The sequence below is a fragment of the Flavobacterium cerinum genome, assembly GCF_004028155.1.
GTDB lineage: Bacteria > Bacteroidota > Bacteroidia > Flavobacteriales > Flavobacteriaceae > Flavobacterium > Flavobacterium cerinum.
In genome coordinates this window covers 1-115,343 of record NZ_SBII01000001.1, presented here as the reverse complement: position 1 = coordinate 115,343, position 115,343 = coordinate 1, and the positions used below count along the sequence as shown (strand labels likewise).

Annotated in this window: 102 protein-coding genes, 1 rRNA gene and 1 pseudogene (1 of these 104 running past the window's edge); 79 read left to right on the top strand and 25 right to left on the bottom strand. The window is 38.7% G+C overall.

Annotated elements, in window-relative coordinates:
- On the top strand, positions 1 to 350 hold the 3' end of the coding sequence (locus EPI11_RS00505; protein ID WP_128388001.1) for a PepSY-associated TM helix domain-containing protein. It extends 820 nt beyond the left edge of the window; 350 of the gene's 1,170 nt are visible here — the last part of the coding sequence; the start codon falls outside the window, past its left edge; the stop codon is at positions 348 to 350.
- Between the two features lie 55 nt (positions 351 to 405).
- On the opposite strand, the gene EPI11_RS00500 is transcribed toward EPI11_RS00505, so the two are convergent.
- The 3 genes from EPI11_RS00500 to EPI11_RS00490 all read right to left on the bottom strand — a co-directional run bounded on the left by EPI11_RS00500 (position 406) and on the right by EPI11_RS00490 (position 3,106).
- A complete protein-coding gene (locus EPI11_RS00500; protein ID WP_128388000.1) occupies positions 406 to 753 on the bottom strand; it encodes a toxin-antitoxin system YwqK family antitoxin in 348 nt (115 codons plus the stop codon).
- A 290-nt stretch (positions 754 to 1,043) separates the two neighbouring features.
- Entirely contained in the window at positions 1,044 to 1,988 is a 945-nt protein-coding gene (locus EPI11_RS00495; RefSeq protein ID WP_128387999.1) for a TlpA family protein disulfide reductase, read from the bottom strand.
- Positions 1,989 to 2,119: 131 nt separating this feature from the next.
- Positions 2,120 to 3,106 (bottom strand): TlpA family protein disulfide reductase, encoded by a 987-nt coding sequence (locus tag EPI11_RS00490; protein WP_128387998.1) that lies wholly within the window; start codon positions 3,104 to 3,106, stop codon positions 2,120 to 2,122.
- Positions 3,107 to 3,295: 189 nt separating this feature from the next.
- On the opposite strand from EPI11_RS00490, the gene EPI11_RS00485 reads away from it, so the two are divergent.
- Both EPI11_RS00485 and aspS read left to right on the top strand, forming a co-directional pair.
- Entirely contained in the window at positions 3,296 to 3,877 is a 582-nt protein-coding gene (locus EPI11_RS00485) for a hypothetical protein (protein ID WP_128387997.1), read from the top strand.
- Positions 3,878 to 3,941: 64 nt separating this feature from the next.
- The gene (gene aspS, locus EPI11_RS00480; protein ID WP_128387996.1) at positions 3,942 to 5,687 is read left to right on the top strand and encodes an aspartate--tRNA ligase; all 1,746 of its coding nucleotides are present in this window, start codon (positions 3,942 to 3,944) and stop codon (positions 5,685 to 5,687) included.
- A 52-nt stretch (positions 5,688 to 5,739) separates the two neighbouring features.
- Here aspS and EPI11_RS00475 read toward each other — a convergent pair whose 3' ends face one another.
- On the bottom strand, positions 5,740 to 6,288 hold the full coding sequence (locus tag EPI11_RS00475) for a hypothetical protein (RefSeq protein ID WP_128387995.1): 549 nt from the start codon (positions 6,286 to 6,288) through the stop codon (positions 5,740 to 5,742).
- Between the two features lie 82 nt (positions 6,289 to 6,370).
- Here EPI11_RS00475 and EPI11_RS00470 point away from each other — a divergent pair, with 82 nt between their 5' ends.
- From EPI11_RS00470 to EPI11_RS00395, 16 genes are all read left to right on the top strand, one after another.
- Positions 6,371 to 6,988, top strand: coding sequence for a porin family protein (locus EPI11_RS00470; RefSeq protein ID WP_128387994.1), 618 nt, complete (start codon positions 6,371 to 6,373; stop codon positions 6,986 to 6,988).
- Between the two features lie 226 nt (positions 6,989 to 7,214).
- Positions 7,215 to 7,415: a cold-shock protein gene (locus tag EPI11_RS00465; protein ID WP_128387993.1), complete on the top strand. Its 201-nt coding sequence runs from the start codon at positions 7,215 to 7,217 to the stop codon at positions 7,413 to 7,415.
- 287 nt (positions 7,416 to 7,702) lie between these two features.
- Complete coding sequence (locus EPI11_RS00460; RefSeq protein WP_128387992.1) at positions 7,703 to 8,068, top strand: NADH-quinone oxidoreductase subunit A; 366 nt, start codon at positions 7,703 to 7,705, stop codon at positions 8,066 to 8,068.
- A 60-nt stretch (positions 8,069 to 8,128) separates the two neighbouring features.
- Complete coding sequence (locus EPI11_RS00455) at positions 8,129 to 8,680, top strand: NADH-quinone oxidoreductase subunit B (protein WP_128387991.1); 552 nt, start codon at positions 8,129 to 8,131, stop codon at positions 8,678 to 8,680.
- Between the two features lie 7 nt (positions 8,681 to 8,687).
- A complete protein-coding gene (locus tag EPI11_RS00450) occupies positions 8,688 to 9,209 on the top strand; it encodes an NADH-quinone oxidoreductase subunit C (protein WP_128387990.1) in 522 nt (173 codons plus the stop codon).
- Positions 9,210 to 9,231: 22 nt separating this feature from the next.
- A complete protein-coding gene (locus tag EPI11_RS00445; protein WP_128387989.1) occupies positions 9,232 to 10,467 on the top strand; it encodes an NADH-quinone oxidoreductase subunit D in 1,236 nt (411 codons plus the stop codon).
- A 4-nt stretch (positions 10,468 to 10,471) separates the two neighbouring features.
- Complete coding sequence (locus EPI11_RS00440; RefSeq protein ID WP_128387988.1) at positions 10,472 to 10,996, top strand: complex I 24 kDa subunit family protein; 525 nt, start codon at positions 10,472 to 10,474, stop codon at positions 10,994 to 10,996.
- Positions 10,997 to 11,018: 22 nt separating this feature from the next.
- Positions 11,019 to 12,386, top strand: coding sequence for an NADH-quinone oxidoreductase subunit NuoF (gene nuoF, locus EPI11_RS00435; RefSeq protein ID WP_128387987.1), 1,368 nt, complete (start codon positions 11,019 to 11,021; stop codon positions 12,384 to 12,386).
- 68 nt (positions 12,387 to 12,454) lie between these two features.
- Positions 12,455 to 13,498, top strand: coding sequence for a 2Fe-2S iron-sulfur cluster-binding protein (locus tag EPI11_RS00430; RefSeq protein ID WP_128387986.1), 1,044 nt, complete (start codon positions 12,455 to 12,457; stop codon positions 13,496 to 13,498).
- Between the two features lie 3 nt (positions 13,499 to 13,501).
- Positions 13,502 to 14,542 carry an NADH-quinone oxidoreductase subunit NuoH gene (nuoH, locus tag EPI11_RS00425; RefSeq protein WP_128387985.1) on the top strand — a complete coding sequence of 347 codons (1,041 nt, stop codon included), beginning with the start codon at positions 13,502 to 13,504 and terminating at the stop codon, positions 14,540 to 14,542.
- Positions 14,543 to 14,581: 39 nt separating this feature from the next.
- Entirely contained in the window at positions 14,582 to 15,127 is a 546-nt protein-coding gene (nuoI, locus tag EPI11_RS00420; protein WP_128387984.1) for an NADH-quinone oxidoreductase subunit NuoI, read from the top strand.
- 1 nt (position 15,128) lies between these two features.
- Positions 15,129 to 15,635 (top strand): NADH-quinone oxidoreductase subunit J family protein, encoded by a 507-nt coding sequence (locus EPI11_RS00415; protein WP_128387983.1) that lies wholly within the window; start codon positions 15,129 to 15,131, stop codon positions 15,633 to 15,635.
- A gap of 1 nt (position 15,636) precedes the next feature.
- Positions 15,637 to 15,957, top strand: a complete 321-nt coding sequence (nuoK, locus tag EPI11_RS00410; RefSeq protein WP_128387982.1) for an NADH-quinone oxidoreductase subunit NuoK — start codon at positions 15,637 to 15,639, stop codon at positions 15,955 to 15,957.
- 6 nt (positions 15,958 to 15,963) lie between these two features.
- Positions 15,964 to 17,844, top strand: coding sequence for an NADH-quinone oxidoreductase subunit L (gene nuoL, locus EPI11_RS00405; RefSeq protein ID WP_128387981.1), 1,881 nt, complete (start codon positions 15,964 to 15,966; stop codon positions 17,842 to 17,844).
- 10 nt (positions 17,845 to 17,854) lie between these two features.
- Positions 17,855 to 19,297, top strand: a complete 1,443-nt coding sequence (locus EPI11_RS00400) for a complex I subunit 4 family protein (RefSeq protein ID WP_128387980.1) — start codon at positions 17,855 to 17,857, stop codon at positions 19,295 to 19,297.
- An 8-nt stretch (positions 19,298 to 19,305) separates the two neighbouring features.
- The gene (locus EPI11_RS00395; protein WP_128387979.1) at positions 19,306 to 20,682 is read left to right on the top strand and encodes an NADH-quinone oxidoreductase subunit N; all 1,377 of its coding nucleotides are present in this window, start codon (positions 19,306 to 19,308) and stop codon (positions 20,680 to 20,682) included.
- A gap of 72 nt (positions 20,683 to 20,754) precedes the next feature.
- On the opposite strand, the gene EPI11_RS00390 is transcribed toward EPI11_RS00395, so the two are convergent.
- Positions 20,755 to 21,507, bottom strand: a complete 753-nt coding sequence (locus EPI11_RS00390; RefSeq protein WP_128387978.1) for an SDR family NAD(P)-dependent oxidoreductase — start codon at positions 21,505 to 21,507, stop codon at positions 20,755 to 20,757.
- 133 nt (positions 21,508 to 21,640) lie between these two features.
- Between EPI11_RS00390 and EPI11_RS00385 the strand changes: the two genes are divergently transcribed.
- From EPI11_RS00385 to EPI11_RS00370, 4 genes are all read left to right on the top strand, one after another.
- Positions 21,641 to 22,912 (top strand): Y-family DNA polymerase, encoded by a 1,272-nt coding sequence (locus EPI11_RS00385; RefSeq protein ID WP_128387977.1) that lies wholly within the window; start codon positions 21,641 to 21,643, stop codon positions 22,910 to 22,912.
- A complete protein-coding gene (locus tag EPI11_RS00380; RefSeq protein ID WP_128387976.1) occupies positions 22,903 to 23,352 on the top strand; it encodes a LexA family protein in 450 nt (149 codons plus the stop codon). Before EPI11_RS00385 ends, EPI11_RS00380 begins: the two co-directional genes overlap by 10 nt.
- A 120-nt stretch (positions 23,353 to 23,472) precedes the next feature.
- Positions 23,473 to 24,774 (top strand): cytochrome ubiquinol oxidase subunit I, encoded by a 1,302-nt coding sequence (locus EPI11_RS00375; RefSeq protein WP_128387975.1) that lies wholly within the window; start codon positions 23,473 to 23,475, stop codon positions 24,772 to 24,774.
- Between the two features lie 4 nt (positions 24,775 to 24,778).
- Positions 24,779 to 25,807, top strand: coding sequence for a cytochrome d ubiquinol oxidase subunit II (locus EPI11_RS00370; RefSeq protein WP_128387974.1), 1,029 nt, complete (start codon positions 24,779 to 24,781; stop codon positions 25,805 to 25,807).
- Positions 25,808 to 26,161: 354 nt separating this feature from the next.
- Here EPI11_RS00370 and EPI11_RS00365 read toward each other — a convergent pair whose 3' ends face one another.
- From EPI11_RS00365 to EPI11_RS00350, 4 genes are all read right to left on the bottom strand, one after another.
- Positions 26,162 to 27,106, bottom strand: coding sequence for a PorP/SprF family type IX secretion system membrane protein (locus tag EPI11_RS00365; RefSeq protein WP_128387973.1), 945 nt, complete (start codon positions 27,104 to 27,106; stop codon positions 26,162 to 26,164).
- 85 nt (positions 27,107 to 27,191) lie between these two features.
- Complete coding sequence (locus tag EPI11_RS00360) at positions 27,192 to 43,775, bottom strand: T9SS type B sorting domain-containing protein (protein ID WP_128387972.1); 16,584 nt, start codon at positions 43,773 to 43,775, stop codon at positions 27,192 to 27,194.
- 45 nt (positions 43,776 to 43,820) lie between these two features.
- Complete coding sequence (locus tag EPI11_RS00355; protein WP_128387971.1) at positions 43,821 to 45,770, bottom strand: PorP/SprF family type IX secretion system membrane protein; 1,950 nt, start codon at positions 45,768 to 45,770, stop codon at positions 43,821 to 43,823.
- Positions 45,771 to 45,773: 3 nt separating this feature from the next.
- Positions 45,774 to 53,258, bottom strand: a complete 7,485-nt coding sequence (locus tag EPI11_RS00350; protein ID WP_128387970.1) for a T9SS type B sorting domain-containing protein — start codon at positions 53,256 to 53,258, stop codon at positions 45,774 to 45,776.
- A gap of 978 nt (positions 53,259 to 54,236) precedes the next feature.
- On the opposite strand from EPI11_RS00350, the gene EPI11_RS00345 reads away from it, so the two are divergent.
- The 8 genes from EPI11_RS00345 (at position 54,237) to argH (ending at position 62,419) form a co-directional block, all read left to right on the top strand.
- Complete coding sequence (locus EPI11_RS00345; protein WP_128387969.1) at positions 54,237 to 54,866, top strand: GNAT family N-acetyltransferase; 630 nt, start codon at positions 54,237 to 54,239, stop codon at positions 54,864 to 54,866.
- The gene (locus tag EPI11_RS00340; RefSeq protein WP_128387968.1) at positions 54,863 to 56,056 is read left to right on the top strand and encodes an argininosuccinate synthase; all 1,194 of its coding nucleotides are present in this window, start codon (positions 54,863 to 54,865) and stop codon (positions 56,054 to 56,056) included. Before EPI11_RS00345 ends, EPI11_RS00340 begins: the two co-directional genes overlap by 4 nt.
- A complete protein-coding gene (argC, locus tag EPI11_RS00335) occupies positions 56,049 to 57,026 on the top strand; it encodes an N-acetyl-gamma-glutamyl-phosphate reductase (protein WP_128387967.1) in 978 nt (325 codons plus the stop codon). Before EPI11_RS00340 ends, argC begins: the two co-directional genes overlap by 8 nt.
- A gap of 73 nt (positions 57,027 to 57,099) precedes the next feature.
- Positions 57,100 to 58,251, top strand: a complete 1,152-nt coding sequence (locus tag EPI11_RS00330; RefSeq protein WP_128387966.1) for an aspartate aminotransferase family protein — start codon at positions 57,100 to 57,102, stop codon at positions 58,249 to 58,251.
- A gap of 28 nt (positions 58,252 to 58,279) precedes the next feature.
- The gene (locus EPI11_RS00325) at positions 58,280 to 59,230 is read left to right on the top strand and encodes an N-acetylornithine carbamoyltransferase (protein ID WP_128387965.1); all 951 of its coding nucleotides are present in this window, start codon (positions 58,280 to 58,282) and stop codon (positions 59,228 to 59,230) included.
- Positions 59,220 to 60,005 carry an acetylglutamate kinase gene (gene argB / locus EPI11_RS00320; RefSeq protein WP_128387964.1) on the top strand — a complete coding sequence of 262 codons (786 nt, stop codon included), beginning with the start codon at positions 59,220 to 59,222 and terminating at the stop codon, positions 60,003 to 60,005. The genes EPI11_RS00325 and argB overlap by 11 nt, the downstream gene beginning before the upstream one ends.
- Positions 60,006 to 60,020: 15 nt before the next feature.
- Positions 60,021 to 61,142, top strand: coding sequence for a M20 family metallo-hydrolase (locus tag EPI11_RS00315; RefSeq protein WP_128387963.1), 1,122 nt, complete (start codon positions 60,021 to 60,023; stop codon positions 61,140 to 61,142).
- Positions 61,139 to 62,419, top strand: a complete 1,281-nt coding sequence (argH, locus tag EPI11_RS00310; RefSeq protein WP_128387962.1) for an argininosuccinate lyase — start codon at positions 61,139 to 61,141, stop codon at positions 62,417 to 62,419. The genes EPI11_RS00315 and argH overlap by 4 nt, the downstream gene beginning before the upstream one ends.
- 32 nt (positions 62,420 to 62,451) lie before the next feature.
- Here the strand turns inward: argH and EPI11_RS00305 are convergent, their stop codons facing one another.
- From EPI11_RS00305 to EPI11_RS00280, 6 genes are all read right to left on the bottom strand, one after another.
- A complete protein-coding gene (locus EPI11_RS00305; protein ID WP_164879089.1) occupies positions 62,452 to 63,780 on the bottom strand; it encodes a TolC family protein in 1,329 nt (442 codons plus the stop codon).
- A 79-nt stretch (positions 63,781 to 63,859) separates the two neighbouring features.
- Entirely contained in the window at positions 63,860 to 66,286 is a 2,427-nt protein-coding gene (locus EPI11_RS00300) for an ABC transporter permease (protein ID WP_128387960.1), read from the bottom strand.
- A gap of 56 nt (positions 66,287 to 66,342) precedes the next feature.
- Entirely contained in the window at positions 66,343 to 68,769 is a 2,427-nt protein-coding gene (locus tag EPI11_RS00295; RefSeq protein ID WP_128387959.1) for an ABC transporter permease, read from the bottom strand.
- Positions 68,770 to 68,824: 55 nt separating this feature from the next.
- Positions 68,825 to 71,248, bottom strand: coding sequence for an ABC transporter permease (locus EPI11_RS00290; protein WP_128387958.1), 2,424 nt, complete (start codon positions 71,246 to 71,248; stop codon positions 68,825 to 68,827).
- A gap of 36 nt (positions 71,249 to 71,284) precedes the next feature.
- The gene (locus EPI11_RS00285; RefSeq protein ID WP_128387957.1) at positions 71,285 to 71,989 is read right to left on the bottom strand and encodes an ABC transporter ATP-binding protein; all 705 of its coding nucleotides are present in this window, start codon (positions 71,987 to 71,989) and stop codon (positions 71,285 to 71,287) included.
- A gap of 209 nt (positions 71,990 to 72,198) precedes the next feature.
- On the bottom strand, positions 72,199 to 73,443 hold the full coding sequence (locus tag EPI11_RS00280) for an efflux RND transporter periplasmic adaptor subunit (RefSeq protein ID WP_128387956.1): 1,245 nt from the start codon (positions 73,441 to 73,443) through the stop codon (positions 72,199 to 72,201).
- A 142-nt stretch (positions 73,444 to 73,585) separates the two neighbouring features.
- Here EPI11_RS00280 and EPI11_RS00275 point away from each other — a divergent pair, with 142 nt between their 5' ends.
- A complete protein-coding gene (locus tag EPI11_RS00275) occupies positions 73,586 to 74,932 on the top strand; it encodes a sigma-54-dependent transcriptional regulator (protein ID WP_128387955.1) in 1,347 nt (448 codons plus the stop codon).
- A 175-nt stretch (positions 74,933 to 75,107) separates the two neighbouring features.
- Positions 75,108 to 76,076, top strand: a complete 969-nt coding sequence (locus EPI11_RS00270; protein ID WP_206619078.1) for a sensor histidine kinase — start codon at positions 75,108 to 75,110, stop codon at positions 76,074 to 76,076.
- A gap of 559 nt (positions 76,077 to 76,635) precedes the next feature.
- On the opposite strand, the gene EPI11_RS00265 is transcribed toward EPI11_RS00270, so the two are convergent.
- On the bottom strand, positions 76,636 to 77,421 hold the full coding sequence (locus EPI11_RS00265; protein ID WP_128387954.1) for an XRE family transcriptional regulator: 786 nt from the start codon (positions 77,419 to 77,421) through the stop codon (positions 76,636 to 76,638).
- A 314-nt stretch (positions 77,422 to 77,735) separates the two neighbouring features.
- On the opposite strand from EPI11_RS00265, the gene EPI11_RS00260 reads away from it, so the two are divergent.
- The 20 genes and pseudogenes from EPI11_RS00260 (at position 77,736) to EPI11_RS00180 (ending at position 88,841) form a co-directional block, all read left to right on the top strand.
- Positions 77,736 to 79,787 carry a hypothetical protein gene (locus EPI11_RS00260; protein WP_128387953.1) on the top strand — a complete coding sequence of 684 codons (2,052 nt, stop codon included), beginning with the start codon at positions 77,736 to 77,738 and terminating at the stop codon, positions 79,785 to 79,787.
- 3 nt (positions 79,788 to 79,790) lie between these two features.
- On the top strand, positions 79,791 to 80,675 hold the full coding sequence (locus EPI11_RS00255) for an ATP-binding protein (RefSeq protein ID WP_128387952.1): 885 nt from the start codon (positions 79,791 to 79,793) through the stop codon (positions 80,673 to 80,675).
- Positions 80,672 to 81,289 (top strand): P-loop NTPase family protein, encoded by a 618-nt coding sequence (locus EPI11_RS00250; protein WP_128387951.1) that lies wholly within the window; start codon positions 80,672 to 80,674, stop codon positions 81,287 to 81,289. Before EPI11_RS00255 ends, EPI11_RS00250 begins: the two co-directional genes overlap by 4 nt.
- A 4-nt stretch (positions 81,290 to 81,293) precedes the next feature.
- Complete coding sequence (locus tag EPI11_RS00245; protein ID WP_128387950.1) at positions 81,294 to 81,674, top strand: hypothetical protein; 381 nt, start codon at positions 81,294 to 81,296, stop codon at positions 81,672 to 81,674.
- Position 81,675: 1 nt separating this feature from the next.
- Complete coding sequence (locus tag EPI11_RS18900) at positions 81,676 to 81,834, top strand: hypothetical protein (protein WP_164879088.1); 159 nt, start codon at positions 81,676 to 81,678, stop codon at positions 81,832 to 81,834.
- Positions 81,809 to 82,078 carry a hypothetical protein gene (locus tag EPI11_RS00240; RefSeq protein ID WP_128387949.1) on the top strand — a complete coding sequence of 90 codons (270 nt, stop codon included), beginning with the start codon at positions 81,809 to 81,811 and terminating at the stop codon, positions 82,076 to 82,078. Before EPI11_RS18900 ends, EPI11_RS00240 begins: the two co-directional genes overlap by 26 nt.
- 61 nt (positions 82,079 to 82,139) lie before the next feature.
- A complete protein-coding gene (locus tag EPI11_RS00235; protein ID WP_128387948.1) occupies positions 82,140 to 82,361 on the top strand; it encodes a hypothetical protein in 222 nt (73 codons plus the stop codon).
- 4 nt (positions 82,362 to 82,365) lie between these two features.
- Positions 82,366 to 83,010, top strand: a complete 645-nt coding sequence (locus EPI11_RS00230) for a DUF3164 family protein (RefSeq protein ID WP_164879087.1) — start codon at positions 82,366 to 82,368, stop codon at positions 83,008 to 83,010.
- Positions 83,011 to 83,012: 2 nt separating this feature from the next.
- Positions 83,013 to 83,171, top strand: a complete 159-nt coding sequence (locus EPI11_RS18895) for a hypothetical protein (protein WP_164879086.1) — start codon at positions 83,013 to 83,015, stop codon at positions 83,169 to 83,171.
- Between the two features lie 16 nt (positions 83,172 to 83,187).
- A pseudogene (locus EPI11_RS18890) lies at positions 83,188 to 83,261 on the top strand.
- A 21-nt stretch (positions 83,262 to 83,282) separates the two neighbouring features.
- Positions 83,283 to 83,519: a hypothetical protein gene (locus tag EPI11_RS00225; RefSeq protein WP_128387946.1), complete on the top strand. Its 237-nt coding sequence runs from the start codon at positions 83,283 to 83,285 to the stop codon at positions 83,517 to 83,519.
- A 66-nt stretch (positions 83,520 to 83,585) separates the two neighbouring features.
- Positions 83,586 to 83,921: a hypothetical protein gene (locus EPI11_RS00220; protein WP_128387945.1), complete on the top strand. Its 336-nt coding sequence runs from the start codon at positions 83,586 to 83,588 to the stop codon at positions 83,919 to 83,921.
- A gap of 5 nt (positions 83,922 to 83,926) precedes the next feature.
- Positions 83,927 to 84,376 carry a hypothetical protein gene (locus EPI11_RS00215; RefSeq protein WP_128387944.1) on the top strand — a complete coding sequence of 150 codons (450 nt, stop codon included), beginning with the start codon at positions 83,927 to 83,929 and terminating at the stop codon, positions 84,374 to 84,376.
- Positions 84,377 to 84,775: 399 nt separating this feature from the next.
- On the top strand, positions 84,776 to 85,039 hold the full coding sequence (locus EPI11_RS00210) for a hypothetical protein (RefSeq protein WP_128387943.1): 264 nt from the start codon (positions 84,776 to 84,778) through the stop codon (positions 85,037 to 85,039).
- The gene (locus EPI11_RS00205) at positions 85,036 to 85,392 is read left to right on the top strand and encodes a hypothetical protein (RefSeq protein ID WP_128387942.1); all 357 of its coding nucleotides are present in this window, start codon (positions 85,036 to 85,038) and stop codon (positions 85,390 to 85,392) included. The genes EPI11_RS00210 and EPI11_RS00205 overlap by 4 nt, the downstream gene beginning before the upstream one ends.
- Positions 85,393 to 85,398: 6 nt before the next feature.
- Positions 85,399 to 85,914 (top strand): hypothetical protein, encoded by a 516-nt coding sequence (locus tag EPI11_RS00200; protein WP_128387941.1) that lies wholly within the window; start codon positions 85,399 to 85,401, stop codon positions 85,912 to 85,914.
- Positions 85,915 to 85,916: 2 nt separating this feature from the next.
- On the top strand, positions 85,917 to 87,422 hold the full coding sequence (locus EPI11_RS00195) for a DNA cytosine methyltransferase (RefSeq protein ID WP_128387940.1): 1,506 nt from the start codon (positions 85,917 to 85,919) through the stop codon (positions 87,420 to 87,422).
- Positions 87,423 to 87,533: 111 nt separating this feature from the next.
- On the top strand, positions 87,534 to 87,887 hold the full coding sequence (locus EPI11_RS00190) for a hypothetical protein (RefSeq protein WP_128387939.1): 354 nt from the start codon (positions 87,534 to 87,536) through the stop codon (positions 87,885 to 87,887).
- Position 87,888: 1 nt separating this feature from the next.
- Positions 87,889 to 88,359: a hypothetical protein gene (locus EPI11_RS00185; protein ID WP_128387938.1), complete on the top strand. Its 471-nt coding sequence runs from the start codon at positions 87,889 to 87,891 to the stop codon at positions 88,357 to 88,359.
- A 2-nt stretch (positions 88,360 to 88,361) separates the two neighbouring features.
- Positions 88,362 to 88,841, top strand: a complete 480-nt coding sequence (locus tag EPI11_RS00180) for a DUF1643 domain-containing protein (protein ID WP_128387937.1) — start codon at positions 88,362 to 88,364, stop codon at positions 88,839 to 88,841.
- 31 nt (positions 88,842 to 88,872) lie between these two features.
- On the opposite strand, the gene EPI11_RS00175 is transcribed toward EPI11_RS00180, so the two are convergent.
- Positions 88,873 to 89,190, bottom strand: a complete 318-nt coding sequence (locus EPI11_RS00175) for a hypothetical protein (protein WP_128387936.1) — start codon at positions 89,188 to 89,190, stop codon at positions 88,873 to 88,875.
- 58 nt (positions 89,191 to 89,248) lie between these two features.
- Here EPI11_RS00175 and EPI11_RS00170 point away from each other — a divergent pair, with 58 nt between their 5' ends.
- From EPI11_RS00170 to EPI11_RS00160, 3 genes are read left to right on the top strand one after another with little or no spacing between them, the layout of a single operon-like run.
- A complete protein-coding gene (locus EPI11_RS00170; protein WP_128387935.1) occupies positions 89,249 to 89,542 on the top strand; it encodes a hypothetical protein in 294 nt (97 codons plus the stop codon).
- 8 nt (positions 89,543 to 89,550) lie between these two features.
- Entirely contained in the window at positions 89,551 to 89,799 is a 249-nt protein-coding gene (locus EPI11_RS00165) for a hypothetical protein (RefSeq protein ID WP_128387934.1), read from the top strand.
- The gene (locus EPI11_RS00160; protein ID WP_128387933.1) at positions 89,796 to 90,314 is read left to right on the top strand and encodes a hypothetical protein; all 519 of its coding nucleotides are present in this window, start codon (positions 89,796 to 89,798) and stop codon (positions 90,312 to 90,314) included. Before EPI11_RS00165 ends, EPI11_RS00160 begins: the two co-directional genes overlap by 4 nt.
- 1 nt (position 90,315) lies before the next feature.
- Here the strand turns inward: EPI11_RS00160 and EPI11_RS00155 are convergent, their stop codons facing one another.
- The 7 genes from EPI11_RS00155 to EPI11_RS00125 form a co-directional block, all read right to left on the bottom strand.
- Positions 90,316 to 90,867: a hypothetical protein gene (locus EPI11_RS00155; protein ID WP_128387932.1), complete on the bottom strand. Its 552-nt coding sequence runs from the start codon at positions 90,865 to 90,867 to the stop codon at positions 90,316 to 90,318.
- Positions 90,864 to 91,376: a phage virion morphogenesis protein gene (locus tag EPI11_RS00150; protein WP_128387931.1), complete on the bottom strand. Its 513-nt coding sequence runs from the start codon at positions 91,374 to 91,376 to the stop codon at positions 90,864 to 90,866. The genes EPI11_RS00155 and EPI11_RS00150 overlap by 4 nt, the downstream gene beginning before the upstream one ends.
- Positions 91,369 to 93,126, bottom strand: a complete 1,758-nt coding sequence (locus EPI11_RS00145; RefSeq protein ID WP_128387930.1) for a tape measure protein — start codon at positions 93,124 to 93,126, stop codon at positions 91,369 to 91,371. The genes EPI11_RS00150 and EPI11_RS00145 overlap by 8 nt, the downstream gene beginning before the upstream one ends.
- 93 nt (positions 93,127 to 93,219) lie before the next feature.
- A complete protein-coding gene (locus EPI11_RS00140; protein WP_128387929.1) occupies positions 93,220 to 96,219 on the bottom strand; it encodes a phage portal protein family protein in 3,000 nt (999 codons plus the stop codon).
- Positions 96,220 to 96,241: 22 nt separating this feature from the next.
- Positions 96,242 to 96,670: a DUF1320 domain-containing protein gene (locus EPI11_RS00135; RefSeq protein WP_164879085.1), complete on the bottom strand. Its 429-nt coding sequence runs from the start codon at positions 96,668 to 96,670 to the stop codon at positions 96,242 to 96,244.
- A gap of 1 nt (position 96,671) precedes the next feature.
- On the bottom strand, positions 96,672 to 98,255 hold the full coding sequence (locus tag EPI11_RS00130) for a hypothetical protein (protein WP_128387927.1): 1,584 nt from the start codon (positions 98,253 to 98,255) through the stop codon (positions 96,672 to 96,674).
- Entirely contained in the window at positions 98,255 to 98,686 is a 432-nt protein-coding gene (locus EPI11_RS00125; RefSeq protein ID WP_128387926.1) for a hypothetical protein, read from the bottom strand. The genes EPI11_RS00130 and EPI11_RS00125 overlap by 1 nt, the downstream gene beginning before the upstream one ends.
- A 173-nt stretch (positions 98,687 to 98,859) precedes the next feature.
- Between EPI11_RS00125 and EPI11_RS00120 the strand changes: the two genes are divergently transcribed.
- The 23 genes from EPI11_RS00120 (at position 98,860) to EPI11_RS00010 (ending at position 114,985) form a co-directional block, all read left to right on the top strand.
- Positions 98,860 to 100,017, top strand: coding sequence for a head maturation protease, ClpP-related (locus tag EPI11_RS00120; RefSeq protein ID WP_164879084.1), 1,158 nt, complete (start codon positions 98,860 to 98,862; stop codon positions 100,015 to 100,017).
- Positions 100,017 to 100,931 carry a hypothetical protein gene (locus EPI11_RS00115; protein WP_128387924.1) on the top strand — a complete coding sequence of 305 codons (915 nt, stop codon included), beginning with the start codon at positions 100,017 to 100,019 and terminating at the stop codon, positions 100,929 to 100,931. The genes EPI11_RS00120 and EPI11_RS00115 overlap by 1 nt, the downstream gene beginning before the upstream one ends.
- A gap of 16 nt (positions 100,932 to 100,947) precedes the next feature.
- Positions 100,948 to 101,535: a hypothetical protein gene (locus EPI11_RS00110; RefSeq protein ID WP_128387923.1), complete on the top strand. Its 588-nt coding sequence runs from the start codon at positions 100,948 to 100,950 to the stop codon at positions 101,533 to 101,535.
- 25 nt (positions 101,536 to 101,560) lie between these two features.
- Positions 101,561 to 101,965 (top strand): DUF5675 family protein, encoded by a 405-nt coding sequence (locus EPI11_RS00105; protein WP_128387922.1) that lies wholly within the window; start codon positions 101,561 to 101,563, stop codon positions 101,963 to 101,965.
- Complete coding sequence (locus EPI11_RS00100; RefSeq protein ID WP_128387921.1) at positions 101,962 to 102,447, top strand: hypothetical protein; 486 nt, start codon at positions 101,962 to 101,964, stop codon at positions 102,445 to 102,447. Before EPI11_RS00105 ends, EPI11_RS00100 begins: the two co-directional genes overlap by 4 nt.
- A 3-nt stretch (positions 102,448 to 102,450) precedes the next feature.
- Entirely contained in the window at positions 102,451 to 103,689 is a 1,239-nt protein-coding gene (locus tag EPI11_RS00095) for a DUF2586 family protein (protein WP_128387920.1), read from the top strand.
- Positions 103,690 to 103,693: 4 nt separating this feature from the next.
- Entirely contained in the window at positions 103,694 to 104,131 is a 438-nt protein-coding gene (locus EPI11_RS00090; protein ID WP_128387919.1) for a hypothetical protein, read from the top strand.
- On the top strand, positions 104,131 to 104,589 hold the full coding sequence (locus EPI11_RS00085; protein WP_128387918.1) for a hypothetical protein: 459 nt from the start codon (positions 104,131 to 104,133) through the stop codon (positions 104,587 to 104,589). The genes EPI11_RS00090 and EPI11_RS00085 overlap by 1 nt, the downstream gene beginning before the upstream one ends.
- A 180-nt stretch (positions 104,590 to 104,769) precedes the next feature.
- Positions 104,770 to 105,384, top strand: a complete 615-nt coding sequence (locus tag EPI11_RS00080) for a DUF6046 domain-containing protein (protein WP_128387917.1) — start codon at positions 104,770 to 104,772, stop codon at positions 105,382 to 105,384.
- Complete coding sequence (locus tag EPI11_RS00075) at positions 105,368 to 106,339, top strand: hypothetical protein (protein WP_128387916.1); 972 nt, start codon at positions 105,368 to 105,370, stop codon at positions 106,337 to 106,339. The genes EPI11_RS00080 and EPI11_RS00075 overlap by 17 nt, the downstream gene beginning before the upstream one ends.
- Complete coding sequence (locus EPI11_RS00070) at positions 106,332 to 106,790, top strand: hypothetical protein (RefSeq protein ID WP_128387915.1); 459 nt, start codon at positions 106,332 to 106,334, stop codon at positions 106,788 to 106,790. The genes EPI11_RS00075 and EPI11_RS00070 overlap by 8 nt, the downstream gene beginning before the upstream one ends.
- Entirely contained in the window at positions 106,790 to 107,008 is a 219-nt protein-coding gene (locus EPI11_RS00065) for a hypothetical protein (protein ID WP_128387914.1), read from the top strand. Before EPI11_RS00070 ends, EPI11_RS00065 begins: the two co-directional genes overlap by 1 nt.
- Positions 107,005 to 107,295, top strand: coding sequence for a hypothetical protein (locus tag EPI11_RS00060; RefSeq protein ID WP_128387913.1), 291 nt, complete (start codon positions 107,005 to 107,007; stop codon positions 107,293 to 107,295). The genes EPI11_RS00065 and EPI11_RS00060 overlap by 4 nt, the downstream gene beginning before the upstream one ends.
- 2 nt (positions 107,296 to 107,297) lie before the next feature.
- Positions 107,298 to 107,645: a hypothetical protein gene (locus EPI11_RS00055; RefSeq protein ID WP_128387912.1), complete on the top strand. Its 348-nt coding sequence runs from the start codon at positions 107,298 to 107,300 to the stop codon at positions 107,643 to 107,645.
- Complete coding sequence (locus tag EPI11_RS00050; RefSeq protein WP_128387911.1) at positions 107,642 to 107,944, top strand: LysM peptidoglycan-binding domain-containing protein; 303 nt, start codon at positions 107,642 to 107,644, stop codon at positions 107,942 to 107,944. The genes EPI11_RS00055 and EPI11_RS00050 overlap by 4 nt, the downstream gene beginning before the upstream one ends.
- Positions 107,945 to 108,814 carry a nucleotidyltransferase gene (locus EPI11_RS00045; RefSeq protein WP_128387910.1) on the top strand — a complete coding sequence of 290 codons (870 nt, stop codon included), beginning with the start codon at positions 107,945 to 107,947 and terminating at the stop codon, positions 108,812 to 108,814.
- Positions 108,804 to 109,289, top strand: coding sequence for a hypothetical protein (locus tag EPI11_RS00040; RefSeq protein ID WP_128387909.1), 486 nt, complete (start codon positions 108,804 to 108,806; stop codon positions 109,287 to 109,289). Before EPI11_RS00045 ends, EPI11_RS00040 begins: the two co-directional genes overlap by 11 nt.
- A 4-nt stretch (positions 109,290 to 109,293) precedes the next feature.
- Positions 109,294 to 110,112, top strand: a complete 819-nt coding sequence (locus EPI11_RS00035; RefSeq protein ID WP_128387908.1) for a hypothetical protein — start codon at positions 109,294 to 109,296, stop codon at positions 110,110 to 110,112.
- Position 110,113: 1 nt separating this feature from the next.
- Positions 110,114 to 110,548 (top strand): hypothetical protein, encoded by a 435-nt coding sequence (locus EPI11_RS00030; RefSeq protein WP_128387907.1) that lies wholly within the window; start codon positions 110,114 to 110,116, stop codon positions 110,546 to 110,548.
- Entirely contained in the window at positions 110,545 to 112,737 is a 2,193-nt protein-coding gene (locus tag EPI11_RS00025; RefSeq protein ID WP_128387906.1) for a hypothetical protein, read from the top strand. Before EPI11_RS00030 ends, EPI11_RS00025 begins: the two co-directional genes overlap by 4 nt.
- 406 nt (positions 112,738 to 113,143) lie before the next feature.
- On the top strand, positions 113,144 to 114,223 hold the full coding sequence (locus EPI11_RS00020) for a DNA cytosine methyltransferase (protein WP_128387905.1): 1,080 nt from the start codon (positions 113,144 to 113,146) through the stop codon (positions 114,221 to 114,223).
- A gap of 148 nt (positions 114,224 to 114,371) precedes the next feature.
- Positions 114,372 to 114,713 carry a hypothetical protein gene (locus EPI11_RS00015; protein ID WP_128387904.1) on the top strand — a complete coding sequence of 114 codons (342 nt, stop codon included), beginning with the start codon at positions 114,372 to 114,374 and terminating at the stop codon, positions 114,711 to 114,713.
- A gap of 53 nt (positions 114,714 to 114,766) precedes the next feature.
- The gene (locus EPI11_RS00010; RefSeq protein ID WP_317125619.1) at positions 114,767 to 114,985 is read left to right on the top strand and encodes an ATP-binding protein; all 219 of its coding nucleotides are present in this window, start codon (positions 114,767 to 114,769) and stop codon (positions 114,983 to 114,985) included.
- A 270-nt stretch (positions 114,986 to 115,255) separates the two neighbouring features.
- Here EPI11_RS00010 and rrf read toward each other — a convergent pair.
- Positions 115,256 to 115,343 (bottom strand): 5S ribosomal RNA (gene rrf / locus EPI11_RS00005); the annotation flags it as partial.

The following is a 115,343-nucleotide window of genomic DNA, read 5'->3' as shown; positions in this document are numbered from 1 at the left end:
CCTCTGCCCTGTCTAAACATAAGGAAGCCGAAGGCTTTTCATTCTCACAGCCACAGGATAGTACCGGAGTGATCGATGTATATGTACAGCAGTATGAAGGTGTGTATTATGTTTCTCATAGTATGCAATTCGATCAGTACACAGGAAAGCTTTTAACGGAGCGTAACCAGGATGATAAGAATTTTGGGGAAAAGCTTATTAATGCAAACTACGATATACACGTAGGAGCCATATTAGGAATTCCGGGGAAAATATTGGCCTTTATTGCCAGTTTTATCTGCGGTATGCTACCCTTAACAGGATTTATTATATGGTGGGGACGCACCAATAAGAAAACCGCTAAAGCATAAAATAAAAAAGGCTGTAAGATTACTTACAGCCTTTTCCACTAAACAATACTAACTATTATTTAGTTACCGCCACAGCGTCTTTCGACCAGGTTTTAACTTCTGCGATCCTGCTGTTGGCATAATCCACTTCATTTAGAACTGTACCGGTCCAAAAAAACCACTTCCCGGTTTTAGTGCCGTTAACATATTCTCCCATGGATTGTTTTGTTCCATTTTCGTTGAAAGCAGTCCAACTGCCATGTAATTTACCTTCTTTGTAAAAGCCTTCCTGCTTAACGTTACCGTTATCGTAGTAGTATACTGCTTTTACTATATTGTTTTCTATTGTAAAATCGTGATCTTTATTTTGGGCTGATAACACACCTGCTGATAGCAGTAATCCGGCAAATAAAATCTTTTTCATATCAGTTCTTGTGTTTAAGGTTATATTTTCTATCAATCTCTATAACAAATTTAAAGAAATTAATTTACACAAATAACACATTCGCTTAACAATTTGATAACACAATGCAAAACTTAACATTGGGAAATTACAAAATCTTTGGAATCACCTTATTTCACTAATAGTTTAGCTTACACCCTATAATTAAGCATTTTACAAAAACAATAGATTTTATATACTTATACTACCTCGAGATGATAAAAAAAGCCTGATTATCATCATGATTCTTAACATTAAGATAACATTGTGAATTATTTTAATAACGTATCCAGTAGTTCTACAAGTTTAGGGTCTGATGGTCTTGGAGCATCTACATCAACAATTTTACCATCCGGATCTATTAGTATGAACCTTGGGATAGAATTTATACCATAAGCTGTTACAAATTCAGATTTCCATGCATTATCGGCAATTAATTGAATACCTCCCAAAGCTTCATCTTTAACCAGCTTCTTCCATTTTTCATAATCTTTCTTCTTATCTACAGAAATGCTCACAAAAGCAATCTTCTTATTCTTGTATTTTTCCTCTACTTTTTGAAGCGCCGGTATTTGCTGTCTACATGGTTCACACCATGTAGCCCATACATCGATATAAACATACTTGCCTTTAAACTTTTTAAGCTTGGTTGTCCCTCCCTTAAAATTCTCATAGTCAAAATCCGGAGACTGAGTACCGTTTAATTTTTTTAGTGCTTCTTTTTGCTCTTTCCTTTTTAATGCTTCCGCAGCATTCTCTTCAGATTCTTTTTTAAAAGCCAACTTCATGTCATTATCCAAAGACATATAAATGTATGCATCTTTTCTGGCTTTTTCCATATCAAAAGCAGCGTCTATATCTATTGTAGCCAAGCTTGCTAAATAATTATTCTCCCTTGACCCTTTTCCGGTAAAAGCAAGTGTCTTATCGAAATCTTTAGCATTTACAGTCATGTTCAGGTCATACCCTGCTTTTAAAAACAACTGGCCATATTCGGTTCCGTCGAAAAGTTCGTATAGACCTGTTGGGATAGCAAACGAATCCTTGAATTCGCCCTGGGCATTGGCTAGAATAACCTTTTTAAATCCTTTTGCCGATAGAAATAGCGAGTCACTGTTTCGGTTTTGTATCACTGCCGCAAAATTCATTTTATCTGTATCTGTCTGCGCATACAGGTTTACAAAAGCAAACAGGCATAATAAAAATAATTTCTTCATTTGTAGTTTTAGTTAGTGGTGTAAAAATAAGTTTTTTCACCCCAAAGACAAATACTTATTAAACCAGAAAAATCTATTCTATAAAAAAACCGGACATAACATCCGGTTCATATTTTACACTAAGATCTAAATTACTTAAGTAATTTGTCTAATTGCTCTACCAATGCAGGATCAGATGGTCGCGCAGCATCCGGGTCTATTACTTTTCCATCAGGGCCTATTAATAAGAATCGAGGAATAGAATTTATACCATAAGCCTGTACAAAAGCTGAGCTCCAGTCTTTATCTGCAAACAGTTGTACTCCGCCTAACGATTTGTCTGCAACCATTTTTTTCCATTTTTCATGGTCTTTCATCTGATCTACAGATATACTCACAAATTCGATCTTTTTGCCATGGTATTTCTCTTCTACTTTTTGAAGGAAAGGAATTTCCTGACGGCAAGGTCCGCACCATGTAGCCCAAACGTCTACATATACATATTTTCCTTTAAAGTCTTCCAGCTTGGTTGTTCCGCCTTTAAAATTCTCATAGGCAAATGATGGTGATGACTGTCCTTTCATCTTCTCATTTTTAGCCGACTGTGCTGCCATCTCTCCCATTTGCTGACGCTGCCCCTGGATTTGCTGACTCAGGATTGAACGGAAACTTTCATCCATCCCAGGATCTTTAATATCCGTTTCGATCTTAGTCAATAATCCTTCAATCAATTTTGTTTGTTCGGCAGGATCGCTAACCGTTTTAAGCTTTTCGCCTAAAGTTTCGTTCTGCATTCCCATTTTAGCAAGAAAGTTATTCTCTTTTTCGCCTTTACCTTTAAAAGATAAAGTTTCGTCAAACTGCTTTGCATTCATGGTCATATTCAGGTCGAAACCATTTTTAAGATATACAGATGCAACTTCAGTGCCATCAAAAAGTTGGTAAAATCCAGGTTCTACAGCAAAGGCGTCTTTAAAATTGCCTTTAGTATCAGATTTTATAACTTTTGTGAACTTTTGTGACCTGATAACCAATGAGTCGCTGTTCCTGTTTTCAATTTTTGCTGCAAATTTTACTTTGTCAGCCTGTGCATATACCCCCGCAAAAGCAAAAAGGAATACCCATACGATTTTTTTCATGTTTTAAGTTTTAGTCGGTATAAAAATAAGTTTCAATCCTGAAATAAACGAAATAGTACACTACTATTTTACTTTCGAACCATAAAAGTATAAAAAACTTCCTACTGTTCGTTCAATTATTCTTAAATTGCATAGTGGCTTTAGCTACATTTTAAAAGCAAAATATAATCAACCGTAAAACGGGAACTCATGACAACACATCCTTACTCTATTGGTATGAAAGCAAAAGCTATATACTTACTACTGATAGTGGGTTTGCTTTCATCCTGCAAAAAAGAAACACAGACTGTAGATATTGAAAAGCGATATACTATAGAAGTACCAGTTTCTTTAACCAAAACAAATAACCTTAATGAAGAGGCTTCGCTGCAATATCAGGATACTTTTAATGATTTCTTCCTTATAGTAATAGATGAACCAAAAGCAGCATTTATAAAAGCACTGGAGCAAAATTCATTAGGCTCAACTTACAAAAATAATTTGGAAGGCTATTCTAAATTCATTACAGATGGAATGGATCCATCCATATCCATAAAAAAGCTGCCGGATTTTGAAGAAACAACTATAAACGGACTTAAAGCCAGGTTACTTTCATTTGAAGGAATAGCAGCCGGAAACAAAGTATACTGGAAGCTTGCCTTTATAGAAGGGAGTACTACTTATTACCAGGTTATGGTATGGACACATGCAGATAACCGCAAAAAGTCTGAAAAGAAAATGGTGGCAATTATCGATTCCTTTAAAGAGACTGACAAGAGTAAAACAAGATAGTCTAAATGTTTTTATGCTTTGTAAACATTAGTTGCTAAATTTGCACTTCAAAATTTATCAAATAATGTATAGAAGCCATAATTGTGGAGAGCTCAACGCTTCACATATCAACCAGGAAGTAACATTAGCCGGATGGGTGCAAAAATCACGTAATAAAGGATTCCTTATATGGGTAGACCTTCGAGATCGTTATGGGATTACACAATTAATCTTTGACGAAGTGCGCACGCAAAAAGAGGTTATCGAAAAAGCGGCAACACTGGGCAGGGAGTTTGTTATTCAGGTTAAGGGCACCGTTATAGAACGTGAGTCTAAAAACCCGGGAATGGCTACCGGCGATATCGAGATCCTGGTGAATGAGCTTACCATACTTAATGCTGCACTTACCCCTCCATTCTCTATTGAAGACGAAACAGATGGTGGTGAAGACATCCGTATGAAATACCGTTACCTGGACATTAGACGTAATCCGGTAAAAAACAGTTTGCTTTTCCGTCACACTGTAGCTATGGAGGTAAGAAATTATCTTTCTGCTCAGGGCTTTATAGAAGTAGAAACTCCAGTGCTTATAAAATCGACACCTGAAGGTGCACGTGACTTTGTAGTTCCGTCAAGAATGAATGAAGGACAATTTTATGCATTGCCACAATCACCACAAACATTCAAGCAATTGCTTATGGTAGGCGGTATGGATAAATATTTCCAGATCGTAAAATGTTTCCGTGATGAAGACCTTCGTGCAGACAGACAGCCGGAATTCACACAGATTGACTGCGAAATGGCATTTGTAGAGCAGGAAGACATCATTGGCGTTTTCGAAGGGCTTGCAAGCCACTTATTAAAAAAAGTAAAAGGTATAGACACAGGTGCATTCCCTAGAATGACCTATGACGAAGCCATGAAAAAATATGGTAACGACAAACCGGATATCCGTTTTGGAATGGAGTTTGGCGAACTAAACGAAGCTGCACAACACAAAGATTTTGCTGTATTCAATACATCAGAGCTTGTAGTGGGGATTGCTGTACCGGGAGCTGCTACCTATACCCGTAAAGAAATTGACGGGCTTATTGACTGGGTAAAACGCCCACAGGTAGGCGCAAGCGGAATGGTATATGCTAAATATGAAGCTGACGGTTCTATAAAATCATCGGTAGATAAATTCTACGATCAGGCGGATTTACAAAAATGGGCTGAAATTACCGGAGCAAAACCGGGCGACTTAATACTAGTATTATCTGGTGATGCACACAAAACACGTACCCGCCTTAGCGCATTGCGTATGGAACTTGCTACACGTTTAGGCCTAAGAGATCCTGAGGTATTTGCACCACTATGGGTTGTAGATTTCCCATTATTAGAATGGGATGAAGACAGCGAACGTTTCCACGCGATGCACCACCCGTTCACATCTCCTAAACCGGAAGATATGCCGTTATTAGAAACCAACCCAGGAGCTGTAAGAGCAAATGCTTATGACCTTGTATTGAATGGTAACGAAATAGGCGGCGGATCGATAAGAATCCATGACAAAGCAACACAGTCGCTTATGTTTAAATATTTAGGTTTTACCGAAGAGCAGGCTAAAGCACAGTTTGGATTCCTTATGGATGCTTTCCAGTTTGGAGCACCACCACATGGAGGATTGGCCTTTGGTTTTGACCGTTTGGTAGCAATACTTGGCGGACAGGAAACAATTAGGGACTTTATTGCTTTCCCTAAAAACAACTCGGGCCGTGATGTAATGATCGATGCTCCTTCTGCAATTGACAACACACAACTTGACGAATTACATATAAGACTTAAATAGTATAAGGCTTAAAATTTACAAACCCGGATAATAGTAACTATCCGGGTTTTTTTTATGAATGTTCCTGAATTACTAAGTTCATTTCTTTTTGGATGATTCGACCTGAATTCTTCCTTTCTATTTTAATCTTTTCTGATTTCCACTTTGCATCATTACTAAAGCCTCTCATGCTACATTCTTCCAAAGGCGAGCCCTCTCGTATCATTATACCGTTAAAACGACAATCATCATAGCCACACATATGTTTCGAATACACACCAAAATTACGGTGCTTAATACGTTTATCTTTTAAGGTTCTCTCCTGATAGTTTTTTATATCAAGCCACATTTGATGTTCATCAGCCTTAGTAAGCTCACAACCTAATGAAATAACGTCACTATAAGTAAGTGGATCTTTAATTTGTAAAAATTCAAATTGCTTCAGAAAGAAAGTATGCGCATAATCGCGCACCTGGATTTTCTCCGCTATATCCAGCTTTTTATTTTCTGTTAACGAACGGTACAAACCCAGGGTATTAAAATCAGTATATTTCTTATGATTATCAATATAATAGAAGTACTTTTTTAAAGTAAGGGTATTGAATTTCTTATCCATTTTCATAACGACACATTTAACAACTAAACTATAAAAAAAATAAGCTGTTTGCCTATTTTTGCACGATTAAAATTACAAATACAATTAAATGAAAAAACTTTTACTATTCCTTATGTTATCAACCTCCTTTATTATGTCGGCACAGGGAGAAACAAAACTTGGTATAAACGCAGGAGCAACACTTTCTAACTTTACAGGCGATTCCAGCGAAGATTTTAAATATGGATTGGACTTTCTTATTGGTTTTGGCCTGGAAGTGCCTATAAATGATAAACTTTCGCTCTTAGCAAATGTGAATTATGAAAGAAAAACTCCTAAAACTTTTACAGAAGGATATAACAATAGCGAAATCCCCGCAAAGGTTAGGATGCATTACATAACAGTACCTATTAACGCTAAATACTATATAGGCCCTAAAAAGAACTTCTTTGTACAGGCAGGACCTTATGCAGGTTTTTTTGTCGATGATACTTTCTTTATTGACGGAAAAGAACAAACCTCAGAAGTAGCAGGCGGAAGTGAGTTTAAAATGCTCGACTTAGGCATTAGCTCCGGAATAGGCACACAATTTAAGGTAGACGACAAACATCACATTAGTTTGTCGCTAAGAAATAATCTTGGCCTAACAAATATAAGTGACATGCCGGATTATAAAATTAAAATGAATGCTTTTAACTTTGTTTTGACATGGGAATCCAACATGTAAAAACATACAATTTATCACTCAAACAAGTGCTTAAATATGCCATAAAAATAAGAGCTTTTTAGCACTAAATAGCCGTTTTTAAATCAATATTATTTGTAGGAAAAAATCAATACTTAAAGAGTGAACACACTGTTAATCAATAAATTTTCCTAAAATTTTAACCGTCCATTTTGTGATATCGGAATAAAGTTTACCTTTGGCCATTATTATTTTTTTTTATTACAGAATGCGAACAGGCAAAGTGAAATTTTTTATTGAATCTAAAGGTTATGGATTCATTACTGACGACGAAACAGGCAGAGACATTTTCGTTCACGCTACAGGCCTAAGGGCTGAAGGATTACGTGAAGGCGACAAAGTTGGCTATGAAGAAGAAGAAGGAAAAAAAGGTAAAGTAGCAGCTCAGGTAGTAGCTATGCAAGACTAATAAATATAGTGCGATTACCTCTAAACGAATCAAACCGCCCCTTTAAGGGCGGTTTTTTTATGCAATACGGTTATTATTATTCATTTTTTTAAGAATTTTTTTAAGAAAAATTTAACTAATAAAAAATTATTAGACCAAATCAATATACTCCCTGAAAAACAGGCTAATTATTTTTTATTTAGAACCAATAAAAATTAAGGCGTTATTCTTTTTCTCTCAAAAAAACGTTCAATTTGTTAAGGTATGACGTGTATATTTGTGAATTGTTTTTAAATTAAACACTAGTTATGCAGACAAATCAGGTAGATTATTTCCCAATATTCATGCAAATGCTTCTGGCAGTTGGATTTGTGGCCGGTACTATATTCGTATCGAGCAAACTTGGCCCTAAAAGAAATTCGGTAAATAAAGACAAAAACTTTGAGTGTGGTGTAGAATCAGTAGGTAATGCACGTATCCCTTTCTCTGTAAAATACTTTCTGGTAGCAATATTGTTCGTATTATTTGATGTAGAGGTAATATTCATGTACCCTTGGGCGGTGAATTTCCGTGAAATGGGTCTTGACGGATTAATAAAAATGGGCATTTTCATGATTTTCCTTATCGTAGGTTTCTTCTACGTCATGAAGAAAAAAGGTTTGGAGTGGGAATAAACAAGGTTAATTGGGTATAGTTTTTGACGCTAATTACCTGACAATCAAAACTAAATTAAAATGAGTAATTCATCAGATATAAAAATAGTCGACGCTCCGGAAGGATTTGAAGGAAACGGCTTTTTTGCAACCAAACTGGATACCGTTGTGGGTATGGCACGTGCTAATTCACTTTGGCCTTTACCATTTGCTACCTCATGCTGTGGCATTGAGTTTATGGCAACCATGGCGTCTCACTATGACGTGGCACGTTTTGGATCAGAGCGTATGAGTTTTTCTCCCCGCCAGGCAGATATGCTTTTGGTAATGGGAACCATCGCTAAAAAAATGGCACCTATTTTACGTCAGGTATATGAGCAAATGGCAGAGCCCCGCTGGGTTATCGCTGTTGGCGCATGTGCTTCTTCAGGTGGTATTTTTGATACGTACTCTGTTCTTCAGGGTATCGATAAAATAATACCTGTAGACGTTTATGTACCGGGATGCCCACCAAGGCCGGAACAAATTCTTGACGGTGTAATGAAACTTCAGGATTTGGTGAGATCTGAATCTGTTAGAAGAAGAAGCTCACCGGAGTACCAGGAACTATTGGCATCTTATAATATTTCATAAGTTAAAAATGGCTTTAGAAACAACAGTAATACAAAACAAGCTTAGTGATAAATTTGGTGATAAAGTAACCGGATTTACGCAAGTACACGATATATTTACATTTGAAGTAGATTCGGCATCAATGGCCGAAGTAATGGGCTTCCTTAAAGAGGATGCTGTTTTACGTTTCAACTTCCTTACCGACCTATGCGGTATTCACTACCCGGACTCTGAAAAAGACAGACAGTTTGCAGTAGTATACCATATGCATAACTGGTATGACAATGTGAGAATCCGCTTTAAATGTTTCCTTAACGGTGATAACCCGGAAATTGAAACAGCTACCAACCACTTTTTAAGTGCTAACTGGCAGGAGCGTGAAACCTATGATTTTTATGGTATAATTTTCAAGGGCCACCCGCAATTGAAAAGGATATTGAACATGGATGAGATGACATCTTTCCCCATGAGAAAAGAATTCCCTCTTGAAGACGGCGGACGTACCGATAAGGATGACCGTTTCTTTGGGCGTACACCAGATAATTGCTAATAATAACTGAAATAAGTATTAAATGTCAGACCTGTTATTACCACCAGAGCATCGCTATGCCGAAGAGATCAAGAAAAGGCAAAATGAAGACGGAAGCGAGCTTTCTATACTAAACCTTGGCCCTACACACCCTGCAACCCATGGTATTTTCCAGAATATCCTGCTAATGGATGGAGAAAGAATACTTGATGGAGAAGGTACTGTAGGCTATATTCACCGTGCTTTTGAGAAAATTGCCGAAAACAGGCCGTTTTACCAAATAACCCCACTTACAGACAGGATGAACTACTGCTCTGCCCCAATTAACAATATGGGTTGGTGGATGACTTTGGAAAAAGCCCTGAACATAGAGGTTCCAAAAAGAGTACAATACCTTAGGGTTATTATAATGGAACTTGCACGTATTGCAGACCATATCATCTGTAATTCTGTATTAGGTGTAGATACCGGTGCGCTTACAGGTTTCTTATATGTTTTCCAATACCGTGAAAAAATATACGAGATATACGAAGAGATATGCGGAGCACGCCTTACCACTAACATGGGAAGAATTGGCGGTTTCGAAAGAGAATGGAGCCCTGCTGCATTTAAAAAAATAAACGACTTCTTAGAAGAGTTCCCAGCTATATGGACAGAATTTGAAAACCTGCTTTCAAGAAACAGGATTTTCATGGACCGTACTATCGATGTAGGCCCTATATCTGCTGAAAAAGCTATAAGTTATGGCTTTACAGGCCCTAACCTTCGTGCTGCCGGTGTAGATTATGACATTCGTGTTATGCAACCGTACAGCTCGTATGAAGATTTTGAATTTGATATTCCTGTTGGAAAATCTGGAGATACGTATGACAGATTCTGTGTGCGTAACGCCGAAGTTTGGGAAAGTTTAAGTATTATTAAACAAGCCCTGGCAAAAATGCCTGAAGGCCCTTTCCATGCTAATGTTCCTGATTATTACCTTCCGCCAAAAGAGGATGTGTACACAAACATGGAAGCATTGATATACCACTTTAAAATTGTAATGGGCGAAGTTCCTGTGCCAGTAACCGAAGTATACCATCCGGTAGAAGGCGGTAATGGTGAACTTGGCTTTTACCTTATAACCGACGGCAGCCGTACGCCTTACAGGCTTCACTTCCGCAGGCCATGCTTTATATATTACCAGGCCTTTAATGACATGGTAAAAGGGCAGATGCTATCTGATGCCATTGCAACATTATCAAGCCTCAATGTTATTGCAGGCGAACTAGACGCTTAAGATTATGGAAATTTCACACGCTAAACAGGTTATAAATATTGATGCGAAGCTAACAGAGCGTATCAACGAGCTTTTGAGCCACTACCCTGCCGACAAGAAAAAATCGGCTATGCTGCCGGTACTTCACGAAGTGCAGGATGCGCACGATAACTGGCTGAGTATAGAGCTTATGGACAGGGTTGCCGAGATACTGGAAGTACAGCCTATCGAGGTGTATGAGGTAGCTTCATTCTATACCATGTTCAATCAGAAGCCAGTAGGTAAATATATGTTTGAATTTTGCAGGACTTCCTGCTGTGCCATTCGTGGAGCAGAAGACCTGATGGACTATACATGCAGCAAACTGGGTATTAAAGAAGGTGAAACAACACCGGACGGAAACTTTAGTGTTGTAGGCGTAGAATGCCTTGGAGCATGTGGTTATGCACCAATGCTTCAGTTAGGTGACTATTACAAAGAGCACCTGACAAAAGAGAAAATCGATGCACTTATTGATGAGTGCAGGGACAATAAAGTGAATTTACACTAACAGACCATTATACACAGTACCAATGGCAAGGAAAATATTATTAGAGCACGCAAACGTACCGGGTATTAAAACCTATGAAGTATACCGCAAAGTAGGCGGTTATGCCTCTGTGGAGAAAGCTATAAAAAGCATGACTCCGGACGAAGTAGTGGAAGAAGTTAAAACCTCTGGGTTAAGAGGCCGTGGTGGAGCTGGTTTCCCTACGGGTATGAAATGGAGTTTTATCGATAAGAAATCAGGAAAGCCAAGGCACCTGGTTTGTAATGCCGATGAATCTGAACCCGGAACATTTAAAGACAGATATTTAATGGAGTACATCCCCCACTTATTGATCGAGGGAATGATTACTTCCAGTTATGCCCTTGGGTGTAACTTATCATACATATACATTCGTGGCGAATACATGTGGGTATACCGCATTTTAGAAAACGCCATTAAAGAAGCTTATGCTGCAGGATGGCTTGGAAAAAACATTTTAGGTTCTGGTTTCGACCTTGACCTTCATGTGCATTGCGGTGCCGGAGCATATATCTGCGGTGAAGAGACTGCACTGATCGAATCATTAGAAGGAAAAAGAGGTAATCCAAGGATTAAACCACCATTCCCTGCTGTTAGCGGATTATGGACAAACCCTACTGTTGTAAACAATGTAGAATCTATCGCAGCTGTGCCATGGATCGTGAACAATACAGGTGCAGAGTATGCTAAAATTGGTATTGGCCGTTCTACAGGAACAAAATTAATATCGGCTTCAGGACATGTAAAAAATCCTGGAGTATATGAAATAGATTTAGGCCTTAGTGTTTATGAGTTCATGAACTCTGACGAATACTTAGGTGGAATGATGGATGACAGACCGTTAAAGGCACTGATCCCGGGAGGATCGTCAGTACCGGTATTACCTGCGCATCTTATCTATAAAACTGCCGAAGGTGAAGACCGTTTAATGAGCTACGAATCACTTAGTGAAGGTGGTTTTGCAACGGGATCTATGTTAGGTTCGGGCGGATTTATCGTGTATAACGATACGTCTTGTATGGTACGTAACACCTGGAACTTCTCCCGCTTTTACCACCACGAAAGCTGTGGCCAATGTTCTCCTTGCCGTGAAGGTACAGGATGGATGGAAAAAGTATTGCACCGAATTGAAAACGGTCATGGCCGTGAAGAAGATATTGATTTGCTTTGGGATATCCAGCGTAAGATCGAGGGGAATACTATATGCCCATTAGGTGATGCAGCAGCATGGCCGGTGGCAGCAGCGATCCGCCATTTTAGAGATGAATTTGAATACCACGTTCGTTTCCCTGAAAAAATTAAAAACAGAGACCATTTTGTCGCAGAGCCTTTTGAAAAGGTAAAACATTTAGTTGCGAAAGAAGTAATATAAGGAGTCATAAAGTTAAAAGTCGAGAGTTATAAAGTTTAGTGCTTTAAAAACTTTCAACCACAAAGAATATGAAAGTAACAATAGACGGACAGGAAATAGATGTAGAACCGGGGACCACCATCCTGCAGGCTGCACGAATGATAGGCGGCGAATCCGTGCCGCCGGCAATGTGCTACTATTCTAAACTTAAAGGAAGCGGTGGTAAATGCCGTTGCTGCCTTGTAGAAGTTTCTAAAGGTAGTGAAGCTGATCCTAGACCGATGCCTAAACTTATGGCATCGTGTGTAACGGGTGTTATGGACGGTATGGAAGTAAAAAGTATCTCATCCGAAAGGGTTGTTGATGCCAGAAAATCTGTTACCGAATTCTTATTGATAAACCACCCGCTGGACTGCCCTGTTTGCGACCAGGCCGGTGAATGTGATTTACAGAACCTGAGCTTTAAGAACGGTTCTTCTAAAACACGTTTTATTGAAGAGAAAAGAACTTTTGAACCTGAAAATATCGGCCCGAACATACAACTTCACATGAACCGTTGTATTCTTTGCTACCGTTGTGTAATGACTGCAGACCAGCTTACTGACAGCAGGGTACATGGTGTTGTAAACCGTGGTGATCATTCTCAGATATCTACCTGCATTTCTAAAGCTATAGACAATGAGTTCTCCGGAAATATGATCGATGTGTGCCCGGTAGGTGCGCTTACAGATAAAACCTTTAGATTTAAACAAAGGGTATGGTTTAATAAACCTTACAATGCGCACAGAGATTGCGACAAATGCTGTGGTAAAACAACACTATGGATGTTTGGTGACGAAATACAAAGGGTTACTGCCCGTAAAGACGTGTACCATGAAGTAGAAGAGTTTATTTGTAACAGCTGTCGTTTTGATCACAAAGATCCTAAAGACTGGGTTATTGAAGGTCCGAGGAAGTTTGAGAAGGACTCTGTAATCAACCAGAATAATTATACAAGAAAACTGGATACGGTTGTTATTGAAACCGAGAAAAACATCCTTTTAGGACGTGACCAGGATCGTAAAAAAATAAGTATGCCGGCAATTCCTCTTAAAAAAGAAGAAGAGCAGGTGTTTAAAGAAGGTAAAGTATAAAAGATGGATCAAGCAATAATCATAGAAAAAAGCGTCATCATTATTTCGGTATTTGCCTTAACAATGCTTATGGCGATGTACTCTACTCTAGCTGAAAGAAAAATTGCTGCATGGCTTCAGGATCGTATAGGTCCGAACAGAGCCGGTAAAGGTGGTATTCTTCAGCCTCTTGCTGACGGTTTAAAACTATTCGCTAAAGAAGAGTTTACTCCAAACACTCAAAATAAATTTCTTTTTGTTACAGGTCCTGCCATTTCCATGAGTATGGCATTAATGACCAGTGCTGTTATTCCGTGGGGTGATAAACTTCATTTATTTGGAAGGGACATTATACTACAGGCAACCGATATTGATGTAGCGATACTTTATGTATTTGGTGTACTGTCTGTAGGTGTTTATGGTATTATGATTGGTGGATGGGCATCTAACAATAAGTTCTCTTTAATGAGTGCTATGCGTGCTGCTTCTCAAATGATCTCTTATGAGGTTGCCATGGGAATGTCGATCATTGCATTAGTAATGATGACACAAACATTAAGCCTTAAAGAAATTGCTGAACAACAAAGCGGAATGAACTGGAATGTATTTTACCAGCCGGTAGGTTTCCTTATCTTCCTTGTGTGTTCTTTTGCTGAAACAAACCGTACCCCTTTTGACCTTGCTGAGTGTGAGGCTGAGCTTATTGGGGGTTACCATACAGAGTATTCGTCTATGCGAATGGGTTTCTACCTGTTTGCTGAATATGCGAGTATGTTTATCTCTTCTACAATTCTTGCTGTGCTTTACTTTGGTGCTTACAACTACCCGGGTATGGACTGGATGGAACAAAATGTAGGGGTTAATATTGCTAATGTAATAGGTATGTTTGCGCTGTTTGCTAAACTGTGCTTCTTTATCTTCTTTTACATGTGGGTGCGCTGGACGATTCCAAGATTCCGTTATGACCAGTTAATGCGTCTTGGATGGAAAATGCTTATACCGCTTTCAATCGCAAATATTATTATCACAGCAATTGTGCTGTTACTGCACGATAAAGCAATATAATTAAGAAATTATACCTGAAAAGGTAAAACGATAGATACAATGTCAATAGAAACCATATCATTATCGGGAAGAAAAAAGGAGGTCTCTAATAAAAAGATGACCTTTTTGGAGAGCCTTTATCTTGTAGCGATCTTTAAAGGATTGTTTATCACGATCAGGCACTTATTTAAACGAAAAGTAACTATTAAGTACCCGGAGCAAACCCGTGAACTTAGTCCTGTTTACCGCGGACAGCATATGCTGATGCGCGATGAAGAAGGTAAAGAACGCTGTACTGCCTGCGGTCTTTGTGCTCTTTCCTGCCCTGCTGAGGCAATTACCATGAAAGCTGACGAAAGAAAGCCGGATGAAAAACACCTGTACAGGGAAGAAAAATATGCTTCTATCTATGAGATAAACATGCTGCGCTGCATTTTTTGCGGACTGTGTGAAGAGGCTTGCCCTAAACAGGCTATCTACCTTACTAAATCTAAGGTTATGGTGAAATCGAATACTAACAGAGAAGATTTTATCTTTGGTAAAGACAAGCTGGTTATGCCTCTTGACCAAGCCATGAGAAATACTCAATTAAAAGCTGTAAACTAAGATGCTACTAACGTTATTCTACATTTTATCGGCCATAACATTAGCGACTGCGTTTTTGACCATTTTTAGCAAAAACCCAATCCATAGTGCTATCTATCTTGTACTTTGCTTTTTCTCAATTGCAGGACATTACCTAATGTTCAATGCACAGTTTTTGGCAATTGTACACGTTATCGTTTACTCAGGGGCTATCATGATCCTTATGCTTTTTACGATAATGCTTATGAACCTCAACAAAGAGGATGAAAAGAACAAATCAATGCTCACCCGGATATCTGCTGTAATTTCATTTTGCCTTGTGGCATTTGTACTGCTTGCTGCCTTTATTAAAGCACAGCCGGTTATTACAGAATACAAAGTATCGGGTCAGGATTACCAATCTATAAAAGTTTTAGGACAGGTATTGCTTAACGAATACATGGTGCCATTTGAATTTGCATCGGTATTATTACTTGTATCTATGATTGGTGCCGTATTGTTATCTAAAAAAGAACATATCAATAACTAGTATGGAAAATATATTACAACAAATAGGCATCGAAAACTATATTTACCTTTCTACATTATTGTTTTGTATAGGTATATTCGGTGTTCTTTACAGAAGAAATGCGATCGTAATGTTCATGTCGGTAGAAATTATGCTTAATGCAGTAAACTTACTGTTAGTAGCATTCTCTACTTACCATCAGGACGCTTCAGGGCAGGTTTTTGTATTCTTCTCTATGGCTGTAGCTGCTGCAGAGGTTGCTGTAGGTCTTGCCATATTGGTAGCCGTTTACAGAAACCTAAACAACATTGACATCGATAATTTAAAAAATTTAAAAGGATAACCCCTAATGGAGACAAATTTGGCTTTACTATTACTACTCGCCCCGTTTGCAGGTTTCCTGCTTAATATTTTCTTCGGAAAAAAATTAGGTAAAACAGTATCGGGCACATTAGGAACCCTTACAGTTGCCGTATCTTTTGCGGTTACACTTTTCTTTTTCTTACAGGTAAACAGCACAAAAGTGCCGGTTATGGTAGACCTTTTCGAATGGCTAACTATGGCTAACTTTAAAGTGAACTTTGGTTTCCAACTGGATCAATTATCATTGCTTTGGTTAATGTTTGTTACCGGTATAGGTACACTTATCCATGTTTACTCTATAAGCTACATGCATGACGATGAGAACATGCACAAGTTCTTCGCTTACTTAAACCTGTTTGTATTCTTTATGATCATACTGGTAATGGGTAGTAACTTACTTATTATGTTTATTGGCTGGGAAGGTGTTGGACTTTGCTCTTACCTTCTTATCGGGTTCTGGTATAAAAACCAGGATTATAACGATGCTGCAAAAAAAGCATTTATCATGAATCGTATAGGTGACCTTGGTTTCCTTATCGGTATCTTTATCATTGGTTACTTGTTCCACTCGGTGGATTATAATACTATTAGTACTGCTATTGCAACAGGCGCAGAAGTTGATATGGGCTGGTTAAGCATTGCTGCTTTATGCCTTTTCATTGGTGCATGTGGTAAAAGTGCACAAATACCATTATATACATGGTTGCCGGATGCGATGGCAGGACCAACTCCTGTATCGGCACTTATCCACGCTGCTACTATGGTAACAGCAGGTATTTTTATGATAACAAGGATGAACTTCCTGTTTAACCTTGCTCCAGATGTACAGAACATCATTGCGATTGTAGGTGCTATAACATCATTAGTCGCTGCAGCAATAGGATTAGTTCAAAACGATATTAAAAAAGTATTGGCTTACTCTACAGTATCTCAATTAGGATTAATGTTCCTTGCTCTTGGGCTTGGCGCTTATGAGATCGCTGTTTTCCATGTAATAACCCACGCTTTCTTTAAAGCTTGTTTATTCCTTGGATCAGGTTCTGTCATTCACGCTTTACATGGTGAGCAGGACATGCGTAATATGGGTGGACTAAAAAAAGTAATGAAAATTACCTTTATAACCTTCCTTATCTCTACACTTGCTATATCAGGACTTCCTCCATTCTCTGGTTTCTTCTCTAAAGATGAGATCTTAATGACGGCTTTCCACCACAATAAAGCACTTTGGATCATCGCATCTCTTGCATCGATCATGACAGCTTTTTATATGTTCCGTTTACTATACCTTACTTTTTACAAAAGCTTTAGAGGTACAGAAGAGCAGAAACATCATTTACATGAATCTCCTTCATTAATTACATTCCCACTTATCATTCTTGCTGCATTAGCATTAGTGGGTGGTTTAATAAGCTTACCGGGCAGCAGCTGGTTAAATCATTACCTTGCTCCTGTTTTAGCTAAACCGGCTGTACATCATGAATTAGACGGAACTGCTTATATGTTGATGGGGCTTGCTGTTGTAGGAGCACTTATAGGAATTGGTATTGCTTATACCAAATATATTAAGCAGGCCTTGGTACCGGCACAAGAAAGTGAGATTACCGGCTTTGCAAAAGTATTATACAACAAATTTTATGTAGACGAGATCTACACGGCTATAATTGTAAAACCGCTGTATGCTTTAGCTGCTTTCTTTAGAGATGTTACCGAAGCTTTATTCTCCAGTGTTATTTTTGGACTTGGTAAAGCAGTAAATATGCTAAGTAACGAAGGCAAAACCATCCAGAATGGTAGTATAGGTTTTTACCTATTTGCTTTTGTACTAGGGCTGTGCTCAATAATTGTTTATATATTTCTGGCAAAATAATTCATACCTGATGGACGTATCATTTGTACTTATTATCTTATTATTTGGAGCAGCCGCTACATTTTTTGTAGGCGATAAATGGGCTTCTAAAGCAGCATTGTTTTTTAGCACTGCCGCTTTTGCCGCTGCTATTTATGTTACTTACCTCTTTAACCAGGGTATGGGTGTTGACCTGACAATGAACTGGATAAAAGCACCACGCATCCTTATTAATTTTCAGGGTGATGGCCTTTCATTATCCATGTTATTGTTAACTACAGCACTTACGCCAATTATTATATTAGCGTCATTTAAAAATAGTATCCCAAAAGCCAGAAGCTTTTATGCATTAATCATGTTCATGGCATTTGCCATGGCAGGTACATTTTTAAGTGCAGATGGTTTTGTATATTATATTTTCTGGGAATTATCATTAATTCCAATCTACTTTATAGCTCTTATATGGGGTAGTGGAGATGCTGAAAGCAGAAGAAAATCAGTGATAAAATTCTTTATCTATACTTTTGCAGGTTCAATATTCATGCTAATCGCATTTATCTATCTGTATCAAAGAACAGGATCGTTCCTTAACATTCACTTGTATAGAGCATTCCTTACTCCACAAGAACAATTTTGGATATTCTTAGCTTTCTTCCTGGCTTATGCCATTAAGATTCCTATTATCCCTTTCCATACATGGCAGGCTAATGTGTATCAAAAGTCGCCTACAGCAGGTACTATGCTATTATCTGGTATTATGCTTAAAATGGCAATATACAGTATCATAAGATGGCAACTGCCAATAGCGCCAAATCCAGCTGCAGAGTATATGTATGTATTAATAGGATTATGTATTGCCGGTGTTATTTACGGATCAATACTGGCTTTAAAACAAGACGATCTTAAAAAACTGCTTGCTTATTCTTCACTTGCTCACGTTGGCCTTATTGCTGCAGGAGCTTACACATTGACACTGGACGGACTTCGTGGTGCTTTCCTTCAAATGATTGCTCACGGTTTTGTAGTAGTAGGTTTATTCTATGCTGCCGAAATTATTCAACGTAGGTACAATACTACCGAAATTAGCCAAATGGGCGGTATAAGGATACAAACACCTAAATTCACGTCGATGTTCATGATACTGGTGCTTGCATCGGTAGCGTTACCATCTACTTTTAACTTTGTAGGAGAATTTGAGCTGCTTTACAGTATGGCTCAAACAAATATATGGTTTGCAGTAATTGGAGGTACCACTATAATATTGGGTGCTTTCTATATGCTTAGAATGTTCCAGCAGGTAATGCTTGGTGAACAAAATGCTAAATTATTTGCCGATATTACTTTTGGTGAAGGTTTTGTTTTTGTTATCATCATTGCAGTACTATTATTCTTTGGCCTATATCCAAAACCAATAGTAGACTTTATTACGCCGGATCTCCAGAAGATTTTATTACAAATAAACAGATTTAATTAAGCCAAAAGATGTATACATTAGTAGCTATTGCAGGATTAGGGATTTTATGCCTTATAGCTGAAATATTCAATTTAAGGAAAGCAATTGTACCCATAACCATACTTGGTTTATTAGGTTCTTTGGTCCTTAACGTAGCTGATTATGGCAAGACTTTAAGTTATTTTAACAACATGATAATTACAGATACTTTTTCTGTAGCTTTTACAAGTCTGTTTATAATACTTGCTATATTTCTAATAGCCCTTACGCCCGTAGTTCATAAAGAACACAAAGCTAAAATATCTGATTTTGTTGCCATAAAACTTTTTCTTTTAACAGGAGCTATCGCTATGGTAACGTTTGGTAACCTGGCAATGTTTTTCTTAGGAATTGAGATCTTATCAATATCTCTATATGTATTGGCTGCAAGTGAACCTAAAAATTTAAAGAGTAATGAAGCAGGTATGAAATACTTCCTTATGGGAGCATTTGCTTCGGGTATCATTCTTTTTGGTATAGCACTTATTTATGGTGCAATCGGCTCTTTTGACACTGGTGTTATATATGGTGCATTACTTGAAAACAATAATGTCCCTGGATGGTTTTTTATCGGAATTGTAATGCTTACTATTGGCCTTTTATTTAAAATTGCCGCTGTCCCTTTCCATTTCTGGGCACCGGATGTTTATGAAGGATCTCCTACTCTTACTACTGCTACCATGAGCACGCTTACAAAAGTAGCTGCTATGGCGTCTTTCTTTAAACTAATGACAACGCTTAACCGTACTGTTCCGGGAAGTTATATTACAATAATTAGTATTGTTGCAATACTGTCTATGACTGTAGGTAACATCATGGCATTAAGACAGAATAGTGTAAAACGTATGCTGGCCTATTCCGGTATATCGCACGCAGGATTTATGCTAATGGTATTCTTTAGCCCTACATTTACTGCCGGTACATTATTTTATTATGCGGCCGCCTATACTCTTGCCGGTATAGCATCGTTTGCAGTTGTACTTTTTGTTTGTACAAATAAAGAAAATGAAGACGTATATAATTTTAACGGATTAGGTAAAACGAATCCATTAATGGCCGGGATATTAACCTGCTCATTATTATCTATGGCAGGTATTCCTATATTCTCAGGTTTCTTCGCTAAGTTTTTCTTATTCCATCAGGTATTTAGCTCAGGGCATGTAGCCATTGTTATTGTGGCTATTATAAATTCTATTATAAGCTTAGGTTACTACTTTAAACTTATAATAGCGATGTATACTAAAGAAAGTACTGCCGAAAAACAAACTGTTCCTTTTACTTATGGTGCAGTAGCTTTAATTGCTTTAGTTCTTAATATTGCTATGGGACTTTATCCATCATTTGCACTGGAACTTATTTTCAGATAAAAGAAAACTATTCTATATAAAAAAGCCATCGCATTGCGATGGCTTTTTCTTTTAAAAATCAGTCAGCCAAATTTATATAGCTGTATAACCGCCATCAGCAATGATATAGCTGCCTGTAGTAAATGATGATTTATCTGAACTTAGGAATACAACCAGGTCGGCAATTTCCTGAGGTGTCCCTAACCTTTTCATAGTACTCTTATCGGTTACTGCTTTCATCATATCTTTATTAAGATGATCTGTAAGCAGTGGTGTTTCTATATATCCGGGACCTACAGCATTACAACGAATATTTTTTTCTCCGTACTCAGATGCTATATTTTTGGTGATGCCCACAACACCGTGTTTAGAGGCAGTATAGGCGACACTATTTGGTGCTGCTACTGTTCCATGTATAGAGGCGATGTTTACAATGCTTCCGCCGCCATTTTTCATCATCTGTTCGATCTCATAGCGGCAGGCATAAAAAACACCACTAAGATTTAGTGCAATTACCTTATCCCAACTTTCAGGATCATATTCTCCTGTAGGTGCAGCTGCTCCACCCATACCCGCATTATTACAGGCAATATCCAACCTTCCATATTTTTCAACTACAGCCTCTACAAGCATTTTATTATCTTTAGCCGTAGACGAATCTGCTTTTACAAAAAAAGCATCGCCTCCCTCCTTTTTTATTCTGGCAACGGTTTCTTCACCATTGGCAACATTAATATCAGCTATAACAACTTTTGCGCCCTCACGGGCGTAGGTTTCTGCTACGGCACGCCCAATTCCGGATCCCGCGCCCGAAACTACTGCCACTTTGTTTTTTAATAAAGACATAATGGAAAAATTTTAATTATACCTAAAGTTACGAATTACCAAACAGACACTTGTATATACAACAATCATTAACACAAAGTTTAACAGTGCTCCGAATGAGATAATCAATCACTATTATATTTACCTTTGCAGTATGTATGCCCTTATTGACTGCAACAATTTTTATGCCTCCTGCGAGAGGGTTTTCCAGCCGCAATGGCAGGGAAAGCCTGTTGTTGTATTGTCTAATAATGACGGCTGTATTATTTCCCGAAGTGAAGAAGCAAAAGCATTGGGCATTGGTATGGCTGCACCCGAGTTTAAAATAAGGGAGTTGCTCAAAACACATAACGTAAAAGTATTCTCTTCTAATTACTCTCTGTATGGTGACCTTAGCGAACGCGTTATGGGCATCATGGAAATGTTTACGCCCAATGTGGAAAAATACAGTATAGACGAAGCCTTTTTAGATTTTAACGGAATCGATATTCCCGACTTTTACACCTATGGACTCGAGATAAGAAAGCGTACCTGGAAGTGGCTGAGTATGCCCATTTGTGTAGGCATCGCTCCTACTAAGACATTGACAAAAGCGGCGAATCGTATTGCCAAAAAATATCAGGACAGAACGCAGGGTGTATATGTAATGGATACTGATGAAAAACGTATTAAAGCTTTAAAATGGTTAAAGATTGAAGATGTTTGGGGTATTGGATACAGAACAGTTAAAAAACTAAAAGCCAGAAATGTTCTTACAGCCTATGATTTTATCCAGCCTCACCTAGAACCCTGGATAAAAAGCGAAATGGGTGTTGTTGGTCTTCGAATAAAATATGAACTTGAAGGTAAACCCGCCATAGGCGATGGCGAAGTTCCGGAAAAGAAAAAGAGCATAGCAACCACCCGAAGCTTCCCGAAACAATTAAAAGATTATGACCTGATACGTGAGCGCGTATCTACCTTTGCAACAGTAACCGCCGAAAAACTCCGCAAACAAAATTCCTGCTGCTATACAATTATTGTAATGCTTGTAGCAGACAAACACTCTATCAACACACCAAAATACCATTACAGCAGAGCGATTACATTACCTTTTGCAACAAATTCGGCTATCACCATAAGTAATGCTGCAATACAACTGCTGAAAAACCTTATGGAAAATACGGATACTATAAAGTTCAAAAAAGCAGGCGTAATCGTGAGTGAGATCATACCGGAAAATGCGAAACAATTTAATCTTTTTACAGATGAAAATCCGAAGCATTTAGCTTTAATGAAAACAATGGATTATGTAAATGAAAAAATGGGCAGCCGTATTATACGATTAGGCACACAGGCCGAAAAAACATGGGATATGAAACAGGACATGCTTTCTCCACGATACACAACAGATATTAATGATATACTCGTAATACAATGTCAATAAGAAAAGACAACGAACCCAAATTTACTTTTCATAGCCCCGACCTGGAAAGCGGAACCGAACTTCCTTTTATACAACATGGAGTATCGGCAGGATTCCCATCTCCGGCATTGGACTTTATGGAATACAAGATCGACCTTAATAAAGTTGTATCACAAAAAAATCCGCTTACCACTTTTTATATAAGAGTTGCAGGTAACTCCATGACAAACGCAGGCATAGACAATGGCGACATATTGGTTATAGACCGGAGCCTCGAACCTTCAGACGGCAAGATAGCCATTTGCCTTATTGATGGCGAATTTACTGTAAAACGCCTGAAATTTGACACAGACTGTCTTTACCTGATGCCCGAGAATTCCAGCTACTCTCCGATAAAAGTAACAGAAGAAAACCAATTTGTTATCTGGGCTATTGTAACCTATGTAATCAAAAAAATGTGATGCTTTTCTCTCTTAAAATTCGATAAAAATCACAGCAATTTTAGCCTTATTTTTTTCCTTTTAAACCTGTATCATTCACTTTTGTGAAGTATCTTTGATAAGCCTAAATAACAACCTATCATGGATAATTTAGATGCAGCGAGAATGCAAATGGCATTCACTCTTATCTTTCATATTGTATTTGCCTGTATAGGCATGGTGATGCCCTTTTTTATGGTAATCTCGCATTACAAATGGCTCCGCACCAAAAACCCCATTTTTTTAACGCTTACCAAATCCTGGCAAAAGGGTGTAGCAATATTCTTTGTTACCGGTGCCGTATCTGGAACAGCCTTGTCGTTTGAGCTGGGCTTACTATGGCCCAAGTTCATGATACATGCAGGTCCTATTATTGGGATGCCATTTTCTTTAGAAGGTGCTGCCTTTTTTATTGAGGCACTCGCATTGGGATTCTACCTTTACGGATGGAATAAACTCCCTAAGAGGTTTCATCTGTTTACCGGGGTTATTGTAGGAATATCAGGAGTTGCATCAGGCATACTCGTTGTTTCGGCAAACAGCTGGATGAATGCCCCATCCGGGTTTGATTACATTAACGGAGAATTCCTTAATATAGACCCTGTAAAAGCATTCCTGAACCCTGCCTGGTTTACACAGGCACTACACATGACATTAGCTGCATTTGTGGCTACTTCATTTGCCGTAGCAGGTATCCATGCATGGCAGATCTATAAAAAACGTAATATCCCCCTCCATAAGGAAGCCTTTAAAATCGCTATCATATTTGGCGCTATCGCTGCACTTTTACAGCCCATTAGCGGTGATTTATCAGCAAAAGATATTGCACAGCGCCAACCTGTAAAACTTGCTGCGTTGGAAGCACATTACGAAACCGAAAAAGGTGCCCCTTTATATATAGGAGGTATTGTGGATGAAGAGAAAGGAACTGTATCTTATAAAATTGAAATTCCAAAAGCCTTGTCTTTTCTTTCCTTTGGTGATTTTAATGCCGAAGTAAAAGGACTGAATGACTTCCCAAAAGAAGACCGACCGCCTGTAGCAATTACCCACTATGCCTTTCAGGTTATGGTAGGACTTGGTACTTTATTAATGTTCTCGGCTGTACTTTATTTTATCAGCCTGAAAAAGAAAAAATGGCAGGAAAGCCGGAAGTACTGGCTCTACTTTGCCCTGCTTAGCCCTATAGGATTCCTTGCGCTGGAAGCAGGCTGGATTGTAACCGAAGTAGGCCGCCAGCCCTGGATAATCCATAATGTGATGCGTACTAAAGATGCTGTGACCCCAATGCCGGGCATGATCTATAGTTTTTATATGTATGTTGTATTGTATATCATACTTACCATATCTGTAACGTGGCTAATGGCACGACAAATAAAGGTACTTAACCATACTGATTCTTAACATTATGCTGTATGTAGTATTGTTTTTCACGGTGTTTTCCTTTTTCCTTTATGTACTATTGGGCGGTGCCGATTTTGGTGCAGGTATATTGGAATTGTTCTCTTCTGCAGATCACAAAAAATCTATTAAAAAGACGGTTTATAGTGTCATGGGGCCTGTTTGGGAAGCCAATCACATCTGGATCATTATCCTTATCGTGATCTTATGGATCGCTTTCCCTGCATTCTACAACGTCATTATAATTTACCTTCATATCCCATTAACACTTGTGCTTTTAGGAATTACCCTTCGTGGTGTTGCCTTTGTTTTCAGGCACTACGATGCCGTTAAAGACCGTTCGCAATTACTGTATGACCGTATGTTCGAATTCTCCTGCCTGGTCACCCCTATCTTTTTAGGGATGAGTTTTGGCACACTTATTAGTGGTAATATAATCATCCCGGAAAACCCTGCCGAAGCTAATTTTGCCGATGTCTATATCCATCCGTGGTTACAGCCTTTTCCAATCCTTGCCGGATGCTTTTTTAGTGCTCTGTGTGTTTTTCTTTCTGCGACATTCTTAATAGGTGAAGCGAAGGAATATGAAAAACGCATGTACATGCGAAAAGCCGGTATTGCAACATTTGTCGTTGTGATCTTAGGATTCATAACGCTGGCTACAGGCTATCTGGAAGACAACAAATTTATAAACGACCTGCTTAAAAATTACTATGCCATTGGCGCAGTAACGCTATCCGGAATACTTCTTTACCCGCTGTGGCGAAGCATTCGTGCCGGAAGAACCATTTGGTGCCGCTTCCTTGCCGGATCTCAGGTACTGCTTGTACTATGGGCTGCTGTAGGTACACATTTTCCTAATCTTATTATTACCAAAACCGGCCCTGTAAGCCTACTCGACGGTATGGCACCCGATAGCGTTATACAAGTATTAGGCATATCACTTATTATAGGTGGATTACTTATTCTTCCCGGGCTTTTCCACCTACTCAAATCGTTTAAAATGATCAAGATTTTAGAAGACGAAAAGAACTAATTAATTCTCCACTTTTTGTTTTCAAAACGCACTTTTCGTGTGGAATATTAAATTGTATAAAACCCCTTAAAAATCTATGGATTCCGACGGTTTTATATCTATCATTCAACTTTTTATACATTTTGGACTGTCACCCTCTTTTGAACGCAGTAAAATTGAATTTGTGTGTAATTGTGTAATCGAACATAGATAAAAAAATAGTCACATTTCGACAAGCTCAATGTGACTATTTTTTATCTCTTATTAATCCATTCGACAAGCTCAGGGTGAAACACTTCTATAACTAACCGGAATAAAAAAAGCCTTCGCAATTGCGAAGGCTTTTTTTACATGTTTTAATAAATGATACCTATATTAATGAGCGCCATTAGTACAAGGGCAGTTGCTTATGCCCTGGAAGATATCCAGTCCAAGGGTAATCATGTGCGTTCCGCTGTTGTAGGCTAAAAGCTCATTTGTAGTTACCTGATACGAATAAGCAAAATAGAAGTTCGATTTTCTAAGACCTACCATCGGACCCACATTTACAGGATCTAACATCTGGTCATTAAGAAAACGGTAGCTGATACCTGCCCAGTAATAATCGTCACCCGCTAAATAACGCACCTTAATGTTCATATCGGTAGTAGACCTGCCATCACCTTCAAAGTATTGTACAAAAGCCGATGGCTCTACCTCTATATTTCCATCATTCTTAAAGTTGTAACCGGTATAAACCTGATAGTTTCTTAATTTTCTTGGTTCATTGATCCCAAAAATATCAAGATTCTTATTAAGTACATTGTTAGCATTAAAGCTCGCATAAAAACGACCAATACGATACAATGCCGATATATCAAAGTTGTGGTTTACTACATATCGGTTATCTGTAACCGATGGATCGGGGGTGTTTATATTTTCGATATCGATCTTAAACTGATTAAGATTGTAAGAGATCCCTAATGAAAGGTACTGCTCATAATAATCATCCAGTATAAGGTGATGTGCAAACGAGAACTTACCACCATACTGCCTGGTGTTTCCGTTTTTATCATTATACATAAATACGCCAATCCCTGAGTTTGAAGAGATCCTCATGTCGGCAGCCAGCGACTGCATATCGGGAGCATCTTTAACGCCTACCCATTGCGTAAGGCCGTTTATCCTTATTTTCACGTGATCTCCAATACCGGCATAAGCTGGTGAAATAACAAACGGATTGTCTGCCAGGTATTGTGTAAAGGTTGGTATAGTAAGTTCCTGCGCATTTGCAGCCGGTAAGGCTAAAAGCAGAAATAACAGGCGGTATATATTTTTCATTGTATATGTGTGTATTTTGTCCGGTTAAGATTTTAATTTAATAGAAACCACGGCTGCTGTTGCAGCAGCCATGGCTATCATTAATTTATCTGTAAATAGTGAAGTGTCCTATGAATTCTCTGCTATCCTGATCAGCATTAAGCTTTACAAGGTACCAGTAATCTCCCGAAGGCATTTCGTTACCTTCATATCTACAATCCCATGCCTGACCTTCTTTTAATGTCGCCAGTTTTCTTCCGTATCTGTCAAAGACCTCTGCAGTTAATTTAGGATAGTTTTGAGTATTGTTCGGTTTCCATCCGTCATTGTGTCCATCATTATCCGGTGTCGCAATATCCGGTATTGTGATTTCAACAAACACAACATTTATCGAAGCAGAAACTTCACAGCCTCTATTATCCGTTACTGTTACCACATAGGTACCGCTTTTAAAATAGGTATAGCTTCTATTGGTTGTAACCTCTTCACCGTTAAACGTAATACTGTAAGAATGAGAACCCAGCCCTCCTGAAGCTGTTGCCATGATCTGGTTAAATCCGGATTCTGTCAATGTTACTGTTAATAGCACTGGATTATCTATCGTAAACGTAACTGAGTCTGTACATCCTGAAGCATGAAGCACATCTACCTTATGTTGGCCATTTGGCAGATCTTCAAATTCATTAGACGCCTGAGGTGCACCCCCATTTAGGCTGTGGGTAAGATCTGTTGGTAAAAACACATCAGTAGTTTTAATTCTAACCTTATTACCATCACATTCGTAAGCGATCTCTTCTCTTGCATTAATAGTTATTGGTGCAGCCAATGGTACATTAATTGAACTAATACAGCCGTTAGCATCTTTTACATAAACGCTATACGTAACACCTCCGTCAAGATTGTCAAACATGTATTCGCCTTCAGTAAATACTCCATTAGCATCAAGACTTGTAAAATAAGGTGCTTTACCTCCGGATACACTTATCTCTATAGCACCGTTGTCATCATCAACGCATATTTCTTCCTGCCAGATTTTCTCAAGCTTCACAGCCAGTGCAGTTAACGGTTCTTTTACGTTAACCGTAAGATCTGTATAACATCCTACAGCATCCTCTACTCTTATAATATGATCTCCTGCTGCCAATCCGTTAAATACCGGATTAGAACCCATAGTATAATTTGGTGAAATACCATATTGTAATACACCTATACCTCCGGTAGCCGAAACAGAGATACTACCATTAGCCTCTCCTTTACATAACACTGCAGTTGCTGCTGCTATTGGTACAATAGGCACTCTAGGCGCTACAGTAAACTTCATACTGCCTTTACAGCCATTAACATGTAATATGTACACGATATGGTCACCCGGTGTAGTATAAGAGAAAACATTATTAGTCGTGTAAGTACCTGGATTTCCGGTCTCAGAGAACGTAACTTCATTCGCAATTGCAGCATTTACATGTACCGTTACTGTAGTTGTCTGAATGTTATTATTACAGATCACAGCTGTTGTAATGTAAGGCTGAATATTAACTCCATTCTTCACCGTTCTTGTAAACTTCGGTAAATAACATCCGTTAGCATCTCTAATGAACACATCATAAATTCCACCATAAAGTCCGGTAAACTCATGTGAATTACCTTGGATCTGTATGAAATTATTTTCAGTTTGTGTATTTAATGCTATCGAATATGGTGGAGTACCTCCCAATATATTAGTGATCTGTACCTTACCGTCTTTAGCAAGGACACATGTTTCAGGTACTGTTGATACCGTAGCCGAAAGCGGTGTTAATGGTTCTTTTATCTCCATATTTTGAGACACAACCTCACAGCCAATAGCATCACGGACTTTTGCCACATAGAAGCCTACAGGTACTACAAATGTATTTGCTGTACTGTAAGGATACAGTGCAGGCCCGCCATTTTGATAATCACTCAAATGGTATAAAGCATATTGCAATGGACCATTCCCTCCTGTTGCGATAACTTCAATGCTGCCGGTTGACATACCATAACAAGCGATGTCATGCAGTATTGGTGTACCAATTACAATTGGAACAATAGGAGCTATCGTAAATGTCGTTCTTTCAATACATCCGTTAACATGCTCTACATCTACCGTGTGTACTCCCGGAGTGAAGACTTTCGTAACCGGATTTGAAGTTAAAACACTATCAATATAGTATATCACATTTCCTGCAACAGCCGGATTTACCGAAATTGTTACTGTACTTAGATCACATACTCGGGTTACAACTGTTGTAGGCTGAATAGCAACTCCCGGTGCAATCGTAACCGTTTGTGGAACGACTGCACAGTTATTGATATCTTTTACATAAACGGTATAGTTACCATCTGCAAGCCCTATATAAAGTACTTTATCCTGTGTGTAAGTAACACCATCAATACTTGTAAAGTAGGGTGTCGTTCCGCCTGATGGCGTAATTGTGATAGTACCATCATTTTTATTAATACACGTTTCCGGTGTAACTGCTGTTGCAGCAGCTAAGACTGCTGTTGGTCCGTCTACCAAAATGGTATTGATAACAAATTCACAGCCTATAGCATCTTTTACTTTTACCGTATAAGTGCCCGCAACAAGACCAGTAAACACATTAGATGGCTGGTAAATATTATTAGGAGATATCGCATACTGCAATGCTCCTGTTCCACCTGTAGCTGTTACGGTAACCTCACCCGTAGTACTTCCAAAACAAAGCACATTTGCTGTAGCATTTGCTGTACCGCCTATAGGCATTAAATTATTGATCGTAAATGGAACCGATTGGATACATCCGTTGGTGTGTTTCACACTTACCGTTTTAGCTCCACCTGCTGTATTAGCATAGGTGAAAGTATTAGAAGCAGTGTAAGCACCTCCGTCGAAAGAGTACTGAACATCGGCTGCAACTGCTGCATTTACGGTAACTGTAACTACTGTAGATGGTACATTACCTGTACATGTTTCTACCGGTGTAGCTACTGCTTGGATATCTACTCCAGCATTAATCGTAACTGATTGCTGTGTTGTAACACAATTGTTTGTGTCCCTAACATCAATCGTATAAACACCGTCGGCAAGAGCTGTAAATGTATGCGATACTGCGGCGTTAATCTCAGCTGCTCCATTTAAGCTGATGAAATACGGACCTGTTCCTCCTGTTGGAGTTACCAGAATAGTACCGTCATTAGCGTTGATACAGATCTCATGGGTAGGAACTGCTGTAGCTGATAATGCCAAAGCAGGTTCGTCTACTATAACACCTGTGATGATAACCTCACAACCAATACCGTCTTTTACACTAACTGTATACGTACCCGCCGTAAGGCCTGTAAATACATTGTTTGTATTGTAAGCTCCGAATACAGGTGGTACTGCTGATGAGATAGCATACTGTAAGGTGCCTGTTCCCGCTGTGGCGGTTACAGTAACTTCACCTGTAGCTCCTGCGTTACAAAGTACATCCTGTGTTGTTGCAGCGTTAGCTGTTATTGGAGTTAAATTATTGATCGTGAATGGAACCGATTGGATACATCCGTTGGTATGTTTCACACTTACCGTTTTACCACCACCTGCTGTATTAGCATAAGTAAAGGTATTTGTTGCAGTGTAAGCACCTCCGTCAAAAGAGTACTGAACATCCGCTGTAACCGCTGCATTTACGGTAACCGTTACCACTGTAGATGGCAGGTTGCCTGTACATGTTTCTACCGGTGCAGCTACTGCTTGGATATCTACTCCAGGATTAATAGTAACTGATTGCTGTGTTACAACGCAATTGTTTGTATCTCTAACATCAATGGTATACGTACCATCTGCAAGAGCTGTAAATGTATGCGACACTGCTGCATTAACCTCAGTAGCTCCATTCAAGCTGATGAAATACGGACCTGTTCCTCCCGATGGAGTAACCAGAATTGTACCGTCAGCAGCATTAATACAGATCTCGTGTGTTGGAACTGCTGTAGCGGTTAACGCTTGTACAGGTTCGTTCACTATAACACCTGTGATGATAACCTCACAACCAATACCGTCTTTTACACTAACTGTATACGTACCCGCCGTAAGGCCTGTAAATACATTGTTTGTATTGTAAGCTCCGAATACAGGTGGTACTGCTGATGAGATAGCATACTGTAAGGTGCCTGTTCCCGCTGTGGCGGTTACAGTAACTTCACCTGTAGCTCCTGCGTTACAAAGTACATCCTGTGTTGTTGCAGCGTTAGCTGTTATTGGAGTTAAATTATTGATCGTGAATGGAACCGATTGGATACATCCGTTGGTATGTTTCACACTTACCGTTTTACCACCACCTGCTGTATTAGCATAAGTAAAGGTATTTGTTGCAGTGTAAGCACCTCCGTCAAAAGAGTACTGAACATCTGCAGCAACTGCTGCATTTACGGTAACCGTTACCACTGTAGATGGCAGGTTGCCTGTACATGTTTCTACCGGTGTAGCTAATGCTTGGATATCTACTCCAGCATTAATCGTAACTGATTGCTGTGTTGTAACACAATTGTTTGTGTCCCTAACATCAATCGTATAAGTACCATCTGCAAGGTCTATGAATGTATGTGATACTGCAGCGTTAATCTCAGCTGCTCCATTTAAGCTGATGAAATACGGACCTGTTCCTCCTGTTGGAGTTACCAGAATAGTACCGTCAGCAGCATTAATACAGATCTCGTGTGTAGGAACTGCTGTAGCTGATAATGCCAAAGCAGGTTCGTCTACTATAACACCTGTGATGACAACCTCACAACCAATACCGTCTTTTACACTAACTGTATACGTACCCGCCGTAAGGCCTGTAAATACATTATTTGTATTGTAAGCTCCGAATACTGGTGGTACTGCATTTGAAATTGCATACTCTAAAGTACCTGTGCCATCTGCAGCAGTTACTGTTACAATACCTGTTGTACCTGCATTACAAAGTACATCCTGGGTTGTAGCTGCCGAAGCTGTGATTGGAGTTAAATTATTGATCGTGAATGGAACCGTCTGGATACATCCATTCGTATGTTTCACACTTACCGTTTTTGCTCCGCCTGCTGTATTAGCATAGGTGAAAGTATTAGAAGCAGTGTAAGCACCTCCGTCAAAAGAGTACTGAACATCGGCAGCTAAAGCAGCATTTACGGTAACTGTAACTACTGTAGATGGTACATTACCTGTACATGTTTCTACCGGTGCAGCTACTGCTTGGATATCTACTCCAGCATTAATAGTAACCGTTTGCTGTGTAATAGTACAGTTGTTTGTATCTCTAACATCAATGGTATACGTACCATCTGCAAGAGCTGTAAATGTATGCGATACTGCGGCGTTAATCTCAGCTGCTCCATTTAAGCTGATGAAATAAGGTCCTGTTCCTCCTGATGGAGTAACCAGAATTGTACCATCATTAGTATTGATACAGATCTCGTGTGTAGGAACTGCTGTAGCTGATAAGGCTAAAACAGGCTCATCCACAATAACGCCCGGTATAACAACCTCACAGCCGATACCGTCTTTTACACTAACCGTATACGTACCCGCCGTAAGGCCTGTAAATACATTGTTTGTATTGTAAGCTCCGAATACTGGTGGTACTGAATTTGAAATTGCATACTCTAAAGTACCTGTGCCATCTGCAGCAGTTACTGTTACAATACCTGTTGTACCTGCATTACAAAGTACATCCTGGGTCGTAGCTGCGGTAGCTGTAATTGGAGTTAAATTATTGATTGTAAACAGAACCGATTGGATACATCCATTCGTATGTTTCACACTTACCGTTTTAGCACCACCTGCTGTATTAGCATAAGTGAAAGTATTAGAAGCACTGTAAGCACCTCCGTCGAAAGAGTACTGAACATCGGCTGCAACTGTTGCATTTACGGTAACTGTAACTACTGTAGATGGTACATTACCTGTACACGTCTCTACCGGCGTAGCTACTGCCTGAATGTCTACTCCAGGGTCAATCGTAACTGTTTGCTGTGTTACAACGCAATTATTTGTATCTCTAACATCAATGGTATACGTACCATCTGCAAGAGCTGTAAATGTATGCGATACTGCGGCGTTAACCTCAGTAGCTCCATTCAAGCTAATGAAATAAGGTCCTGTTCCTCCTGATGGAGTAACCAGAATTGTACCGTCATTAGTGTTGATACAGATCTCATGGGTAGGAACTGCTGTAGCGGTTAACGCTTGTGCAGGTTCGTTCACTATAACACCTGTGATGATAACTTCACAACCAATACCGTCTTTTACACTAACGGTATACGTACCTGCTGTAAGACCTGTAAATATATTGTTTGTATTGTAAGCTCCGAATACAGGTGGTACTGCTGATGAGATAGCATACTCTAATGTTCCTGTCCCATCGGCAGCGGTTACCGTTACAATACCTGTTGTACCTGCATTACAAAGTACATCCTGGGTTGTAGCTGCAGTAGCTGTGATTGGAGTTAAATTATTGATTGTAAACGGAACCGCCTGGATACATCCATTCGTATGTTTCACATCAACCGTTTTTGCTCCGCCTGCTGTATTAGCATAGGTGAAAGTATTAGAAGCACTGTAAGCACCTCCGTCAAAAGAGTACTGAACATCTGCTGCAACTGCTGCATTTACGGTAACTGTAACTACTGTAGATGGTACATTACCTGTACACGTCTCTACCGGTGCAGCTACTGCCTGAATGTCTACCCCAGGGTCAATCGTAACTGTTTGCTGTGTTACAACGCAATTATTTGTATCTCTAACATCAATGGTATACGTACCATCTGCAAGAGCTGTAAATGTATGTGATACTGCGGCGTTAACCTCAGTAGCTCCATTCAAGCTGATAAAATAAGGTCCTGTTCCTCCTGATGGAGTAACCAGAATTGTACCGTCATTAGCATTGATACAGATCTCATGGGTTGGAACTGCTGTAGCAGTCAGTACATCTACAGGCTCATCAACTATAATATCAATTACCTGAACCTCACATCCAATACTATCTTTCACACTAACTGCATAGGTGCCTTTTACAAGTCCTGTAAATACATTATTTGTATCGTAAGCAGTAAATACCGGTGGTACCGCATCTGAAATTGCATACTGCAATGTTCCTGTTCCGCCAGAAGCTGTTACTGTGATCTTACCTGTTGCCCCCGATTTACAAAGAACAGCAGTTGGCACTGCAGAAGCTACTATAGGAGCAAGAGTTTCTATAGTATATAAAGCCTGCTGAACACATCCATTAACGTGTTTAGCATAAGCTATCTTATCAATACCCGGTGCTACGTTTGTAAACGTATTCGATGCCTGATAATTTGTACCATCTATAGAATACTCTACGTCTGTTAGTGTAATTGCGGCATCAATAGAAATGACAAGTGTACTACTTGGTGTATTCCCTGTACATACTTGCGTTACCGCTGTAGTAGGTTTTATATCTACTCCTTCGGTAATTGTATATTCCAAAGGTGGATCTACAGCACAGCCGTTCGTATCTCTTATAAAGATTGTTTTATCACCTGGTGTCAGATGTTCGAATACATAATGAGATCCTGTTATAGGTATAAAAGGAGCTGTAGGAGTCGAAGCCCCGGCACTATGCTCAATACTTACTTCATAAACTCCCATACCACCCCTGATATCGATCGCTATAGCACCATCGTCGGCACCAAGGCAGCGCTCGCCGTTTGTTGCAGTCATATCGATATCGGCTTCTACCAGTAACGGCTGAGTTATCTCAAGATCCCTTAATAAAATAAAGCATCCATTTGCATCCTGAACAAGAACGGTATAAAGTCCTGCTTTAAGCCCTGTAAGTTCATTATTGTTCTCAAACTGGCTAAGATCTGGTGAAATAGCATACTGTATAGTGCCCGTACCTCCGGTTGTATTAATTACAATTCGTCCCGTTGTTTCTCCAAAACATTTAACCGCATAAAGATCATAGGTTACTTCAAGAAGATCCGGATCTGTTATTGTTATAGCTGCAGATGTTACTTTACAATCTTTACTTGTAACACGCACAAAATATGTTCCGTGTCCAAGCCCTGTAAATACTCCGCTATTCTGGTCTGGAACCAACTCTACAGTACCCGCAGCATCTGCCAATAAAGCATATTTATAAGCTCCCAGTCCGCCTGTTGCTTCGCCTTCTATTTCGGCTGTTGTAGCTCCAGAACAATTAACTTTTGTATTTGTTATGTTAAGCTCTAATGTTGGCACAGGTAATAGTGTAATCTGGTTACTCATTACCATAGCACAGCCATTGGCATCTATAATATTATATTGATATATCCCGTCAGAAAGGTTGTTTATAATTTCCGTATCCGACCCCATTACTGTATAAACAGCATCACTTATTCTCTTATACGAATAAGGCTGCGTACCGCCGGTTACCGTTAATGTAAGCTCGGCTTTTGCAATACATTCCAACTGTTTCGTTACCGAAAGTGCCCCTCGAAGAATTTCAGGTTCATCAATCGTCACTTTAACCGTTTCTATATTACAGTTCCATCCATCAGTAACTGTAATGCTATAAAATCCTGCACCCAGTCCTGTAAATGTATCGCTTAGTTGTGCACCGCTGCTTGATACCGGAGTAATAGCCGCTAGACTATCATACTCATTAAGTATATATTGATATACTCCAGATCCATTTGCCACATTGGTAGCTTTTACAGATCCATTGTTATCTCCATGACACGCTAATAATGTAGGGGTAGCAAGAATATCAGCTACAATTCTAACAGCAGGGTTTAAAGTAATACTAGTTGTTACCACACAGCCTCCCGCATCTTTTACATTTATAGTATATGTTCCTGCCGGCAGGTCTACCCACATATTAATTACACCATAAAGCTGTAATTGTGTACCCGTAGTAGTATTAATAAACTCATATTCATAAGTTCCCCATCCACCGGTCGACTCTGCTAAAATTACTCCTTTGTTATTATCGCAGGTTACGCTTGCATTAGCAGTAGCAGTCACCACTAAGGCATCTGCCGGAGACGGCACTGTTATCGTTGTTGTATTAACGGTACAGTACGGAGTCTGAGTAGCTTTTACCTCAACATGCAGAACACCTGCAGGTAGACCTGTTATTTCAAAAGTGTTTGGTGCTGTAGAAGTTCCGATACCAACCTGAGTACCTAAATCATTAAATACCTTATAAGAATAAGTACCTGTATAATTAGCTACGTTTAAGGTTATCTTACCATCAGAAGCTCCATGACAAACAACCGGTACTGCATTGCTAACAGCAGCAGTAATAGTGTTATAAGGCAATACCTCATAAGGAATTGTAATAACGCTGCAGCCTGTTGTAAGATCGGTAACTTTAAAGGTATAGCTACCAACAGCTGTTAATGTGAAATTAGCTGTGCGTATACCTGCACCCGGAGATACACTTGCTCCTGCCGGAAGTAATTCAAATTTAAAATTACCCGACCCTCCGGTTATATCTACCTTAACTGTTTCGTCATTAGTACATGTTATTCCCGTTACTTTTGCAGCGGTTGCTGTACCTAATACAGGCAGCGGATTTATAATAACAGGCACAGTAAATTCACAATTGTTCTGGTCTTTAATATGAGCAGTAATGTTCTGAACAGCTCCGTTATCAATAATATTAAAAGTATTTGTTGTAAAATAATCGGTCCCATTTATACTAAACCAGTATGATCCTGCTCCTCCTGTTCCGGTAATGGTTACAAGAGATGTTTTAACTGTATTATCAGGATTACAGGCAAATTGTGTCGCTGTTGCTGTTCCACTAACCGCATTAGGCGCAGTAATTGTTACTGAACCTGTAGCTTCGCAACCTCTTTCTGATATTACTTTAATATCATAAACACCTTCGATTAATCCTGTAAATATCGGTCCTGATTGTAATATTGAACTGCCACCTTTACTAAGGAGATAAGTATATGGTGGATTATTATTGGATACCGGAAGCGTTATTGTAATTGCGCCATCATTACCGCTTTTACACTTAACATTCTCTTGTGCTACGTTAAAAGTAACTGGTGTAGGTACCTCTAATGTAACTGACTTCTCTTTAAAACAACCCGTATTAAAATCACGAATTATAACTTTATAATCACCAGAAGCCATTCCTCCAAACGTATTTAAGGTCTGCGGACCAGTGATTAGAACTCCCGCTGTACTTCTTAATTCATATCTGTAAACTCCCGATCCTCCAAAACCTGTTACCTTAATCTCACCTTTAGTAGGAATACTACACCAAGGCTGCGTAGTTACAGCTATTGTAAGATCAAGCGGAACATAAATTTTTGCAGGAGCTGCAGGAGCGTATGTACATCCGTTAACGTCTTTTACGGTTATGGTATGATCTCCCGAAGAAAGGTTAGTGTAAGTAAAAGGCATTGTCGCCTGGCTTACAAAAGCACTGCCATCAATACTATACGTATAAGGAGGCATTCCTGCCTGTGTCATGTTAACGCTTATAGTAAATGCGCCTTCTGCTGTATTACACTGGTTTGTTACTGTTGTAGTAATTATCGGTGAAGGATCTGTAGGTAATGTAATCGCTGCAGGTTTTATACAGTTATTAGCATCCTTGACATAAACAATATAGTTTCCTCCATCAGCAGTAAATGTATTCACATTTGTTCCTGCCCATGTAGCTGCTGTAGGAGCCGCATCTGTGGTTAACTTAAGCTCATAGGTATAAGGGCTTGTACCATGATTTGCGCTGGCAGTTATTATACCTGCCTTAGGATTACAATTGTCATTTTTAGTTACAACAGCTGATGGTACAAGTAATTTTAATGATTCTGAAATTGTAAATTGTTCCGAAACTACGCTGCAGCCATCATGGATACCGCCTATTTCTTTAAACAGGATAAAGTAAATACCCGGAGCTAATCCTGATACAGAAACTTCTCCCGCAGCAACCGGTACACTTGGCGGTAATGCCGGCGGAACAATTGGTGTAACAGGTATATTAGATTGTGCATAATACACTTCATAGCTTATATCTGTAGCACCTGCGTCAAATCCGCTAAAAGTAAATTTAGCAGTTCCGTCATCTGCGTTAGTACAGGTAACATTGCTTACAATATCTTTTACAATTACTAAATTAGAAAGTGTCGGGATCGGGACATCAGCTGTTTTAATATAGTAACACCCTGTAGCATTATCTTTTACAATAAATGTATAAGTAAGCCCTGGTATTAAATTATAGAATGTATGTATTTTCGGTGTTCCAACATCTGAAGGTTTATACTCCGAAGCCGGAATGTTATTTGGATCATTTGTAGTTAAAATAGCAAAACTATAGTTATCACTACTTACATCTGGTTTTACTTCCACAACGGCAGTTCCACCCGTTGCACAATCGGTCACAACGGCAGCAATATCAATATCCATTTCTTCAGGCGGTGAAGCCATAATGATATTAGATTTGATCACCTTACAACCGTTAGCATCTTCAACCGTTACTTCATAAATACCAAAATCAAGAACGATAAATTCATGAAAAGTGTTTGAAGTAGTAATAGGTGTAGCCTCATATCCAAAATTATTTTTTAGATAGTAAGTATAAGGTCCCGGAGTTCCAACTACAGGCTCAAATCCTCCTGCTACATTCTGTATCCTGATTTTCCCTGCTGTAATATTAACTGTTGGATCAAGTGGATCGACAACTGTACACTGAATAGGAGTTTCGAGCGTAGTAAATGTAATAGCATTCGGCTGTGTAATTTGTGTAATCCCGGTAACAGTACATCCTTTACCGTCGGTAACCGTAACGGTATACATACCCGCTGGTAAGTTAGTCGTTCTTGTAAAGTCTTGAGATGTTGTTGTATTTCTTACAGTGATAGTATATGCCGGAGTACCTACTGCAGTATTAACTACTACCGCGATAGAACCATTACTTTCCCCATGACATACAACTGCTGTAGGCGTTAATGATGTAATTGCCGGCATTGATAAAGGCAGCACCTCGATCGAATTTGTTTCTATACTACATCCAAGTGCATCGGTAATTCTAAACATATAAGTACCGGCATCTGGCGTTGAATAATTAATAGTATTCGCCGCAACCGTAGCCGAAGCCCCGTATGGATCCGGTGCTTTTTTCGTTTCATACGTAAATGGTGCTTTACCACCTGTAATAGCGATGTTAATTTCTGCATCCGGACTTCCCGAACAATCCAGTTCTTTTTGTGTAACATCCAGTTTTAATGCCGGGAATACTGTAAAACTCAGTGGAGCAGTAAGACAGTTATTAGCATCTTTAACCATTATATTATAAGTACCGGGAACAAGATCTGTAAATGTATTACCCTCCTGGCCAGCGCCGCTATTAAGAATATAGCTAAATGGTAAACGTCCTCCCGTTGCATTAACTGTAATAGTTGTACCATTACCATCAAAACACAAGTCAGATCCCGTTATATTTATTACAGGAGCCAAAGGTGTTGTTAATGTAGCACTATCCGTTTTCACACAACCATTACCATCAACAACAGTAATAGTATAAGTACCGGCAGCAACATTGTTAAATACATTGCTCGTTTGCGGAGTTCCTGTATTTAGCTGATACATATAATTACCCCAGCCATTTGCTGCAGTAACAGTTATACTACCGGGAGCAGTACAACTAGGTTCTGCAACAGTATGAGAAACTGTAAGTGCAGCCGTTGGTGCTTCAATAATAATCGTAGCCGTAGATTCGCAGTTTGTAACATTGTCTTTTACCGTAATCGTATAAGTACCGGCAAGAAGGCTGTTTAGATTTATTTCAGGAGCAGACTGGTTAGTAGCAGGAGCTACAGTTGTTCCTGAACTTACTACCGAATAATTGTAGTTAGCACTGCCGCTAACTGTATATTTTATTGAACCGTTTGCCTCTCCAAAACATACTACATTTTTTACAAGTTCTCCTGTTACATTAATCTTCGTGATCGTATTTATAGTATAATCTTCAGAGAAAGTACAGTTGTTAGCATCAGTCGCTGTAAAGGTATAAGTGCCCGGTGCTAATCCTGCAAAAGTCGCACTTGCTCCAACCGGCGTTACTGCCGATACCGGAGCTGTTATTGCATATTGAAATGGTGCTGCACCACCCGTTACTGCAACAGTAACATTTGCAGTTACCGTTGGGCAGGTTACCGCAGTTGGTGTAAATACAAGATCTGTCATTTTTGGCAGAACCGGTATATTGATTACAGGCATAGTAAGAATACAGCCTTTAGCATCTTTTACAGTAACCGTATAATTACCCGGGGTAAGACCCGTAAAAGTACTCACTGCACCATAAGCTCCACCAATACTGTATTGATAAGGAGATGTACCTCCGGTTACAGATGGCACACTAACAGTAATAATTCCATTAGCTGTACAGGTATAAGCTTGGGTAAGGCTTGCCGTGCCGACTAATGCAGCCGGCTGTGCAATTGTAAATGTTGCAGGGAAAGGACATGGAATATTACCTGTACCTGTCTGAATTAAATTAACAGTGTAGGTACCTGCAGCAAGGTTTATAAACTTGCCCAGGTTATTCATTTCTACAAGATCTCCGGCGGCATTCAACAGTTCGTAAGATACTGCATAACCATTTGCTGCGGTAACCGTATATGTAATAGTACCATCATTAGCACCATTACAGCTTACATCTTTAAATGCCGTTGTATAAACCACACCCGGCATTACTGATATTGTTATAGGAGCAGTAAGCGCAGTACAGCCGTTAGCATCTTTCATTTCAAACACATAAGTGCCCGCTTGTGCTGCAGTAATCTCAATAAGAGTGGCATCCGAGAAAACATTTAAAGGTAAAGGAGTTGCAGAGGGACCTGTATAACTATGCACTGCATAAAGATAAGTTGGTTCACCACCTGAGCCTGTTAACTTAATGATTCCGGGTACGCAGGAAATGTTTTGGGTAACAGTACCGCTAACATTTAAATCAGAATGATCTAATATAGTTACAGTATCTGTAATAGTACAGCCATTAGTAGTGGTTACTGTAACTGTATATACTCCCGATATTAATCCTTCAAAGATTACATTACGGTCTGTAGATGGTGCTCTCGTGTCGTTAACAGGACCCGAGATAGTATATTGATATTGTGATTGTACGTCTGTAGGTTTAATTCTTATGCTTCCCAGTCCGTTACATGTTTTGTTTTGGGTAACAAATTCTACCTCCAGGTCTTTCTTTGAAATACCAATATTCGGTATTATAAATTCGCAGCCGTCTGCTACTCCCTGATGTCTTAATTCGACTCTGTAAACGCCCGGTGCTGCAATAGAAAATACCTGATTTGTATTAGGATAATCAAATAAAACGGCACCCGTAGTCTGGTTTATAAGCTTAACCTCATAAGTAGTAGGTACGTTTACAATTTTTATTTCCCCATTCTGGGCACAAAAAATATTAGTTGAATTAATCTGAGGATTCAGAAGGTTTTTAGAGACCTTAAAGTAATAGGAAGTAACACATCCGGTGCCTCCCGCATAGCTGATTCTCATTCTAAAAGTTCCGGCTTCGTTTGCATCATAATCCGGACCGGTACCAACATTAACCCAGGTACATGTCGCACTTTTATTAATACAAACTGCCGTAGGATCATAACAGGCACCTGTTAATTTTTCCCAAACAATGCTCGTCACTCCCGTAATACCTGTCTGAATCATTTTGTGGTCATTCAAACCACATAAAATAATCACCGGTAAAATTTCTCCTGTATCGTTACATTTTACTTCTTTACTCTGAAAGGGTTTTACAGGATTATTTTGAAGAGAGTTAGCATGAAGTTTTACAATGAATGTTTCCAAAAGCTCTGTTAAACAAGGAGCAAAAGGAATACATTTCACATAATATTCTCCAGGCACAAAAACCGTCATTTGCTGACCTGTCTCTCCCGGAAGAGCTATATCTCCACCCGGATCTTTTCTGTACCATTGGTACGTTTCATAACCGCTACCTGTTTTAAGCAGCAAACTCGGGCCGCAAAGTACTTCATTATGTAAAAAATCACATGTTGCCAGTCCTACTATAAAGTTAGCAGGCCCCTCTATGGGTTTCATACAATTGTTCTGGTCCAGTCCGGTAACACTGCCGTCAACTATAGGCATAGTATTTATTACACCTTTATAGGATGCAAAAGCTTTGTTACGAATCTCATTAGAACATGCGTCTGTAAATTCACTACACGTACTTGCTACTTTTATATGTATTCTTATAACGCTTTCTATAGACTCGGTTCCTTTTTTAACCAATGCGTTTGGTATTGTAAATTCAAGCGCACCTGTAACAGCATTAATTGTAGGAGCTGCCACTCCCGCAGGGCGTGTTGTACCAAAATAAATGGTGTTTTTAGGTAAAACATCAGTAATAACAAGATCCTTACCGTCATCATTACCCACATTTTTAAAAGTAAGGATATAATCTAATGGATCTCCTAAATCTACATTAGCACCTGCTGCGTCCTGGCCAAATCGTTCTACCGTTTTAACAAGTTGTAACTCCGGTGCAATAACATCTACACTAAAGGCGTTAAAAAACATGTAATAAGTATCACCTGTCGATGTTATCCTTAATGTTGCTGCTGTAGCACTGGGCTGCAATTGATTGGAGATATTAACAATATCCGAATCATAGCCCAGCGTATTTAAACTGTTAGGAACCCGGGCATCAAAATTGACCGAAGTACCCAAAGCATCTAATACCGATAATGTACCGTTAAAGAAATTATCAGCTGCATTTTGGGCATTAGATATATCATTAAAAGGCCCTGTAAGGCCACTTCTAAATTTAAGGTTATCTCCTTCAATTCCTCTGTCACCTTCGAGAGCAGACACTATAAGTTTTGCCTGTACTTTTTGCGGTACGGTAACAAAACCCGTATAGTTTAGATCCACTCCTGCCTGCGACTGGCTTACTCCCGCAAAACCATCGTAAGATGTAATATATTTTCCTGGTAATTTTGGGTTTTCATACACTACATACAGCGTCCATCCGGCAGAAATACCCCCAAATAGGCCGGCTTGTGTGGCTCTGATATTTGCTACAGTATATTCACCGTTTGGGTTTGCCAAACCGGCAAGAAGACTGGTTACATTTGCATAACAGGCATAAGGCCTGTTAGCAAAACTTCCACTCCCTGATGTTTCGTCATCATAAATAACCGTTCCGGTAATATCTGTATAAGCAGTCTGGGTTGGTAATTTTAATTTTACCTGATGAAGAGTTGTGCTTTCCCTTCCTGTACTGGAATCAGCTCCATTATATAAGTAGGTTCCGGACCAGTATAAAGCGGCATATACGATCTTGCTGCATGCAGGAGCATCAGGTACAGCCAGCGTTGCTTTACTGGAACTAAATGTTAAAGGATCAGTATCAACATCAATATAACGCATGGTGAAATCATCGTTATTAGATGACCCGCCATAGGGTGTTGATGTAGGTGTTTCCGGGAGAGTTCCCACTGCTTCCCATCTCCATTTTCCGTTTCTCCATACCCAGTCCATTTTATCCCTAACAGGCTCATATCTGTTAACAATGCTATTAGCAATCATTGTCATATCACCTTTAAGGGTTCTTTGATCCCGGATAGCAAAAGCCTTTTTGATCTGTGCCTCCCCAGCTAAACAGGACAATAAGAATCCAATAAGGACAATAACCCTAAATGATAATGTTTTAAAGTAGTACATTAGTTTTTAGTATTTTAATTAGATGTTTGTGGTGTTTTTATTCTTCTAGTTTGCATTGACACTCATTATCCAAATCGGATCAAAATAGGTGTTGTCTACATTCGAGTAATAAGAAATCAATGCTTCCCTCCAAATACTGTGTTTTTTTAAATACACATACCTGAGTTTGTTCTTAGGATTTAAAAAATAACCGGTTTCAATGCCTTTGTCTTTAAGAATTTTAATAAAACTCTCTACATTTTCCTGTGTAGAAAACACATTGGCAATGATGTAGTAGCCCGGCTCTATCCCTTCTACCGAAAGCTTGCTCATTTTTTTAAGCGTCTCTCTCGGTTTATTTGTTTTTCCGGAATAGAATTCTTTGATATCCTCCTCTGTTTTTAAATTATCACCCTTTTTTTCTTTAGATGTATTGGCAATGGAGTCCGGGCTTTGGTTTTGTAGATTTTTTTCATTTTGTAAGGTGTTTTCGTTTATTATTTCATTACGGAGTTCTAAATCGGGGGTGTTATCAACATGCACGATGTAAACATTTTTCTCTTTACCGGATGCTTTCTTCTTTTCAGATGCATTTGCTGCTTCAGTAAATGTTGGATGCTTTTCTATTTTTACAGTCTTATCGTCTTCTTTTGCATTAATGTCTTTTGATATAACATAGTAGCCATCCGGCGCTTTTTTAAGGTCTTCAAGTGTTTTTGGCACTATGGTTTCCTTACCTGTTGTAAGATTTCTAAGTACTAATGGTGGATTCAGTGCTTTTGCCGCTTTTTCTTTTTTAGCATAATCCAAAAGGTTTTTAACCTTTTCATCAAATTCTGCCTTTTTTATCTTTGCTAAAGAGTCTTCTTTTACTAATGCGTCCAGCAAGTGCATGCTGTCTTCATCAAGATCCATTTTAAGTTTTTCCAGTTCAAGGTTTTTATCAAAATCTCCCTTTTTATCTCCCGGATTTCCTTCTGCTAAAGAGTCTTTTAGTATATCGTTTTTTTCTACTGCCAGAGAATCTTTAAGCGCAATCTTTTTCTCTTTGCTCAGGCTATCTTTTTCTGTTTTATTTTTTTCCTTTAATGCATTTCTGTCTTTAAAAGAAAACACCATCGTGATCTCATGGGTAGGTCCTAAATTAACCAGACCTTCTTTTGTTGTTCTCTCAAATGTATAGCCCAGCGACAGACGTTTAGTTAAGTGAAAGCCCACTCCTACTGCTACACCATAATAATTATCCAAACCTGTCTGCATCCAGCCAAACTTTGGAAAATCTAAAAGAACAGATCCATTTACCCCAAACCCATATTCCTGAGATGTTTTGGCACGCAGGGCTATCCTAAATTCACTATCCTCAAAAAGGTCTTTTCTGTCTACCATTTTGTGTGTATACATTATATGTCCTGAATAAGTTTTATCGGCATAATCTGTCGCCATCTTATTCGACTTAAAATCATAGTCCACAAAGTTTTCGGCATAAAAGCCAAAATCAAACTGTTTGTAGCTTATGTTAAATCCAGGTTTAATACTAAGCAGCGAATTATTTCTCATGGCCATTAATATTGGATCCGGACTTTCTGTGATCACACGGTTTTTGTCTATACCACTATTGTAGTAAGCAAAATTAAATCCCAGTGTTATTGTTAGTGCTTCCCTAATCTTAACGTTATATGAATAATTAGCAATTCCGCCAAAACTGGTAATAACTCCTATGTTTTGCTGATAGATACCAAAACCGAGACCTGCCCTGTCTGTAAACCTGCCGGAATAAGCTAGAAGATAAGCCTTTGGCGAATCGTCATACTGGATCCACTGGTTACGGTGGTACATCGTTATATAGGTATTGTCTTCTCTCACAAATGAAAAAGTTGGGTTTAGTAAAAACCTATTGTATTTTAAATTATTCTGTGCCGGTATGTTATAAGTAAGCACAGGGGCATCCTGCGCATTTACTTGTGTAAAAACGGTGAGTAAAACAATTATAAATAGGGAATAGTAGTTTTTTATCATTCGCTATTTTACAAAAGTTATTGAACCTCTTCGTGTAATCTTATTGTTCTCCATTATCGTGTAATAGTATACCGGACTCTTTAATGAGTACGTAAAATCACTCTTAGGCCAGTCATTGTTATAATGCATAGCTCTAAAAACGATACTGCCATCCGGACCATAAATAACTATTTCTGTCGTTTCATTTAAATATTTAAGAGGTAAAGCCCATTGATCGTTTATGCCGTCATTATTTGGCGTTACCACATTTGGTATAGCCAGCAAACGATTCTCTTTAAGGCCTACCACAAATTGTTTTGTTACTTCACATTCTCCCACAGTTGCTGTAACACTATATGTTCCCGGTTCTGTAATTGTAAAAGAAGGATCAATAGATACCAGTTTTCCGTTAAAAAACCATTCATATTTTTCGGCACCGCTTGCGGTAACGGTTATGCTTGTTCCCTCAGGCAAACTCATTTCAGACTCTACATTTATAACCACCTGGCTCATATCATACGGTACCAGCTCCAGTATGTTAGATGCGATAGTACATCCGTCATAACTCACCTCAAGACGGTAACTGCCTTTATCGGTAACTGTTATTACAGCTCCGGTTTGGGTAATCGCTATACCATCGTGGTACCATACATAAGAATAAGCCTGATTAACAACACTGCTTTTTATTGTTACAGAAGCATTTTCAGAACAAAAAACATCATCTGTAGAAATCGTAACACCGTTAACAAAAGCCATTTTTATAATTACAGCATTAGAGGTTACGATTCCGAAATCAGGAATTGTTATTTGCAGTGTATAAGTGCCGCTTTGGTTAACCTGTAATATTGCAGAAGTTGCTCCGGCTATAATTTCATTCCCTTTGTACCACTGGTAACTGTAATTGAATGAATTACCTAATATGTCTATTAAACCATTTTGGGTAATGGCTTTAAATTCTGTTATGGTAAGAGTCGTTTGGCTGCTGATGCATTCTTCATATCCCTGTGGTGCAATAACCATAGTAAACCCTGTTGGGTAAACCAGTTCAAGCACCAGTTCTTTAACCATAGTACACGCATCATTTTGAGTTACCACTACCTTATAAACACCATCCTGAACCGCCGTTAGTGAAGCTCCGGTCTCTCCGGTTAAAAGTGTATTATTTCGATACCATTCAAAAGAAGGCTGTAAAGCATCTGTTATAACAGTAAGTACCTTGTTACTACCCTGAATTATAATATCAACCAATGGATTTACCGATGTAAGGGTAAAATCAATAGCCATTACCGTTACCGTATTAGAGGTGAACGTACACCCGTCTTTAGTCACTGTAACATAATAACTTCCCGCCTCGGTAACCGCATAATCAGGGTTAACAGCGGCATTTATTTCAACACCTTCTTTAAACCATGTATAGGTATAAGTAGTATCCGTAAAATTATTGCTTATAACGACTTGCGGATTATTGATACACAGATCTCCCGAAGCTGCTATTGTTACCGGACCGATACTTAACTTAACCGTAATAGGATTCGAGAATACTTCCGGATAACCGGGAATGGTTATACCCATTTTATATTCACCGTTTTGAGACGCATTATTAAGTGATAACACTGCCGAAGTTGCTCCTGCAACAGCCACATCATTTTTGTACCATTGGTATATATAACTTGTAACAAGAACATTAATATCCCCCATAACCGTTTGAGCTGTAAACCCGGTTATGTCTAATGTAGCTGTAGTACTTGTACAATCTGCATAACCTGCATTAACGCCTATGTCAACTGTAAATCCGGTAGGATATTCTAATGTAAATACTGTTTCTCCTGTAACACTGCATCCCGTTGTTTGTAAAACCTCAACTTTATATTCACCATCTTCTGTAGCAGTAAGCGAAGCAGATGTTTCTGCTAAAACCACATCATTCCTGTACCATGTATATTGCGGTGCTGCAGCATCTGTAGTTACAGTAAGTATTTTAGTCTGGCCAGGTAAAATAACATCTACCGCAGGATTACTGGTATTTATTGCTATTTGTGCTTGTGTTACCTGAATGGTATTGGACTGTATAGTACAATTACCGCCGGTAACTATAATATAATATTCACCTTCAGCATCAGCAGTCAATACTGGCGAAAAGGCGTTTGCAAGAGGAATATTACCTTTATACCATTGATAAGTATAAATAGTATCCGAAACATCGGCCGATAATAACACCGTTCCTCCCTCACATAAAATAGTAGTACCACTTATGGCAACAGGCTCCAGGCCAAGATCTATTGTTATTACATTTGATGCTATTGGTGCAAAACCGGGAATCGTTACGCCAAGCTTGTAATTGCCATTTTGCAGGGCACTGGTTAATGATAGTATCCCTGATGTTTCTCCCTGAATTGCTATATCATTTTTATACCATTGGTATTGATAGCCCATAGTAGTAACATCTACATTACCACTTGTCGTTAAGGCAACAAAGAACGTTATATCCAGAGTTGCTGTTAAACTGGTACAGGCAGCATAAGTACCCGAGCCAATAATGATCTGGAAAGCATTTGGATAATTTAATGTAAATGTTTTCTCGGCAGTAGCATTACAGCCTACGGTTTGCATTACTACAACTTTATAAATACCGTCTTGGGTAGTACTAAGAGTAGCTGAAGTTTCGGCCAATAGTACATTATTCCTGTACCATGTATACTGCGGTGCAGCAGCATTTGTAGTAACCGTAAATATTTTAGTCTGACCCGGAAGAATAACTGCTACAGCAGGGTTGGTACTGTTAATTGTTATCTGAGCGGTTGTTATATGTATTGTATTAGACTGCTTGGTACAAACTCCTCCTGTTACCACAACATAATAATCACCCTCGGCAGTAGCAGTAAAAGTCGATGCAGCAGCACCGCCAAGAGCTATACCGTTCTTAAACCATTGATAAGTGTAGAGTGGGCCGGTAATACTTGAGGTCAATGTAGATGTACCTCCCGTACACAAAGTAGTACTGCCGCTAATGCTAACGGTTGGCATAGCAAGATTAATGGTTATGGTGTTTGATGTTATCGGCGCAAAACCGGGAATTGTTACACCCAGCCTGTAGTCTCCATTTTGAGACGCATCTGTAATTGATAATACGGCAGAAGTCGCTCCTGTAACAGCCACGTTGTTTTTATACCATTGGTACTGATAGCCCATTGCCGTAACATCAATAGTTCCGTTTGGCGTCAAGGCAAAAAAGCTGGTTATATCAAGCGTTGCAGTAGTACTTGTACACGCAGTATAAGCCGAAGTTGCGGCAACAGTAATTGTAAATCCTGTAGGATAGTTTAGTGTAAATGTTTTCTCGGCAGCAGCGTTACAGCCTGCTGTTTGCAATACCACAACTTTATATTCGCCATCTTGTGCTGTAGTAATTGAAGCAGAAGTTCCTGCTAAAACCCCATTATTCCTGTACCATGTATACTGCGGTGCAGCAGCATCGGTAGTAACGATAAGTGTTTTAGTCTGACCCGGTAAAATAACATCCACAACAGGAGTAACACTATTTATTGTAATTGCCGATATTTGAAGATGAACCGTGTTTGACTGAGCCGTACAACTACCGCTCGTAACTATAAGATAGTAATCTCCCTGAGCATTTGCGGTTAATACCGATGCCGTTTCTCCCGAAATTGCTATACTGTTTTTAAACCATTGGTAGGTATAGTCAGACCCTGTTACCCCAGATGATATCGTTACTGTAGACCCGGCACATAAAGCACTGCTGTTTGTTATTACAACATTTTCTACAGCAAGATTTATAGTAATTGTGTTTGATGTTACAGGTGTAAAATCAGGAATAGTAACCATTAATTTGTAATCCCCGTTTTGAGAAGCATTAGTAATAGGCAACACTGCTGATGTTGCTCCTGCAACAGCCACATTATTTCTATACCATTGGTACTGGTACCCCATTGCGGTAACATCTACATTCCCACTTTGTGTTAAAGCAACAAAATTTGCTATGTTTAGCGTTGCAGTAGTACTCGTACACGAAGTATAAGATCCTGCAGCAATTGTAATATCAAAACCGGTAGGATAATTTAATGTAAATGTTTTCTCGGCAGCAGCATTACAGCCAGATGTTTGCAGCACCTCAACTTTATACACCCCATTTTGTGTAGCTGTAAATGCTGCGGTAGTTTCGGCCTGTAAAATGGTATTGCGGTACCATTTGTATTGTGGCGCAACAGCAGTTGTAGTAACTGTAAGTGTTTTACTTTGACCCGGTAAAATAATATCTATAGCAGGATTTGTACTGCTTACCGTAATTTGAGCCACTGCTATTTGAATGGTATTTGATTGTTTTGTACAGATACCTCCGGTTATTTCAAGATAATAATCTCCCGCTGCATTGGCAGTATAAGATGATGTGACAGCCCCTACAACAGGTGCTCCATTTTTAAACCATTGGTAAGCATATTCGGCAGCAGTAACATCACACGATACTACTACCGTACCTCCTGCACATAAAATGCCGCTGCCCGATATGGTAACAGCAGGCATAGCAAGATTAATCGTTATTATATTAGAGGTTACCGGAGTGAAATCAGGAATAGTAACCATTAACTTATAATCACCATTCTGAGATGCATTAGTAAGTGACAATATTGCCGATGTTGCTCCTGCAACAGCTACATTATTTCTATACCATTGGTACTGGTACCCCATCGCGGTAACATCTACATTTCCGTTTGGCGTTAACGCAACAAAACTTGCTATGTTTAGCGTTGCAATAGTACTGGCACAGGCAGTATAAGCACCGTTTGCAATGCTAATATCAAAACCGGTAGGATAATTTAATGTAAATGTTTTCTCGGCAGCAGCATTACAGCCAGATGTTTGCAGCACCTCAACTTTATACACCCCATTTTGTGTAGCTGTAAATGCCGCGGTACTTTCTGCCTGTAAAATGGTATTGCGGTACCATTTGTATTGTGGGGTAGCTGCAGTTGTAGTAACTGTAAGTGTTTTACTTTGACCCGGTAAAATAATATCTACAGCAGGATTGGTACTGCTTACCGTAATTTGAGCTGGTACTATATGAATCGTATTCGATTGTGTTATACAAACCCCTCCTGTTACCACTACATAATAATCTCCTGCTGCATTTGCAGTATAAGATGATGCGACAGCTCCTGCAACAGCTGCTCCATTTTTAAACCATTGATAAGTATATACTGCATTCGTAATGTCTGATGATAATGATACCGTTCCTCCGGCACATAAAATACTACTGCCCGATATGGTAACAGCAGGCATAGCAAGATTGATCGTTATTATATTAGAGGTTACCGGAGTAAAATCAGGAATAGTGACTCTTAGCTTATAATCACCATTCTGAGCTGCACTGGTAAGTGATAATATCGCCGATGTTGCTCCTGTAACAGCCACATTATTTCTATACCATTGGTATTGATAGCCCATTGCTGTAACATCCACATTTCCGTTTGGCGTTAATGCAGCAAAACTTGTTATGTTTAGTGTAGCAGTAGTACTGGTACAGGCAGTATAAGCACCGTTCGCAATGGTAATATCAAAACCTGTTGGATATTCTAATGTAAATGTTTTCTCGGCAGTAGCATTACAACCCGATGTTTGGGTTACCACTACTTTATATACACCGTTTTGTGTAGCAGTGAGCGTAGATGTACTGGCTGCTAAAAGAATATTATTGCGGTACCACTTATATTGAGGCAAAACGGCATCAGTAGTAACAGTAAGTGTTTTAGTTTGTCCCGGCAGTATAAGGTCTAAAACTGCACTAACACTACTCACATTAATTATTGCTTTATCAATATGTATCGTATTTGATTGATCACTGCAGCTCCCATTGGTTACTATTAAATAATAATCACCTTCAGAATCTGCTCCAAGCGTAGGAGTTGTTATTGCCGAAAGAGCTACTCCATTTTTATACCACTGATAATTATACTCATTACCTGCCATATTCGATGTCAATGCCACTATTGCCCCTTCACAGATCAGGTTAGCTCCCGAAATAACAACATCACCAAAAGACAGTTTTACCTCTATCGCATTTGAAGTGACAACTCCATAATCAGGAATTGTCACTTCAAGTTTATAAAATCCACTTTGAAGTGGATCTGTAATCGATAATTGGGTTGTAGCTGCCCCGGCTAATGGCACATTGTCCTTATACCATTTATAAGAGTAATTATAAGTATTACCTAAGATACTGACTATATTGGAACCGGTAATCGCATCGAACAGATTGATCTCTAGAGTTGCCAACGTACTCACACAGGCCTGATAATCCGGCGTAAGCTGAATTTTAAGATTAAATTGATCCGGATACAAAACAGTAACTGCTGCCTCTTTTGTTATATTACAGGGAGCCGGTTCGTTAACCTCAACCTTATATGTTCCCTTTTGAGTAACATTGTAAGATACTGCTGTTGCCCCAGGAATAATTCCATTATTTCTATACCATTTATAAGTAGGCGATATAGCATCGGTGATAGCATTAATATCGATCTGATCACCCGGAATTAAAATTGTTGTCACAGAAGGATCTATCGCCAGATTAAAATCTACAGCGTCAAGTTCAATCGCGTTGGTTTCAAAAACACAGCCGCCACCTGTAATCTGTAAATGATAAAGCCCCTCCTGGCTTGCAGTATAGTTAGGTGTATTGGCACCTGCAATAACAGCATTATCCCTATACCATACATAAGTATAACCAGCTGTCTGTACACTGCTCGTTAATGTTCTTGTACCCGCAGGGCAAAGTGAAGTACTTGTTGTTGTTAATACCGGAGTTAATACTGCCTGAACGGCAACATTAACATCATTAGAATAAGAGAACATATATTCAGTACATGCACCATATTCAGTATATACATAATATTTACCCGCCTGTGTAACCGTTAACGAAGGACCTGTAGCCCCTGGAATAACAGTAAGATCTTTAAACCATTTATAAGTGAGGGCAGGATAAAATGTAGGAGAGGATGAAGTGCCTGTATTATCGATACTTAGGGTATACGAGTTTCCCTGGCATATCTGGACAGTACCACTATTATTATTTATAGAAAAAGGCTGGTTATGAATTGCGTAGTAAGCAGGAAAAGCAGCACTTACCGGACTTGTTGTAGCGGGTACGGTACTTCTAACTCTAAGTCTGTAACCTGCGCCATAAGCATTTAAAGGCAGAGCAAAAAAAACAGGATCAAATGTTGCTCCTGTACCGGTAAGTGTTTTAACCACTGTAGGAACTGTAAAGCTTCCTGTTGCATTTGATAATTCAACAATAAACGAATTTCCCACACCCGCTTCTTGTGGATTACTTACAGTAAAAGCAAATTCAAAAGAGTTAAATGTTGAAGAGGCACAAGCTTTAGTGAACCTTAAAATTGGCTTTGAAACACTTACTTGTGAATAACCATTGACCAAAAAGATCAACCATATGAAAAAGCTAAATTTTAAATAAAGTATGTAGTTTTTTTTACTCATTTTCTTACAAGGTCATACGGCGACCACAAGCTTTTGCACTCAAAAGTATGTAAACAAATTCTTGTAAAAAACTATATTCGATGAATGCGCATAAAAAAACGACAAATTGAACTTAATATCTATTATAGTATTGAAATGCCTTTATTTACAACTAAATGGCTAATTTTTAACCATATTTTAAATAATTATTCAAAATATAGTTGCTTTATTTAATCAAAAAATTGTCTTAAAATTGATACTTTCTTTACACTCGAAATTTAATTTTAACAGCATAAAAAATTAAGATAATATTAACATTTTAACATTTTTTAAACAGTGTCAGAAAATATTTATATTTCAATTTTATTAGTACTTATTTGAATGAATTTTCCTGTTTTAGAGGCAAAAACAACATTTTTATTAACATATAGATAATATATCCACAAAAAAAGAGTTACAGTTCGTAAGAAAAATATTCCCAGTTTTACCAACAAATTTATACTTCAAAAAGGCTACTCCCGCCCATTTACGCATTTTTTGAACTATAATTATTACATTTTAAAGCAAAATATTTATGAAATGATGTATGCATTTTATCAATAATCTGTTTAAATAAAAGTCAGCATCTTAGTTTATTTTTAACTATTAGGTATTGTAAAATGTTATACATTTGCACCGATGAATAAAAATAAAGCACATAATACCATTATGTCTCGGGCAAACACCACGGTAACTTTCCGGATGGTGCGGTCAATCTAGTACCGCTACGTTTTTGCACGAATATTCATTTTATTTACATTCCCGTTTTGAAAACATTACCTTTTTTATTTGAGGCATCGGTATATTCCGTCTGCACCTCTATAAACACATTTATCTCTTTTTTAAGCCCTTTGCCAATCCGGTCATAAGGTCTGCATATCTTCTATGATCCGGTCCGCCCGGATCACACCTCCGTATATCTACCCTATTGATTTTTATTAATACTAATTACATTTTTAAATGAATGTATCTATTGTGATTGCTCACGAAGAGCATTACAAATATGCGCAGCAAATATGCGACACTATGGAAGCTTCGGCTATAATCAGAGGTACAGGCATTGCTAAAAGAAGCCCCGATTATATTATAAAGAAGATGGAAAGTCGCGACGCCGTTATTGCTATTATAGATGGTAATATGGCAGGATTTTGCTATATAGAAAGCTGGCAGCACGGGAAGTTTGTTGCCAACTCCGGACTCATAGTACACCCAGATTACCGTCATCTTGGCCTTGCAAAACAAATAAAGTCGCGTGTTTTTGACTATTCGCAGGAAAAATTCCCCGGGGCCAAAATATTTGGCATCACCACGGGGCTGGCAGTCATGAAGATAAACAGCGAACTGGGCTATAAACCCGTTCCGTTCTCAGAGCTGACCGGCGATCCTACTTTTTGGAACGGATGCCGTGGCTGTACCAATTTTGATATTCTTGAACGAAAAGAGTACAAAATGTGCCTTTGTACCGGGATGCTCTATGATCCTGCCAAAAAGAAATCCGAAGAAAAATATACGTTTAATCAAAAAGTGCTGGTAAGGCTTAAAAACATAAAGCAGGCACTTTTTCTTAAAAAAGAGAAAACACTATCATGAAAAAAGTAGTTTTAGCATACAGTGGCGGTCTTGACACCTCATACTGCCTTAAATATTTAAAGAACGAACTGGGTTATGAAGTTCATACCCTGCTTATTAACACCGGAGGCTTTACACTTCAGGAACTATCTGATATCGAGAAAAGAGCTTATGAACTTGGGAGTGTCCAGCATACTAATCTTGATATCATCGAGACCTATTATCAAAAAGCCATTAAATATCTTGTATTTGGCAACGTATTAAAAAACAATACCTATCCGCTTTCGGTAAGTGCCGAGAGGGTTTTTCAGGCATTGGAAAGCATTAAATACGCAAAAAAAACAGGAGCCAATGCTATTGCTCATGGCAGTACCGGAGCAGGTAATGACCAGATTAGGTTTGACCTCATCTTCCAGACCATTGCTCCCGAAATAGAGATCATTACCCCTATCCGTGATTTAAAGCTTACCCGTCAGCAAGAGGTGGCTTACCTACAGCAAAACGGTATAGATTACACCTGGGAAAAAGCACAGTATTCCATTAATAAAGGGATATGGGGAGCCAGTGTAGGAGGTAAAGAAACCCTAACGTCAAACGAGCCTTTACCAGAGGAGGCTTATCCTTCTCCCCTGCAAAAAACAACTCCTGAAAAAGTGACACTGCATTTCGAAAAAGGCGAGTTAATCGGACTTAATGATCATTTTGATAAACCTACCGTAAACATTACCAAACTGGAAGAACTCGCATCTGCCTTTGCCATTGGGAGGGATATTCATGTGGGCGATACTATAATAGGTATAAAGGGGAGAGTTGGCTTTGAAGCCGCTGCTCCATTGATCATTATAAAAGCACATCATTTATTAGAGAAGCATGTATTGGGTAAATGGCAGCAGTACTGGAAAGAACAGTTGGGCAACTGGTATGGCATGCTGTTTCATGAAGGGCAGTACCTTGATCCGGTAATGCGTAACATAGAAACATTCCTGGAAGACACCCAAAAAACCGTAACAGGTAAAGTGACTGTAACCCTAAAACCATGCCACTTTTCGCTAGACGGTATTGAATCGGCACACGACCTGATGAATACTAAATTTGGACAGTATGGCGAAATAAACAATGCCTGGACCGCAGACGACGCTAAAGGTTTTATAAAAATTATGGGCAATGCACAAAGCATATATGCCCAGGTAAACGACGAAACGTATGATTAATATAGGTATCATAGGCGGGTCCGGTTATACAGCAGGCGAACTGCTGCGTATACTAATTGCCCATTCGCAGGCAGCGATCAACTTTGTGTACAGCACCACAAATGCAGGTAAACCTGTGGCATCGGTACATCAGGATCTTTATGGTGAGATCGAAATGAATTTTACCGATACTATAAATCCCGCTGTAGATGTAGTATTTCTGTGCCTTGGCCACGGCCAGTCGAAAGCTTTTTTAGCAACTAATACATTTTCGGCGGCTACAAAAATAATAGACTTGGGTAATGATTTCAGGTTAGAAAAAGATGCTGTATATAATAGTAAGTCATTTGTTTACGGATTACCGGAACTGAACAAAGAACACATAAAAACAGCCCAATACATTGCAAACCCGGGATGTTTTGCTACAGCTATACAGCTGGCCATTTTGCCTCTAGCTAAGAACAATCTGCTAACAGATACTGTTCACATAAATGCCACAACGGGTAGTACAGGCGCAGGTGTACAGCCATCAGGTACATCACACCATCCGTGGAGAGCGAATAATATGTCGCACTACAAGGCTTTTGAGCATCAGCATCTGGGAGAAATTACCCAAAGTATTCAGCAATTGCAGCCAACCTTTAGTAAAGACATTTTATTTATTCCTAATAGAGGCGATTTTACAAGAGGCATATTCACAACGTTATATACAAAACTGTCTGCCAATTTTAACGACATAGTAAAATTGTATAAAGACTATTATGCTGCTGAACCTTTTGTAAACATTACAACCGATGCCATAAGCATGAAACTGGCCATCCAGACGAATAAATGTTATATCAGTCTGGAGCAAAAAGGGAGTTACCTACTCATTACATCGGTTATAGATAACCTCGTAAAAGGCGCATCAGGCCAGGCAGTACAAAACATGAACCTGATGTTTAGCCTTGACGAAACAACAGGATTAAAGCTCAAACCTTCAGGATTTTAAGTTTAACCCTAATAATAAGCAAGTTCCTGCAAGGTTTTTAAAATCTTGTAGGTACAATAAAAAAAAGAAGACAATGAATTTATTTGATGTATATCCAATATATAATATAACCCCGGTAAAAGCACTGGGAGCAAAAGTGTGGGACGATAAAGGGCAGGAATATCTTGACTTTTACGGAGGCCACGGAGTCATATCTGCAGGGCATTCACACCCCGCTTATGTAAAAGCCATAAGTGAACAGCTCGCTAAAATAGGGTTCTATTCAAACTCCATTCAAAACCCATTACAAGAAAGTTTAGGAACAAAGCTAACACAGCTTTCCGGTTATCCTGACTACAGCCTTTTCTTATGCAACTCGGGAGCAGAAGCCAATGAGAATGCACTAAAGCTGGCATCATTCCATACCGGAAAAAAGAAAGTGATCGCCTTTAAAAAGAGTTTCCATGGCAGGACATCGGCAGCTGTAGCAGCGACCGATAATCCGTCTATCCTTGCTCCAATAAACGCAGGGCATGAAGTGGTTTTCTTACCTCTTAATGATGTGATTGGTTTTCAAAATGAAATTGAAAAAGGCGATGCCTGTGCCGTAATTATTGAAGGTATTCAGGGTGTAGGCGGACTTAACGAAGGCACTACCCAATTTTTTCAAACCATTGAAAAAGCCTGTAATACCAATAATATTGTACTTATTCTGGACGAGATACAAAGCGGTTATGGGCGTTCAGGAAAATTCTTTGCACATCAGCATCACGGCATCAAACCCGATATTATTTCGATGGCAAAAGGCATGGGTAACGGCTTCCCTATTGGCGGCATTATTATTTCGCCGGCATTTAAAGCAACATACGGTTTACTGGGTACTACTTTTGGTGGTAATCATCTGGCGTGTGCTGCTGCGTTATCCGTACTTGAAATTATAGAGCAGGAAGATTTAATTGCCAATGTAAATGCCATAAACAGCTATTTTAAAGAACTGGCAACACAAATTCCACAGGTAAAAAAGGTAAAAGGACGCGGACTCATGTTAGGACTCGAATTCGACTTTGAGATAAGCGATCTTAGAAAGGCATTGATCTATAAGGAACATATCTTCACCGGCAGTGCCTCACAAAAAAACCTGCTGCGCATCCTCCCTCCATTATCCATAACAAAAGAAGATGTCGATCATTTTTTTGCAGGATTAAAGAAAGCTTTGGAAGTTGTAACTATTGAAACTACTATCTGAGGAACGTTTAATTTTAAAAATATTCGTAATGAAAAAATTCACAACTGTCGATGATATTCAGGATCTGGATGATCTGCTTACATTGGCAAAAAAAATAAAAGCGGCTCCCTTTGCCCACCCCAAAAAAGGAAAGAACAAAACTTTAGGGTTACTCTTTTTCAATCCAAGCCTAAGGACCAGACTGAGTACCCAAAAAGCGGCACTTAATCTTGGAATGAATGCAATTGTAATGAACCTCAACACCGAAGGCTGGACACTGGAATTTGAAGAAGGAATAGTAATGGACGGCAACAGCGTAGAGCACATTAAAGAAGCAGCGCAGGTGGTTTCACAATACTGCGACATCATTGCCATAAGAAGCTTCCCTACCCTGACCGACAAACAAAAAGACGAAGAAGAACATGTTATCTCTGCATTTCTAAAGTATGCTGCGGTACCTGTTATCAGTCTGGAAGGATCGTCAGAACACCCCTTACAGGCAGTCGCCGATGCCTTAACGATAGCCGAATACAAAACCGTGCAACTACCAAAAGTAGTACTTACATGGGCACCGCATCCAAAGGCGTTACCGCATGCAGTTCCAAACTCCTTCGTAAAAATGATGCAACTCGCTAATGTAGATTTTGTGATTACGCATCCCGAAGGTTATGCATTAAATACTGAATTTACAAATGGCGTAACCATAACTCAGGATCAGGATGAAGCTTTTGCCAATGCCGATTTTATCTATGCCAAGAATTGGAGCTCGTACAATGATTATGGTAAAATACTTTCTAAAGACACATCGTGGACAGTAACTACCGAAAAAATGGCACTTACCAACAACGCTAAATTTATGCATTGCCTGCCTGTAAGAAGAAACATGATCGTGACCGATGAAGTACTGGACAGCGACAATTCCATAGTCATTGCGCAAGCTAATAACCGTACGTTTGCCGCTCAGGCAGTACTTACAAAACTACTGGACAATGGAAAATAAATCTCCGCTTACGGTTGTAAAAATAGGAGGCAACATTATAGATGATGCCGCAGCACTGGAAAATTTCCTGAGTGATTTTGCTTCTCTTACCGGACCCAAATTATTGGTGCATGGTGGTGGTAAACTTGCAACGAGAACTGCCGAAAGTTTAGGCATTGTTCCCGTGTTTCATAACGGAAAAAGAATTACCAATGCTCCAATGCTCGAAGTAGCGGTGATGACTTATGCCGGATGGATCAACAAGTTCATTACTGGAAAATTACAGGCACTACAAACTAATGCTATGGGTTTTACAGGAGCAGACGGTAATCTGATCACCTCTGAAAAAAGAAAAGACACAACAATAGATTTTGGATTTGCAGGGGATATAAAAGCCGTGAACACTACTCTATTAAAGCTACTGATCGCACAAGGCATTGTACCTGTATTTTCAGCAATTACCCACGATGGTAACGGGCAGTTATTAAACACCAATGCCGATACCATTGCGAGTGCACTTGCCATTGCATTGAGTAAAACTTTTGATGTGGAACTGCTGTATTGTTTCGAGAAAAAAGGAGTACTGTCTGATATTGAAAATGAAAATTCAGTACTGCCTAAAATCACGTTCGACTCCTATAAAAAGTTAAAGCATAAAGGGGTTATTCATTCCGGTATGCTTCCAAAACTCGATAATTGCTTTGAAGCTTTATCGCAGGGAGTATCACAAATTGGTATAGGAGGACCGGAAATGCTGCAAAAAGACAACAGCATTTTTACTCATATTACATCTTAAACTAAAAATATAACTATGGGCATTACAACCATCCCAATATTAATACAGGAAGCCATTATCCTGCTTAAAAAGCTAATTGAAACACCTTCTTTTTCATCGAAAGAAGACAGAACCGCATTGCTTATTGAAGCATGGTTTACCCACAACAACATTAATTTTAAGCGTGAAAACAATAACATTTGGGCTTTCAACAAACATTTTAATGAAGCACTCCCAACACTGCTCCTTAACTCACATCATGATACGGTAAAACCCAATCAGGGATATACGTTGGATCCGTTTAAAGCAATCGAAAAAGACGGGAAGCTCTTTGGTTTGGGAAGCAATGATGCCGGGGGCTGCCTGGTATCACTTATGGCTGCATTCACTTATTTCTATGAAGTAGATAATCTGCCTTATAATATAGTAATGGTCGCCTCGGCAGAAGAAGAAAGCAGCGGGGTAAATGGACTAAATAGCGTACTGAAGCATCTTCCTCATCTGGATTGTGCTATTGTGGGAGAGCCTACCGAAATGCAGCTAGCCATAGCCGAAAAAGGATTGTTGGTTTTAGATGTAATTGTAGAAGGAACAGCCGGGCATGCGGCACATCCTAACAATAACAATTCTATTATCAATGCGCTTCCGGTTATAGAATGGTTCGGAGATTATAGGTTCGAAAAAGTATCTGATGTTCTGGGTCCGGTTAAAATGACCGTAACCGGAATAAACGCAGGGAAACAGCATAATGTAATCCCGGCCGAATGCCATTTGGTGATCGACATTCGTGTGAACGACTGTTATTCGAATACTGAGATATTAGAAAAGGTAATTGAAAAACTGGGCAATAAAGCAAAGGTAACACCCCGTTCTTTACACCTCAACTCATCATCTATCGCTATAGACCATCCTATCGTAAAAGCGGGAATAGCATTTGGCAGAAGCACCTACGGCTCCCCTACTTTATCTGACCAATCTGTGCTGTATTGCAAATCACTTAAACTAGGCCCGGGCAGTTCACCACGTTCGCATACCGCAGACGAATTTATATACATTAATGAAATTGAAGAAGGAATAGAGCTGTATATTAAAATACTGTCGAAATTTCTGGAACAAGACAATCAAACGGCAGCCGCCAATTTAAAATCTGAATTATGAAACTCTGGGAAAAAGGAATACCTACCGATATAAAAACCGACCTATTTACGGTAGGCAACGATCGTGAACTCGACCTTGTACTGGCAGAATATGATGTAATTGGGTCTATCGCCCATGCAAAAATGCTGGGCAGTACTGATTTACTTACTACTACCGAAGTACAGGATCTTGTAATGGCATTGGAAGATATTTTAGTTGACATTAAAAAAGGGGATTTTATTATAGAACCTGATTTTGAAGATGTACACAGTAAAGTAGAATACCTGCTAATTGAAAAACTGGGCGATACCGGAAAAAAAATACACACTGCCCGTTCCAGAAACGATCAGGTATTAGTAGATGTACACCTGTTTTTAAAAAAAGAGCTGACAACTATAAAACAACAGGTAAAAGAATTATTCGAACTTCTTATTACTATGGCACAACAGCATAAGAATGTACTCTTACCCGGTTATACTCATCTTCAGGTAGCCATGCCTTCATCGTTTGGAATGTGGTTTTCGGCCTATGCCGAAAGTCTTATCGACGATGTTATTATGCTCAACGCCGCCTTAGCGGTAATCGACCAAAATCCGTTAGGATCGGCAGCCGGATATGGCAGTTCATTCCCTATCGATAGAAGCTTTACGACCAAAGAGCTTGGCTTTACAACCTTAAAATACAATTCGGTAGCTGCACAGATGAGCCGTGGTAAAACTGAAAAAACTGCTGCTTTTGCTATGGCATCGGTAGCAGGAACATTGTCTAAACTGGCTATGGATATCTGTTTATATCTCAGCCAGAACTTTAATTTCATTACGCTGCCACAGCACCTCACAACAGGTTCGAGCATTATGCCCCACAAAAAAAACCCGGATATCTTTGAACTGATCCGTGGAAAATGCAACAAGATCCAGGCACTGCCTTATGAGCTTACACTGATAACCAATAACCTGCCAAGCGGATACCATCGTGATCTCCAACTCCTGAAAGAGGGTTTGTTCCCGGCATTGCAAACGCTAAAGTCGTGTTTGGAAATGGCGGTATTTACAATTAAAGAGATTAAGGTGAACCACAACATACTGGACGATAAAAAATACGACTACCTCTTTACAGTAGATGCGCTAAACGAATTAGTAACCAGCGGAATCCCTTTTAGAGATGCCTATAAAATAGTAGGCGAACAGGTAGATAATGGTACTTTTATATCACCAAAGGCAACACAACACACCCATGAAGGCAGTATAAACAATTTGTGCCTTGAAGAAATTACGGCCAAAATGGAACAGCTATTCTAACAAAAAGCCTCTCAAATTGAGAGGCTTTTTAACTAATCAAAACTATTAAATTCTAAAAAATTGAGCTTAAAATGAAGGTAGCTCATGGTAAACTTTGCTTTAAGCAAATTGTATTCGGTTGTAAGCAATTGGTTTTTTGATGTGGTAAAAACAATCACATTTACCAGTCCGTTTGTAAATTTAGACTGTGTTGTTTCAAACGATTTTTGTGCAAACGTTCTGGTTTGTTCCAGTTTTTGTGCCAATATTCCATTTTGTTCACGCTTAGCGGTTTCCTGTTCTATTGTTTGGCGCAGTTTTATTTTTTCCTGCTCGCTCTCTACCCTGCGCTGCTGGTTTTCTACTTTAGAAAGCTGCACGTCGCGGCGGTTTCTAAATCCATTAAAAACAGGAACCGATAATTGCAATCCCATATAATGGTTCTTGTTATCATTTAATTGTGTCCAAAACGGATCGACCTTATTCCCCGGCTGACTTAATGGTAAATAATAAAAAGAAGAATAAGAATAAAATGCAGATACAACAGGTAAGTAACCATTCTTTTGGATCTTTATATTTTTCTCTGAAATCGCTTCGTTCAACTGAGATGATCGTATTTTAGGATAGTGCTGTATTGCATTTTCAAATATTTCTGTAGCTGTTTTAGTTTCCGGATTGTCAAGCATCCCGAAGTTTTCCAGGACTATGTCATTAGGTGAAACTCCTGTTACATTTATAAGCTGAAGCAACAGTAGCTTCTGGTTGTACAACAATTGCCTTGTTTCTACAATAGTATTTTCTTCCTGTGCATAACTAACCTGCATATCATAAAGGTCGCTTTGGGGTTTGCTTCCTATCTCTACTTCTTTTTCTATGCGCGCCAAATTGAACTTCGCGTTCTGAAACTGGCTCGTTTGTATCTTTAGCAACTCCTGAGAATACAGCACATTAAAATAGTTTTCCAGCAACGATAATTGGTATTCGGCTGCTGTAGCTTCTTTATCGGCTTTTGCCTTTAGTATTGCAATTTTATCCCTGCGTGCCTGCGTGAATGTATTAAAATTAATAAGATCCATATTGGCATTCAACGCAAAATTATCCGACTGAATATTAGAACTTACCCTGCTGTTTGTTGCCGGGTTAATGGTAGATCCAATGCTATAACTGTGTGTACCCGTAAAACCCACCTTTGGCAAAAGTTCCATAACCGGACTCCTGTGCCTGGTTTCTGCACTTAATATATCGAGTTGTCTTAGCTGAAATTCGGGATTATTTTTCATACCCTCTTCCACACACCTGGAGAACGTCCATACTTCCTGGGCGGATACATTGTTACCGATCACAGCGAATAACATAATAAGAAATAGTAATAAGCGGTTCATTTTGGGCAGCGTTTTAGCAAGGCCTGCGGGAATTCCCACAGGCACATAGTATTTATACAACTTTATTATTATGGAACAATTACTCGTATTTAAGGTATTGAAGTACATTTACCCTTGTTGCCTGATAGGCCTTGGAAAGCACAACAAGTAAGGTAAGTATAAGCAATACTACAAAACCAAGAACAAACGGCATTACAGAGAACGATACCCTGTAAGCAAAGTTATCCAGCCACATGTCGAGTAAAGAGTAAACCGGGAATAGTGCAATAACAAACCCTACTATACAAAACATAATGTACTGTTTGGAAAGATCCTTTAAGAGTGTTTTCGTTTCGGCACCCAGTGTTTTCCTAATCGCAATTTCTTTCATTCTTCTCTGGATACTATAAGAGGCCAGAGAAAAGAGGCCAAAGAGTGCAATGAGTATAACGACAATATTTAATATCGAAAACAGATTGCGTTGTTTCACATAGTTTTCATAGGCCCTTGCATAATTCTTGTTCACAAAATCATACTTAAAAGGATATTCTGTATCTACTTTTTTATTCCAGAATTTTTCTATATCCGCAATGGTCTGCTCCATATTTTCGGCATCTACTTTCACATAGACCTGATTAACATTTTGTATCATCCAGTCTACCGTTTTATAATGAAAGAAAGTCATTGGCGGAATTGGCTCTTGCGGCCCATTAACATGAAAGTCTTTTACAACACCCACAATCTTAAATGCCGTCTCGTTCCATTCAATTTCTTTACCTATAATATCTTTATCTTTTAACTGTCTCATCGCTGTCTCATTGATCATGATCGCCGAAACCGTATCTGAAGCAAAAGCAGATGACAGGTTACGCCCTTTTGCAATACTTATTTTCATCATGTCCAGCATATCAAAATCTACCAGCACATTCTTACCCTGCACATTTATATCTTTATAAATATAGCTGGAAGAAGAACCAACACCAGTGCCAAAACCAAGAGAACCTGTAGACACCTGCTTAACGCCTTTTATTTTAGAGACTTCCTGTTTAATGGTAACATATCGTTGTATCATTTTTTTTAGATAGTTTTCATCTTTTTCATCATGTGAATTTCGATAAGCAACTTCTATCACCTGATCTCCTTTAAAGCCAAGCTCTTTTGTGCTCATATAATCTACCTGTCTGTATACAATCGAAGATCCAATTATAAAAAATGCCGCTATTGCAAATTGTGCTACCAGCATGCTGTTTCTAAGCCACACGCCGCTTTTGCTTCGCCCAAAATTACCCCTAAGTACCTTTAGCGTTTCAAAATTAGACACATATACTGCCGGAAATATACCTGCAACAATAACAGCAATAAAAAATATTACGACCAACTGCATATAAAACTGACTACCATACATTACAAGTTCCTTACCTAAAAAATTATTGTAATAGGGTAGTGATAGTTCTACAATTACTAATGCTACTAATATCGACGTCAGTATAAGAAGAACCGTTTCAAAAATAAACTGCTTCACTATATTACCTTTAGAAGCTCCCATTACTTTCCTGATTCCCACTTCTTTTGCCCTTTTTATAGCATTGGCTGTAGCCAGGTTCACATAGTTAACAATAGACAATACAAGAATAAGTATGGAAAGACCAGCCATAATAGTAAGGGACTGATAATTACCTTTACCTTCCGGGGATGCACTTACAACAGAATAGAGTCTTAGATCTTTTATCGGCTCCAGGGTTATCTTTATAGTTCCATATTTTTTGATGTATTGTTCTGGAGTAATACCTTCCTCTTTTGCCGATCTTTTTGTTCTGTATTCATAGTAAATATCTTCGGTTCCCTTTACAGCCTTATCCATGTACTTAGGGTCTTTAAGCTTTACCATAAGGGCATAATTAAAATTACCCCATTGCTCCTTATCCCTTTCCAGTCTCTTATTGATCTGTCCTGTTACTACCATAGGTGCATAAGACGACTTCCCCGGAATCCTGTAAACACCTTTTACTATGTAAAGCTTCGAACCATAGGTTACCTGCTTATTTATAGGATCTTCATCATTAAAAAGTAATTTCGCGGTTTCTTCAGACAGCGCTATACCCTCTCCTTCAATTGCAGTTTTAGCATCTCCTTTTATAAATTTAAAAGGATAAAAAGAGAAAAAATTAGGCTGGGCATCAATCTGTTTTTCAATAAGATATTTTTTGTCCTTATACTTTAAATAATCGCTTCCGTACCAATTATCTGTATAGCAATAATTTTCTACTTCCGGTATAAGTGCTTTCATTAAAGCTCCTGTAGGGGCAACATTAAACGACCAAAATTGCTGAGAATCCATAATATTTATTACTGCAAAGGCATTTTCTTTATTTGGGTTCCATTCGTCATATGCATGTTCGTCATTCCAGTATAGTATAGCAAATATAAGCCCGGCAATCCCCATAGCCAGCCCAAGTATATTTAGTGCTGTAAAGATCTTGTTGTTCTTTACCTGATGTAAAAATATTTTGATCCAATTTTTAAGCATAGTGATTTTTTTTGATTGATGATTTTAATCCCTCCTCAAGACAATAGTATTGCTGTCTATTCGTATTTAAGGTATTGAAGTACATTTACCCTGGTCGCCTGATAGGCTCTTGAAAGCACAACAAGTAAAGTAAGGATAAGCAATACCGCAAAACCAAGGATAAATGGCATTATCGAAAATGATACCCTGTAAGCAAAATTATCCAACCACATATCCAGTAATGAGTAAACAGGGAACAGTGCAATGGCAAATCCTATAATACAGAATACAATGTATTGTTTAGAGAGATCGCTCAATAGCGTTTTTGTTTCGGCTCCCAGTGTTTTCCGAATCGCAATTTCTTTCATCCTTCTCTGAATGCTGTAAGAAGCCAGCGAAAAGAGGCCAAAGAGCGCAATGAGTATTACCACAACATTTAATAAAGAGAATAGATTGCGCTGTTTCACATAGTTTTCATAAGCTCTTGCATAATTCTTGTTTACAAAATCATATTTAAATGGGTATTCTGTATCAATTTTTTTAGTCCAGAATTTTTCTATATCCCCAATAGTCTGCTCCATATTTTCGGGATCAACTTTTACATAAACATGACGAACATTCTCAATCATCCAGTCTACCGTTTTGTAATGAAAAAAAGTCATGGGTGGAATTGCTTCCTGCGGACCGGCAGCATGGAAATCTTTAACAATACCAACAATTTTAAATTTATTGTCATTCCAGTCGATCTCTTTACCTAGTATATTTTTATCTTTTAACTGTCTCGCAGCAGTCTCATTGATCAGGATTGATGAAACCGTATCTAAAGCAAAATTCGATGATAAATTACGTCCCTTAATTATTCCTATCTGCATCATATTCAACAGATCAAAATCTAACACTACATTCATACCCTGCACATTGATATTGTTGTACACATAGCCTGTAGAAGAGCCAACACCACCACCAAAGCTAACTGAACCTGTAGACACCTGCTTTACGCCTTTTATTTTAGATGTCTCCTGTTTTATGGTAAGGTATCGTTGTAACAATTTTTTCTCATAGCCCACTTCTCTGTAATCATATGGATTTCGATACTCAATATCTACAATCTGATCTCCTTTAAAGCCAAGCTCTTTGGTACTCATATAGTCTACCTGCCTGTACACAATAGAAGATCCTATTATAAAAAATGCAGCAATGGCAAATTGTAGTATCAACATACCGTTTCTAAGCCACACGCCATTTTTACTTCGTGCAAAATTGCCTTTAAGTACTTTTAGCGTTTCAAAATTAGAAACATATACTGCCGGAAAGATACCCGCCAGAACAACAGCAACCATGAATATTACTACCAGTTGTATATAAAACTGGTTTCCATGAATAACAAGATCCTTATTCAAAAAGTTATTATAATAAGGCAATGCAAGTTCTACAATTACCAAAGCCAACAATATAGCTGCCAGAATAATAAGAACCGTTTCAAAAATAAACTGCTTCACAATATTACCTTTAGAAGCCCCTAATGTTTTTCTGATCCCTATCTCTTTTGCTCTTTTTATGGCATTGGCCGTTGCCAGGTTCACATAGTTAACAACAGACAGCACAAGGATAAGTATTGAAAGTCCTATCATAATAGTTAGCGACTGATAATTACCCTGTCCTTCTGGTGAAGCACTTACAACAGAATGAAGTCTTAAATCTTTCATTGGCTGCAAATTCACAGTTATGCGTCCATTCTTCTTGACATATTCTTCAGGTGTCAGGCCTTCAGCTTGCGCCCATTTTTTTGTTCTGTGTTCAAAATAGATGTTTGCAAACCCCTTTTCTGCCTTTTCCTTATACTTCGGGTCTTTTAATTTTAGCATTAAACCAAAATTAAAGTTACCCCATTCAGTTTTGTTTGCATCCAGTGTTTTATCCATCTGCCCGGTCACAACCATTGGGGCAAAAGAGGACTTACCGGGAATCCTGTAAACCCCTTTTACAACATAAGGCTGCTCACCAAAAAACACCTGTTTATTTAAAGGGTCTTCATTACCAAAAAACAGTTTTGCCGTATCTTCAGATAGTGCTATACCTTCACCGGCAATAGCTGTTTTAGCATCGCCCTTTATAAACTCAAAAGGATAAAAAGAGAAAAAATTAGGCTGTGCATCAATGTGCTTTTCAATAAGTATTTTTTTATTCATATACTTTAAATGATCGCTGCTGTACCAATTATTGGTATAGCAGTAACTTTCTACTTCCGGTATAAAGTCTTTTGTCAAAGGGCCGGTAGGCGCCACATTAGATGACCACATTTGCTGTACATCTATAATGTTTATTACGGCAAAGACATTCTCTTTATTCGGGTTCCACCTGTCATACTCGTGCTCGTCATTCCAGTATAAAATGGCAAATATAAGCCCGGCAATTCCCATGGCCAGCCCAAGTATGTTTAACCCCGTAAAGATCTTATTGTTCTTTGCCTGGTATAAAAATATTTTAATCCAATTCTTAAGCATGATGATTTCTTTTGATTGATATTTTAATTCCTGCTCAATACAATAGCATTGCTGCCTATTCGTATTTAAGATATTTCAACACATTAACTCTTGTTGCTCTATAAGCCCTGCCCAGTACTACAATAAGAGTTAAAGCCATCAATACAACAAAACCAATTATAAACGGAAGGACAGAAATGCTTATTCGATATGAGAAATTATCCAACCATTTATCGAGCAGTATATAAACCGGAAATAATGCAATTAAAAACCCAACAACACAAAATATAATATACTGTTTAGATAATTCTTTTAAGAGTACACTTGTATCTGCTCCAAGTGTTTTACGTATAGCTATTTCTTTCATTCTGCGCTGTATGCTATAAGATGCCAAGGCGAATAACCCAAACAGCGCTATCATGATCACTGCAATATTGAGCAACGAAAAAAGATTTCTTTGGCGAACAAAACTCTGATATGACCGCGCAAAATTTTTGTCTACAAAATCATAGCTAAAAGGATAGTCAGGGTCTACCGTGCGCCATAGCTCTTCCATTTCTGCAACGGCTGATTCCATATATTTAGGGTTTACCTTTACATAAATATTATTTGTATTCTGTATCATCCAGTTCATTGTCTTATAATGTGAAAAAATCATTGGAGGAATAGGATCCTGCGGATTGTTAAGGTGAAAGTCTTTTACAATGCCTATAATTTTAAACTTCTTGTCATCCCAATATGTAACATATTTACCAACAGGATCTTTCAGATTAAACATCTTAACCGCTGTTTCATTTAAGAGTACAGAGTTAATCGTATCTGATGCAAAGTTGGGAGAGAGGTCCCTGCCTTTTGCTATTTTTATTTTCATTAAATCCAGAAGATCAAAATCAACAATCATATATTGTAATGACACTTCCTTATCACCACAAGTAAATGTAGTTTGTTGTGAAGCGCCTCCCCCGATCCTGAATGTTCCTCCGGAAACCTGTTCAACACCTTTTATAGACAACAATCTTTCTTTAACTGAAACATATTTTCTTGCCAGAATTTTGTCAAAATTGTCTACCGTAAAATCATAAGGATTTCTGTAATTAATATCAATAATCTGATCTCCTTTAAAACCAAGGTCTTTAGACCCCAGATAGTTTACCTGCTGATTTACGATATAGGAACCAACAATAAAGAATGAAGCAATGCTAAACTGAAATACCAGCATGCCATTGCGTAACCATATCCCTTTTTTACTTCTGGAAAAATTGCCTTTAAGGACATTAATCGATTCGAACTTTGAAACATATATGGCAGGCATGATCCCTGATAAGGCAACAATTATAATAAATACTGCCAGAAGCTGCATATGAAGCTGAGTGCCCTTTATGACCAGTTCTTTGCCCAAAAACATATTATAATAGGGTAATGAAATTTCTACTATTACCATAGCCAGCAGCATAGAAAATAATGTGGTAAGCACAGTTTCAAAAACAAACTGTTTAACAATGTTACCTTTAGAGGCTCCCAGTATTTTGCGTACACCAACTTCTTTTGCCCTTTTAATGGCATTAGCTGTAGCAAGATTTACATAATTAACTATCGATATTAGTAGTATCAATAAAGACAGTCCCAGCATAATAAGCAAAAACTGATAATTCCCCCTTCCTTCAGGCACATCGCTTACACGGGAATGTAATCTGAGGTCTTTAAGCGATTCCAGATAAATTTTGGTTTTACCATACCTATCAACATATTCTTTTGTAGAAATTCCGCTTTCTACAGCACTCCTTTTTGTACCATAATCATAGTATAAACCCTCAATTTTATCCTGTACAGTTGCAACTTTAGCAGGATCTTTTAGTTTAACCAGCATGGCAAAACTAAAACTGCCCCAACGTGATTCTTTTTCTTTTAATTTAGGATTGATCTCACAAGTAACCAAATCAGGTTCAAAAGACGATTTCCCTTTCAGTTTATAAACACCCTTTACTGTAAATGATTTGTCTCCCGATTGGATTACTTCCCCCATTGGGTTATCACTGCCAAACAATCGTTTCGCTGTTTTTTCAGATAGAACAACAGTACCTTCTTGCAGTGCTGTTGCCGAATTACCCATTGTAAATTCGAAAGGAAAAAAACTAAAAAAATTCTTTTGTGCATCGGTAACCTTCTCAATTATTGCCTTTTTACCCTTGTATTGCATAACAGCACTGGTATACCAGGCATTCATATAGCAATATTCTGTCACCTCCGGTATTGATGACAGATACGACCCAACAGGTGCTGCACTCGCTCCCCATACTTTATTTTCACCCAGATCAACTACAGAGTAGAATATCCTTTCTTTATCCGGGTTCCATGCATTGTAAGAATGTTCGTCATTCCAGTACAGAATGGCAAAAATTAATCCTGCAATTCCCATAGCCAGCCCCAGCACGTTTAATGCCGTAAAAAACTTATTGTTCTTTATTTGGTATAAAAATATTTTAAGCCAATTATTGATCATGATTGTTTTTGATTGATGATGATTTTAATACTGTTCTTAGTTACTAACTAAAACATCAACATTTCTGCTGTTTCGTTTTTCGCTCAATATCATTCCGTCTTTCATGAAAATGGTTTTTTGAGAAAAAGACGCATCATGATCAGAGTGCGTTACCATTAAAATAGTGGCGCCATTGGCATGAAGATCTGTAAGCAGTTCCATAACCTCATTACCATTTTTACTGTCCAGGTTTCCTGTGGGCTCATCGGCAAGAATAACTTTTGGATTGGTTACCAATGCTCGCGCTACTGCTGCCCTTTGCTGCTGCCCTCCCGATAACTGTTGCGGAAAATGCTTTAATCGGTGTGATATAGCTAGACGCTCTGCAATAGCTTCTACTCTTTGTTTCCTTTCTCCCGATGGTACATTATTGTAAATAAGCGGTAGTTCGATATTGTCATATACAGACAGTTCATCGATAAGGTTGAAGTTCTGGAAAACAAAACCAATGTTCTGCTTTCTTACTTTCGACTTTTCCGACTCACTCAAACCGTTTATCTCCTTATCTAAGAGTTTATAACTTCCTCCCGAAGCGTTATCTAAAAGACCAACGATATTTAATAAGGTCGATTTACCACAACCCGATGCTCCCATAATGGTTACAAATTCACCTTGTTTTACTTCAAGAGAGATTTCATTAAGCGCTTTGGTCTCTACTTCTTCTGTCCTGAATACTTTTGAAAGATTTTGAATTTTGATCATGACTGTTGTTTTTTGTTTGATACCATGGCAGATTGATTAGTTCTGCATAAGGCAATGATTAGTTATTGTTCGTTTTTCTGATTGATGATTGAACCGCCTCTCGGCTATAAATTTGATGATGATATATTTAATTGATAAATCTTTACAGTATAATTTTCACTATGGCTGCCACAATAAAAATAAATAATAAAACTACTTTCCCCATACCGCTAATTGTTATTAATGTTTAAGACTTCTATTTTCTCGTAATCTTTATACGATGATGTAATTACTTTTTCATCAGGTTTCAGGCCTTCTACAATTTCATAATACAGCGGATTCTCACGCCCTATTTTTATATTCCTTCGCTCTGCCTTATCTCTATTAACTACAAATATCCATTTGCCGGCTGTATCTTCATAAAAACTCCCTTTAGATAATACTGTAGTTTTTGTTTTCTCAGATAACATGAGTCGCACTCCAAAACTAAGTCCCTGCCTTAAATCAAGTTCTTTAGTATCAGTAAAGTTAAGTTCTACAATAAACCTTCCGTTCTTAACCTCGGGTATTACTTTAGCAACTTCTACTTTTATGATCTGACCTTTATAATCGATCTGACCAGACTGCCCTTCAGAAATCCGTTCCAAATAAAATTCATCCACATCGGCCATTAGCTTATAACCCTTCATTACATCTATCTTTCCTATACTTTCACCTGCCTGGTAATTTTTACCCAGTACAGGTTCAAAAGAAGTTAACCTTCCGGCCAATGGTGCCGTTACTAAGAAGTTCTTTTTATTCGTTCTCAATATATCAAGGCTCTTGTACATGATACCTTGCGACTGGCTTATTTGTGCTATCTGTATCTGGTTGGCCTGCTTTTCTTTTTGTATACTTTGCTGAATTATATTTTTACGTTCCTTTTGAAATCTAAAGTTTTCCTGAGTCTTTTCCCATTCGTTTTTAGAAAGTATCTCCTCTTTATACAATTTCTGGTTCAGGTCATACAAAGTCTTTGCATCAAGGTAGTCATGTTCTATAGCCACAAGGTCTTTTGCCATATTAAGTTCCTGATTTCTTAAATCAAGTTTTGCCTTGCTCAGGTTATTGATCTGTTCAATGATTGAGGTTTCCTGTGTCACATAGCTCAACTCTGTATTCGGATTGTAAAGTCTGGCAAGTGGCTGCCCTTTAGTTACAAAATCGCCATTCTCAACAAATATCTCCTGTATCGAGCCACCCTCAATAACATTTAACAGCATCGAATTCAAAGGTTCTACCTTTGCCTGAAAAACAATAAAGTCTTCAAAAAAATTATTTTCAACCGTTTTAATAACGACCTCCCCCCTTTTAACATCAAGACTTCTCTTTTTAGTGACTGCAGCATAAACAAAATAACCTGCCAATAAAAAAGCTGTCAAAGCAATTATCAGGTATTTATTTTTTCTACTTTTACGAGTAACGATGGTGTCCATTTCAGTTTGTTTGATAAGCAATAAGTCAATTTTGTGCCACAATTTTAAAAATTACAGCACTATAAAAATCAATAACTTATAATTTTACCGAAATTACAAACTGTCCGAAAATGAACACCTTTTGTCCGTAAACGCACAGTCCATGAAAAAAACGCAGGCAACAATTTTAGTGATCGACGACCAGGAAGATATACTCTTTGCATCTAAGATGGTTTTAAAGAAACATTTTGAAACCATCCATACCCTTAACGAACCTAAAAAGATCATTAATATGCTTTCTGAACATGGTATTGATGTGGTATTGCTGGACATGAATTACCGCATTGGTTTTGAAGATGGACGCGAAGGTATCTATGCCCTTAAAGAGATAAAAACATTTTCGCCTCAAACTATAGTAATATTAATGACGGCTTTTGGCAAAGTAGAAACAGCAGTAGAAGGATTAAAATTGGGTGCTTTCGATTATATCCTCAAACCTTGGGATAATGAAAAACTGGTACAGGTAGTAAAATCAGCAGTAGAAGAAAGTAGAAAGGAAAAGAAAAAGGCACTGAAAACTCCTTCCAAAAATGCCTTTTTTATAGGAAATTCACCTGCCATACAAAAGGCCTATTCCTTGGCTGAAAAAGTAGCCAAAACTGATGCTAACGTACTTATTCTTGGTGAGAATGGTACCGGCAAATATGTAATGGCAAATTATGTGCATCAAAATTCCAACAGGGCAAATCAACAATTCGTCCATGTTGATCTTGGATCACTAAATGATAATATTTTTGAGAGCGAACTTTTCGGTTATGTCAAAGGCGCCTTTACCGATGCCAAGGTAGATACTCCCGGGCGTTTTGAACTGGCTAATAACGGAACTATATTCTTAGACGAAATAGGCAATGTACCATTACACCTACAGGCAAAACTGCTTCAGGTACTGCAAAACAAATCAGTCACCCGATTAGGAGAAGCCAAACCGCGCCCCCTGAATGTCCGCATCATTACAGCAACAAATATCGACCTGAAACAAGAAACGGCTCATAAGAACTTTAGGGAAGATTTGTATTATCGTATCAATACAATGGAAATTACGCTGCCTCCACTTAGGGAAAGGAAAGAAGATATGGCACCATTAGCCGAATTTCTGTTGGAGAAGATGATAGATAAGTATGATCGCGATGCAATTACTTTCGAAAAAGATACCTTAAAGCGTATAGTAATGCATTCATGGAATGGAAACATACGTGAGATGGAAAACAAGATAGAACGTGCCGTAATTCTGTGCGAGAACAATATCATTACATTATCCGATCTCGATCTAAACGATATTCCGGTTCTTCAAACGAATCATGATGTTCAGCTGGCAGACATCGAAAAGGCAACAATAGAGAAAATACTTCAAAAGCATAATTTCAATATCAGCAAATCTGCCGAAGAGTTAGGATTATCGCGCGCAGCTCTATACAGACGTATGGAAAAACACGAAATAAACAACAACTAATTTATACCACATGAAACTATACCAACTCCTTTTTATTCGGCTTATTTTCATTTTATTGGCTATAGTATGTAGTTTCATTATATATGAAAAACAACTAACATATACATCTCTACTTTTTCTCGTTGCTTTTTTTGTGTTGCTAATCGAATTGTTTTCTTTTATAAGATCCTCTTTTTTGTTTTATGATAAAACCATATCGGCAATTCTTAATAATGATTTTTCTGCCGATTTTTCAAAACATAAAACAGTTCAAAATTATAATAGCCTGTTCACGCTTTACAATACACTAAAAGACAAACAGAACGAACATACTTCCAAAGACCTTGTCTACCGTGCCATCCTGAATAATATAGAAACAGGCGTATTAATTCTTCAGAAGAAAAATACCGACTGGGATATTTTCCTGATGAACGATTATTTTTCAGAACATTTTGACATACCAAAAGTATCCAAATGGAAGTACCTCAAAAATCAATTACCGGTATTATGCTCCATTATTGAAGACCGCAATTTTGAAGATATCCGCACATCGGTACAAATAAGGGTAGACAAACAGGACGATCAAACCTTTATGCTGCAAACCTCTAAAACGAAAACCTATAATGAAGATTACTATATTATCCTGTTAGATTCGATCCAGAAGGTAGTAGCAAAAAAAGAAAAGGAAGCCTGGATAAACCTCATGAAGGTAATATCTCATGAGTTGATGAACTCTGTAACCCCTATACGCTCCCTGGCACAAAACCTTGAAGATATAGTAGGACAGGAATCGTTGTCTAAAGACGACATGGAAGATATAAAACAAAGTGTATCGGCAATGATACATCGAAGTGATCATCTCCAGAGTTTTATTGATAGCTATAGAAAACTGGCCATGCTGCCATCCCCTAATAAAGAAAGCATCGAACTCAGTACCTTATTAAAAAATGTTTTACAGATAATGAATCCTCTATTTGTAAACGCCGGAGTTACTGTGAACAACACAATTAACAATAACCGCTGGTTAACGGTCGATGTACTCCAAATGGAGCAGGTTCTTATAAACTTGCTTACCAATAGTATATATGCTTTAGAAAACAAAACAGAAAAGCATATCGAAATAACATCAGAGATTAAAAGCAATCGTGTCTTTTATAGGGGTTAAAACAGAATGTACTAACTAATAATTATAAAAAAGGTCGAAAAAGCCTTAAAAATAAGGCATTTACAGCAAAAAGGTCGGAAGTATAAAAAAATTCAAAGTGTACCATTACTACCGTTACCTACAGTTTCACTACCATTTTAAAAGTCAAAATTACGCCATTAGCGCGATTATTACTATTGCAGGTATAAAAGATCACATAGAATACCTTTAAACAGCTTAAATAAAGGCATTATAAGCTTTAAAAGCTCTTTAAACTACATACTCGAATATTCTATACACAGCCATCCTAAACCGATGGCTGTTTTTTTTGCATAACCATAAAAAAAACTTTGGAAGGACATTTGCATGGACATTTGGACGGACAAAATGAGGTTTTTGGATGTATGTTTCAATAACCCATACTTAAAAAAAAGGTGCAAATATCACTATGTTTTAATACATATAACCCCCTATAAAACATAATACATTAAAAAGTATAACAGCGATAATTAATTGAAAATCAAAACAATAAACGTTTAAATGATATGTAATTCAATATAAATGTTGTGTGTGCTGCGTTTTACTTTGCTAAAAGGTGCTTTATCTGCATCATTTCAGCCTCCAAATCAACAACCCTGTCATATAAGTCAGCAGGATTAGGTAACTCAAAGAGCAATCCTAACTTAACTTCCCATATTTCAATAATATCATCAGGTGTAATTGAAAATGAAGGGTATTCTTTTCTATTATCACTTTTACAGATCAGGTTATTATATTTTTTAAGCCTATTAAGAACTCGCTTTACAATAACACCATCACTTTGGGTCATAATTACATAAATCCTATCATCTTTAATGTCACGAGGCCAATTCTCAACCCATTCGCCAACCACAATAGCCCCATGATGTAAAGTGTTATTCATACTATGCCCTTTTACCTGAAACATTCTGAATGTTCCATTATTAAGGTTTGGCATTCTATATGTCGGTAGGGTTTTGATAAATTCAGGGTCTCCATATCCTGTAAGATAACCTGCTGCTGCTTTTATAGGGACTAAGACAATATTGTCACGTTGGTGCGAATCGACTGTAACAACAGCCGGAAACTGATCTTTAGTTTTATCAGTTGAAACCACAACTTTAACATCATTTAACGATTTATTGGCAGGTTCTACACCTGTAGCAATCCAATCAAGAGAGACATTGAATTTGGAAGATATTTCCAATAACAAACTAAGAGTTGGCTCTAATATACCCCTCTCAATCTTGCTGTACTGGCTATTATCAACCCCTATTTTGGAAGAAAATTCCAATTGGGTCATGTTGTTTTGCTTCCTTAAATCCTTAATTCTCAAATGTATAGTCATATATTCGTAAATTAATTGGAATATTTTTCCATTAATGTTTGATAAATTGGAATATTATTCCATATTTTTGTCCTGAACAAAAGACAAAATGCAATTATGGGCAAACGTACGAAAAATTATAACAAATACAATGAGGACATTCTGAACCAGTTAAAACTGAAATTCGGATTTTCAATTGACTATTTGCGCAAGTGTTTGCGAGGTGATCGTACAGGTGTAATGCCTGATACTATCAAAAAAGAATACAACGTTTTGGACAATGCTTCCAAAACGGCTATCGAAATAAAAAGCAACAGTTTAAATCAAGAGTAATTATGCCTCACTATTTAGGACAAACACTGGTTGTTACCAAAGATGAGCTCGTACCAAGGTTTTGGAGCTGTTATGATAACCTCGGTAAAGAACTGAGCCGGTACAAAAACAAACAATATGGTATTAAGCGTGCCATGCTTGGAGGAAATGGTAGACAGTTGCTGATTCTCTTTGATAGCCTTTCTAAAGAGGTTCAGGAAGCCATAGGAGACCCTCGACAGCCACAGCATATACTCGAAAATTACTATAAGATAGATACTGAAGCTGTTGATTTCTACAATAACAAATTTCAATATCCCGATGGTAGTTATTTACTGCCTGCCACTATTGAAAAGAATATTATTAATGCGAGCATGCTTCAGGCTGTTATAAAACTTGAAGCTGCAAGAGAAAGTGAAAGGATTGCAAAAGGCGGTTCTATGAGAGGTATTGCTGATACACTTTATACCGATGCACACAGCTTTAATGCCATACTTCTTAAAAAGTTTGATGTTGAGCATACTTTAAACGGCAATTTAAGGCGGTTTAAACAGCAATTAAAGGCTTTTAAAGAGGATAGTTATAAATCCCTGATAAAAGATGCTGAGGGTAATATCAAAAAGAATGCTCTTAAACGCGATTCACAAACTGATCAGTTATTGAATAACCTGTTTGCAGGTAGAGGTCATAAACCAAATGCCACCGATATAGCAAAAGAGTATGAGGCTTTCTTAAATGGTTACATCGAGGTTGTAAATGAGGAATCAGCCGAATTATATGACCCAAAACAATTTAAGCCTCTCAGCCCGTCAACAATAAGCCTTTATCTAAGGTCCTACGAAAGTAAGATAGGTACTTATGCAAAAAGAAGCGGTGACCGTCAGAAACTAATGCAGGGATTCATCCCTTACGAATCATTAGAGCAGCCAACTTTTGCAGGCTCTATGATTTCGATTGATGACAGACAACCTCCTTTTAAATATGAGAACGGACAAAGGATGTGGTGGTATTTAGGTATCGATTTGGCAAGTGAGGCAATAACAGCATGGGCATACGGTAAGACCAAAGAGGAATTAATCCAAAACTTTTATCGCCAACTGGTTAGAAATTATCACGAGTGGGGCATGCATCTTCCTGATGCACTTGAATGTGAAAGCTCTTTGAATAGTTCTTTTAAAAATACCTTTTTACAAGATGGTTATATGTTCCAAAACGTTCAGATACACCCCAATTCGGCAAGGTCTAAAAGAATCGAAAGGTATTACAGGGATTTAAGATATGGTATTGAAAAAGAGCAAGAGGGATGGATTGCAAGACCTTTTGCTTTGTCTGAGTCCAATCAGACCGGTTCAACGCAGGTACCGCTTGTACCGTACGAAAAACTGGTACAGCAATCATTTGCAAATATTGTTACATGGAATAATATGCCAAATGGTCAAAACAAGAGCATCAGCCGGTTCGAGTATTTCCAAAACCATCAGCACCCGAACCTTAAACCTACAAATTACAAATCATTCCTCAAATATTTAGGGGAAAAAACAAAGAGCAGCTGCAAGGCAGGACTGATGAAGCTACAAAATAGCGAGTGGGTATTAGGTGATGATGGTGATATATACACAGGCGAAAACCTTATAAGGTTGCTTAAGGTTGTTGAGGGTAAGGATATAGACATCTATTGGCTTGACGACAATAAAGGCGATGTTTTAAAAGCGTTGATCTATGACAGCACAGGAAGATATATATGTGAGGCACTTCCTAAACCAATAGGAGCTAAAGCACCGATTGAGGCCACTGCAAAACATATTGATGCCCGCGAGATCATGTCAAGATACCGAAATACAGTTACTGCTTACATGCAGATGCAGAAAAATTCAATTGACCGTGTTACAGTCATTGACAACAGGAAAAAAACCATTTCAGACACTTTCACAATACCAGGTATCGAAAAATTTGTACCCCGTCTTGATACTGTAGAAGAGATTGAAAGCCATAATGAAGATGAGGAATTCACTTATACACCTCAGACAAATAAAGCATCAGGATTAATGAGCACCTTTTTTAAACAAACACTATAAGCTATGATTACAACAGAATTCAGACAGAAAGTAAAGGATGCCATTCTAAAGCATCGTGAAAATTATCAGGGCATGTCAGATGCTCAGTTTGCCAAAACACTCAATCTAAATTCATCCGTTTATAGTAGGTTAAAAAGCGGTGAAACTGAAAAAATAGCAGCTGATACCTTTTGGATTGAGCAAGGCAGGAAACTTAATGTTTCGGTTTATCAAAAAGATTGGAAAATTGCCCGTACAAGTGTTTATGCAGAAATTGAGGAAAATATCACTTTTTGTAAATCAAAGAAAAAAGCCATTATTCTTATTGATGAATGTGGCATTGGTAAAACCTTTTGCGCAAAGCATGTTATAAAAAACTTACCAAATGCTTTTTATTTCGATTGCTCGCAAGCATCAACACCAACCCTTTTTATAAGGCGATTAGCTCAAACGCTCGGTGTTGACAGCACAGGCAGGTTGAGTGATGTAAAGGAAAATCTCAAATATTACATTAACCTCCTTAACCTTCCTTTCATACTCCTTGATGATGCCGGGTATTTAGACCCAAAAGTCTTTGTGATAATCATTGAGCTGTGGAACGGAACAGAAGACCGTTGCGGATGGATGATGATTGGCGATGATAGCTTACAGGCAAAATTTCAGAGTGGTCTTGACACTAAGAAAACAGGTTATAAAGCTCTTTTCAGTCGCTTTTCTGATGAGTTTGTACACTGTGTGCCACTAATAAAAGACGAAAGAACCAAATACATGCAGCAGTTGATTGGTGATGTAGCGACTGTAAACCTTAATAATCAGGCTAAAGTTAAAAAGGTGGTTAATCTATGCATGGGTAAAGGAAAAACCCTGAGACACCTTGAAACCCTTATACAGTTGGACGAAAGCGTATGAGTAGAGCCTTAACTGTAAAAAACCTTTACCAAAAGAAATTTGAAACATTTGAATTTGACGGCCCCTGGAAAGAAGTATTTGGCAATCCAAGCAGATCAGGAATATGGCTCATATATGGTAAAGAAAAAAATGGTAAGACGTGGGGCACACTCCTTTTGGCTGATTATCTCAGCAAGTTTGAAAGGGTTTTATATGTGAGCGCTGAGGAAGGTGCGGATATGGAGTTTCAGAGAGCCTGCCAACGGGCTAAAATCGACAAAAGCAGTAACATGCTAATCATAGAGTACGAGCCGATTGAAAGCCTTTATAAACGCCTTAAAACGCGTAAAGCTCCGAAGATTGTTGTTTTAGACAACCTCACAATGTACAACGATGAGCTGAAGGCATCAGGAATCAAAAAATTAAAACAAGACTTTCCTGATACTCTTTTCATCTGTGTTGCCCATGAAGAAAGAAACAAACCTTATACAGCTGCTGCAACAATGGCAAGTAAACTGGCAAAGGTGATAATACGAGTACAGGGTCTTTGCCTTATTGTGGGTGGTCGTGTACCGGGTGGTAATTTAAATATTGATGAAGAAAAAGCACAGCTATATCATGGAACAAAAAAATAAGCTTATGAAACCAATCCACGAAATTTTAGGAATCACCAAAGATCAGCATAACAAATATATGCTTGATCTATGGAAAAATTGGGCTGAAAGCAATGCAGGAACTACAAGGCAGTGGCAAAAGATTTTAGGTAGTTCTGCAATTAACCGATGGTTTTTAAATGAACTGTCAATTATTGAAACCACTTTCCGAAACAAGGTGCAACGATTTGAAGGGTCTAATACTGTTACAGTTGTTGACCATAGAAAATGCTTTAACGGCCTTGTAACAGAACTATTCCAACACTTCCCAAAACCATTATTAGACGAGATCAGCAAAGACCACTTTGGAGCTGTAGAAATGAAGTATGGAGAAGTAACAATTTTCACATCCTTAAACCTTAACTGATATGACAAAAGCTGAAATAGAAAACAAGATTAAAGATGTCGATGTATGGCTTGGTAATAACCCAAACCATTACGATTACGCCGTTAACTGGCGACAAAAACAAGATTACGAAAGAATGATTAAAAACAAAGAATATGATGAACCAACCCGAGCAAATTAGAGAAGAGATACTGAACGAGCTTGACCAGTTAATGCTCATCCTGCAATACAGTAGTGAGAAAACGGCAATGCTCAGCACAGGTGAACGTATTATGATAAATCAGGAGCGCGCTGCATTATTTAGAGCATTGGCAGGTGAGACAATCGGCTTTTTACAAACCCCTGAGATAGAGCAAAAGAAAAACAGCATTTTAAAATTAATAAACCGTTCCAATTGGAAACCCAAAGAGATAGTATATGAATAATAAAAACACTTTTTGCAAAATATTCATTGTTGGTGATTACCAGGTACTACATAGAATAACAATGAATCCCACCACAAATACCACTACCTACGATGTGATAACATCAACAATGATGGAAGGATTTGAGGCTGTAATTAAAGTTACCGGCTTGGATGAGACAGAAAAAGCTTATGAACGCTTTGAGAGATTAGATCAGGAAGGTGCAAATGCCTTAATAGAATGGGCGAAAGCCTTACTAATGCCCGACCATAATGAAAATGATAATAACCCTGAAAAAAAGTAAAACGATGGAAGCTATAAACACAGACGACCTAACAATTGAACAAATGGAGGCAGCTCTTGAAAAAAAGAGAAAAGCATTAAAACAGAAACAACAAGCCGAAAAACAAGCTTACGAAAATGATACCAACGAAAAGGTTGAGGCAATTATCACAACTGCAAAAACGATGTTTACAGAGCTTTCTGAGTTCAAACAGTACTGTCATATCGAAATGGATAAAAAAGCCCTGTCGCTTGCACAGTATGGCGGTATACGGAGCAATAGCAAAGGAGGCTTTACCATTACCAATAAAGCGGGTGATATGCGTGTAACACGCCGTAGAGATACTGAACCTGTTTGGGATGAACGTGCAACAAAAGCAATTGAACTTATAAAAGATTTTCTTTCTGATACAATCAAAAAGCGCGATATGAAACTTTATGAGATTTTAATGGGCTTCCTTGAAAGGAACGAAAAGGGCGATCTCGAATACAACCGCGTAATGGACTTGTATAAGCATGAAGATAAATTTGATGATGAGCGCTGGAAAGAAGGTTTAAGGCTAATAAAAGAAAGCTATGGAAGCCACTTAAAAGGGTATGGTTACGAGTTCAAAATTAAAGATAGTGAAGGTAAATGGCAGGGTGTATTGTTAAATTTTTCAAGCCTGTAATTATGAGCGTAGCAATTGTATATAAAGAGGATGGTCTATACACAATCAATGGTATATCGGTGTATTTAGATGGTAATGGTAATTGGATTGCTATGGATGAGCTTACAGCCTTTGAACGTAAGTCTTTCGATGAGTATAGAAGGGCTAATAATTTGAGTTAGGTTGATTGGTTGGTTATCCCTGTTGGCGGAGTGGTTACGCAGCAGCTCTGGGGGGAGCTGTTTACACGGGTTCGAACCCCGTACAGGGAGCTAATTATAAAAATCAAGTTTATGAACGAACAGCAACTTATCGAATTATGGGGGGAGGATTTATACAATGTGTTTGCAGACCACATTGATGAAAATGGGTGGTTAACTTCTGAATGGCAAAACATTATTGAAGCCGAAATAAAACGCTTTGATGAAGATTTTAATGACAACCCACTTTACAAGGACACTTATGGCAGGATGTACAATGTAGATTTTGAAGAAAGTGAAGACGGTACCCTTATAAGACCAAAACAATAAACAAACCGTAACGGCAATGCTCTCAGGTTCGAGCCCTGAGACGGTGCAAATTTAAAAACAGACATTATGAATACAGCAGATTACACACCAAAGTATAAAGCCTTCAAATTTAACAATCAGTCAGAATTTGACATTTGGTTAGAGAAAACAACCGCTTATGTAGTTGAATTCTTTGATGATGGTCAAGACCTTTTAAAAATCTATGTAGCCGAAAATAACGAGATAATACATTCTGAATATTTCGGTTCAGCTCACCTCTACAATGGAGCCTTTATAGTTGAAAACCCTGTAGAGTTTCACGGTTTAAAAATTTATAATCCGAATTATCAAGCAGACCCGTATTATTTAAAATTTACGATTAGCAATATTAGTAAGAAAAAGGAAAACGAACCTTTTAAATAAGCATAATGGAAACTCTATTTATACCTGCTAACAAAAAGCAAAAGCAGCTCATTCATGTTAACATTCCCAAAGATGTAAAAGAGGAATGGGTACAATGGGCTACTAACGATATAAAAAAAATAAGCTGTAACGATCTTTCTTTTGACCAGGCTAATAAGATACTGGAACAAAACAAAATTAAGCCTGTAAAGCTTGATTACCGCGCTCATTTTGACAAAGACAATGCGAGGCACCGATATGTACTAAGCCTTTGCATACAATACGGTTGGTCGAAGCGTGGCAGGGTTGCTACTCATGCCGATCTCGACAAACTGAACGAATGGATGCATAGCACTCTATGCCCAGTGCAAAAGCCATTAAAGGATATGAACAAAGAGGACCTCGACAAATTCATTGGCGCTTTGGAATCCATGACAACAAAACGATGGTCAAAACCTAAAAAATCTAAGTTATGATACTATATAAAAACCCTTTAGAATGGGAGTTTATTGTGCTTGTAATATTACTCCTTCTATCCTTTTTATTCGCAATGTGGATGGCCTATATATTCGGCAGGTTCGTAGAGCGCAACTATACCGCAAAACCTAAAGAGGATATCAAGCTCGCCAGTTTACCCGAATGTCAGCGGAGATGTGACCCTAACCAGTGTGATACCTGGTGCAAAGCAAAAGAACGATTTTCAAGAGATCATTAATTATGGATAAACTACCAATAAACACACCCGATGCATATAAGGATTGCGCCCACAAAAGAACTTATATGCGAGTTGTCCAGTCAGTTGCTACATGCGAGACTACAGTATTGAGTTGTTTGGATTGTTGCACTGACCTCTCAGAACCTAAAACCGATTGCGCATGAAATTAGATGTATTTTATGATTTTATAAGTGTACGAGGCTATCAAATAATAATATATCACTACTCAGCCCTCGATTTGTTAAAAGCACTTATTGAAGCCAACGGCAACACTTTACTAACTAATAAGATACTTATTTATCAATGTGTAACAATAAATTCCAACCCTGTTACAGATGAACAATTAGATAAAATTACCGCCTCAGACTTGACTGATATAATGGAAGCCATTGGAAGGCAAACAACAAAAATGAAAATCCCATGAAAATAGAGCTTGAACTAACGCCCTCGCAATTTGTTTACCTGTCTGCACTTTTACACGCTTTTTGTGAATCTAACAAATATAACTTTCACATGTTTAGCAGACAGGAAAAGGCAAAGTACACCATATCACAAGCTATGGCAGATAGACTTTATAATCGATCTCGCGGACTAATGCGACACCCGACACCAATTATTACAAAAAAAGGTAAGCCAAAACTTCATAAGCTCACATTAATATACCATGAGGCGCAAACTGCATCGATTTTTATGTGCGAAGCTAAGGACAAAGAGACTGACGATTTTTGTAGGGCACTAGCAAATAACATTTATTCACAATTAGATCAAAAATTATAATGAGAAATGGAACAATACACCACTTACCGCGTAAAAGGCAAAGAGATCGGACTTACATTCCTGTTTAAATACACTTTAAACGGTGATTTAAACGGGTTTGAAGTTGCCGAGGGGGTTCTTGAAGATAAGCAAATGAGTTGGCTGTTTTCGCCCCGTTTCCCTGCTACAGAAAGCCTCATAAAAGCCAACTGGATTAACAACACTGATATATGCTCCAAATTTGATATATCCGTTAAACCCGCTGATATTTCTTTTAATGCAATGTGGACAATCTTTGAATACAAAGTTGGAAAACTGGAAGCTGAAAAGGAGTATAAAAAAATGAAAGAAGCAGAAATAATTGAATGTATGATAGCAATACCAGGTTATTTAAAACATATTCGAGAAAACTCCATAGCTCAAATTCATCTTTGCAGATATATCAGTAAAAAGCGATATCAGGACGAGTTGCCAGTATCGCATAAAGGAAAAAATGAAAATCAAGTATTAAAAAATTTAGCATACAAAAAAACAGAAAAATAGATATGAGCATTAAAAAATCAGATAATCAGTATAATGTACTTAGCCTGTTGCAGCAACAGGCCAATATAAATGACGAAGATATTACAGCAGCCGATTTTTTTGCAGGTGGCGGCGGTGTGAGTGATGCTCTTTATGATATGCCAGGTGTTAGCCTTCAATGGATATTAAACCATGATAAAATTGCAATTAAAACTAACAGCTTTCATCATCCCGGTATAAAAACATATTGGTCTGATATTTATGTACAAGATGAGCATGAGCTTGACCCTGTTGACTTGGTTTGGGCATCAATAGAATGCACACAGCATAGCAAAGCAAAAGGTGGCAGGGATAAAGAGCTTGGTTCTTATACTATGGGTTGGGAGCTTGAACGATACATTAAGTATCTTATGCCTCTTGTCATCGGCATAGAGAATGTCCCTGAGTTCAAAAAGTGGTCACCAGTTTGTGAAAATGGTAAACCGCGACCTGATCAGGTTGGTGCTGAATTTGAGCGATGGAAAAACGCAATTTGCTCTTTAGGTTATAATTATGTTGATGACATTCGCAATGCTGCTGATGACGGATTGCCAACTCGTAGGGTTCGATATTTCGCATTTTTTTATCGTGATGGTATAAATGTTAGTTTTCCTGAGTTCACTCACTCTAAGACAGGAAAAGATGGTAAAAAGAAATGGCAAGCTTGTGCTGAGCATATAGATTTATCAAATGAAGGGGTCAGTATTTTTGGAAGGCAGTTTAATGAATCATTGCCTGCACATTTAAGGAAAAGTCTTTCACCTAACACGCAGCGCCGTATTGCCGGTGGCATAAAAAAATATGCTCCTGAACTCAACCAATTTATATGCAATTTTTACGGTGGGAAAGATACTCATAAACGTTCCCAAAGTATTGAAGAGCCATTAAATACGGTGCGCACTACAGCCAGTCAACATCAACTTGTAACCTTAAAAGAAAAGCTGCAGTTTATACAAGACCATTGCCATACGGATAACTTTAACACTCCAAATGAGCCACTAAACCCACAACTAACAAGGCAAACAAAGCAATTAGTACAATTTATTTGTCAGTACTATGGTACTGATCAACAACAGAATATTACTGACCCGCTTAATACTGTAACCACTAAAGACAGGCATCAATTGGACACAATCATAATGAATGAAAAAATACAGTTTATTGCCCATCACTTCAATAGTAATGGTAATCCTGGCAGTCAAAATCAATCCCTTGAAGTCCCTTTGAATGCTGTTTTAACAACAAATAAGGCTTCTTTAATTTCTATCCTCGAAGGTTTTGATATAAAGACCAGGTTCTTAAACCGTGAAGAGCTCGCAGCGTGTATGACATTCAAAAGAGATTATTTCAGTAAACCGGGTTTAAAACTATCCAATAAAGATGCTATTAGAATGATAGGCAATGCTGTACCTCCTGAATGGGCGCGTCTTATTATTGAGCCTATAATACCCGAAATAAAAGCATATAAACAACGACAAAAAACTGCATAATGAAGCCAACACACAATTGCGATTGCAATGTTTGCCTTGAAAGTGACATTGATGACATCTGCGAGTTCTGTGGTGGCTTTATAGAATAATAACAATAATAAGACAAAATTTATGTCAGTAGAAATTACAACAAGCAGCTATTGGGGCGGTATGCCCGCGATGGATTATGCAATACACATCAATGGAATCAGAATTCAACTTAAAACAGTGGATTTCCAAAACCTTTTAACCGCAATGTCGGATAGGCTTGCAGAAGACTATGAAAAGGTTTTAAAAGTCAAAAAACAACATGACAATAACATTGATAAATTGAAAGAACTGAGAAAAGATTTAATAAAACTTTTCTATGAAGGCGATACAGAGGATATGTATGAGCTTTTCATTAGAAGGGATATTAAAGATATTGACGATAATAAGTTAAGCGAAGTATTAGAAAAGCACAGTAAATTTTTAGGATTCGAATAATATGACACTACCATTTAGCACACAAATAAACGGAAAGCCTACCTATTTTATGGAAAAAATAGCCACTTCATTAAAAGAAGTTTATGGCGAATGGTTACCGAGGAAATATCAACATGAATCCTTTGACGTGGCTTATGCCTCAGATGCAAAGCCAAAGCATCATACAATTAGGGAAGATTTAAAAAACAGATGGAAAGTAGGTATGTTTATTCACTTTGTAATAAATAACAGAACGCCAAATCGTTTCCAGTTTGCTCCTTCAGTATTTCAATGCAAAAGCATACAGGAAATTGAAATTTTACACCTTAACAAAATTCAACAGGCTATAATGGTTGATGGTAGATACCTTACAGTTTTCGAGATGGAAAACCTTGCAGAGAATGATGGTTTTGATTGTATAGGCGATTTCTTTACCTATTTCAATAAAGACTTTAAAGGCAAAATTATTCACTGGACTGATCTAAAATATTAATTATGAGTACATCACTTTTTACAGATAATAACGCAGGTGCAGAGTTTTCACAATGTGGCAACTACAGGTATAGATTATGGCGCGTGTGGGATGAATCAAAACCTAAAGTACTTTTTATTATGCTCAATCCATCACAGGCGGATGATATGCGTAATGACCCTACAATAAGGCGTTGTATTGGATTTGCTAAACTTTGGGGTTACGGCGGTTTGATGGTTGGTAATATTTTTCCATATATTTCAACTGAACCCAAAGCTTTAAAATATGTTGAGGACTTCCATAATGACCTTAATTTGATACATATTTCTAATATGGCAAATCAATGCAGTATTATTGTATATGCCTATGGTAATGCTCCGATTGAAGTAAAACACATTCCTTTGGATGGGTGGCCTAACAGACATCATTTAGGATTGACCGCTTCAGGTAACCCAAAACACCCTTTATATTTAAAGAGGCTTACCGTTCCAGTACCCTATTAAAAAAAGCCCCTCAATTATGCAGGGGCTTTTTTTATTCCATTTCTTTAATCTTTTCATCAATGCGGTTTATGTATTCCAGTAAATCCCTGCCAAAATAATGAGGTTTTTCAAAGTCATTATATGTTTCAGCTCTTACAATGGGGTCATCTGAATTTATCAACAGTTCAAAGGTCTCATTGTCTTTTTTAATATGTGAAAATGTCCTATAGATTATATTTTCAACATTCCTGTCAGCATTGTTTCGGATTTGTTTATTTTTTCCACCCTTTGCTTTGTCGTACTCATCAGAAAATTCAGAACGGTAGTCGCTTAATGTTTTTTTTAGTTTTTGCCAATCGTCTTTTGTCATTATGGTATGGTTTTGGTTAGTTGAGCTAAAATAGTAATTTTAAATATACTGAGTGATAATGACTGAAAACGAAATTAAGCTCGCTGAACGCATTTTTTACCATGTAATAAAGGCAAATATCAATCCGGTACAGAAGTATGACCCTATAGACGAATTCAGACCTTTAATGATGATTGCCAAAGGTCTTGTATATAAGGATGATAATTATTGCAGCGAGATTTATGTAAACTTACATTCGCTTTCAGACTGGCAAAAAAAGATCTTCCTGAAAAGAAGCGGAAAGGAGTTGCCCGGCAGATGTTATATAGAAGAATATCCGGACAAAAAAATTGTAAGAATAGGGTTTAAATAAATGAATAAATGACTATTTTAAATATTATGTTAAATCATTATATTTGCCCTATGCCACAGGACCTTACTACTAAACAATCACGAATCGAAAAGCGGAATGAGAAGATAAGGAAACGTTTTGATTACCTTACCTCTAAAAAACATTTTAGCTTGGAATATACTTTGGAGTTGTTATCTGATGAGTTTATGCCACTTGCAGAAACAACACTTTGGCTTATTATTTCAGAAACCGGCTATTATAAAAAAAAGCAAGCATGAAAAACCTTATTATCCTTTTACTTTGTTTTAACGCCTTTGGGCAAACCACTTATGAAGATGTAGATATTGATGCAGCAGCAGGCAATCAATATGAAACTCTTTTGACCAATGTGGAATATGGCAATAACGATTCTGCTATACAGGCATATTTACAAAAAATAGGCATGGCTGATTGTGGTGCAAAATTTTCAAAAGATACTCCTACAGAATGGCAATATAAGTTTCAGAAAAAGATTGTGTCAGGAGTTGAACAACAGGGCTATGTTAATGTGAAATTCACAAAAAAGAAAATTGCAAAATACGATCTGCCAATGACTACCAAAGTCGAGATAACCGGCGACCCGCAAAAAGTGATTCAATTCTTTTGTGGCTTTTGGAGCACATCATTAAATTTTGCTGATGTGAAATTTGGCGAGGTGGTTAGTTCACGTTTTCTTTCGGACGTTGCTACACTTACATTCCCTGACAGTAAAACAGCAAAAATTACCGTTGTTACTGCCAAAGATAGAATATAGCTTATTTCATAGGTATTACAAAAGGCGGGCTTTCTTCAATTTGCTGAGGAAAGCCCTCTTTGTTTATATACTCCACTTTAAGCTCAGGATCAGTAAGTATAAAGTTCTTTTGTGACCAGGCGCTATCATCTATTATATTGCACTCATATTCCATAACAGTAACAATCAAATTTCCGTGGTCCTCGTCATCCTCATCGGTTAACCTGTTTAAACCACTAAAATAAGTTCCTGAAAGACCTTGTAATGCCGTGTGCACTTTCTCATTGATCTCGAAAAAATCAAGTGCTGCATCCTGATTGAAAGAACCCTCAAAAGCATCGGCATAATTCTCAACTACAATCCTGACCCTTATAATACCTTTTCCCTGTTGGTTACCTGCCGAAAGGCTCTCATATTCAAATCGGCCATAGCTTATAAATACAGCAGGTCGGGGAAATACAAAATTATTCACGTTGTCAAGCTGTCCCCTGTATTTGTCCACAAATTCAAGGCCGTCAACGTTCGTTTTAAGATAAGTACTTATCTCTTTATATGTGTGCTTTTTTACGCTCATCCTAAGCTTCTTTTAAGTTCTTTTACAATTAACCTGTCAATGGTAACCACAATTGCCTTACTATCTCCAATAAACTGCCTTTTCGGTATATCAATGTGTGTTTTTTTTGTCAGGGCAAGACCTTTATAATATTCATTACCGGTCTGTTTAAACATTGCCCAAAAATACCGTCTCATCTTTGGCGTTATTGGAATCCTGCCCCCATCATTTTGCAATTGTGCATATTTGATGTCATTGCCTATACCTACAATAACTTTGTTCCTGGACACCTGAAGCTTTTTTAAGCCTCTTTTTAACCTTCCGCTTTTGGTCAGGATTTTACGCCCCCTGTCGCGTGGGTTCTTTAATGGCTTCCATTTTTGAAAAGGTTGGTCAACGAAGCCCTCACGGTCAAAGTTTCGCTTAAAAAAGTTGACTGCTGTTATTGCAATCTGTTGCGGAATCCTTGCCCTGAAAGCTTCGTATTTCCTCCTGAGCTTATCCAGTTCTACAGCATTGTTGTTATGCATCTGCTCTCAATTCTAAATCTGCAATGATCTCGTTAAAGATATTTTGCATTTGTTTTTTGATTTCTGCCGGGTCGGTACCCATGCCACTGGTTACAATTTTAAGCTCCTTAACGAATGAACCAATATTGAATACTGTATGTTTCTCAGTTCTGCCACCTCCTGACGGTACCGATGTTGAAAAGGCAGCAGGTGCTTTTTTGGTCTTGTCAAGTGTAGCATCACCATTACCAAGCAATTTATCATTTGCCTTAATGCCTTTTGGCTCTTTGCCTTTAAGGACATTTTGCTCAGCTTCTGCAACACCTTTATTGTAGGCTTCCCCGGCATTCTTACCAACTTTTCTAAGGTCATTTATCAGTGCCTTTTTACTGTCAACCCCTACGAGGTCTTTAGCAGCTTCTTTACCTGCTTCCCATGCTCCTTTCCAATCTCCTTTAAAGAATAGCATTATTGCCTTTCCTATCCCTGCAACACCCGATAACAGCTCTTTAAATCGCGTAATGACATAATCCTTGATCGCTGTTGCAAAACCCTTGATAGCCTCCCATGCTGCTTTAACCGCACCCCTGAAAGCTCCAATCTTATCATAAGCAACTTTAATAATACCGATCAATGCAACAATGACCATTATGGTAGCTCCTAAAGGGTTAGCCGCCATTGCTAAATTCCAAGCCCATTGTGCAACTGTTATCGCTGCAATCCATGGTAAAAGAGGTGCGACCCATTCAAGCAGCTGCCCGACACCCGAAGCGAATACCTCCACGATCACAGCGGCAATATTAAGCGTTTCGGTCAAGGTGCTTGATGCCGATTTCAATGTGCCAAAGGCGGCAAATATTGCCATGATACCATCCCATAAAGGGCTTAATGCCGAAAGTACACTTAAGAATGCATCTTTTACAGGCAATAAATAAGGCAGTGCATCCGATAAGGATTTCATCAGATCACCAATAAATGCCATACCTTTTTTTAGTTCTGTCCCAAACGTTTCGCCCAAAGTCTTTTTGAAAGTAAGCAGGGCATTGTTTTGCTTATTAATGGATGACTGCATACTATTAGTTGCAGCACCTAAACCGCCCTGAAAAGTATTCTGAAGTTCTTTAGCAAATTTTGGGAGAAAGTCCTCAGCATAGATTTTACCCTCTTCAAGCATCTTGTTAAAGACGGGGCCAGTCATTCCCATAGCCTTTTGAGCAATCCTGAGCGCACCGGGCAATCGTTCGCCTAATTGTTGCCTGAGCTCTTCCGCTGAAACCTTGCCTTTACTAGCCATTTGTGATAAGGCAAGGAAAGCACCCTCAGCCTGTTCGCCTGTCAGTCCCATAACGGATGCAGCAGTTGACACCGCTTTGAATATATCGCGAACGCCCTGACCTTCTAAAGCTGTACCCATTAAGGCACCCGTAAGAGTTGAAAAGCCCTTATAGGATGCCTGCATATCAAGGTTTAAAGTCTTGATAGTGCCATTCAGGAATGAGAGGTTTTTCTGCCCCTCAACACCGGATGCGAACCGTATGGAATTTTCCATACCTTCCAGTTTAGCGGTGGTGTTTGTTACTTCAGAAGTAAAGCTCACGAGTGCTGCAACCGATAGAGCTGCAACGATACCCCTGCCTAATGACTTGATGGAATCATTCGTTTTGTTAACCTGAGCATCCAAACCGCGCGTATCTTCACGCGCCTTTCGCATCCCCATGCCAAAACTTTTATCCATCAGGTCAAGGACATATTTTAAACCTGATGATGTCATAAGTATTTGATTTATAAAATAATTTGTATATTTGCAATGGTCATCTAAGGAAGACCGCCATAAAATGAGCTGTACTTTTGTACAGCTTTTTTTTTATCCCTTCAGCAAAGCTTCAAACTCACGGGTTTCGATTTGCTTTCTCGAAAACACAAAAAGCTTATCATCATTGAATAGCAGGGCAACAAATCGCACCCTTCGTGAATCATCATTCTTTATTACCGCGTTCAAGCCCCTTATAATGTCGTTATTGTTATATTTTCCATTAATATGCAGCATAACATTTCCTGACTGTTTTGAGGCTCGCTTAACCTCTTCTTTTATCCTGTTGAAAAGGTTACTATAATTTGTAAGCAGTTTAAACTCCCATTCTACACCGTTAATAAGTGCATCAGGGTTTTTGCCCGGAACAACCGGCAACAGCTCCACAGCCTTACCGAGTTTTTCAAGCAAGCCACCAGTTACAAGGTTATTGCTGAGCTCGCTTTTATTATGCAGTTTATGGCTTACCAGGTACCCGCCATTCTTATCATCGAATGAATGCTTAACATACTCATCAGAATAGCCTGAATACTGCCCTTTTCGCCATTCAATTTGTCCTGACGGTGTGTAAATCAATAATCCCTTTCTTTGTTCATCAGGGTTTGCTATTTTGGTTAATTGCTGTAAAGTAGCCTTACTGTTTTTAGTATAGGTAACAACAGCCTCATAGGTTGAGCCTTTGTAATACTTTATATACTTTTTGGTGAAAGTCCCGCTGTCATCAATCCAGTATATTTCATCTGCCGAATGCAACACATCAGCAATCACCTTTTTGCCGTCATCGTCAAACGAATCGAACAACTCACGGCTCAACCAGTTAGGCATACCCTCAGCATCTTCAATACGAGCTAAACCTGATCTATCCCTGAAGGCATCAAAATCAAAATGCTCAGTTGGCAATATTCCCTTTGATGATATACTGCCAAAAGGTTTAAGCCCAAAAGCTGAGAAGTCAAATAAACTCACATCTAAAGGCTGTACACCCGCATTCCTGAGATAACCCTGTGTTGCTGTGAAAACCTCTTTTGCATCGCCCCAATTGACATCAAAGCCTGCCTTTTGCATTTTCGCCCATCCATCAGGGTCAAGGGCAACAGCATCATTAAAACTTTCAACGTTACCGTCATAACCTTCGAGCACGTCCTCAGCATCAGAACGGCATTTGAAATGAAGCGGGGGAAGGAATCTCCAAGCATCGCTATCACTTTTGCGGAATACTTTATTATGAATGCTGTTGCAGATTTCCGTTGTGCGTTCGTCCCTCGTAGCCTTGAATTTCCAGTAAGGAGCAATATCTGCATCCTGCATCATTTCAATTTGCCGTGCACCCATTTGTGATACCGCATGCGCATGGTCCCATTCAGTTCTAAGCCATAACTCTTTATAGTTTGGGAATAACTTTTTTGCACGTTCCCTGAATTCTGAAAAGTCTTTAGCAGATTTGATGATCTCGTTCAGGTCTAATATTTCCTTTAAGGTTTTGTCAACCCCAAAGCGGTGTATGTTCGCCTGGAACAATTCCATTGTAAGGTGATCAGGGCTTTGAAAATCAAAATCAATATTGCCAAACCCGCCCCTGACGGCATCAAGCAATTCGGGATGTGTTGCCCTGAATTCTTTATAATTAAAGTTGATGCTGTCAGGATTATTCCAAAGCTCTTTTAAAAAGCGTTCCTCATCGCCTGACAATGCAGCAAGCAGGTTAAAATCAATCAGCCTGTAGGTAAGATCACACGCCCCACACCCGCAACCTTTATGATGGGCATGGGGCAGCTTAAAACCCGCTTTAGGCTTTTTGTCATCCTTTTTATCATCAATGTCGTCAGGGTCATCTTTGTCGGGGTCATCATCATTTGGCGGTACCGGTTGTGCTGTCGTGTATTCGCCTACAATTTCCACGTCAAGCTCAGTCTCAATCTGCTCTTTTTTCACTTTATACCCCAAATCCTTAACCCCTTTAAAGATGTCGAGGCGTTCTTTAGGTGTGGCCTGCTCGTTGTAGTTCCATTGGAATTCATCCCCCTTTTCAAAAGGATATCCCAAATTAATCAGCCACGGCAACAGGTCATCATTAACCATGAACTGTACGCGCATTTCATCATCCAGTTCAATAAGTGATTGTGTACTGTCAATCAATGCCTCAGCTTTCGCCCTGCTGCCTGTATCTTTAGATGTTTCTGAGTTACCATCGAAAAGGATGGCAAGCTCTTCGTTACACGCTTTTCTCTTTTCATTAAAGACATTAAAGGCATCACGGGAATTGCTTTCTTTTATATCGATCTCAACGCCTTCAGGGAAACGACCCCACGCAGCTGAACCCAAATCTTTAAGCCATTTGTCAACCTCCTGCTGTACCCTTTTATCAGTCGATGCTACTTTTGCCGTCCTGATAGGAATGCCGAACATTTCCTCGAACTCATCCCAGTTCTGCCATGAGTGTTTTTTAAATATGTAAAGAGGCGCTGCTTTGTTTAAGATGCCAATAAAGTTGTCATAGTTTATCCAAAACATCCATTTATCATAAGGAGCTTCCCTGAACTTAACCCCTGACTGGTCAAAGACTTCTTTTAATATTTCCTCTGTCTCAGGTACCACATGATCACGAAATACCAAACTTAATTTTTTGATATAGCCATCCTCATCAAGCTCTTGCGGGTAAAGAAGGGAATAACCGTAATACATACTTTCAACTGAAACTTTAATAAGTTTGTTGAACCATTCTTTTTTCAAAAGCTTAGTTTTATCGGGGTCGATTTCTCCTTTACTGTTTACGATCACAAAGCCTTTATTGGAAATCCTGAGCTTTCGCGTTTCACTTATACCAAAAATGAAAGCATCATCCATGATGTCATCATACAATTGAATAAGCAAATGCCTACGGGGCATATCTTTATTGAAAGCAGCAAATTTTGCAAGTTTCCACTCCTTTATTTCTTTCTTAAATAGGGACCTTTGATTTTTAATAGCATTAACCATTTGGGTGACTGCTGCATCAATTTCTTTCTGCTCAGTTGTCTTACCAAATAAGCCCGATAATCTGTTTTTAATGTTCATTTAAATATGCTTTAAATAGTGTTTAAAATCGTTCTGACACTTTAGGATTACATCCCAAAGCAATATTGCCTGTATTATCTTCCCCCGGCACAATTACTTTTACAGGAAGTACAGGGCTTATTTTTCCCGCTGCTACATCTTTGAGCCAACTGATTGCCTGCTTGTATCTGTTTTCTCTTACTTCAGGGACATCATTTGGCTGTATGTTAGCGTGCAAATGGTAAAGCGCCATATCTACCAGGTACATCACAATAAGAGCGCTCCTTTGCTCAGGCTCTTGACCCGTATTAAATATGGCCTGTGTATCATACCGTGAAACTAAATAGGTTTCCATTTCTGATTGAGCTGCGAGCTCTGCATCCTCCAGTACGTCCTCACTTTCATAAGAAATCAAATTCTTAATCCATTGACGTATTACTTTTTTATAATCGTTATCGTTTAAAAATCTCATATTAGTAAGCATTATTTTCGTTACGTTCCCTTTTCCCAATATTGGCACTGCCCTCCATATCTTCAGCAGGCATGCTCAAATGCTGATCTAAATAAAACCATCCGCCCTCATCACTATCGGGGGCATCATCAGGTGTATTATAGCCCGGTTCTATCCCTCTTACCTGCATGTTGCCTTCTACCATATCAGGGTCGTTTTCCTCATCAATGTTGTAGTAAACATTACCCGCAGCATATTCAGGGGTCATTTTTACGATACGGCTGAATTTGTTAGGTTTGTTCCTGTCATCCTCAATTACATTAAGAGGGTAATTGCCGTTTTTCCTTTTAATCCTTGCCAATGCCAATTTTATCGGTCTTGTGAAAAATTGCTTTTCTACATACCAAATAACTGCCACACCTGCCGGTAGTTTCTTTTCAAAATTTATCATCCATTGGAAAACATCTTCAAGCTCTGACCGTCTTGTATAGCGTTTAATGCAATAGCGTTTTTCATTAAGCAGTCCCCAAACAGAAACCGCCTTAAAATCCGATGTTACACTATTCTCAAATGAAGGGTCAAAATACCCGATAATCACCTGCATCCTCCTGAGCTTTGGCAGGGTTACAAATTTGAAATACCGGTTAAGGAAGAGCTTTCCTTCAATCTCGGTTTCGTGGAAAAACTCCTGTTTAGCGAGAACTGGCCCCGCCTTGTTTATTTTCCTTACGATTTCCTCTAATGAATAGCGCTGCCACCATGCCACTTTAGCACTGATGATGTTACCCATTGCATCATACTTTATATCAGTAAGGGCTTTTACCTTGCTGTGGAAAATGCCCGGGCGTTTTTTTGCACCTGGTTTAGTATCGCCAACTATATGCGCTAAAATTGATTGAGAGTGAATCCTGTTGCCACCCATGCACAACCGCGCACCTTTAATGGATAAGGCAAAATAGAAAGCACCCAAAATCCTCTTTACGATCTTGCCAACCCTCTTTTGATTGTGTACGATCTCATCATCATCTATATCATCAATTACCCCATAGTTAGGTCGCTTTTCGCCCTTCCTTGCACCCCTCGGCGTTTGGTCCCTACCAATTGCTAAAAACCTGATACCGTCCTTTGTTGTAAAATCCCCATCAGTCCAGGAACCAAAATTGTACTGCACACCAAAATCATGTGCAAACAGCTCATTGAATTGGAGCTGAGCCTGAACATCAGATAAGAGGTTGCAGGCATCATTCTCATTTTTACCCATCAGTATCATTCCCGTTAACTCACCGTGTGCAATCAGCCACATAGGTATGATAATGGTTATGTGTACAGATTTTGCATGCTCACGGGGCCATTCAGCTATGCCGAAAAAGTTGGGGTCTTTCAGGCATTCATTTGCAAACTCAATCTGCCAATCAGCACAATCGGCATCGGCATACGTTGGATAATATTCTTTTACAAAATAATTGTAGTCCTTTAGCGCTCTTTTTTTCCGTGCCTCCTGAACATCTGCCGGTTCAAACAGGTTGACAGCAGTTGAGTTTTGCACCGTTTGGCAAAACACTAACCACTCGTTATAATCTCTTTTTGTAATTATTGGTGCTGCCATTATTCCCCATTAAGCTTATGGTCCACATACTTTCTTTGCAAAATATTTATCTGCTTTGCTACTTCGGGGTTTTCTCCAAAGGCAAAAGTCGTAAAGTCCTTAAACACATTTATAATTTGGCTGATCGTAACCTTTTTATTTGAAAGCTTTTCGATAGTATTGGCAAGCTTTACAAGTTTATCAGCATCGACGGTCTTTGCCATCGAAAGCTCATAGGCTTTCTCATAAAGGTTTGTAATGATGTTTTTGGCGGTAACCGTCTGAGCCTGCTTTCTAAGCTCCCAATCCCCTGAATTTTTCCATACTCCAAAAGTCTTTTCAGTGACACCTATAATTGATGATATCTCTTTGCCCGTTTTATCGGTTTCCATAAAAAGCTCATAGGCAAGAGCCTTCTTATCATCATTGTTCATTGATTGTTTTTTTGCCATTGCTATACTTCTTTAGTAAGGCAAAGGTTCGCTTTCCATCAAAAAATTTAAAAAAGGGTGTTGAGTGCCTAAAGATTTTGATATAGTCCCTAAATCGTTCGCTTTAGGGACTAAACAGCCAATTTTCTTTTGTTGCCATGTTGCCGAAAATTTGCCATTCAAAACAAGGCAAAATGTCACAGATTAACGAACGATTTTATTATGAAGTAAACGATCAGGCTAATGAAGCCGAAATACTTATCTATGGTTATATAGGACCGTGGGAAGCTGTAGACTATAAAGGTTTTCAAAATGATTTCAGGCAGTTGCTTTCTCGCAATAAAGACCTGACTGTACGCATACATAGTGGAGGCGGTTCTGTATATGAGGGACTGGCAATTTATGACCTTATGCGCTCATCTGAGGTAAATATAAGGGTCATTGTTGAAGGTATGGCAGCGAGTATGGCATCGATCATTGCTTTAGGTGGTGACACCATCGAAATGACTGAAAATGCATTCTTTATGATGCATGCCCCCTCAGGCGGGTATTGGGGCAGTAAGTCAGGCTTTCAATCCTATATACAGCAACTGGAACAATGCGAAACCCGTTTAGGGGAAATCTACAAGGAACGCACAAAAGCAGATGAGGAAACTATTGTTAATTGGTTTTCCCCTGATAAAGATACGTGGCTTGATTCATCTCAATGCCTTGCCCTATCGATTTGTGACGAGATCATAAAACCCACCAAAAAGCGAAAGTTTGAATCTGAAGAGGATTTAAGCAATAAATCTGTTGAAGAGATTTTCGCATGCTACGAAGGCGGTATGCCACCACTTAATGAAAGTTTAATAACTATTTATATGAAAAACAGGATTATCACAATGCTCGCAGCAGCAGGTATCACACACTCGCTTACGGCGAGCAGTGATGATGATGCTTTCGCCGGAGAACTTCAAAAGGTTCTGGATAAAGCAGGCAAGGCAGACGGCTTACAAAATAAGCTAACTGAATTTACAAAAGTCAATGCAGAAAATCTTATTGCCGCTGCATTAAAAGATGGCAAGATCACTCCTGCCGAAAAAGAAGAGTGGACAAAAGATGCCACCGACAATTATGAGCTTACTGCCAAAGCTTTAAACCGTATGGCAGGGAAACCGGGCGACATCAACAACAGTCTTAACAGGAAACCAAACAATGCGCTTGGTAATGAGGGACACGATTCGCTTAAAGGGCGTTCTGAGTGGGATTTTGACAAATGGCAGACTGAAGACCCTAAAGGTCTTAACAAGCTTGAAGCTGAAGCCCCGGACGAGTTTCAAAAATTGTTTAACGCAAAATTCACTAAATAATGAGTTTAGAAACCGGAACATGGTTACAACAGTATGTTGAGCCGCAACTTTTAGAAGAGTTCAGGAACTATAAGGATGACTTTATAGGAACCTTCACATCACCATCGGCAGCTGCTCTTGACAAAGATGGTATCAAGTTTAACAAGCTGATCAATGAGGTAGGTTTCCATGTCAACAAAACCACTGCATTTACACCAAAAACAATCCCAATGCAAAGAGGGCTTGTAGAGTGGGATAAAATGGACACTGACCTTACTGTTGTAACTGATGCTGAATTGAGGGCAATGGCTTTCGATAAAGAAAACGAGCTGAGAAGGCTGCACAGGGAATCATTCCAAATAGGCGTTAGAAATTATGCAATGCAAAAAGTTGCAGCGCTTGGAAACGATACAGGTACACCGGTACTGAGAACCACAGGAGCTGATGACGGTACAGGCCGTAAGAAATTACTATACAGTGACCTTTTGAGCTTCTACATGAAGGTTATCGGCCTTAACCTTACAAATGAGCAGGCAATGTACCTGGTACTTTGTGCTGAGCACCAACAGGATTTATTGCAGGATAAAGCGGGTACCAACAATAACCGTGATATTGTAATTGACCCTGCTACAGGACAAATCAAAAGATTCTACAAACTTAAAATCTTTGAAAACAACCATAACGTGAAATACAACGAGACGAATGAGCTTGTTGCCGATGGTGCTGTTGCCGATGCTGATGACAGGAATGCCTCACTATTCTACTATGCACCAAACATTGTGCATCACATTGAAGCTGTTACCACGCTTTACAAGCCGATGCAACAGGACACACGTAACCCTGACCCTCAATCTGAATTCCGTCTACATGCTTATGGTCTTACCGACAAAAAGCAGGAGTATGGAGTTGGTGCGATAGTATCAGGTATTGTTTAATCCATAGCATAAGAAAATGGCAAAAAAAACCAATGCAGAAAAAAAGGCGGCTAATGTATTAGCCGCCCATCCTGAAGCGAATGAGGTATATATTACCTCCGACAATCAGGCATTCTTTGAAAAGGCGAAAGCCTATCAACACAATAAGCGTAAAGGGATAACTGAAGAGCCTGAGGTCTTTTTTCGTGAGGGGTATACTTATACGGATGAAGAGGATGATAGCGATGGCACGCACGCTGAAAACCAAAGCCTGAAAGAAGCTTTACAAGAAGCTTCCGATGCTCTTGAAGATGCTAAAAAAGAGCAGGAAAACCTTGTTGAAGAGCTTGCCACATCGGGTAATCGCCTCAGAGATGCCAACAACCTTTTGCTTCAAATCGAGAGCCTTACTGATCTTACTGGATCGTTACCAAGTGCTGAAGTATTTACTGACAATCCCACGGCTTTAAAGGTCTTTCAGATGCGTAAGTATTTTGAAGCAATTCAACAGGAATGCGAAGACCTGAAAGCTAATCCGCTTAAACAGATAGGGGAAATTTTCAACACTGAGGTAAAAGCTGCTGAAGAAGTAAAGCCCGAAGCAAAAGCCACTAAAGGCAAATAAGTAAAATTTTAAAATAGTATATACAATGAGAGCCATACTGTCAAGACAGAAATCGGACGACCAACAAACATTAGGCAAGCTCGAAGTTTTCGATGCGAATGACCAAAAAGTATTTGAGTGTAAAACTCTTGAACTTGACTGGCAAAACAACGCAAGGCGTGAAAGCTGCATCCCAACGGGGACATATAAGGTAACATCAAGACGTTCGGTAAAGTATGGCTCTCATTTTTTAATTAACGATGTTCCTAAAAGGGACACCATCCTTATTCATCAGGGAAACTACCACAAAGACATTTTAGGATGCATCCTGGTAGGAGAAAAACATACAGATATTAATAGAGATGGCTACTTAGATGTAACAGCAAGTAAAGCCACCCTAAAAAAACTTACAACAATAGCCCCTAAAGGCTTTTCACTAACAATACTATGAAACTAAAATATTTTTTTTATCTGATCTGTATGCTGTTTGGCTGCACGGTGCTCTCATGTAAGAGCACCGTACCAGCCATTAACGAAACGGTAAAGACAACCACAGTTATTGAAACAATACGCGATACTGTTTTCAAAACGGAAAAAGACAGCAGTTTTTATGAGGCATACCTGGAATGTGTTAACGGCAAGGTAGTAGTCAAAAAAGAAACTGTCACACCATCAAAGAACGGCCACCTGCAAACGCCTAAAGTCCAAATAAAGGATAATAAGCTATCCTCGGATTGTGAGGTTTACGCTCAGGAGCTGATCGCAAAACTCAAAACAAAGGAAACCACCAACACATTGAAGGAAAAGGTGCCGGTATATTACAAAGAACCGCTTACCGCATGGGAGACTGTACAAATATGGTTTGGGCGCATCTTCTTACTGGTGATTGTCGCTGCAATTGTTTGGCTTCTCTTCAAATTCAAAATCATTTAAGTTATGAAAAGACCCAATTTAACAGTTGAGAAACTGAATGGTGCATTAGGTAGAAGAGCTGCCACTAATGACATGATCACGGCAGCAGTAATGAACGCCGTTGCTTCTGATGACCTGGTACTTAATAAAGTCTATGACTTTTTAAACATTGGGGATGTCGAGGCTTTAGGGCTTAATGCTGAATATGACCAAACTAATAAAGTACTGGTTTATTCGCGCCTTAAAAGGCTTTTCGACAGGAACCCATCCATTACGGTTCATTGCATGTTTGTTGCACAAAATGTCACTATGACCCAAATGTGCGATAAAGCCAATAACTACCTGGCACTAATCCTAAGATCAAAAAAAGGCACTGTAGTACAAGCCTTTGTTTGCCGTAACCCTGATGAGGAATATGAGCCAACAATTGAGACAGGCATTGATGCTGATAGTATCAACGCAATGTATAAGGCTCAGGAGCTTTGCAATTTTGAATTTGAGAAAGACAGGTATTGTGATTTCTTTATTGAAGGGCGCAGTTTTTCAGGTTTAGCGGCAACAGCTCTACACCTTCGTGAACCTGTTAATGAATGCCCGGACGTATCACTTATTCTTTTTGCTGATAATGATGTATCAAAATCTGATGCCCTTTATGCAGGTTATGCAGCAGTTGAGGATTTTGTGGGTTTGCTTTCAATTGCTGAAGTATCACAAAATGCGGGTGAGCTTATCCCTCAGTTCAATCTTACTGATGCTGCCAATGGTTATTTTCTAAATGCCGGGCTGTCATCAGGAAAACATATTGACGAGATCAGCGAGGAAAGCTTAGACCTTTTAAACGAAAAGGGCTATATACTTTGCGGTTACACATCAGGCATACCTGGTATATATATCACAGATACAAATACCTGCTCAGACATTGAGAGTGATTATGCCTATGTTGAAAACAACAGGACCATAAAAAAGGCTATTAAGTTAGCGCGTACGGCATTATTGCCACGCATTAAAGCCCGTATTTATGTAGACCCCATCAATGGCAAAATAGCCCCTGAAGTAGCAAAAGATATTGAGATACTTGCTAAAACTGCAATTAAACCAATGGAAGCCTCAGGAGACATCAGCGGTGGTATAGCTGCCTATGTAGACCCTGAGCAGAATGTGCTTGCAACTTCAAAGCTTTTTGTTTCCCTGACTTTTGTACCTGTTGCCATTGGTAGGTATATCACTCTTAAAATCGGATTTAATAACCCTTTAAACAGTTAATACCATGGGAATGTTTCCAATAGCCATTAATGGCAAATACCATAACCACACTAATGTACGAATCATACTTTTTGGCCGTCAGCTGATGACAGTTAAAGCGATCAACTATAAAAGAGCTGATGCTGTAAACGGTGTAAAAGTAGTGGGTACATCAAAAACCATAGGACACACACAGGGCGATGAAAATTGCACCGGCTCCATAACTCTTTTGATGGGTGAAGTTAATGCAATTCAAATGTCATTGCCACCGGGCAAGACACTTATGGATATACCGGCCTTTCCTATTCCTGTATCATTTGTAGATGAAAACGGCCTGTTGATAGCTCATGAGCTTATTCAGGTAAAATTTATGGAGAATGGTATGGGAGCTGATTCAGGCTCTAATGATGCCCTTCAGGTAGAGATACCCCTATTTATTACCGACATAAACTTTAATGCGTAATGGATACCAGGAACGAACTAAAAGACCAGTGCAGGAAATTGGGCATACAATTTTTGCCCAATGAGACTGCCGCTAAACTACAGGATAAAATCAAAAAACATATTATGAAAACAGCAACAAAAAACGGAGACATTACACAGGAGCAAATCGAAGCTTGGAAAAAAGAATATGGTAAAGTTCATACCATTAAGGTAACAGTTGACAAAGGAACTAAGGAAGATGGCAGCGATGCAGACATTGCACTTGGTTACCTCAGAAAGCCTAAACGCGACCATAAAGCCGTTGCCTTATCATTATACTCTCAGCACAAAATACTTGAATCAGGAGAGTTTTTGAGGGACAACTGTTGGCTCGGAGGTGATGAGCGCCTTAAAACTGTAGAGGATATTGCCGATACAGCTGCAATACAGGCATCAAATATTGTCAAATTCCTTGAAGCAGAACTGGGGGAGGCATAAGCCTGCCCCCAATTGAAAGGGAGGCGGGCAAAGATGCAATACGTAAAATAAACTCACTGCTTTCTTTTCATTTTAAAATTGCTTTCCCTGAAGACCTGCCCGATGCAGTGTATTGGGAAAAGTGGGAGCAATTACAGTTTGCTCTTTTTTTTGAAGATAAACGCGCAAACAGCAAAGGAAATGTCAACATATAATATCAACATGCAGGAGCTTTTCAGGACTGCATTCCACTTTAACCTTTATGCAGCCACTGACGCAGTTGGGGATAAACTCCTTAACGATTACGGTACCATTGAGGTCATCCCGACAAACAGCCCTTTAGTAGCGATGTCAAAACAGGGTATGCCTGTTTGGGATTATGTTCGATTGCTTCCAAAAAAGATTGCAGGTACTGGAGAAAACTTTGAGGGCTTTGACTTCCCTGTTGAAACTGTTGTTGAAGCGGTATTACCTAAAAAAGTAGCCGAAACCGAGATTTTCGGGCGTGATGGAACAGTTGAGGAACTGATGGGGCTTGGAGACTGGCAAATAAATATCAAAGGCTTTATCATCAATTACGATTCAACCGATTACCCTGAAGACCAGGTAAGGGCTTTAAAAAGGGTTTGTGAACTGAAAGATGTGGAGCTCGCTGTTGAGGGAACGTATTTGAACATGCTTGATATTAATTATATCAGCATCCGAAACCTTAACCTTCCCCCATCTGTAGGATATGGTAATATGGCAACTTTTGAAATTGAATGCAGGAGTAAAATTCCATTCATAATAAATAGGACTGATGGTGTTTTGTTGTAAAGTAACGATTGGCGAAATGGTGTTTACATCAGCTGCTGAAATAGAGATCATATCAACATGGAAAAAGTTTACTGATACAGCCACTATCAAAATACCTAAAGCTCTTTATTTTAATGATGGCGGTGTTATTAAACCCGTAAGCAATATAAAAGACCTGATCAAAACTGGTGACAAAGTTAAAATTGAGTTAGGCTATAACACCATTTTAGATACCCGTTTCGAGGGTTATGTTGCACGAAGCCCCCGCCCGACAATTCCTTATGAAATTGAATGCGAGGATGAAATGTGGCTGCTTAAAAAAAAGGAAGTTTCTGTAAGTATTGAGGATGCAACTGTTAAGCAGATTTTGGAGAAAGCTGCACCAGGTTATGAAGTCGAATGTGCGGATGAGTATTATGGCGATTTCAGTATGGTCAGCACAACGCCCTTAAAGGTCTTTGATAAATTGAGGCAGAAAGCAGGCTTACATACTTTTTTTAGAGGTAAGAGGCTTGTATGCGGTTTAATGCATAGCGACTCCAAACTACCTGAGACAACCCCTAATTTCCTTTTCGGCCATAACATTGTTGATTCATCATTACAGTACCGAGATCAGGAGGATTGCAAAGTTAAAATTTATGGTAGCAGCGTACAGGACGATGGCTCAGTTATCAGGGTAGATGCAGGAGAAGATGGCGGTGATATCGAACGTATTAATTACGCTCCACGCCTTACCAAAAAGGAACTTGAAAAGATTGTAAAACGAAGGCTTGAAAATTATAAAACCCGTGGCGGGTACAGTGGTGACCTGACAACTTTTGGATGGCCTATTGTACAGCACGGTCAAAAGATGCGCATTGTAGACAGGGGCATTTACGAAAAGCGTGACAGCTCCAATTACATTGACGAGATTAGGATAAATGTAACGCCTTCAGGCGGGTTCAAACAAACACTTGTAGCGGGAAAAAATGCGTGAGTTAATTGAAAAAATCATCAAGGCAAACCTGAGCATAGTCATTGACCGGGCAAAGGTGCTGAGCGTTACCGAAACGCATTGTAAAGCTGAAAGTTTAACTAATGGTTCAATATACTTTAAATGCGCTTTAAACGCCATTCAAAAGAATCAGGATGACGAGCTGAAAGCAACACCAGTTGTAAACAGTGAAATTGTTGTAGGTGTATTGCCCGATGGTAGTGCCTTTGTAATAAGTATGTCAAGAGTTGAGAAACTGCATTACAGGCAGGGAAAAACAGAAATGACTATTGACGGCAATGGGTTTAAGATTACCCGCGATAATGAGAACCTTTTTGACGGCATAAAAGATTTAGCTGCTGAAGTAAAAAAAATTGTTGTGATCTATGGCAATGGTCCTGATGTAGCAGCTATTGATTTAGTGATGGAACGCATTAATAAAATATTAATCTGATGGCAGATTCAAGAGCTACAACTGAACAAAAGATTTTAACCCTCATTAACGGGCAATCAGACGACCCTAATGTGGACCCTGCAACAGCAAGGCAGGAATTCGCAAAGGATATGGCTAAAATAGTACATGATGCCATAGTTGGACGTCAAACGGTAGTAACAGGCACATCAGCCTCAGGCGGTCCCGTAACAGGTACGGGCATAATACAGGAAGCATGAAAGGAAGAGGTATTTTATTATCAAACAGCAATGGCTTACAGGCAAATGGTAAAAGCCTGACCATTGGCGACACGACTAATCAGGAGATACATTTTTTGTCAGTAATAAGTAAGGGCGAGCTGAAGATGCAGCCTCTTATTGGTGCTCAGGCAAAAAAACTGATCAAGGCACGTGCAACAGTTGTAAGACTTAAAAGGGATATTAACGAAGAGCTAATAAAGGATGGTTTTAAAGCCATAACAATAAAAATCAATTCACCCAATATTGAAGTGGATGCAACACGATAGAAATGGCAAACGAGGCACTTATGGCTCTTATAGGGAGCGCAGGCATTATAATTTCAAGTATCACAGGCTTCAAAATAGGAAAGCGCAAAAGTACAGCTGAGGCATTAGACATTGAAGCTAATGCAAAAAGTAAGGAAATTGATAATGAGGTTAAGCTTGCCAATTACTATAAAAGCTTACTCGATGACCTGGGCGACAGATATGAGAAAAAATTTAAGGATGTAGTTTCCCTTTATGAAGCTAAAGAGCGCATAATGCAGGATGAAATTAACCTGCTTAAAAGCAAAAATAAAATGCTTACACAGGAAAATACAGCACTAAGAAAACGCATAAAAGAACTGGAATCATGACCACGATAATAGTAGAACCGAACCAATCACTATATGATATAGCTATTGAACGATTAGGTTCGGTACTGGCTTTATTCGATTTGGCTTATGCAAATAACCTATCGCCTACAGCCGTGCTAAAATCAGGTCAGGAACTGATTATACCTGAGAGCCTTTATAAAAGGCAGGATGTTATAAATACAATAGAAGGCACACAACAAAAAATTGCAACAGCACTAACAAAAAAAGACCTGAGCACTGTCATTCCGGTAAGAGGAATCGGTGTAATGGTTATTGAAGAATCTTTTATAGTAGGTTAAATGGCAAGGACAATACAGACAATAAAATCGGATATCACAACGCCTTTTATGGCTAATGATGTGTTGGCGGGTATTTATGGTTATCAGCCCAGCTCTTCGTTTGAAGCGAACTTTTCAACCGTATCATTGGAAAATATCCTATTTGACATTTTCGCATTGGCTGTTTTCCTGTTTGAGCAAATGCACGATCAGCACAAATTTGAAGTAACCAATATGCTTGCCAATCAAAAGGCAGGCACTTTGCCTTGGTACCGAACTATGGCCTTGCGTTTCCTTTGGGGTTTTGACCTGGTAACTGATAGTGATATTTTCATTACTGCCGGTGCAACTCCTGAGCAAATAGAAGCAGCAAGAATTGTAAAATATTCGGCAGTGAACGAAGCAACGGAAAGCAGCCGTATTATTATAAAGATCGCAGGAGAAACAAATGGTATTTTATCGCCAATAACCGAGCCACAAAAAGAATCTTTTGAAGCATATCTGAACGAAGTACGTTTTGCCGGTGACAAAATTACGGTAATAAACTTCCTGCCCGATAAGCTGTTTTTAGCCCTTCAGATAAAACGTGACCCGCTTGTATTAAATGCTAATGGTATGAGTATTCTAAACGGGAATTATCCTGTTAATGAAGCGTTGCAGGAATTTATGAAGGAACTGCCTTTTAATGGTGAGCTCATCCTGCTACACCTTATAGACAAACTGCAATTAGTACCGGGTGTTATTATCCCAACTTTATTAATGGCTGAAAGCTCATGGATTAATCCTTCTGATGGTGGTTATGGCGACCCACAACCCATTACAATATCGAAAATCCCTGAGAGTGGCTATTTTGAAATTGATAACTATAACGGTATAAGCTATGTGGTTTAATCTTGATTTTAGGCTGCATGCCGTAAATATGCTTTTAGTTGATATGAGAAATGCCGAAAATTCTGCATTTGCTCAGATCGTTCTAAGACCAATTGAAAACCTACATAGGGGATGGAAAGCATTTAGGCAACAGAATATATATAAGCTAGAGCATACAGGGCAAGTCTGTTTATTGCGAAAATCTTTAAATGACACTTTTGACCCTGTTGAAAGACGAATTTATATAGGCGATGGTAACATATTCGATAAGTACTATATCTATACAGGTAGTGAAGCAAACAGAAAGCACACATCGACCAAAGCAGAAAATAATTACCCTTTCCTGAGAACCAAAGCTGAGACAGCTAATACAGGCAATGACTTTATAGTTTTTGCACCTCAGGAAATAATAGATCAATCAATTCACGGGCTTACTGCTCATATACAATATTATAAAAAAGGCAGTAAGCGATATACAATAATGGCAATTATCTAAGACAATGAATAAATCAAACTTTAATCAGACTGGAGGCTTACCGCTAACTACCGAAAGGCTTGACGAAATGCAAACAGCTTGGAATGTTCTTAATTCCCTCGGTAACATAATTGGTACAAGGGCTATCATTTCGGGCTGTAATCTTTTGTTTGGTAACAATGTTACTGACGGTTTTGTATTTATCAATGGCGAAGTCATGCCATTCAAAGGCGGGTTGTCAATGACCACGGTTATTATAGTTGAAGAAACAATTACCGATGAGTTTGAGAATGGCGAAGTAAAGGCAGTTCATAAGATTAGGTATGCCACTTTTGGTACCGGCTCACCTTCTTATTTATGGTCTTCCTTTAAACGTGGTAAAGCTACAAATACAATACAGGAAGAGCTTGACCAAAAGGCAACCCTTGCAGCTCTTAATACTGCTTTATTTAGGATTGCAGACCTTGAAAAGAAAACGGCTGTTTTTCAATCAGGGGGCAGTATGGTTTTTTGGCGTAAGCCTGCTTCACAAATACCTACGGGTTGGGCTGAAGTTGTAGACTGGCGTGGTCGTCTCCCTATAGGTTGGAACCCTGATGATTCAGCTTTTGATCAGCTTGGAGAAACTGGCGGTCAGAAAACACGAAATATTACAGCTGCCAATTTACCAGCAAATATACCTACTGATGCGATAAAGCTTAATGCCAGTCATTCAAGCTTTGGTATAAAGACTGGAACAGATACCTGGGTTAATCCTGCCACAGTAAATAATGGTGGTAGTGGTCAAGCCCTTGATATAATGAACCCTTATAGAGTAGTAATGTTTATTGAATTTATAGGATAGTATGGCAACAAGAGCAGAAATAAACCAATGGTTTGAGACAGCAGATGTGCCTACACAAGCACAGTTTTGGGCAACATTTGCGAGCCTGGTGCATGTAGATGATCTCAGACCTATTTCATCAATTCAAGATCTCGCTCAAATATTGGCCGCCAAAGCGGAAAAACAACAATTTGACCAACATCTTACCGATGAAAATGCACATTCAGAATTGTTTGAAAAGGTCTATAATCCGTTTAAGCATATCACTTATACGCCTGCTGAAGATGCAGCAGAAATTACATTACCTGAGTTGGTCGATGCTGAGCTTGATGCAGTAATGTATCGTGGTCAGGTTGTCGATGCGGATGAGATTACCCTTGATATTGCAACCGGCGCACTATCGAATTGGGATTTTAAAGCCGGTGTTAAATACATAATTTTTTACACCAAAATATGAAAAAAGGATTTTTATTTATTGCATTAGCCCTGACATTAACCAGTGGCTTTGCCCAAAATGGTAGAACCATTAGGAAGGGAGACGAAGAGGTAAACGACGAATACAGGGGCGGTATTTCCGCAAAAACTGTAATGTTGGTACCTGAAGACAGTTTGGCGCACGTGTTGCCCGGCATACCCGTTGAGAGACGTATCAGGTTTAACCCTGCCTTACAACGTTATGAGGGTGGCATTGGTACAACCTGGCATCCATTTGGAGGCGAAAGCAAGCTATTTGGCGTTACCGACAGCCTTGCGACTGGTGATAGACTTATCAATATGGCCAGCCACGATTTTAAAATAACAAATGCCAATCAAATCGAATTTGGCAAAGATGGTAATACCAATGCGATACCTACATCAGAATTTACATTCGTAGGTAATGCCGGAACAATACTACCCGATTGGGAGGGTTACATTATGCTTTATGCACCAGGATATACTAAATATCAGGATATGGAAGATTTGGACGTGGATGTTATCCAAGACGGGGAAACTAATAGACTACATTTTAACCTCATAGAGGGTGACCCTGATGAAAATGATGTAGTAGATTATTTTTATATCTATACTGGTGACCCCTTAGACCCTACAGGTATGACTATTGATGCCATTTTTGGTGAAGTTCCGGAAGAAACGCCTAATATTAAATTACACTTACGTGATTTGGATTATAACAGCGACTATAGGGGTGTATATGTAGATGGTGACGGTAATCTTATAAAGACACAACAACCGAGCATAAGTGCTGAATGGGGCTCTATAAATGGTGATATAAACGACCAATCTGATTTGACAGATTATATTAACTCTCAGGTAACTGGATTACATAGATATGATAGTTCTTTTAGGCTTAAAAGTGAAAACCCTGACGAGCATTTACCGCTTGGTATTTATGCAATGGATTTAACAATATCGGAGGGCGGGCAAATTGGCGCATCAGGTAATTACTCCTTTGCAGCTAACGGTGGAAGTGCCACGGGTGCGAATAGTATAGCGATTGGAGCTGGTACAGTTGCCTCAGGCGCGCAAAGTATGTCAATAGGTATGTTTAACACTGCTTCAGGAGTTAATTCTACTATTATAGGACAGGCAAACACAGCGACAAGCTACGGTCAGGCTTATGGCTATGGAAATACAGTAGGCAATGGTATCGGTATCGGCTCGACTAATAATATAGCAGGGGGTTCGGGTTCTGTGGCTGTTGGTTATACTAACAATAGCTCATTTGACGGGGCTTTGCTATTTGGCTCAAATTTAGAAGCTTCAAGTTTCCAAGAAACCGTAATTGGGCGATTCTCTGAGGATAGAACACCAGGTAGTACTGTATGGAGCCCATCAGACCCAGCTTTTAGGGTTGGTATAGGTCAATCTTCTGCTAAAGCTGATGGTTTTGTAATATATAAAAATGGAGTTGCCACCTTGCCTCAATCGACTATAAGCGGTATAGATGGCGGAAGCGGTAAAACCTTAACAACAAAAGAGTGGGTAAATAGTGCTATTGCAGCAAGTGGAGGTTCTGACACCGCACAGGACGTATTCGGAAGAGGGCCTAATGTGGTATTAAGCGAAGGCAGTAATTCCGTTAGCTTACAGATGGACGGAAGTGATGGAATGTTTTTACAAAAAGTAACGACTTCCGGCAGTTATAAGGGTATAGAAATAAGTAATTCGGCTGTTACCGTATACGATAGTGATGGTATAGGTATTCGTTTTAGGGATGATTATTCAGAGGCTCAAATAATTGACAATTATTCCGTAGCATCAACATTAGCAGTAAAAAAACTAATTGCTACATCAGACACCCGACCTTATAAGGTGTACACAGCATTTTTGCAACAAACCGGCACGAGTGCGCCCGTTGCAACTGTCTTAGAAAACACTTTGGGAGTTACAATAACGTGGAGCAGATCAAGCACTGGCATTTACGGAGGTTCTGCTTCTGCTCCTGTCTTTACAAATAATAAGACTACAATAAACAATCCAATGTCGCCAAATGGTGCAGCCCGTATATATTGGGAAATTGATGGCACAAGTGCTATACATATAGGCACTGAGCAATCAAACGTAAGCACTGATGGCTTACTATTCAGTACAGATGGTGAACCTAATCCGGGCAACTGTTGGATTGAAATAAGAGTATATAACTAATAAATAAACACATGGGAAAATTCAGAAATTGGATATTAGCAGCTGTGCTGGTAATATTGGGAACGCTTGATTTAACAACAGACCTAATACCGGTCTTACTAAAGCAGATTAACGCACCCGAATGGGTAGGAACTGCGTTAAGGGTCGTGGCACTGTTTTGTACAGTCGTTAAAATGAAGCTCACGCCCCCAAGCCTTAAAGAAGCCAGGAGCGAACCGCAAATTTAGAATATCAATGGAGGTGTGATAAAAAGAGCCCTCCGACATTAAAAAACTTTCTCACGGTATTTTTAATAGCACAAAGCCACAGTCGGAGGACAAAAGTCTTCTTGATTGTGGCTTTGTTATGTGTATTAATACCGTGAGAGCTGCAAAGGTAATCATCAACAATCATCAATCAAAGTCGAATGGAATTTAATTATAAGTGGTATCTCAAAGATGCCATATTTACAAAAAACAAAGGCAAAGTCTTTAGCTGCTTTGCCTGTGGGGGTGGCTCAACCATGGGTTATAAGTTAGCCGGGTTCGATGTCATTGGAATTAACGAGATCGATAAACGTATGGCCAACATCTACATTAAGAACCATAACCCTAAATATGCTTTTATTGAAGGCATCCAAACCTTTAAAGACCGCACTGACCTACCCGCTGAGCTTTACGAGCTTGACATACTTGACGGTTCGCCACCATGCAGCAGCTTTTCAATGGCAGGTAACAGGGAAAAGGATTGGGGTAAACAAAAGAAATTTGCTGAAGGGCAGGCAGATCAGGTACTCGATACTTTATTTTTCGACTTCATTGACCTTGCTGAAAAACTACAGCCCAAAATTGTAGTGGCTGAGAATGTAACAGGAATGATGAAAGGTAATGCCCGTGATTATGTACGGAAAGTACTGGTAGCTTTCGATAAAGCCGGTTACCTGGTACATGAGTATGTACTGGATAGTTCACAGATGGAAGTACCCCAAAGAAGGGAACGAGTTTTCTTTATAGCAGTTCGCAAAGATTTAGAAAGGCTCCTGCCATCTGAGCAGGGGCTGCTTTTTAGCGATTTCCCGCGCTTAAACATGAAATTCGGGCGTTTACCTATTCCATTCGATGAAATACGCTCTGAGGGCTTAAATGATGCCCCATGGACTGCTCACGATCAAAACATTTGGGATAAGAGGCTTTTGGGAGATAGAACTTACTCATGCACATTGCAGCGCATTGAGAATAGGGAAAGTAATTTCAATAGTTCATACGTTTACCCTGACAGGCCAATAAGCACGCTTACAAGTAGTGCAGGCAGTAAGATGACGTTATTTGACGAACCACGGCAAATGAACTCAACTGAGCTGATACTGGCACAATCATTCCCATTGGATTATGATTTCCTGAGTGATAAATATGCTAAAATAAAGTATGTATTGGGAATGAGTGTGCCGCCTTTGATGATGGCACACCTCGCAACCAGGTTGCATAAAGAATGGGGTGCAATTTTTTAAGATTTAGCTTCTCAATTACCATATAAAAGTACAAAAAGTCAATGACTTATGCAAATAAAACACCAATAAAATTACCCGTTTTTGGTGTTTTTTTATTGATATTTAAAGCCTGTTTAAATGATGTTTAAATGCTTTGTATATTTGCCACATGGAACATTCAATTATGGGTATTATAACGGACAATTATGGCGGTTTCTTTTATGAATCTGCTGAGAAGGCACGACAATATTTTATAAGCCACGGTGTTGATTTGAGCGATGTTAAATGTGCTATGCCATCATATATACATAGAAACCTCGAATTTATTTTAGCATCGCCTGATTTAAACCCCGCAACCCCTAACATTCTAAAGGATATTAATGGAATAAAGGTTATAGAAGGCTATGAGTATAAGTTAATATTCTACTTTCCTGACTGGTTCTATAGACCTGAGATAAAGCCTTTGGAGTTTGATATACCTGAAAAATTCAAGATTTCCACTAAACATTAAACAAATTATGTGTGTGCAAAAAAGGTACAAATTGAATTACAAAAGCGCACATTTTGATTTCGCGATTATACTTTATAACCATTACCGATACAGGCAATGGTATAGATCCTGCAATTGAAGATAAAATATTCCTGCCTTTCTTCACAACCCGTAAAGAAGGAGCTGGCATTGGCCTTACCCTATCTAAGAACATAATAGAAGCTCATGGTGGCTATCTTAACCATCAATCAGAGAATAACACAACACGCTTTACAATCTGTTTAGTAGAATAAATAATCTCTATCTATAATAAGTCATTAAGGCTAATCCTACCAGCCATTCTACAAAAGCCCATTACTTTATGAAACCCGCAAACCTAGAACTATTCCTCTATAATGGACTAGTGAGAGGTTTGAGGGTTACCTGTGATGTTTTTTTTCTTTAAAGGTTTTGCCTAAACACCAAATCCCCGGTATCATAAGCTGATCACCGGGGATTTTGGATATTGTATTGGATTTGTTATAAAACAAAAAACCCTATCATTTCTGATAGGGTTTTCAAAAGAAAGGCGATGACATACTCTCCCACAAATTGCAGTACCATCTGCGCAGGCGGGCTTAACTACTCTGTTCGGGATGGGAAGAGGTGAGC

What these genes read in the sequence shown, in the direction of transcription:
- EPI11_RS00025 (WP_128387906.1), top strand. Translation starts at nt 110,545, where the DNA reads ATGAAAAAAGGATTTTTATTTATTGCATTAGCCCTGACATTAACCAGT.
- EPI11_RS00180 (WP_128387937.1), top strand. Translation starts at nt 88,362, where the DNA reads ATGAGTACATCACTTTTTACAGATAATAACGCAGGTGCAGAGTTTTCA.
- EPI11_RS00260 (WP_128387953.1), top strand. Translation starts at nt 77,736, where the DNA reads ATGCCTCACTATTTAGGACAAACACTGGTTGTTACCAAAGATGAGCTC.
- EPI11_RS00275 (WP_128387955.1), top strand. Translation starts at nt 73,586, where the DNA reads ATGAAAAAAACGCAGGCAACAATTTTAGTGATCGACGACCAGGAAGAT.
- EPI11_RS00085 (WP_128387918.1), top strand. Translation starts at nt 104,131, where the DNA reads ATGGATACCAGGAACGAACTAAAAGACCAGTGCAGGAAATTGGGCATA.
- EPI11_RS00445 (WP_128387989.1), top strand. Translation starts at nt 9,232, where the DNA reads ATGTCAGACCTGTTATTACCACCAGAGCATCGCTATGCCGAAGAGATC.
- EPI11_RS00075 (WP_128387916.1), top strand. Translation starts at nt 105,368, where the DNA reads ATGGTGTTTTGTTGTAAAGTAACGATTGGCGAAATGGTGTTTACATCA.
- EPI11_RS00490 (WP_128387998.1), bottom strand. Translation starts at nt 3,106, where the DNA reads ATGAAAAAAATCGTATGGGTATTCCTTTTTGCTTTTGCGGGGGTATAT.
- EPI11_RS00205 (WP_128387942.1), top strand. Translation starts at nt 85,036, where the DNA reads ATGAAAATAGAGCTTGAACTAACGCCCTCGCAATTTGTTTACCTGTCT.
- EPI11_RS00195 (WP_128387940.1), top strand. Translation starts at nt 85,917, where the DNA reads ATGAGCATTAAAAAATCAGATAATCAGTATAATGTACTTAGCCTGTTG.
- EPI11_RS00185 (WP_128387938.1), top strand. Translation starts at nt 87,889, where the DNA reads ATGACACTACCATTTAGCACACAAATAAACGGAAAGCCTACCTATTTT.
- EPI11_RS00190 (WP_128387939.1), top strand. Translation starts at nt 87,534, where the DNA reads ATGTCAGTAGAAATTACAACAAGCAGCTATTGGGGCGGTATGCCCGCG.
- EPI11_RS00220 (WP_128387945.1), top strand. Translation starts at nt 83,586, where the DNA reads ATGAATACAGCAGATTACACACCAAAGTATAAAGCCTTCAAATTTAAC.
- EPI11_RS00160 (WP_128387933.1), top strand. Translation starts at nt 89,796, where the DNA reads ATGAAAAACCTTATTATCCTTTTACTTTGTTTTAACGCCTTTGGGCAA.
- EPI11_RS00055 (WP_128387912.1), top strand. Translation starts at nt 107,298, where the DNA reads ATGGCAAACGAGGCACTTATGGCTCTTATAGGGAGCGCAGGCATTATA.
- EPI11_RS00255 (WP_128387952.1), top strand. Translation starts at nt 79,791, where the DNA reads ATGATTACAACAGAATTCAGACAGAAAGTAAAGGATGCCATTCTAAAG.
- EPI11_RS00210 (WP_128387943.1), top strand. Translation starts at nt 84,776, where the DNA reads ATGAAATTAGATGTATTTTATGATTTTATAAGTGTACGAGGCTATCAA.
- EPI11_RS00050 (WP_128387911.1), top strand. Translation starts at nt 107,642, where the DNA reads ATGACCACGATAATAGTAGAACCGAACCAATCACTATATGATATAGCT.
- argH (WP_128387962.1), top strand. Translation starts at nt 61,139, where the DNA reads ATGAAACTCTGGGAAAAAGGAATACCTACCGATATAAAAACCGACCTA.
- EPI11_RS00035 (WP_128387908.1), top strand. Translation starts at nt 109,294, where the DNA reads ATGAATAAATCAAACTTTAATCAGACTGGAGGCTTACCGCTAACTACC.
- EPI11_RS00465 (WP_128387993.1), top strand. Translation starts at nt 7,215, where the DNA reads ATGCGAACAGGCAAAGTGAAATTTTTTATTGAATCTAAAGGTTATGGA.
- EPI11_RS00125 (WP_128387926.1), bottom strand. Translation starts at nt 98,686, where the DNA reads ATGGCAAAAAAACAATCAATGAACAATGATGATAAGAAGGCTCTTGCC.
- EPI11_RS00375 (WP_128387975.1), top strand. Translation starts at nt 23,473, where the DNA reads ATGGATAATTTAGATGCAGCGAGAATGCAAATGGCATTCACTCTTATC.
- EPI11_RS00300 (WP_128387960.1), bottom strand. Translation starts at nt 66,286, where the DNA reads ATGCTTAAAAATTGGATCAAAATATTTTTACATCAGGTAAAGAACAAC.
- EPI11_RS00280 (WP_128387956.1), bottom strand. Translation starts at nt 73,443, where the DNA reads ATGGACACCATCGTTACTCGTAAAAGTAGAAAAAATAAATACCTGATA.
- EPI11_RS00105 (WP_128387922.1), top strand. Translation starts at nt 101,561, where the DNA reads ATGAGAGCCATACTGTCAAGACAGAAATCGGACGACCAACAAACATTA.
- EPI11_RS00235 (WP_128387948.1), top strand. Translation starts at nt 82,140, where the DNA reads ATGAATCCCACCACAAATACCACTACCTACGATGTGATAACATCAACA.
- EPI11_RS00135 (WP_164879085.1), bottom strand. Translation starts at nt 96,670, where the DNA reads ATGAGATTTTTAAACGATAACGATTATAAAAAAGTAATACGTCAATGG.
- EPI11_RS00150 (WP_128387931.1), bottom strand. Translation starts at nt 91,376, where the DNA reads ATGCATAACAACAATGCTGTAGAACTGGATAAGCTCAGGAGGAAATAC.
- EPI11_RS00225 (WP_128387946.1), top strand. Translation starts at nt 83,283, where the DNA reads ATGAACGAACAGCAACTTATCGAATTATGGGGGGAGGATTTATACAAT.
- EPI11_RS00175 (WP_128387936.1), bottom strand. Translation starts at nt 89,190, where the DNA reads ATGACAAAAGACGATTGGCAAAAACTAAAAAAAACATTAAGCGACTAC.
- nuoL (WP_128387981.1), top strand. Translation starts at nt 15,964, where the DNA reads ATGGAGACAAATTTGGCTTTACTATTACTACTCGCCCCGTTTGCAGGT.
- EPI11_RS00215 (WP_128387944.1), top strand. Translation starts at nt 83,927, where the DNA reads ATGGAAACTCTATTTATACCTGCTAACAAAAAGCAAAAGCAGCTCATT.
- argC (WP_128387967.1), top strand. Translation starts at nt 56,049, where the DNA reads ATGATTAATATAGGTATCATAGGCGGGTCCGGTTATACAGCAGGCGAA.
- nuoI (WP_128387984.1), top strand. Translation starts at nt 14,582, where the DNA reads ATGTCAATAGAAACCATATCATTATCGGGAAGAAAAAAGGAGGTCTCT.
- aspS (WP_128387996.1), top strand. Translation starts at nt 3,942, where the DNA reads ATGTATAGAAGCCATAATTGTGGAGAGCTCAACGCTTCACATATCAAC.
- EPI11_RS00295 (WP_128387959.1), bottom strand. Translation starts at nt 68,769, where the DNA reads ATGCTTAAGAATTGGATTAAAATATTTTTATACCAGGCAAAGAACAAT.
- EPI11_RS00115 (WP_128387924.1), top strand. Translation starts at nt 100,017, where the DNA reads ATGAGTTTAGAAACCGGAACATGGTTACAACAGTATGTTGAGCCGCAA.
- EPI11_RS00080 (WP_128387917.1), top strand. Translation starts at nt 104,770, where the DNA reads ATGTCAACATATAATATCAACATGCAGGAGCTTTTCAGGACTGCATTC.
- EPI11_RS00245 (WP_128387950.1), top strand. Translation starts at nt 81,294, where the DNA reads ATGAAACCAATCCACGAAATTTTAGGAATCACCAAAGATCAGCATAAC.
- EPI11_RS00495 (WP_128387999.1), bottom strand. Translation starts at nt 1,988, where the DNA reads ATGAAGAAATTATTTTTATTATGCCTGTTTGCTTTTGTAAACCTGTAT.
- EPI11_RS00290 (WP_128387958.1), bottom strand. Translation starts at nt 71,248, where the DNA reads ATGATCAATAATTGGCTTAAAATATTTTTATACCAAATAAAGAACAAT.
- EPI11_RS00170 (WP_128387935.1), top strand. Translation starts at nt 89,249, where the DNA reads ATGACTGAAAACGAAATTAAGCTCGCTGAACGCATTTTTTACCATGTA.
- EPI11_RS00390 (WP_128387978.1), bottom strand. Translation starts at nt 21,507, where the DNA reads ATGTCTTTATTAAAAAACAAAGTGGCAGTAGTTTCGGGCGCGGGATCC.
- EPI11_RS00500 (WP_128388000.1), bottom strand. Translation starts at nt 753, where the DNA reads ATGAAAAAGATTTTATTTGCCGGATTACTGCTATCAGCAGGTGTGTTA.
- EPI11_RS00395 (WP_128387979.1), top strand. Translation starts at nt 19,306, where the DNA reads ATGTATACATTAGTAGCTATTGCAGGATTAGGGATTTTATGCCTTATA.
- EPI11_RS00355 (WP_128387971.1), bottom strand. Translation starts at nt 45,770, where the DNA reads ATGATAAAAAACTACTATTCCCTATTTATAATTGTTTTACTCACCGTT.
- EPI11_RS00030 (WP_128387907.1), top strand. Translation starts at nt 110,114, where the DNA reads ATGGCAACAAGAGCAGAAATAAACCAATGGTTTGAGACAGCAGATGTG.
- EPI11_RS00265 (WP_128387954.1), bottom strand. Translation starts at nt 77,421, where the DNA reads ATGACTATACATTTGAGAATTAAGGATTTAAGGAAGCAAAACAACATG.
- EPI11_RS00155 (WP_128387932.1), bottom strand. Translation starts at nt 90,867, where the DNA reads ATGAGCGTAAAAAAGCACACATATAAAGAGATAAGTACTTATCTTAAA.
- EPI11_RS00475 (WP_128387995.1), bottom strand. Translation starts at nt 6,288, where the DNA reads ATGAAAATGGATAAGAAATTCAATACCCTTACTTTAAAAAAGTACTTC.
- EPI11_RS00200 (WP_128387941.1), top strand. Translation starts at nt 85,399, where the DNA reads ATGGAACAATACACCACTTACCGCGTAAAAGGCAAAGAGATCGGACTT.
- EPI11_RS00120 (WP_164879084.1), top strand. Translation starts at nt 98,860, where the DNA reads ATGTCACAGATTAACGAACGATTTTATTATGAAGTAAACGATCAGGCT.
- EPI11_RS00015 (WP_128387904.1), top strand. Translation starts at nt 114,372, where the DNA reads ATGGAACATTCAATTATGGGTATTATAACGGACAATTATGGCGGTTTC.
- EPI11_RS00345 (WP_128387969.1), top strand. Translation starts at nt 54,237, where the DNA reads ATGAATGTATCTATTGTGATTGCTCACGAAGAGCATTACAAATATGCG.
- EPI11_RS00350 (WP_128387970.1), bottom strand. Translation starts at nt 53,258, where the DNA reads ATGAGTAAAAAAAACTACATACTTTATTTAAAATTTAGCTTTTTCATA.
- EPI11_RS00140 (WP_128387929.1), bottom strand. Translation starts at nt 96,219, where the DNA reads ATGAACATTAAAAACAGATTATCGGGCTTATTTGGTAAGACAACTGAG.
- EPI11_RS00385 (WP_128387977.1), top strand. Translation starts at nt 21,641, where the DNA reads ATGTATGCCCTTATTGACTGCAACAATTTTTATGCCTCCTGCGAGAGG.
- EPI11_RS00020 (WP_128387905.1), top strand. Translation starts at nt 113,144, where the DNA reads ATGGAATTTAATTATAAGTGGTATCTCAAAGATGCCATATTTACAAAA.
- EPI11_RS00305 (WP_164879089.1), bottom strand. Translation starts at nt 63,780, where the DNA reads ATGAACCGCTTATTACTATTTCTTATTATGTTATTCGCTGTGATCGGT.
- EPI11_RS00090 (WP_128387919.1), top strand. Translation starts at nt 103,694, where the DNA reads ATGGGAATGTTTCCAATAGCCATTAATGGCAAATACCATAACCACACT.
- EPI11_RS00070 (WP_128387915.1), top strand. Translation starts at nt 106,332, where the DNA reads ATGCGTGAGTTAATTGAAAAAATCATCAAGGCAAACCTGAGCATAGTC.
- EPI11_RS00460 (WP_128387992.1), top strand. Translation starts at nt 7,703, where the DNA reads ATGCAGACAAATCAGGTAGATTATTTCCCAATATTCATGCAAATGCTT.
- nuoK (WP_128387982.1), top strand. Translation starts at nt 15,637, where the DNA reads ATGGAAAATATATTACAACAAATAGGCATCGAAAACTATATTTACCTT.
- EPI11_RS00110 (WP_128387923.1), top strand. Translation starts at nt 100,948, where the DNA reads ATGGCAAAAAAAACCAATGCAGAAAAAAAGGCGGCTAATGTATTAGCC.
- EPI11_RS00365 (WP_128387973.1), bottom strand. Translation starts at nt 27,106, where the DNA reads ATGAAAAATATATACCGCCTGTTATTTCTGCTTTTAGCCTTACCGGCT.
- EPI11_RS00145 (WP_128387930.1), bottom strand. Translation starts at nt 93,126, where the DNA reads ATGACATCATCAGGTTTAAAATATGTCCTTGACCTGATGGATAAAAGT.
- EPI11_RS00250 (WP_128387951.1), top strand. Translation starts at nt 80,672, where the DNA reads ATGAGTAGAGCCTTAACTGTAAAAAACCTTTACCAAAAGAAATTTGAA.
- argB (WP_128387964.1), top strand. Translation starts at nt 59,220, where the DNA reads ATGGAAAATAAATCTCCGCTTACGGTTGTAAAAATAGGAGGCAACATT.
- EPI11_RS00240 (WP_128387949.1), top strand. Translation starts at nt 81,809, where the DNA reads ATGATGAACCAACCCGAGCAAATTAGAGAAGAGATACTGAACGAGCTT.
- EPI11_RS00450 (WP_128387990.1), top strand. Translation starts at nt 8,688, where the DNA reads ATGGCTTTAGAAACAACAGTAATACAAAACAAGCTTAGTGATAAATTT.
- EPI11_RS00400 (WP_128387980.1), top strand. Translation starts at nt 17,855, where the DNA reads ATGGACGTATCATTTGTACTTATTATCTTATTATTTGGAGCAGCCGCT.
- EPI11_RS00130 (WP_128387927.1), bottom strand. Translation starts at nt 98,255, where the DNA reads ATGGCAGCACCAATAATTACAAAAAGAGATTATAACGAGTGGTTAGTG.
- EPI11_RS00325 (WP_128387965.1), top strand. Translation starts at nt 58,280, where the DNA reads ATGAAAAAATTCACAACTGTCGATGATATTCAGGATCTGGATGATCTG.
- EPI11_RS18895 (WP_164879086.1), top strand. Translation starts at nt 83,013, where the DNA reads ATGAGCGTAGCAATTGTATATAAAGAGGATGGTCTATACACAATCAAT.
- EPI11_RS00470 (WP_128387994.1), top strand. Translation starts at nt 6,371, where the DNA reads ATGAAAAAACTTTTACTATTCCTTATGTTATCAACCTCCTTTATTATG.
- EPI11_RS00165 (WP_128387934.1), top strand. Translation starts at nt 89,551, where the DNA reads ATGACTATTTTAAATATTATGTTAAATCATTATATTTGCCCTATGCCA.
- EPI11_RS00340 (WP_128387968.1), top strand. Translation starts at nt 54,863, where the DNA reads ATGAAAAAAGTAGTTTTAGCATACAGTGGCGGTCTTGACACCTCATAC.
- EPI11_RS00440 (WP_128387988.1), top strand. Translation starts at nt 10,472, where the DNA reads ATGGAAATTTCACACGCTAAACAGGTTATAAATATTGATGCGAAGCTA.
- EPI11_RS00315 (WP_128387963.1), top strand. Translation starts at nt 60,021, where the DNA reads ATGGGCATTACAACCATCCCAATATTAATACAGGAAGCCATTATCCTG.
- EPI11_RS00330 (WP_128387966.1), top strand. Translation starts at nt 57,100, where the DNA reads ATGAATTTATTTGATGTATATCCAATATATAATATAACCCCGGTAAAA.
- EPI11_RS00065 (WP_128387914.1), top strand. Translation starts at nt 106,790, where the DNA reads ATGGCAGATTCAAGAGCTACAACTGAACAAAAGATTTTAACCCTCATT.
- EPI11_RS00380 (WP_128387976.1), top strand. Translation starts at nt 22,903, where the DNA reads ATGTCAATAAGAAAAGACAACGAACCCAAATTTACTTTTCATAGCCCC.
- EPI11_RS00370 (WP_128387974.1), top strand. Translation starts at nt 24,779, where the DNA reads ATGCTGTATGTAGTATTGTTTTTCACGGTGTTTTCCTTTTTCCTTTAT.
- EPI11_RS00455 (WP_128387991.1), top strand. Translation starts at nt 8,129, where the DNA reads ATGAGTAATTCATCAGATATAAAAATAGTCGACGCTCCGGAAGGATTT.
- EPI11_RS00415 (WP_128387983.1), top strand. Translation starts at nt 15,129, where the DNA reads ATGCTACTAACGTTATTCTACATTTTATCGGCCATAACATTAGCGACT.
- EPI11_RS00040 (WP_128387909.1), top strand. Translation starts at nt 108,804, where the DNA reads ATGTGGTTTAATCTTGATTTTAGGCTGCATGCCGTAAATATGCTTTTA.
- EPI11_RS00100 (WP_128387921.1), top strand. Translation starts at nt 101,962, where the DNA reads ATGAAACTAAAATATTTTTTTTATCTGATCTGTATGCTGTTTGGCTGC.
- nuoF (WP_128387987.1), top strand. Translation starts at nt 11,019, where the DNA reads ATGGCAAGGAAAATATTATTAGAGCACGCAAACGTACCGGGTATTAAA.
- EPI11_RS18900 (WP_164879088.1), top strand. Translation starts at nt 81,676, where the DNA reads ATGACAAAAGCTGAAATAGAAAACAAGATTAAAGATGTCGATGTATGG.
- EPI11_RS00095 (WP_128387920.1), top strand. Translation starts at nt 102,451, where the DNA reads ATGAAAAGACCCAATTTAACAGTTGAGAAACTGAATGGTGCATTAGGT.
- EPI11_RS00485 (WP_128387997.1), top strand. Translation starts at nt 3,296, where the DNA reads ATGACAACACATCCTTACTCTATTGGTATGAAAGCAAAAGCTATATAC.
- EPI11_RS00230 (WP_164879087.1), top strand. Translation starts at nt 82,366, where the DNA reads ATGGAAGCTATAAACACAGACGACCTAACAATTGAACAAATGGAGGCA.
- EPI11_RS00360 (WP_128387972.1), bottom strand. Translation starts at nt 43,775, where the DNA reads ATGTACTACTTTAAAACATTATCATTTAGGGTTATTGTCCTTATTGGA.
- EPI11_RS00285 (WP_128387957.1), bottom strand. Translation starts at nt 71,989, where the DNA reads ATGATCAAAATTCAAAATCTTTCAAAAGTATTCAGGACAGAAGAAGTA.
- EPI11_RS00045 (WP_128387910.1), top strand. Translation starts at nt 107,945, where the DNA reads ATGGCAAGGACAATACAGACAATAAAATCGGATATCACAACGCCTTTT.
- EPI11_RS00060 (WP_128387913.1), top strand. Translation starts at nt 107,005, where the DNA reads ATGAAAGGAAGAGGTATTTTATTATCAAACAGCAATGGCTTACAGGCA.
- nuoH (WP_128387985.1), top strand. Translation starts at nt 13,502, where the DNA reads ATGGATCAAGCAATAATCATAGAAAAAAGCGTCATCATTATTTCGGTA.
- EPI11_RS00430 (WP_128387986.1), top strand. Translation starts at nt 12,455, where the DNA reads ATGAAAGTAACAATAGACGGACAGGAAATAGATGTAGAACCGGGGACC.